Raw genomic sequence first — 100,178 nt, forward strand, 5'->3', positions numbered from 1 at the left:
CGTCACGACTCTCAAGAAATTTCTAAGAACTGGTGGCCAGTGACGACATTTTGACCCTGGTCGTTAAACGCGAAGACTGACCACAAAGATTGTGCTCAACCCCTCTCCCACAGGGGTTTGGGGGTGGGTTGTAGATTTGGGTTCAGTGCTGGCGCAACCACTCGATAAACAGCGCAAACAACTCTGACTGCGACCCGACTTCCAGCTTCAAATACAGATTCTTGCGGTGCATGCGCACCGTCTCCGGCGAGATGCTCATCTGGCTGGCCGTGGATTTCACCGAATGCCCCCGAAGCACCATGTGCGCCACTTCCCGCTCGCGCTCGGTCAACACGTCGCAGCCAAAGTTTTCGAAGGCGGACTGCACGCGTTGCTTCAGATCGTCACTTTCAGTGACTGCGCTTTGCACCAGGCCACGACGGCCAAACTCACTGACAAATTCCCGAACCAAAGGCTCCACCGCGCGCAACAGATTCAACTGCTCCGCCCGCAGGCTTTCCCCGCCAAATCCCTGAAACAGGCTGACCGAGACCTGGCTGTCATGCCCCGTATCGATCAGGTAAAAACTGTCCTCCGAACACCCGGTCTTCAAGTAATAAGTCTTGTAGTACTCGCTGTCGAAGAAGTTGTCCGGGGCGATTTCCTCCAGGTGATAAAACCCTTCGGCCAGGCCCTGCTCCACCGCCAGGCAAAACGGGTCGAGCAAGTAGCCACCGGAAAAATAGCGGTCGATGATCGAGTCCCGATACTGCTCCGGGATACCGCGCTGGTACAGCAACTGCGGCGCACGGTCCTTGTGTTCGAGGCTGATCATCACCGATTCGATGGACACCAGATGCCCGAACGCCGACGCCAGGTAGTGCAGCGCATCAGGCGCGTCGACATGGGCGAATGCCTCGCGCATGTCGCCGTGCCATTTGTGCAAGGCCCCGAAGGGCAATGCGATCAGCGTATCGTCGTTGGGTTTGCTCATGCCCCGCAGTCTAGCGGGAGAACCGACGCCGGGTAACCGCCGATTGATCGAACTCATTGCCCGACGTACTGGCCGCTTTTCTCAAGCTCGGCCGCCACTTCAAGAATGCACACCCGCAGGATCTCGACGATTTCATCGACCTGGGCGCACGTCAGGATCAACGGCGGCGACATTACGTTGAGGTGCATGATCGGCCGCACCAGCAAGCCTCGGGCCTGAGCCCGGGAGTGAATCATCTCGCCGATGTTGATCTCATCGGCGAACAACGCCTTGGTGCGTTTGTCAGCCACGAACTCCACGCAGGCCATGAACTTCTGGCAGCGCACATCGCCCACCAGCGGCAAGTCGCTGAGGGTTGCCAGGCGTTCTTCGAGATAGGCGCCGACCACCTCGACATGCTCCAGCAGGTGTTCGCGCTCGATGATCTCGATGTTTTTCAGCGCCGCCGTGCAGCACACCGGGTGGCCGCTGTAGGTGAAGCCGTGGGTAAAGCAGCGACCCTTGCCGGGCTCGGCGATGACTTTCCAGATACGGTCGGAAAAGATGCACGCGCCCAACGGCAAATAAGCCGACGTCAGGCCTTTGGCCGTGGTGATGATGTCTGGCTGCACATCGAACAGATCATAAGAAGCGAAAAATTTGCCCAGACGCCCGAACGACGTCACCACTTCATCGGCGACAAACAGAATGTCGTAGCGCTGGCAGACTTCCCACATGCGTTTCAGGTAACCCTTGGGCGGAATGATCACCCCGCCCGAGCCCATGATCGGCTCGGCAAAGAAGCCCGCAACCTTGTCCGCGCCGATGGCCAGGATCTTGTCCTCGAACTCCTTGATCAGGAACTCGAGAAACTGCGCCTCGTCCATACCGTCCGGTGCGCGGTAAGGATTCGGGTTGGAGACGTGGTGGATCTTGTCGTTGGCATAATCGAATTCCGGCACGCGGTCGGCGGCTTTGTTGCCAATCGACATCGTCAGCGTGGTGGAGCCGTGATACGCGTTAAACCGGGCGATGACGTGCTTCTTCTGCGGTTTGCCACGGCAGTTCTGGTAGTACTGAATCAGCCTGTACGCGGTGTCGACGGCGGTGGAGCCGCCGGTGGTCAGGAACACATGATCGAGATCGCCCGGCGCCAGGCTGGCGAGCTTTTCGCACAACTGGATGGCGACGTTGTTGGACATGTCGGAAAACGGATTCGAATACGCCAGTTGCCGTACCTGATCGGCAATCGCCAGAGCCATTTCCTCGCGGCCCAAACCGATGTTGGTGCACCACATGCCGCCGACTGCATCGAGAAAACGGTTGCCGTGAGCGTCGTAAATATAGGCGCCGTCACCGGCCACAATGTTCAGCGCGCCCTGTTCGGCGTGTTCGTCGAACACGTGGTAGCCGTGCATGTAGTGGGCTTTGTCAGCCTTGATCAACTGGGCGTCATCAACGGCCGGCAGTGCTTTCAACGTTGGAGTAGCCATACAAAAACCTCAAACCGAAGGGTTAAACGATCAGATCCCGCTCTTCACCGTGCTCCAGACGCGGGTGATGGCGCGCATTTCCTTGGCGTCCTGGGTCTTCTGCGGAAACAGGCGCTGACGGGTTTCTTCATCGGGGTAGATCGCCGGATTGCTGCGCACATCGGCGTTGAGCAACGGCGTGGCCGCCGCGTTGCTGTTGGCGTAGTGGATGTAGTCGGTCACGTCCGCCATCACTTGGGGTTGCATCAAGTACTCAAGGAACTTGTGCGCGTTGGCCACGTGCGGCGCATCGGCGGGGATGTACATGTTGTCGAACCAGATCAGCGAACCTTCCTTGGGAATGAAGTACGCCAGTTTGATCTTCAGCTTGGCCTCTTCGGCGCGGGCCATGGCGGTGGCGTAGTCGCCGGACCAGGTCATGGCCATGCAGACATCGCCGTTGGGCAGGCTGGTCAGGTAGTTCACCGAATCGAACTTCTTGATGTACGGCCGCACGGACAGCAACAAGTCCTGTGCGGCTTTCAAGTCTTCCGGCGACGCACTTCGCGGGTCTCGTCCGAGGTACTTCAAGGCCAGCGGAATCACTTCGGTGGGCGCATCGACCAGGGTGACGCCGCAGTCAGCGAAGCGCGAGACGATTTTGGGATCGAAGATCATCGCCAGCGAACCAATCGGCGCGTCCGGCATGCGTTGCTTGATCTTGTCGACGTTGTAGGTGATGCCGTTGCTGCCCCAGGTGTACGGCGCGGAATACACGGTGCCGGCATCGAAGCCCTGCAAGTCCTGCAAGACTTTCGGGTCAAGGTTGGTCCAGCCCGGCAGCAACTTCTTGTCCAGCGGCTGGAACACTTTGGCCTTGATCAAGGGCGGCGCAAGGGAGGCATTCAATACCACCAGATCGTAACCGGAGTGCCCGGTCAGCAACTTCGCCTGGACGGTTTCGTAGGCATCAAAGGTGTCGTAAATCACCTTGATACCAGAGGCTTTCTCAAAGTCGGCGATGGTCTTTTCGCCGATGTAATCCGCCCAGTTATACAGCCGGAGCGTATTGTTTTCGTTCACGTCAGTGGCGGCGTGCACATTGAGTGTCAGCGGAACTAGCAACAGACTGGAAATCACCATGAGGGCCTTGCGCATAGCAAATTCACCTTATCAAGCGAAGTCGGTTCTGGACGACCGGTTGATGCCACTATTGAGTGATCGGGCCAACGGCACCATACCCCGAATGGGTGTGTGAACCTTTTTGCCGGCCAGCGCTGCGCGAAAACATGGCAAAAAGCAGCAGTTTCGTTGACTCGTTTTGTCATAGCTCCCGCGCCCGTCGGGCGCTTAGAGTGGCTGCCGGACAAAACGGGCGGGGCATTCCATGACTGAGCTGATCAAACAACAACGCAACGACGGCGTTTTGACGCTCACGCTCGACCGCCCCGACAAGCTCAACGCGCTGAACAACAGCCTGTACACGCAGTTGGCCGACCAGTTGCTGGCGGCAGATGAAGACGCTGACATCGGCGTGATCGTGATCACCGGCGGCACCACGTGCTTTACCAGTGGCAACGATCTGGCGGATTTTCTCGAGCACCCGCCGACGCATCTGGACAGTCCTGCGTTTCGCCTGATGAACGTCGTCATTCACCTGAAAACCCCGTTGATCGCCGCCGTGTGTGGCGCGGCCATCGGCATTGGCACCACCCTGTTGCTGCATTGCGATCAGGTGCTGGTGACGCGAAACGCCAAGCTGCGCGTGCCATTCGTCAACCTGGGCCTGTGCCCCGAGTTCGGTGCCAGCCTATTGTTGCCACGCCTGATCGGTCACGCCCGCGCCGCGCGTCTGCTGCTGTGGGGCGACAGCCTCGACGGCGCAGCGGCGGTTGCCTGTGGCCTGGCCAACGAGCTGTTCGACGACGGCCAACAATGCCTGGACGCCGCGCAGAATCTGGCCCGACGCCTGCTGGCCTTGCCGCAGGATTCACTGCGCCAGACCCGCCAACTGCTCAAACAGCCGTCGCTGCCGGAGCTGCAAGCCACTATTCGTCAGGAAAACCTGTTGTTCATCGAGCGCCTCAAGACACCTGAAGCGCAAACAGCGTTGACCGCCCTACTCAATCGCAGTACAGAAAAGCATTCACCAAGAGGAAAGCCGTAATGAACACCCCGGATATTTTTGTTGTCAGCGCCGCGCGTACCGCCATCGGCACCTTTGGCGGTTCGCTCAAAGACGTTCCGCTGGCCGACCTCGCGACCACGGCCGTCAAGGCCGCCCTGCAACGCTCCGGCGTCGACCCGGCGCAAGTTGGCCATCTGGTGATGGGCAGCGTGATCCCGACCGAAACCCGCGACGCCTACATCTCCCGCGTGGCCGCGATGAACGCCGGCATCCCGAAAGAAACCCCGGCCTACAACGTCAACCGCCTGTGCGGTTCCGGCCTGCAAGCGATCATCAATGCCGCGCAAACCCTGATGCTGGGCGATGCCGAGATCGTCGTCGGTGCCGGTGCCGAATCCATGAGCCGTGGGCCTTACATCATGCCGGCCGCCCGTTGGGGCGCGCGCATGGGCAACATCCAGGCCATCGACTACATGCTGGGCATCCTGCATGACCCGTTCCACGGCATCCACATGGGCATCACCGCCGAAAACGTCGCCGAGCGCAACGGCATCACCCGTGAAATGCAAGACGCCCTGGCCCTGGAAGACCAGAAGCGCGCGGCCTTCGCCATCGCCAATGGCTACTTCAGCGAGCAAATCGTTGGCGTGGAAATCCGTGATCGCAAGGAAACCAAGCTGTTCAGCGTCGACGAACACCCTCGCGCCACCTCGCTGGAACAACTGGCGGGCATGAAGCCAGCGTTCAAGAAAGACGGCTCGGTCACGGCCGGCAACGCTTCCGGCCTGAACGACGGCGCCGCTGCGCTGGTCATGGCCACCGGCGCTGCCGTGCAGGCCAACAACCTGCGCCCGCTGGCCCGCCTGGTCAGCTACGCCCACGCCGGTGTTGAACCGGAACTGATGGGCCTCGGCCCGGTGCCGGCCACCCGCCTGGCGCTCAAGCGTGCCGGCCTGACCGTCGCCGACATGGACGTGATCGAAGCCAACATCGCCTTCGCCGCCCAGGCCTGTGCGGTCAGCCAGGAACTGGACCTCGACCCGGCCAAGGTCAACCCGAACGGCTCGGGTATTTCCCTGGGTCACCCGGTCGGCGCAACCGGCGCGATCATCGCCACCAAAGCCATCCACGAACTGCACCGCACCAACGGCCGTTATGCGCTGGTGACCATGTGCATCGGCGGCGGCCAAGGGATTGCAGCGATTTTCGAACGCGTTTAAGCGTCAACGCGGTGCCCGGTGCAACGCCGGGCATCGCAGCCGTTTGATGATTTCCTTCGACAACGGGTCGCAATCCATCAATCCCGCCCCTCCCTCGCGCCCTGGATTAACGCCCTGAGCCAGTTGCGGTGCCGTGCGGTTAGCCCTTGGGGAGATCGCCCCATGCAAAACTTCCAACCCCGCAAACAGCAAAGCCCCGTCGAGGGCCGGGATCATCAGGACCTGGAAGAAATTTTCACCCTGCTGGCAATGTAGAGAGACGCGCTGTGCGTACTTGACGGGAAGCGACATGGGTTGCCGTTATGCCGCGCAAAATGTTCAGCCGGCTATCACTAGGATTTTTCCTACATTTCAGTGGCTTCATGCCTACAAACCATGGGTCATTGGTGCGGCACTATTCAACTTTTTCAGGCCATTGGGCTATCAAAGGGCAATGGTTCTTTTACGATATTTTTGGATAGAAGATCATTGGCGATGAATAGCTTTCCGCTCCGTGCACTGGTTCTTGAGGACCATCCATTTCAGCGAGCGTTTGCAGTGAAGGTGCTGCAATATTTGGGGTGTACCGAGATCTTCGAAGCCGAAGACGGAGAGCAGGCGCTGGCGTTATTACAGCAGGTTGGCGGCGTGGATATCACGCTGTGCGATCTGCGCATGAATGGCATGGATGGCCTGGAATTCCTGCAGCAGGCGAGCCACTCCAATTTGGTGGGTGCGATCATCATCAGCAGCTCGATGTCTTCGGATCTGCGGTGCTCGGTACAGAAAATTGTTTCTTTGCTGGGCATGCAGCTATTGGGCGATGCCGGTAAACCCTTGCGACCGGAAGCATTGGCGCCGTTACTGGCGAAGTATTCGGCAAACACGCATAAACCCTCGCGTCGTGCCCCGGATCCGGGCCTTGAACTGCCGGACAGCCAGGAAGTCGCCCATGCCCTGCATGACCGGCAGGTGAAGGCGTATTACCAACCTAAAATCAATCTGCACACAGGCCAGGTTTATGGCGTCGAGGTGCTGGCCCGGTGGCTACACCCCATCAAGGGAGTTTTGTCACCGGCGTTCTTCATCCCGACACTTGAACATTGCGGGCTGATGGACAAGCTGTTGTTCGATCAGATGAACCAGGCCTTGGCGCTGCAAAAGCAAGTGGGCGAAAAGAACATTGACCTGAATTTTGCATTCAACCTGCAAACGTCTCAACTGGCCGGTGGTCAACTCACGCAGCGAATCAAATCGATACTCGATCACTTCGACCTCCCAGGTGCTGGCCTGACGTTTGAGTTGACCGAGAGCGGATTACTGGAAGCGACAGCGGCCAGCCTTGAAACACTGGTACGTCTTCGCATGATGGGTTGCCAATTGTCCATCGATGACTTTGGCGCGGGGTTTTCTTCGATCCAGCGTTTATGTCAGCTGCCGTTCAATGAAATCAAACTGGACACCGAGTTCGTGCATACCTTGCAGGAACAACGCTGCCAGACGGTGATCAGCAGCATCCTCGCACTGGGTGACTCGTTGGGCATGTCAGTGGTTGTTGAAGGAATCGAAACGCTAGAGCAACGTGACAAACTGTTGGAGCTGGGCTGCTCGAGAGGACAAGGCTATTTCTATGCTCGCCCGATGAGCGGCGCCGATTTGTTGTCGTGGCTGACTCCTGCGTCTTTGGGCTGACTGAATCTCCCTCCCTGTTTCGTAGACACTTCCAAATCCTAAAATGACGAAGGCCCCATAGGGGCCTTCTTCTTTGCAGCAGCGTTTCAGAGTGCAGTGACGCGAACCTCTACACGACAGTAGGCAGACAGGCACCAAAATCAAAAGCAGCATCGCTTTGCAACGTCACGTGCGTGAGCTACCGCTTTGGCAGGACAGGCGTCGCGCTTTACTCTGCATTGAGGTCAAGCACCCGAGCACAGGACTGCGGTAAAAACACATACGACTGTGCGACTTTGTTGTCGTCGAACATCACCTTGTACTGGCAGACCCGAGGCTCGTGGGTGCCGGGCTGTTGGAACTTGAAGATGTAATCCCACTCACGGACGTTGAACATGGCTTCGGAGAAGTGCGGCAAGCCAATCAGCTCGTAGAGTTGTGGCTTGGTCAGACCTGGCACGACCTTGCGCAAATTCTCCACGTTCACATAACTGCCTTCGGTACGGCTGGCATCCTTGAGCGCCGGAAACACCGGGTTGCTGGACTTGCCACTCGCATTGACATGGCTTGGGTTGGTACCACAAGCCGCCAGTGTTGCGGCCACGCCGCCGCTCAGCAGCAGACGCACCATTAATTTATTGAGCTTTTGCATAACATTCTCGACACGATAAAAAGGGAGAAGAGCCCGGCATACGCCGGGCCTGGATCAACGTGAAAGGCTTACCACTGATAACCCACACCCACCGATGCGCCGAATTCGCGCTGGGTGTTGGTCGTGGCTTGCAATTTGGTGACCCAGCGGCCGTTATCCGAGATCCGCGACACGCCCAAGGCCATCGCCGATTCACCGCGATAGGTACCCATGGAGCCGGAGGTCATGCTGGCACCCGCGGCATACGGCTGAGGCAGCGCGGCCATGGCCATTGCACCGGCGACACCGGCGCTCAAGTCGTCATCCAACTGTTTGATGTCTTTGTTCAACGCACTGTAGACCGAGTTGGTGTAGGCATTGGCATTGTTGGTCGCGTCAGTCACGCCCTTGTTCAACTGGCTCAGGTTGACTGCGTCTGTCGGCGCCGTACCGGCGGCCACGTTGGTAATCTGGCGCTCGCTGCCTGCTGCACCTACCGAAACACTGTTGGCACGATCAGCCACCGAGTTGGCACCCAGCGCTACCGAGTTGTCCGCCTTGGCGTTTGAGCCATTACCCGTCGCCGTCGAGTTGTTGCCCGCGGCGATGGCGTTGGTGCCGACGGCCGAGCTGTTCTTGCCCGATGCCTTGGCACCCGCACCGCCCGCCATCGAGTCCTCTCCCGTCGCTGACGGTTTTGGCAGGTTGCTGGTGTTGTTGACCTGGAACATGCCATCGGTGCCGTTTTGCAGATGAGTGACATTCGTCACCGCCTGGGTCACACGGTTGTCGACACTGGAAATTCGCTTGTCCTGATTCACAACGGAGGTATTGATCGTGCTGATCGAGTCATCGGTGTACTTCTTCGACTCGGCCACAGCACCGTCCAGCTGACGCAGGTTAACCGCATCGGTGGCGTCCTTACCGTCCGCGACATTGCTGAGTGTGCGGGTTTCGCCCGTTGCCGCGTTGCCAACGGACACTGTTCCTGATGTAACGTTATCGGCGCCAGAGTACTTGCCGGTATAGGTTTCAGCTCCACGACCGCCATCGCTGGACCCGCTGCCCAATGCAACGCTGCCATCAGCAGACGCCTTGGCCCCGTTGCCCACCGCAATCGCATTAGCGCCCGAAGCATTTGCACCGTTACCCGAAGCCACGGAACCAGCGCCCGACGCTAGGGCATTCGGTCCGATGGCAACCGACTCGGCCCCACTGGCCACGGAGTCAGCACCCGACGAGTTGGCATGGAAATACTTGATGCCCCCACCGTTGGTGATGCTGTTGATATTGCCTTCGATATTCGTCACCCGATTATCGATGCCGGTAACTTGCTGGCCCAAAGCAAAAAGCTGCGAACCGTTGACTGCATCCTTGGAGTTGGCGCTGAGATCACCCGCCCCCACGTTGGTAATTTTGTTGACGGTGTTACCGCCATGGCTCGCACTGAAAGCACCCAGGCTGGAATCCCACAACAACGCGTCATTCGCCAGGTTGTTGATGTTGGTGGTGTTGGTGGCCACCTGAGTGTTGGTCTGGTTGAGCTGCGACATGTTCACCGCATCGCTGTCAGCGACACCATTGGCCACGTTGGTGATTTTGGTGCCACCGACGTGGGTGCTGTTGTCGTAGGTATCGCCACCCAGGGTGATGGTGTTGTGGGTGCTGTCGTCGTACTTGACCGCATCGGCCACAGAGGCCGCGGCGCCTGCTTCGACGGCTTTCAATTGCTTGACGTTGACCGCGTCCGCATCAGCGGCACCGGCCGACAGCCCGGTCATACGACGATCACCGATGTTGACTTCGCCTGTCGAGGTGCCGCCGACCCGGTAAGCCTGTTGACCCAGGGTGCTGCCATCCGCGACCGAGCCTGCGCCCAGTGCAACACTGCCGTCGTGGCTAGCCACTGCGCCCATACCGATCGCGACTGCATCCTGACCCGAAGCAACCGAATCCGTGCCGGTGGAGTTGGCGTGGAAGTACTTGGTGCCCGTCTCATAGAGGTTGGTCAGCGAGTTGCCAAGGTTGGTGATACTGCTGTTGGTTTCGGTCAATTGCGAATAATTCACCGCATCACTTGGCGCCTTGCCATCGGCCACGTTGGTGATGCGGGTGCCGCCGGTGTGGGTGCTGTTGTCGTAAGTATTGCCACCCAGGGTGATGGTGTTATGGGTGCTGTCGTCGTACTTGACGGCACCGGCATCGACCGCAGAGAGGGCCTGATTGGTCGCGTTCAGCTGGCTGCCGTTGATGGCGTCGGTACTGCTGGAATTGACCTGTCCCGCCGCTACGTTGATGATCTGGCGTTCCCCGTTGACGGAACCCACGCTCACCACACCTGACGGCGCGCCGCCCGCGTAGTTGTAGGTCGTGCCATTGATGACGCCTGTGGGCGTGGCCAATGCAGCTCGGTCGGTGCTGTTGTTGCCCAGCACCACACCGTTGTCCTGTGTGGTAGTGATGTTATTGCCCACCACAAATATGTTGTTATTCGCGACAGTGTTACCGTTACCCAAGGCGTAGCTGTTGTTGCCGGATACTCCTTTGAAATTGGAAGTAAGTCCGGTACCGATAGAACCGGAGCCACTGCCGGTCACCACGTTATCGGCGCCGATGGCAATGCTGGAACTGCCCTCGGCATGAGCAGACGTGCCCAACGCGATGGCGCTAAGCGCAGATGCTTTAGCTCTGTCGCCTACCGCCGTGGCACTCGAATCGCTCGCCACCGCCAGGTTACCGATACCCGTGCTGTTAATGCCCGATGCGATGGTCCAGGTACCTACCGCGATTCCGTTCGCACCCGAAGCAATCGGAGCATTACCGATACTGACTGAACTGTAGCCGGTGGCTTTGGTACCTGAACCAATGCCCACTGTGTAGCCTTCAGTGGCCTGAGCCCCGAAACCCAGCGCCAGAGACTTAACAATACTGGTGTTGCCACTCACCCCCGACACCGCGCCTTGACCCAGCGCCATGGTCTGCGATCCATAGGCCGCCGCGCCAGTACCGAGCGCGATGGCGTTGAACAATTGCGCCTTTGAGTTCGTACCAATGGCGATCGCGCCGCCCACGTGCCCATCAGCATCTACTGCGCCATCTGCTTTCGCAGTAGTGCCAAGCGCCAGGTCATTGACTTGCGCTGCGCTGGCTCCCTCACCGCATGCGAGCGCCTTATCCCCTGGCGCCGAGGGGGCCGTAACCCACGTCCCGTTAACCAGGCAGGTATTACCTGGCGCAGCCGAAGCAACGTTGATGGAACCGGCACCAAACAACAGTGCCGCCGTGGCGAGCTTAGTGGCCGAACTCATCTTCTTGAAGCCGCTGTCCAACGTTGAAGACTTGGTTTTGGAAGTTGCAAGTTCGGAAGCAACAACCCAGGTACTAAGTGTCGCATTCCAAACCAACTTGAATATCTTGTTCATTGCGTTTCCTGCTGAGCGTGTCGAGTGCCCCCAGATGAACTACCCGAGGCCGTAATGGCGACTTTAGATAGGTTGATTTGTATTTAATGTAGGAAATTTCCCAGCGCGCTTTCCTAACAAACACATTTCGACACGCTTTTGCGCTACGCCCTTTCGGTAGGAAATTTCCTACAAAAGCAGGGGCTTAGTCCTACATTTCCACCACTCTATTTGGTGAAGCATTCAGACACCCACGCAAAGGGATAACGATCTGCAGAGTTTCTCTGCTACAACCAAAACCACAAGATTTGAAGTGCCCCCAACCACTAAAGTCTGGAGTGAATAATTCATGCCTAATGAGACACAGTCTTCCAGTCCAATGCCTAGTGTTTTGCGCCCGGCGACACCCAACAATCCGCCAAGCCATCAAAAATCAAAACAAGGCGCAATACTTGGCCAAGGGGAAAACACTGCACTTACTTCCCCCTTCATTCCGCCAACCGGCTCGGTGAAACCGGCGCCGCCCCCTGTAAAATCGAAACCGACCGCCTTTCAAGTGCCTAAAATCTGCCCTCTGTGCAGGACCCATCACACCGGTGCTTGCGCGACTAAACAGTCGACTCCACCCTCTTCCGACGCCGGAAAACCTGCTACCGCTCAAGAGATCCTCGACAAATATAAGAGCGGTTATGCTGCAACAGATAGAGTACTGCCCTTCACCCTCATGAAAGATGTAACAAACGACTCACTGAGCTTTTCTGAAAAGAAAGCCAGTCAAAAACATCTAGATAAAGTATCGAACAAGAAATTCGCCCTCCGACACTACACAAAATCAGTCGATGGACCACCGACTTACAACACCATCAACCCGAACTTTGAGCTGGTGAACACAGGTGTTAAAACACTTAACAGAACTCAAGGGAGCAATACAAACGAAGACGACTGGAATCGCCTTGGCAATACCGCATTTACGTTCTTTTTGTTAGCCATTGACGGAAAGGTTTCTGAACGGAGGTTTTTGGCCTCCATGACACATTATGCAGAATTTGATTTGGAAGACCCTGCACTGTTGTCCAGCCTGGGACTCGACACCGCCGAGTTTTTTGCATCTCCAGATTTACTGCATGAGAAAAACTTGTCCGCAGTCAAGGCTGTTAAAGGTCCGTTAAGTGAGCTGAAGTCTTTAATGATTGCCAGCTCAGAGCTTCAGCCTATTCAGTTGGGTATTATGCACGCCGCCCCTTTGCTTGAAGTCATTGACACCAAGTTCCAGGGAAGCCTGGAAATTAAAATTCCAGGTTCGGTTCCTGTGCCCCGATGGATTCCGGTCTAAGGAGCGATGACCCGCCAGCCTCTACGTTTAAGCCACGTAGAGGCTCAGCTTATCGGCCAATTGCTCCATCTCCCGCTGCAGCTCATCCACCGCTTCGGCCAATCGGGAAGTGTCCCGCCCCGTGCAGACGACTTCAAGATGCTCACAGCACTGAATCAGTCGCTGAGCCCTGATGATGCGCGCTCCCCCCTTCACCCGGTGCGCCAGGCCCGACAATGCATTCAGGTCGTGCTTGGTGAACAACTGAATCAACCGTGCCATGTCTTCTTCATTCGCCGTGGACAGATCACCAATCAGACTATTGATCGACGCTTTGTCGCCCCGAGTCAGTTGCTCAAGGCTGCTCAGGTCAATCTCATTGCTGCCGTGCACCGAGGTCTGCTCCTCACTTCGTTCCATCGGCGCTACAGCCTCCAGGCACGCCTTCAATTCCTCAAGCCCGATGGGCTTGAACAGACAATCGTCCATGCCTGCTTCGATGCAACGAACCCGCTCCTCCTGTTGGGCGTTTGCTGTATACCCCAGGATCAAACACGGTACACGACCTTGGGTACGCTCCTCTTCGCGGATGACCTGGGTTAACTCGTAGCCACTCATCATTGGCATGTTGCAGTCTGTGATCACTACATCGAACCATTGACTGCGCCAGGCTTGCAGCCCTCGCGCACCGTCTTCGGCATCGCTCACCCGGTGTCCGAGGTGGCTTAGCTGCTGAGACAGCAACAGACGATTGGCGGGATAGTCGTCAATAACCAGCACATTCAGCACATGATGTTGCAGGGCAGCGTCGAACGGCATCATCCCGGGCAATTCAGCCAGTGGCTCCAGCGCCGGCAAACTCAGATGGACTTCAACCTTTGTTCCCTTGCCGAAAACGCTGCTCATGAGCAAACGCCCGCCCATCATTTCGCAGAGCGTGCGACTGATTACCAACCCCAACCCAGAACCACTGCGCGCGGACTGGGTGTTATTGCTTGCCTGGGTAAACGGGCTGAACAAGCTCTGCTGATCTTCATCCGAAATGCCAATACCAGTGTCCTCAATGACTAGGGCGACGGTCATAAACTGCGAGTTTTTGGCGGGACGGGCCTGCAGGCTCAATCGAACCTGACCGTCCTGGGTGAACTTGATCGCGTTACTCAGCAGATTGGAAACAATCTGTTTGAAGCGTAAAGGGTCAACGAGCACATCACTTGGCATCTGGAAGTCCAGATCCAGTAGCAGGCTCAGACGTTTTTGCCGGGCGACACCTTCGAAAACCCGTAACACCGACTCAAGAAGTTCACGCAAATTGGCCCTTTCTGGCGACAGGGACAACCGCCCGGACTCGATTCGGGCAATGTCCAGAATATCGCCGATCAGGTCCAGCAGGCCATGAGCCGCGCCAGACGCAACCTCAATGGCAAACCGATCCGTGACGCCTTGATCAGCCTTTTTCATCGCAATTTCGAGCATGCCGATGACGGCATTCATGGGCGTGCGGATTTCATGACTCATGGTGGCCAAAAACAGACTCTTGGCCCGGTTGGCATCATCGGCATGTTCCTTGGCCTCGTCGGCGACCAGCTTTGCTTCACGTAACTGCTCGACAAGCGCCTGGCGTTCGCTGATGTCGATCCAACCGGCAATCACGCCACCCACTTCGCCATTACTGTCGCGGTACGGCAGCATCCAGTGATAAATCTGCAGTTCACGGTCATCCAACAACCTGATTACACGATCTTCAACCATAGACATGCCGGTACTGGTGATCCGCTGAAACTCCTCCTCATAACGGCTCGCGTCCTCGGGGTGAAGCAACTTCACTTTGCCCTTCCCAATCACCGCCTCGCGCTCTACCCCAAAGACCTTGAGGTAACTGGAGTTGCAGATCAGCAAAATTCCATTGCGGTCCCGGATGTAAATCGGATGGGGGGTGCCATCAATCAAGACCCGCATAAACTCCAGTTGCTCATTGAGTGCATGCTCAGCCTCATCACGCCTGCGCAACGCCACCTTCATATAAGCGATCCATACCAGCGCCAGCGCCAACAGCACCAAAAACCCACAAACCACTTCGACGATAAATGCTCTATTGCGCGCCCAATAGCTGTCTTCGACCATCACGTCGTTACGCCAGCGATTCCTTATTTCATCCATTTCCTCGGGGGGGATACTCAACAGTGCCTTGTCGAGAATGGAATGGAGTTCCAACGCCCCACGACTTGTCGCAAAGGCCATCTGCGCGAAGTCATTACCGACGGTGCTGACGATTCGCAACTGACCTTCAAAACGATGATTGATCATGTGACTGCTGAGGATCAGCGTACCGACCATCGCGTCTACTTCCCCGCGGATGACCATACTCATAGCGTGTTCTGAGTCGTCAGCCTCCACCAAGCGGATTTTTGGATAGTTGCTCATCAGCCATTCGTGCATATTATTATTACGAGTCAGCACCAATCGCTTACCTGCCAGTTGCTCGAGTGCAATGGGAATATCGGCATCTGCCTTGGCTATCAGCACATAAGGCGAAGCCAGGTAAGGTCGTGTGAAATGCAGCACACGCTCACGAACCGGACTCGGAGTGAGCGTTGCCAAGAATTCAGAATCACTGTTGCCAACCGCCTCCACCATCGCAGAAACCGACGGCACCACCTGAATATCAAACTTCAGCCCTGTGCGAAGCGATACTTTGCTCAACACATCATTGGCAATGCCGACAAACTCGCCACTTTTGTTAACAAAAGACAAAGGTGGATAGCCGCCCACTACATTGACCCGAACACTCGGATGCTCATCCAGCCATCGTTGCTCGCTGCTACTGAAATTCAGACGCCGCTTGCCTGGCATGTTCTCCCCACCCGCCCCCCAGCGGTTCATGATTTCCATGCGCGCACTCACTGGAATCGCTGCGATGGCCGCATTAACGACACGAATCAGGGTTTGGTTGTCGCTGTTCATGACGAAACTGAAGTCGCGAACTTCCATGCGCGAGAAGTCCGCCAACTCGACATTATTTATAAAGTTATTATTAATCAGGTAATTGGCGCTGACCGAATCACCAAGATAAACATCCGCCTGCCCAAACGCTACGGCACCAATGGCGCTCAGCATGGAGGGGTAAACTTGCAGGGTCGCTTTAGGGTAAAAAGCCCGTACGGCATCAGGGGAAATGTAGTGGTACAGCATGGCAATGGTCTTGCCGTTCAGGTCAACCGGCAAATCACCGCCGTCACCCTTGCGAGTGATTAATGTAGGTTTGTCATTGGCATAAGGATGGCTGAGCACCATGTTCGGAAACTGCGACTCGTATTCATTGGCCGTTCCGACAAAATCCACGTCTCCTTTTCTGACCGCGTCCACAACCTCACCGCGACTGTCATAGCGGCGAATTTCAACTTTGAGCCCTAGAAGCTCGCCAATCAACTGCGCATAGTCAATCGTCACCCCTTCCATCTGATCATGATTGATCGTCATATCGAACGATGCGTAATCGGGAGTGGAGGCCCCCAAAAGCAAAATGCTCTTGGAGCGCAACCAACGCCAATCCCGCTCATCGAGCGTTACGTGATAACCACCGTTAACGTTCGATCGCCCCAACAGCCCAAGCGTTTTCGGCTCGGCCTCAACCGTGGAGCTGAAGTGGGCAGCAAGAACAAGCACGACCAGCGACAGACAGATCTGAAGTGACTTCATCATTTAAAGCAGATCATTGCGTTTGGCGAAATCGGCCAGATAAACAACCGAGGTCACATTGAGCTTCTCAATCAGCCTTGCCTTGTAGGTACTAACGGTCTTGTTACTCAAGAGCATGAGGTCACCAATTTCCTTATTACTGAGCCCGTTCGCCAGTTGTTTGAGAATCGCCAGTTCTCTATTCGAGAGCGAACGAATCAGCTCGTCATCCGTGGCGCTTCCATCGCTTCGGCGAACAGATTGAGCCTGTATGTCTGGAAAGTAGCTATAACCCGACATGATGACCTTGACGCCCCTGGCCAGTTCATCAAGACCATCGGTTTTGGAGATATACCCGGCCGCACCTGCACTCATGCACCTCATGGAATAAAATTTTGCAGGCAAAGAGGTCAATACCAGGATCTTGGTCGGGATATCCAAAGCCCGAATACGCCGAATAGCTTCCAGACCGTCAAGCTTCGGAATAGTGATATCCAGTACAAGCATGTCAGGTCTATGTGCAATGACCAGTTGAACGGCATCGGCACCATTATCGGTTTCCGCTACGATTTCAAAATTTTCATTCGCCAACAGCATTTTGACCGACGAACGTATGAACGGATGATCATCTACAACGATTGCATTTAACATTTGAGTTCCTTGTTACTCCCAAGATAACCACGGTGCTGGAGGCCATTTACGGGTTCCTTTCGCGCAGCCAGTGCCGAAGCCCTTCCGCACACATTGGACGTCCCAGAAAAAAACCTTGCCCTTCTTCACAGCCCATTTGCAATAACGAATCCCGAACCCATTCGCTGCCGATGCCTTCGATAACGAGGCTCATGTTTAACGACTGGGCCAGCGCCAGCGTGCTGATGACCATGGTTTTACTGATGGGATGATGGAGTGTATTTACAAATTTCTTATCAAGTTTTATCTGGCTGAAAGGGAGACGACAGAGCAGTTGCAGTGAGGAAAACCCCAAACCAAAATCATCAATGGCCAGACCACAACCCAGCATACGCAAGCGCAAAAGGTTGTCTCGCACCTTCGGCTCGAGATCAAGCAAACCGCTTTCCGCCACCTCGAAAATCAATAACGAGCCTGGGAGTTCATAACGCTTCAGGGCGCCCTGTATGTAATCAGCGAAATCGTCCGAAGCCATTTGAGAGGCATGCAAGTTGAACGCAATCTCGATATTGGTGTTTTGTCTGCGCATGTCCCTTAAAAAGGTCAGGCCCTGCACCAGAACCTGCTCGAACATTTGGTGAATCAGATTGCTCGCCAGCACCTCGGTCAGAAAGTCACGAGGCAATAACAAACCCCGCGTCGGGTGATTCCAACGGACCAGCGCTTCCACGCCTGTCAAGGAGCCTTCGCGCAAAGCGAGTTTGGGCTGAAACCAGGCCTGAAACTCACCTTGCGCCAATCCCCTGCGGATATCGTTGGCGCACGTCGCCTGTTTCAATATCTCGGGTTGCACCTTGGACTCCCCCCTGCGTTGCCGGTACTGCTGAATCATCCGATGCAAGGGTCTCATCCGCATGGGCTGACTCATTACTCCGAGCAACTCCAGGCCAACTAAAAGAGCGGTTCTCTCCAGTGCACGACTCACCGCTGGCTCCAGGGTACTGCACAGCGCTACGGCCCTGACCAATCCTGCCCTCGCTGCCTGTTGAAGAAACTCCAGATGATCAAGGTCTCTGCCAACCAGGTCACACAATACGATGTCAACGCCACCTGAGACCTGTAACTCTCGCAATGCCTGCCGGGTATCTGAGGCTTGAAGAATATCTGTTACGCCCAATCGCCGGAGCATCATTACGTGAATACTGCGCGTAAACGCGTAGTCATCCAGCACCAAAACCCTCGGGTAATCCATTTTGGGTCAATCGCTCTTCTACCTTTATGAAGCGCTGAATACTGGGTAAAAAGCAGAACACTCGCCGTAGGAAATAGCCCCCTAGCTTGTAGGGAATTTCCTAGAGACCCACCAACAGCCCAACTGCGATTCGTCCGCTTCGTACGTGCAAGCAGACTCGCAGCAAGAACGCCAAGGAGGCGCCGTTGGGAAAAAACCCCCAGGCCAGTCGTGGCAGTCATTGGAAATCCTTTGGTTTTACCGAACGCATCCTTATGCGCTCGCTAAAAGGTTAACGGCCGCAGAGTCAGAACATAAATAGAATGACGACAAGAGAGCGATAGAAAAAAACATCTGGTCGAATCAACGCCACCAGATGCCGACTAAGCCGGATCACAACGTGGCTCCCCCTCTTTTCAACCAAACAACCACCTGACGACCGGCAAAAAAAATCAATTGCCACTAAATATTACATACGTCATATTACCTGCGTAATAAACACCCGTTTTCTACAGGTAACCCCCATGACCAGCATGCCCAGCCTTGAAACCGACCAAGCTGTCCCGGTGAGCACGCCCAAGCCTCCCCTGCTCAAACGGTTGATTCTGCTGACAGCGGTTGTCGCTGCCCTGGTTGCGGGCGGGCTGTATGCCTCGCACTGGTGGACAACCGGTCGTTTCATCGAAGAAACCGACGATGCCTACATCGGCGGCGACGTCACGGTGATCGGCCCGAAAGTCGCCGGGTACATCGAAGAAGTGCTGGTGACCGACAACCAGGCAGTCAAGGCCGGCGATGTCCTGATTCGTCTCGACTCCCGCGATTACCGCGCCAACCTGGCCAAGGCCGAAGGTGCAGTGGCTGCTGAAGAGGCGCTGCTGGCGAATCTCGACGCTACCGAACAACTGCAGTACGCCGTGATCGGCCAGGCCCGTGCCGGGATCGATGCTGCGGGCGCGGAAACCTCCCGCTCCCGGGATGACAATGCCCGCTACAAAAAACTGGTGAGCACCAACGCGGTCTCGGTGGAAAGCGCTCAGCGCGCTGATGCTACGTTCAAAACCGCCCAGGCGATCAGCTCGCGGGCCCAGGCCGAATTGTTGGCCGCGCAACGTCAGTTGAACGTGATCGCCACCCAGAAACAGCAAGCCCGCGCCGCGTTGATGCAGGCCCGCGCCGAACGGGATCTGGCGCAATTGAATGTCGGTTACACCGAACTCAAGGCGCCGGTGGATGGCGTGATCGGCAATCGCCGGGCGCGGGTCGGCGCGTATGCGCAGGCCGGTTCGCAGTTGCTGTCGGTGGTGCCGTCCAGTGGTTTGTGGGTCGATGCCAACTTCAAGGAAGATCAACTGGCGCGGATGATTCCGGGCCAACGCGTGGTCATCCATGCGGACGTGCTGTCAGGGCAGGAATTCCACGGTCATCTGGGCAGTCTTGCGCCGGCCAGCGGCTCGCAGTTCAGCGTGTTGCCACCGGAAAACGCCACGGGCAACTTCACCAAGATCGTCCAGCGGGTGCCGGTACGCGTCATCCTCGATCCGGCTGACGGAGTGCTCGGTCACTTGCGTCCGGGCCTGTCGGTGACGGCTGAAGTCGACACCCGCAAAAGCGCTGACATCCCAGCCGTGGCCAGCGCACCATGAGCCGCGCCCTCGCCGCCCCTGCGCAGCCGTTCAACCCCGCCAACATGGCGACGGCGACCAAGGTGTTCGCCTTCGCCAGCATGTGCATCGGCATGTTCATTGCGCTGCTGGATATCCAGATCGTTTCGGCCTCGTTGCGTGACATCGGCGGCGGCCTCTCCGCCGGCACTGATGAAACGGCGTGGGTGCAGACCAGCTACCTGATTGCCGAAATCATCGTGATTCCACTGTCGGGCTGGCTGTCGCGGGTATTTTCGACTCGTTGGTTGTTCTGCGCATCAGCGGTCGGCTTTACCTTGGCCAGCCTGCTCTGTGGCGCGGCCTGGAACATCCAGAGCATGATCGCCTTCCGCGCGCTGCAAGGCTTTCTCGGCGGTTCGATGATTCCGCTGGTGTTCACCACGGCGTTCTTTTTCTTCACCGGCAAACAACGGGTGATTGCCGCCGCAACCATCGGCGCGGTGGCCTCGCTGGCACCGACATTAGGGCCGGTAATCGGCGGCTGGATCACCGACATTTCGTCCTGGCACTGGCTGTTCTACATCAACCTGGTGCCGGGTATTTTCGTTGCCGTGGCCGTGCCGATGCTGGTGAAAATCGACCAGCCGGAACTGTCGCTGCTCAAGGGCGCCGACTACCTGAGCATGGTGTTCATGGCGCTGTTTCTCGGCTGCCTGGAATACACCCTCGAAGAAGGCCCACGCTGGAACTGGTTCAGCGACAGCACCATGCTCACCACTGCCTGGATCAGCGGCCTCGCCGGCCTGGCCTTTATCGGCCGGACCTTGCACGTCGCCAATCCGATTGTCGATCTGCGCGCCCTGAAAGACCGCAACTTCGCCCTCGGCTGTTTCTTCTCGTTCGTCACCGGGATCGGCCTGTTCGCCACCATTTACCTGACGCCGCTGTTTCTCGGCCGGGTGCGGGGCTACAGCGCGCTGGACATTGGACTGGCGGTTTTCTCCACCGGGGTGTTCCAGATCATGGCGATTCCGCTGTATGCCTTTCTGGCCAACCGCGTGGATCTGCGCTGGATCATGATGACCGGACTCGGCCTGTTCGCCTTGTCGATGTGGGATTTCAGCCCGATCACCCATGACTGGGGGGCCAGGGAGCTGATGCTGCCGCAAGCGTTGCGCGGGATTGCCCAGCAATTGGCGGTGCCACCGGCCGTGACGTTGACCTTGGGTGGTCTGGCGCCAGCGCGGCTCAAACATGCATCGGGGTTGTTTAATCTGATGCGCAACCTGGGCGGCGCCATCGGCATCGCCGCCTGTGCGACCATCCTCAACGACCGCACCAACCTGCATTTCACCCGGTTGGCGGAACACCTGAACAGCACCAACGAAGCACTGAACCAGTGGCTGTCGCAGGTCGGCAACAACTTCGCCACCCTCGGCCAGAGCGGTGACACGAGCGTCACTGCCAGCCTGCATCAGCTATGGCTATTGACCTACCGCGAAGCCCAGACACAAACCTATGGCGACGCGTTTTTGATGATCATGGTCTGCTTCATCATCGCCACGGCGATGGTGCCCTTGATGCGCAAGGTGCAACCACCGGCCGCGCCGTCAGCAGACGCACATTGATCAGGCTTGAGGCATTTTGCGGAAACCAATCGCCAGACGGTTCCAGGCGTTGATGGTGGTAATGGCCACGGTCAGGTCGACCATTTCTTTCGGGCTGAACTCGGCGGTGGCCAGCTCGTAGTCTTCATCCGGCGCGTGGGTCTGGCTCACCAGCGTCAGGGATTCGGTCCAGGCCAGTGCCGCACGTTCACGCGGGGTAAAGAACGGCGTTTCGCGCCAGGCCGACAACGTAGCCAGACGGCGCTCGTCCTCACCGCCCTTGCGGGCATCGGCGCTGTGCATGTCGAGGCAGAACGCGCAGCCGTTGATTTGCGAAGTGCGCAGCTTGACCAGTTCGATCAGGTTTTTTTCCAGCGGCAGCTTCGACACCGCGGTTTCCAGGGCGATCATGGCTTTGAGCGCATCAGGGGAAGCGGTGTAGAAATCGATACGAGGTTTCATGGTGGACTCCGGTAGCAAGTGGGGATGGAGCTACGTTAATCCCACCCGCCCTTCGGACAAATAGCCAATATTCCAGAAGTCGAGGAGGCCACTCACCCCAAACCGCTAAGCCCTATTACGCAACCACTGCAAAAACCCCTTACGCTCCACCACCTTCGGCACTTCCTGGGTCAACGTCTGCGCCTTGTTCAAGCGGAAATCCAGCAGCGCCTTCATCGACTCGCCAATGTCATGCCGCGCATCCAGGCACGGTTTGAGATAGTCCTTCTCAATCCGGTACAGGCTGCAAGCGGTCTTGGCGATGAAGTCGGCCGGCATCGCCGTATCCTGCAAGATCCCGCCCTCGCCGATCACCTCGCCCGGTCCCATGCGTCCCGACTCGAACTTGACCCCGGCACGGCTCAACGCCACCGAGACCACTCCGGATTCGATGATGAACAAATGATCGCTGACCTCTCCCGCCGGCAGGATCATGTCCCCGGCACGGAAGGTTTGCAGGGTCATGTGTTGGCTGAAGGTCTCTTTCTCATCCTGACGCAGGGTCGAGAAAATCGCCGAGCTTTCCAGCAAGGCCCGTGGCCGTGACAAACCGGCAGGCACATTCGACTCGATGGTCGACAACAGGCTGACACCCGCGGCCTGCAAATGACGATATGACAGATCGAACAGCAGATTGCGCACCATGCGTTTCTGATCCATCGAGACCACGAAACCACTGATTTCATATTCCACGCCTGCGGCACTGGAGCCCTTGAGGGCGACGCACGGTGCCGGTTTTTGCAACAAATGGCGGCAACCCTGCATGGCCCGTTCCAGTGCGTCGATGACTGTTTGCGGGCGTGTATGCGGGCTCAGTTGCAGGCTGATCGACACGCCAAAAATGTCGCTCGGCCGACTGAAGTTGATGATCTTGGCCTTGGCCGCCAGGGAGTTGGGGATCACCGCCATGCTGCCTTGGGCGGTTTGCATGCGCGTGGCGCGCCAGTCGATGTCGGTGACCCGGCCTTCGGTGCCATCGATGGAAATCCAGTCATCCAGTTGATAGGGTTTGGTGGTGTTGAGGACGATCCCGGAAAACACATCGCTGAGGGTGCTTTGCAAGGCCAGGCCGACGATGATCGCCAAGGCGCCGGAGGTGGCCAGCACGCCTTTGACGGGCAGGTCCAGCACGTACGCCAGCGCCGCAATGATCGCGATCAGGAAGATCACCGCACCGAGCAGATCCTGGAGCAACCGCCCCGTGTGCCCGACTCGCTGCATCATCACGGCGCCGATCAGCACCGTCAGGGTCCGAGCGCCGAACAGCCACCAGCCAATCTGCAAACCGGTGGCCGCTAGGTGCAATGGCACGTTGTCAGGCCAAGGGGCGACCTCCAGCGGGTTCAAGCCTTCGTTGAACAGCAGGACGCTGAACAACGAGAAAATCACCAGCCTGACCAGCAACTTCCAGTTACTGCCGGTGGCGCTGGCGCTGATCAACCGCCACAGCCCAAGATCAACCACGATCAGGACCATGGCGCAGACCAATGGATGATTGGTGAAAAAAGACAGCATCGAACGACTCCAACGAAGGCCAATGGCGCGAAGATCTCACACATTGGGCACAGTGTAGGAGGGTTTCATGCAAAACAAATGTGGGAGCGAACCTGCTCGCGATGGCGGTGTGACAGCCACTGCACACGTGTCTGTTATACCGCTTTCGCGAGCAGGCTCGCTCCCACCGGGGGTTTAGGTTGTCAGCCGTTATTTGCTGTTGGTCAATGTGTTGAAGCTGGTCATCAGGTTGCGATAGTCCGGAATATGGTTGGAGAACAAGGTGCCCAACCCTTCCACGTCGTTACGCCAGTCGCGATGCAGTTCACAGGCCAGGCCGAACCAGGTCATCAACTGCGCGCCGGAGGCCGACATGCGATCCCAGGCCGATTGTCGGGTCAGCTCGTTGAAGGTGCCGGAAGCGTCAGTCACCACGAACACCTCAAAGCCTTCGGCCAGCGCCGAGAGTGCCGGGAACGCCACACAGACTTCCGTCACGACGCCAGCGATGATCAGCTGTTTCTTGCCGGTCGCCTTGATCGCCTTGACGAAGTCTTCGTTGTCCCAGGCGTTGATCTGTCCAGGACGGGCGATGTAAGGCGCATCCGGAAACAGCGCTTTGAGCTCAGGCACCAGCGGGCCATTGGGACCGTTTTCGAAACTGGTGGTGAGGATGGTCGGCAACTTGAAGTACTTGGCCAGGTCGGCCAGGGCCAGCACATTGTTCTTGAAACGGTCCGGTTCGATGTCGCGCACCAGAGACAGCAGTCCCGCCTGGTGATCAACCATCAAAACCGCAGCGTTGTCCTTGTCGAGACGTTTATAAGAAGTCGTCATTGCAGTAGTCCTCGCGTGTTGTCGATGCCGAGTGGATATCGGCGTGGGGGAGTCGTTTAGCGCTGGGAGTCCAGCACTTCGTGTTCATTCGCCACTTGCTGAGCCTTGAGGTAGCTTTCGATCAACAATTGATAATGCGGCATGGCCTGGGCGTAGACAGCGGCCCACTGCTCGGCATCCGGACGGTTCCACGAGCCTTGCAGTTCAGACAGCGTAGCCATAATGTCGATCGGCACGACCCCGGCCTGCGCCAAACGGGCGATGGTCAGATCAGTGGCCAGTTTTGAGTGGTTGCCGGAGGCGTCGACCACCGCAAACACTTTGTAGCCTTCATGCACCGCCGCGATGGACGGGAACGCCAGGCAAACGCTGGTCAGCGTGCCGGCAATGACCAGGGTTTTCTTGCCGGTGGCTTTGACTGCCGCGTGAAACCCGGCGTTGTCCCAGGCATTGATTTCGCCCTTGCGTGCCCTGGCCTGGGAACCGGCCTACTCATCCTGTGCAGAGCGGGTTGTTGACGGAGTACGGGCTAACCGTGCATCCGGCCGAAGCGACCGGACTGGAAGTCGGCGAAGGCCTGGTGAATCTCTTGCTCGGTGTTCATCACGAACGGGCCGTGACCGACAATCGGCTCGTCGATCGGCTCGCCGCTGAGCAACAGCACCACCGCATCCTGGCTGGCTTCAAGGGTCAACTGATCACCCTTGCGATCGAACAGGGCCAACTGACCTTCGCCCACCGACTCCAGGCCATTGACCTGAACCGTGCCACGCAACACCACCAAGGCCGTGTTGCGACCGTCGTGCAGGTCCAGGGTCAGCAATTTGCCGCCCTTGAGACGCAGGTCCCAGACGTCAATCGGGGTGAAGGTGCGAGCCGGGCCGGTGTGGCCGTCAAACTCACCGGCGATCAAGCGCAAACTGCCGGCCTGGTCCTTGAGCGGGATGTTCGGGATGTCGCCATCGAGAATCGTCTGGTAACCGGCGTCGGCCATTTTGTCCTTGGCCGGCAGGTTGACCCACAGCTGCACCATTTCCAGGGTGCCGCCAGACCTGGCGAAACCTTCGGAGTGAAACTCCTCATGCACAATCCCTGAAGCGGCGGTCATCCATTGCACATCGCCAGGGCCGATCGTGCCGCCGCTGCCGGTGGAGTCACGGTGTTCCAGTTCGCCCTTGTAAACGATAGTCACGGTCTCGAAACCACGGTGCGGATGCTGACCAACGCCACGTCGTTCAGTGGTCGGGGTGAATTCGGCAGGCGCCGCGTGATCCAGCAGCAGGAACGGGCTGATGTGCTTGCCCAGGTTGTCGTAGGAAAACAGCGTCCGAACCGGAAAACCGTCGCCGACCCAATGGGTACGCGGGCTGGTGTAGATACCGATGATGTTTTTCATGGTGTCTCCTGATGAGGTGAGTGAAGCCATGGACAAAGCTTAAAACTCGAACCTTTGGTGCGCTAGACTGCAAAAACCAGCCTTTGCGTTCTATCTAAGGAACGATGATGGAAGACCTCAACACCCTTTACTACTTCACCCAAGTGGTGGAACACGGCGGTTTCGCCCCGGCTGGGCGGGCGTTGGACATGCCTAAATCGAAGCTCAGCCGACGCATCGCCGAGCTGGAAGAACGCCTCGGTGTCCGCCTGCTGCACCGCACCAGCCGGCATTGTTCACTGACCGAAATCGGCCAGGCCTATTACCAGCGTTGCCTGGCCATGCGCGTGGAAGCGGAAAGCGCCGCCGAACTGATCGAACGCAATCGCTCCGAGCCTCAAGGCCTGGTTCGCATCAGTTGCCCGACGGCGCTGCTCAACTCCTGGGTCGGGCCCATGCTGACGCGCTATATGCTTAAGTTCCCGCTGGTGGAATTATTTATCGAGAGCACCAATCGCCGGGTCGACCTGATCCACGAAGGGTTCGACATCGCCCTGCGCGTGCGCTTTCCGCCGCTGGAAAACACCGACATGGTGATGAAGGTTCTGGGCAACAGCACTCAGTGCGTGGTGGGCAGCCCGGCCTGGGCCGAACGCCTGTCCTCCCTGGCCTCCCCTGCCGACCTGAGCGGTTTGCCGAGCCTGCATTGGGGCTCCGCCCAGCGTGAATATCAGTGGGAATTGTTCGGTGCCGAAGGCGCCAGCGCACTGATTCGACATACACCCCGCATGGTCACCGATGACCTGCTGGCGTTGCGTCACGCGGTAGTGGCGGGAATTGGCATCGCGCACCTGCCGAGCGTCGTGGTGCGCGATGACCTGGCGGCCGGCCGCCTGGTGGATCTGGTGCCGGGTTGGGCACCGAAATGCGGCGTCATCCATGCCATCTTTCCATCGCGCCGTGGACTGCTGCCGTCGGTGCGCACATTGATCGACTTTCTGGGCGAGGAGTTCAACCACGCTGACATCGCTTGAAGAGGCCGGCACACACCATCACTCTTGGCATTCATGACTTGCGGTAAACAGTGCTTTGCCCAGCCAGCGGTTTTTCCCAAGGATCGCGACGGGGATACTCCTGCTCATTCCCACTGCAATCCCTGGAGTCACAGATGTCTATTCCCGCCTTCGGTCTCGGTACGTTTCGCCTGCAAGGCCAGGTGGTCATCGATTCGGTAAGCACAGGCCTGGAGCTCGGCTACCGAGTGATCGACACCGCGCAAATCTACGAAAACGAAGCCGACGTCGGCCTCGCCATCGCCACCAGCGGTATCACCCGTGACGAGTTGTTCATCACCAGCAAAATCTGGGTCGCCAACTTCGCCAAGGACCGTTTGGTCGACAGCCTCAAAGAGAGCCTGCGCAAACTGCAAACCGACTACCTCGACCTGACGCTGATCCACTGGCCGTCGCCGGAAGACCAGGTGCCGGTCGAGGAATTCATGGGAGCCCTGCTTGAAGCCAAACAGCTTGGCCTGACCCGACAGATCGTCGTCTCCAACTTCACCGTCGACCTGATGAAGCAGGCCATCGCCGCCGTCGGTGCCGACCACATCGCCACCAATCAGATCGAACTGCACCCGTACCTGCAAAATCGCAAAGTCGTCGAGTTCGCCCGCAGTCATGACATCCAGATCACGTCCTACATGACCCTGGCCTATGGCGAAGTGCTCAAAGACCCGATCATCCAGCAGATCGCCGAACGCCTTCACGCCACCCCGGCGCAAGTCACGCTGGCGTGGGCCATGCAGTCCGGTTACGCGGTGATCCCTTCCTCCACCCAACGCGCCAACCTGCAAAGCAACCTCAAAGCCTGCGACCTGACCTTGAGCGACGCCGACATGACATCAATCGCCAGCCTTGATCGCGGCCAGCGGCTGACCAGCCCTAAAGGCATCGCGCCGCAGTGGGATTAAGCGTCAGCCGCGTGAGAGGCTTTGGTCCAGTCGGATCATCGCATGCTGCAACTGATCGACGGCTTCATCGATCATCGCCACGCGACCTTCCGCGCAAGCGCGCTCAAGTTGCTCGCAGCATTCGATCAAACGCTCCGCGCGGACCATCCGCGCGCTGCCCTTGATACGGTGCGCCAGCTCGTGAAGACGCGGGTGATCGTCACCCGCGTGGGCTTGCAGCAGATGATTGAGGTCTTCGTGGTTGGCCTTGGCCAATTCACGCAGCAACTGGTTGATCAGCGTCCGGTCTTCGCCGACGTAAAGCTCCAGGCCGGTCAAGTCCATCTCCAGACTTGCTTGCGTGTCGGCCGGCAGGGCCGTTGGCCCACTGCCAAACCGCGAGGCCAGCCAGGCGCTCAAATCCGCCAGCAGAATGGGTTTGAACAGGCAGTCGTCCATGCCCGCTTCCAGGCACCGAATCCTTTCTTCAGGTTGCGCGTTGGCGGTAAACCCCAGAATCAGCGTGGGCGGCAATCCATAGGCGCGCTCTTCATCACGAATCGCACCCGCCAACTCATAACCACTGAACCGGGGCATGTTGCAGTCGCTGATGACCACATCGAACTCATGGATACGCCACAACTCAAGCGCTTGCAGGCCATCTTCGGCCTCCATGACCCGGTGCCCCAGATAGCTCAGTTGACGCGTCAGCAACAAGCGATTGGCCGGATAATCATCGACCACCAAAATCGTCAGGGGTCGGGTGGACAGCGCCAATCCACGGTCCATCGCCTCGCCGGCAGGCAAGGCTTTCAACGCCACCAAGGACAGACTGATGTCAGCCTGAGAGCCCCGCCCCAGGACACTATCGAGCGCCAACCGTCCGCCCATCATTTCGCACAGGGTGCGGCTGATGACCAGCCCCAGTCCAGAGCCTTTGCGTCCCGACTGCAGGTTGTTGCCGGCCTGGACGAACGGGCTGAACAACCGCTGCTGATCCATGGCGCTGATGCCGATGCCGCTGTCTTCAATGTGCACCGCGACGGCCAGATGACCCGGAATTCCCGGCACCACCCGCAGTGTCAGGCTCACTTCACCCGTCTGGGTAAACTTGATTGCATTGCTCAACAGATTGGACAGCACCTGCTTGAAACGCGTGGGGTCAATCAACACGTCACGGTCACTGCGTTCATCCAGATCAACCCGCCATGCCAGGCCTTTTCCCCGTGCCAGCCCTTCAAACACCCTGCACACCGATGCCACCAGCGCATGCAAATTGACACGCTCGGGGGTCAGGGACAGATGCCCGGATTCGATGCGCGCGATGTCCAGGATATCGCCGATCAACGCCAATAACTGCTGCGCCGCAGTGGAGGCTACCTCCAGGGCTGAACGATCGGCGATGCCCTCTTTCGCGCGCATCCCGGCCATTTCGAGCATGCCGATCAAGGCGTTCATCGGCGTACGGATTTCGTGGCTCAAGGTCGCCAGGAACGTGGTTTTCGCGCGATTGGCGTCGTCGGCCGCGTCTTTGGCGTCTTGCAATTGCTGCAACCATTGTTGGCGCTGGCGGATCTGCCGACGTTGCCAGGCGATCCAGCTCACCGCCAGCAGAAGCAACGCGGCGGCGGCGGCGAACGCCTGCAGGATGGCTGGCCGGTGACGCAGCCAATAACTGTCATCCACCACCACATCATTGCCCCAGCGGGTGACCAGACCGTCCATTTCAGCAGGCGAAATACTCAGCAACGCCTTGTTCAAGATCGATTGCAACTCCGGGTCTTCACCGTCCGTTGCCATCGCAATGCGCGCCGGTTCGTCACCCACGGTGCTGCTGATCCGTAAGCGTCCCGAGTAATACCGGGCAATCAGATAACGGGTCATGAACAATGAACTGACGGCCGCGTCGGCTTGTCCGTTCATCACTGACTCCAGCCCCTGCGCCGGGTTTTCAACATCCACCATGCGCACCCCAGGCACCCGCGCCTGAATGAAGGCACGCACCGGGTGGCTGTGGTAAATCGCCAGGCGCTTACCGGCCAGTTCGTCCAGTGTCTTGGGGCTATCGGGTGTGATTGCGCTGACGAGCGTGTACGGATTGGTCACATAGGGGCTGGTGAAGTGCAGATCGGCGACACCTTCGGTGGTCGGGATGATGGCGGGTATGACGTCGATCTCGCCCGCCTTGAGTTGCTGGATCTGTTGATCAAGGGATCGCTCCCGTAACACCTTGAAGTTCAAACCGCTGCGCTGGCTGATCAGCGACAGCAATTGCGCGGTCAACCCGCTGAATTGTCCCTCGGCATTGAAAAACGTCAAAGGCGCGAAGTTCTCGACTACCCCGACAGTGACGTGTGGATGACGCTCTAGCCACTGCTGCTCACTGGCGCTCAGATTGACTCGCGACTGTCCCTGCGTGTTGACCCTGCCGGCGCTCCAACGCTGTTCGATGAGCGCACGCTGGTTCATCGGGATCGCCGCCAGGGTCTTGTCGATGATGGCCTTGAGCGGCAGGTTGTCCCGCGACAGGGCAAAGCCGAACGGATTGGCGTCGAGACCGGACGGTCCCATCAACTGAACGTTATTGGGGTAATTATTGTTGATCAGGTAATTGGCGCTGATTAGGTCGCCGAGGTACACGTCATCTTTCCGATACGCCACCGCCCCCAGCGCATCGAGCGCAGACGGGTAGCGATACAGCCTGGCCTCGGGATAAAACGTTTCGACCGTCTGCGCCGGCAGATAGTCATCGACCATCGCAATGCGTTTGCCCGCCAGATCCTCGGGCATGCGTTCGTCCAGCCGGGTGGCCAGCATTGGCTGATCTTCAGCATAGGGGCTGGACAGGATCAACCCGGGATCGGCCGCTTCGAAGTTGTTCGAGGTTCCCAGCAGATCAAGCCGGTCGTATTTCAGGGCTTCCATGGCCGCTTCCCGCGTGCCATACCGCTGCACTTCAATCGGGATGTCCAGCAGTTGCGCAATCAGTCGGGCGTAATCGGCGGTGATGCCTTCCAGCTCATCATGATTGCGCGTGATTTCGAAGGGCGGGTAATCCGGCCCACTCACTCCGAGGCGCAGGACCCGTTTGCTGTGCAGCCATTGCCGATCCTTTTCATTCAGATGGACCGCGTAACCCTCCACCGTGGAACGCCCCAGCAGTTGCAAGTACTTCGTCTGCGCAGGCACGGCCGACAGGGCCGCTGGCGCCAGACACAGCATCAATACGCACAACAGGACACGCACGTTCAGGTGCCCTCAGATCAAGTGATTGCGGATGGCAAAGTCGCGCAGGTGCACAGCTGCCTGCACACCAAGCTTTTCGATCAAACGGGTCTTGTAGGTGCTGACTGTCTTGTGGCTCAAGTGCATCGCCTCGGCGATGGCCTTGTTTGCGGTACCCCGAGCCAGGTATTGGAGAATGGTCAGTTCGCGGTTGGAGAGTTTGTCGACCATTTGCTTTTCGCTTTGCTGCAGCGCGTCCATGGAGGCGCTGGGCAGTTGTGCGAAGTAGGTGTACCCGGCCATCAGCGCGTGTATGGCCTTGTGCAACTGACTCAGGTCGTTGGTCTTGGAGACGTACGCCAAAGCACCGGAGCGCATGCAACGCTCTTGAAAAAACAATGGGTCAAGGGACGTGAACACCAACACCACACACGACAAGTCGCTGTTTTTGATTCGCTCAAGTACATCCAGCCCGTTACCACCGGGCATCACCAGATCCAGAATCACCAGATCAACAGTGTGCTCACGAAGAATCGCCGACGCGTCACCCACGCTGGCCGCTTCATGAATCTGTTTAAATCCTTCCCGTTCAAGCACCAGTTTGACTGCGGCACGAACCACCGGATGATCGTCCACAATCAGCACTGACTTCATGGAAACTCCCTGTGCAAAAAATCGACGATGACGCCACGGATGCGCGCCGGAAAAGGCCAGAGTGCACGCAGCAACTGCGCGAAAACTCTTACATGGCGGAAGGATGAAAACTACCTGTCAGAAATGACAGTTCCGACGAACGGGCACCTCTATTCAGCCCGTTTTTTGCTGATAGTGCCCGACCAGATCATGACGGGTACTCACCAACGGATCGACACGGGACATCAAGTGCCGGATACACATCAAGTCGGGGAGCAGTACGGTGCTCGTCTGAATTGGCTGTTGCGTGCAAATCGAATTCTGCGCGCGTTCGTCGTTGAAAATCATGGCATGACGAACCTGGGGGTTATCGAGGAAAAACCCCCGCAGGTCCAACGAGCCCTTCGCCAGAGAAGCATTGATGACCACCAGGTCAAACGGCTCGCAACCGTATTCGACCAGCGTCAACAGCTCTTCAAGGTGTTGAACCGGTGCCACCCGGTAGTAACCCAGCTGGTTAAACACGCGCTCAACCTTCATACGGTGGAAGTGTTGCTCGTCGGCAATCAGGATTCGTAATGCTTTATTCATCATTCCGGGGCCTGCAGGGTGACCAAAGTGTGGCGCAAGGCTACGGAAGCTTGGTACCGGTTTATGTAGGACTTTTCCTAAATGCTCGCTCACACTTTCTGATTTTTACGAGGGTTCACGGCTGGATCCGCCCCCCTCGCCTCCGGGATAGCGTCACAACCAGACGATTTACTGCCAGCCAAACCGCCGAATGTAGAACCCTTTCACCGCCTGCGTCAGCGCCATGTACGCCAGCAGAATCACCGGCAGAAACACGAAGTACATCGATGGCAGTGCCTGGAGTTTGAAGTAGTGCGCCAGCGGCCCCATCGGCAGGAAAATGCCGACCGCCATGATGATCCCGGTCATCACCATCAACGGCATCGCGGCGCGGCTTTGCAGGAACGGGATTTTCGGGGTGCGGATCATGTGCACGATCAGCGTCTGGGTCAGCAGACCGACCACGAACCAGCCCGACTGGAACAACGTCTGGTGGTCCGGGGTATTGGCGTCGAACACGTACCACATCAAGGCAAACGTGGTGATGTCGAAGATCGAGCTGATCGGCCCGAAGAACAGCATGAAGCGCCCGACATCCGCCGGTTGCCAGCGCTGTGGTTGCTTGAGCATTTCTGCATCGACGTTATCGAACGGGATGGCGATCTGCGAAATGTCGTAGAGCAGGTTCTGCACCAGCAGGTGCATGGGCAGCATCGGCAGGAACGGGATGAACGCACTGGCCACCAGCACCGAGAACACGTTGCCGAAGTTCGAACTGGCGGTCATTTTGATGTACTTGAGCATGTTGGCGAAGGTGCGGCGCCCTTCCAGTACGCCCTCCTCCAGCACCATCAGGCTTTTTTCCAGCAAGATGATGTCGGCCGCTTCCTTGGCGATGTCGACGGCGCTGTCCACCGAAATACCGATGTCGGCGGTGCGCAGGGCCGGGGCGTCGTTGATGCCGTCACCCATGAACCCGACCACGTGGCCGTTGCCCTTGAGCAGGCGCACGATGCGCTCCTTGTGCGACGGCGTGAGTTTGGCGAAGACGTTGGTGGTCTCCACCGCCACGGCCAGTTGGGCGTCACTCATGCGCTCAATGTCGTTACCCATCAGCAGGCCCTGCTGTTCCAGACCGACTTCGCGGCAGATTTTCGCGGTCACCAGTTCGTTGTCACCGGTCAGTACTTTTACCGCCACACCGTGAGCCGCCAGCGCTTTGAGGGCCGGTGCGGTGCTTTCCTTGGGTGGGTCGAGAAACGCCACGTAACCGATCAGCGTCAGCTCCTGTTCATCGGCCAGGCTGTAAGTGTCACGGCCTTCGATCATTGGCCGCGCAGCCACCGCGACGACTCGCAGGCCTTCGGCGTTGAACGTCGCCGTCACCTGGCGAATCCGCGCCAGCAATTCATCGCTGAGCGCCTCATCAACGACGCCGTGGCGTACCCGCGTGCACACCGCCAGCACTTCCTCCACCGCGCCTTTACAGATCAGCAGATGAGCATGCTCGCGCTCGGCGACCACCACCGACATGCGCCGGCGGGTGAAGTCGAACGGGATCTCGTCGATCTTGCGAAACGCTGTGCCGACCTTGAGTTCACGGTGGATTTCCACGTGTTCGAGCACCGCAACGTCCAGCAGGTTTTTCAGGCCGGTCTGGTAGTAGCTGTTGAGGTACGCCATTTCCAGCACGTCATCGGAGTCATTGCCCCAGACGTCGACGTTGCGCGCGAGGAAGATTTTGTCCTGGGTCAGGGTGCCGGTCTTGTCGGTGCACAGCACGTCCATGGCGCCGAAGTTCTGGATCGCATCCAGACGCTTGACGATGACTTTTTTGCGCGACAGAAATACCGCGCCTTTGGCCAACGTCGAGGTGACGATCATGGGCAGCATTTCCGGGGTCAGGCCCACGGCAATCGACAACGCGAACAGCAGCGCCTGGGTCCAGTCGCCCTTGGTGAAACCGTTGATGAACAACACCAGCGGCGCCATCACGAACATGAAGCGGATCAGCAGCCAGCTGACTTTGTTGACCCCGGTCTGAAACGACGTCGGCGCACGATCAGTGGCACCCACTCGCTGCGCCAGCGCACCGAAATACGTGTCGTTGCCGGTGGTGAGAATCACCGCCATCGCCGTGCCGGACACCACGTTGGTGCCCATGAACAGAATGTTGTCGAGGTCCAGCGGGTTACGGGTGTCGTTATCTTGCTGGTGCGGAAATTTTTCCACCGGCATCGATTCGCCGGTCATCGCCGCCTGACTGACGAACAGGTCCTTGGCGCTGAGCACCCGGCAATCGGCGGGAATCATGTCGCCGGCCGAAAGCACGATCAGGTCGCCCGGCACCAACTGTTTGATCGGCAACTCGATGCGCTGTGCGTCGCGGCGCAGGACTGTCGCGGTGTTGCTCACCATCGCCTTCAGCGCGTCGGCGGCCTGGTTGGATTTGGTTTCCTGCCAGAACCGCAGCAATGTCGAGAGCACCACCATGGAGAAAATCACGATGGCGGCTTTCATGTCCTCGGTCAGCCACGAGATGACCGCGAGCAACGTCAGCAGCAGGTTGAACGGGTTTTTGTAGCAGTGCCACAGGTGCGTCCACCACGGCAGCGGTTGTTCATGCTCGACCTCGTTGAGGCCGAAACGCTCGCGCAGGGCGTCGGCTTCCTCCTCGCTCAGGCCATCGGTGTGCGTGCCGAGTCTTTCCAGCAATTGGCCGGTGTCGCTGTTGGCGGCGCCCACCAGGGTTTGCGCCAGCGTCGGCGGTACTTCACGGCTGACCGTGGTGTCGGTGAAGGTTTCCAGCAGCGCCAGACGACGGAAGTGCCGGGCGATGTGGCGGGTGCGCAGGAATCCGGCGAAGAATTCCTTGAGCAGGGTCAGGTTCATGGCGTTGCCCCCAGGGTCAGCCGGGAAACCTTCGAGCAGGCGTGTCGAGTCGCTGCGATGACGACCAGGCAGGCGCCATCACACGAGAGTGTGTCGATGAGAGGACATCGGGTCGTGCCAGGACTGGCTCGACCGGGAGGCCGCTGCTCGCTGTACGGCGAGACAACGGCACAAAAAAGCTGCGCGTTATCTTGCCGAGAAGGTGCCGGTTACTGAAACCGGCCGACTACTGTCACTCGAACAAGTACCCACTGTGGGTCTCCGCTATTGATGAAAACGCGCGAAGCTTACGCCGCGATTTATGCAGAGTAAACGAAGGAACAGTGTGCGGTGGGGGAATCGCGGGGTTCTTCAGGAAGGGTTCAGGATTGCTGCGCAGATCATTCCCACGCTCCGCGTGGGAACGATCGCAGTGAGAGTCAGCTGGCAGTCGCCAGTAGCAAATCCACCACCGACCGGCTGTGCCCGCGGTTCTTGCCATGCTCATACAACGAACCGGCAATCTCGTCCGCCCGAATTGGCAGGATCGACAACAGCGTGTCGCTCAACCCATGGCTCGCCTGGCAGAAGCCCTGCATATAGATGCCGGCCTTGCAGCGCTCGTCAGTGATCAGCTTATAGTTGCGATCCACTTCAAAATCACCCAGGTACTGCTCCAGCGGCGCCAGCAATTTGCGGTGCATCTGCCGCTCGTAACCGGTGGCCAAGACCACGGCGTCGTAGAGACGAACCGTGACTTCACCCGTGGCGTTGTTGCGCACGGCCAACTCGATACCGTGTTCAGTGGCCGTGGCTTTTTCAATCGTGGTCAATGTGCGGAACGCGTGACGGGCAATGCCCGATACTTTCTGGCGATAGAAGATGCCGTAGATGCGTTCGATCAGATCGATGTCCACCACCGAATAATTGGTGTTGTGGTACTCGTTGACCAGACGTTCACGCTCGCTGTGGGCTTGCTGGAACACCAGGTCGGTGAACTCCGGCGAGAACACTTCGTTGACGAACGGGCTGTCATCCGCCGGTTTCAGTGCCGAGCCGCGCAGGATCATGTCGACCTGCACCGAGGGGAAGCTGTCGTTCAGATCGATGAACGCTTCCGCCGCGCTCTGCCCGCCGCCGATGATGGCGATGCTCATAGGCTGGTTGTTCATGCACGGTTGCGTGGCCATTTGCGCCAGGTACTGCGAGTGGTGGAACACGCGTCCGTCATCCTTCAGCGCCTTGAACGCTTGCGGAATGCGCGGCGTACCGCCGGCGCTGACCACCACCGAACGGGTGGTGCGCACGTGCTGCTGACCTTGGGCGTCGCGCGAGATCACCCGCAGCGCTTCGACCTGCTGGCTGTGCACCACCGGTTCGATGGTCAGCACTTCTTCGCCGTAACGGCTCTGCGATTCAAATTGCGCAGCGACCCAGCGCAGGTAGTCGTTGTACTCCATGCGGCACGGATAAAACGTGCCCAGGTTGATGAAGTCCACCAGGCGACCGTGATGCTTGAGGTAGTTGACGAAGGAATACGGGCTGGTCGGATTGCGCAGCGTCACCAGGTCCTTGAGGAACGAGATCTGCAATTCGCTCTGAGTCACCAGGGTGTTGCCGTGCCAGCGGTAGTCCGCCTGCTTGTCGAGAAACAGAACATCCAGCTCGCCCTGGCGTGGCCCTCGCTCTTGCAAAGCGATGGCCAGCGCGAGGTTCGAAGGGCCGAAACCGACGCCGATCAGGTCGTGAACGATGGGCGATGCAATTGCCTGTGTCATTTCCAGTGTCCTCTGGATGAACCCCTCAACCGATGGGGAGTAAGCCTAAGTGACCTGACCGGCCTTGGGCAGGACAGCAGGTCGTCTGTTGAGTAGGAACGAGGACAGTGAAATAAAATTTAATCAGCGGGGATCAATGGGCGTCCCACTGACGCATCCGCACCCGGCAATGCTTCATCGCATTGACGATATGCTTTTCCACCAAGGCCCGCGAAATGCCCAGCTGTTCGGCGATCTCCGGGTGCGACAGGCCCTCGATCTTGCGCAACAGAAAACTCTCGCGACACAGCCGTGGCAGCTCCGCCAGGGCACGCTGGAGCATTTGCAGGCGCTGGCCGTGATCGAGGCAGTTGTGCGGAGATGGCGTGAAGTAGCGTTCTTCGGTGTCGAGCACGTCCAGCGACTCGACCTGACGCAGGGCATTGCGCCGATGGTCGTCGATCACCAGATTGAGCGCGGTGCGGTACAGAAACGCCCGGGGCTGTTCGATGGGCGTGTCGCTGGAGCGCTCCAGAACCCGCACATACGCGTCATGCACCACATCTTCGGCCACCTGACGGTTGCCTAGCTTGGCGTTCAGGAAACACACCAGCTCGCGATAGTAGTTTTCCAACATGACTCCCGGCCGCACGGGTGCGGTTTCTGTCCTTGAGCCCCCTCGTCGACCGCCGACATAGGCAGTGGCACGATAGTGGCAGTTCGAGATGCGTAATTTATAGTAATTCTCATATAGATTTAAAGTACTGCTTGTCCTTGCCGCACAAATAGTCCTGAGCTACAGGTGTAACCCTATGTGTCCGCACCTAAATTCCCCGCACCATTCCTCGTTTACAGGACAGCTCCCCGTCTCTGTCGGCTGTCGCTGTTAGCTGCGCGCAGGTTGAACGACGGGCCGATACCCATGGCCGGAACCCTGCATGAAACGTCCCCGACACACCCGACGCGCCCTGCTTGTAGCACTTAGTCTGATCCCCGTTATCGCCGTCGCCGCGTGGCAAATCATTCCGCCCGGCCGCGACAGGTTCGCCACCGTGTCCGTCAGCCGCGGCGACATCGAAAGCAGCGTCACCGCGTTGGGCACCCTGCAACCCCGGCGATATGTCGACGTCGGTGCCCAGGCCTCCGGGCAGATCCACAAGATTCATGTGGAGGTCGGCGACGTGGTCAAGGAAGGCCAGTTGCTGGTGGAAATCGATCCGTCCACGCAACAGGCCAAACTCGACGCAGGGCGTTTCTCCATCGAAAACCTCAAGGCTCAGCTCCAGGAGCAACGGGCCCTGCACGAACTCGCGCGGCAGAAATACCAGCGTCAGCAGAACCTCAAGGTCGGTGGCGCCACCCGCGAAGAAGACGTGCAAACCGCGCAAGCTGAACGGCGATCCACACAGGCGCGTATCGACATGTTCCAGGCGCAGATCCGTCAGGCCGAAGCCAGCCTGCGCAGCGATCAGGCCGAACTCGGTTACACGCGAATCTATGCGCCCATGTCCGGAACGATCGTCGCCCTCGACGCCCGGGTCGGCCAGACGCTGAACGCACAGCAACAAACGCCGCTGATTCTGCGCATCGCCAAACTGTCGCCGATGACCGTGTGGGCCGAAGTCTCGGAAGCCGATATCGGCCACGTCAAACCCGGCATGAATGCCTGGTTCACCACCTTAAGCGGTGGCAATCGTCGCTGGAGCAGCACGGTGCGGCAGATTCTGCCCGTACCGCCCAAGCCACTCGACCAGACCAGCCAGGGTGGCGGCAGCCCAGCCAGTTCGAGCAAAAGCGGCAGTGCCCGCGTGGTGTTGTACACCGTGTTGCTCGACGTCGATAACGCCGACAACGCGCTGATGGCCGAGATGACGACGCAGGTGTTTTTCGTGGCCGACCAGGCCAAAAACGTCCTCACCGCGCCCATTGCCGCGTTGCAAAGTGGCGCGGAACCGGACACCCAGACCGCACACGTCGTGGCCAAAAACGGCAGCATCGAGTCGCGTCAAGTGCGCACCGGCATCAGTGATCGCCTGCGCGTGCAAATCCTCGATGGCCTGCGCGAAGGCGATCACCTGCTGATCGGCCCGGCTGACGGGAGTGGCGGCTGAATGCAGACGCCCCTGATCGATCTGCACGAGATTCGCAAAGCCTACGGCGGCGGCGATTCTCCGGAAGTGCATGTGTTGCGCGGCATCGACCTGTCGATTCATGCCGGCGAGTTCGTGGCGATTGTCGGCGCCTCCGGGTCCGGCAAGTCGACACTGATGAACATCCTCGGCTGCCTCGACCGCCCGACGTCGGGCGAATACCGCTTCGCCGGGGAAAACGTCGCCGGGCTCGACAGTGACGAACTGGCCTGGTTGCGCCGTGAAGCCTTCGGTTTTGTGTTTCAGGGGTATCACCTGATCCCCTCCGGCTCGGCCCAGGAAAACGTCGAGATGCCGGCCATCTACGCCGGCTTGCCGGCCGCCGAGCGCCACGTCCGCGCCGCTGCCCTGCTCGACCGTCTCGGTCTGGCCTCGCGCACCGGCAATCGTCCGCATCAACTCTCCGGTGGCCAGCAACAACGGGTGTCTATCGCCCGCGCCTTGATGAACGGCGGTCATATCATCCTTGCCGACGAACCCACCGGCGCCCTCGACAGCCACAGCGGCGCCGAGGTCATGACCCTGCTCGATGAACTGGCGAGCCAGGGTCATGTGGTGATCCTGATCACCCACGACCGCGAAGTCGCGGCTCGGGCCAAGCGCATCATCGAAATCCGCGACGGCCTGATCATCAGCGACAGCGCCCGCGATAACCCTCAAGCCCAGACCTCAGCCAACCCCGGTGCGTTGCAAGCCGTGGACTTGCGCAAGCGTCTGAGCGAAGGTGCCGAAGCCACCGGCGCGTGGAAAGGCGAACTGATTGACGCGGTGCAAGCGGCGTGGCGGGTGATGTGGATCAACCGCTTCCGCACCGCGCTGACGCTGCTCGGGATCATCATCGGCGTGGCCTCGGTGGTGGTGATGCTCGCCGTCGGCGAAGGCAGCAAGCGCCAGGTCATGGCGCAGATGGGCGCCTTCGGTTCGAACATCATTTACCTCAGCGGCTCGGCGCCGAACCCGCGCACCGCGCCGGGCATCGTCACCCTCGATGACGTCGCGGCGGTGGCCAGCCTGCCGCAAGTGATGCGGATCATGCCGGTCAACGGCCAGGAAGCCGGGGTGCGCTTCGGCAACCTCGACCACTTGAGTTACGTCGGCGGCAACGACACCCACTTCCCGGCGATCTTCAACTGGCCGGTGGTCGAAGGCAGCTACTTCACCGAGGCCGATGAGCGAAACGCCGCGGCAGTCGCGGTAATCGGCCACAAGGTACGGAGCAAATTGCTCAAGGACGTGGCCAACCCGATTGGCCAATACATCCTGATCGAAAACGTGCCATTTCAGGTGGTCGGCGTGCTCGCGGAAAAAGGCGCCAGCTCCGGCGACTCCGACAGCGACGACCGCATCGCCATCCCCTACTCCGCCGCCAGCGTGCGGCTGTTCGGCACGCATAATCCGGAATACGTGGCCATCGCCGCCGCAGACGCGCGCAAGGTCAAAGATACCGAGAGAGCCATCGAGCAGTTGATGCTGCGCCTGCACAACGGCAAGAAGGATTTCGAACTGACCAACAACGCGGCGATGATCCAGGCCGAGGCGCGCACGCAAAACACCCTGTCGCTGATGCTCGGCTCGATTGCTGCGATTTCCTTGCTGGTGGGCGGCATCGGCGTGATGAACATCATGCTGATGACCGTGCGCGAACGCACACGGGAGATTGGTATCCGCATGGCCACCGGCGCCCGGCAGCGCGACATTTTGCGCCAGTTTCTGACCGAGGCCGTGATGCTCTCGGTAGTCGGCGGGCTGGCCGGGATTGCCCTGGCGCTGATCGTCGGCGGTGTGCTGATTCTCAGTGAAGTCGCTGTCGCGTTTTCCTTGATAGCGGTGCTCGGCGCCTTCGGCTGCGCCCTGGTCACCGGTGTTGTCTTCGGCTTCATGCCGGCCCGCAAAGCTGCCCGACTCGACCCGGTCACGGCCCTTACCAGTGAATGATTTCTCCATGAAGCCGCCATTAAGTCTGTTGACGCTCTGCCTGTTGCTCAGCGCGTGCGGCACACCCGCCCAACGCCCCGACGCCGGTATCGAGCCACCCGTTTCCTGGCAATCGCCGCACACCCAAGACGCCGCGCGCAGCAACCCGCAATGGTGGACGCAGTTCGGCAGCCCGCAGCTGGATCAACTGGTCGAACAGGCGCGGGTCGGCAGTTTCGATCTGGCCGCGGCCATCGCCCGCGTGCGTCAGGCCCAGGCCGAAACGGTGGTGGCCGGCGGTTCGCAACTGCCGGAGGTCAAGGCGGGTTTGAATGCCAACCGCCAGAAACTGCTGCGCGGCAGCGGCTACAGCCAACTGGATGCCGACAGCGACAACAGCGCCGTGGACTACTTCAACGCCAACCTCAGCGCCAGCTACGAAATCGATTTCTGGGGCGGCCAACGTGCGTCCCGCGACAGCGCGCAATTTGCTTTGCAGGCCAGCCAGTTCGATCAGGCAACGGTGGAACTGACGCTGCTCAGCAGTGTTGCCAGCGGCTACGCGCAAACCCTGTCGCTGCGTGAACAGAGCCGCATCGCCGAGTTGAACCTGGCGAATGCGCAAAACGTGTTGAAGCTGGTGCAGACGCGGTTTGACTCAGGCTCGGCGACCGCGCTGGAACTGGCTCAGCAGAAAAGCCTGGTCGCCGCGCAACAACGGCAATTGCCGCTGGTGCAGCAACAGGCGCAGGACGCGTCGATCAGTCTTGCCGCCCTGCTCGGCCGACCGGTTCAGGCGCTGGCATTGGGTCAGGAACACTTTGATCAACTGTCATGGCCGACCATCGGCGCCGGCCTGCCCAGCGAACTGATCAGCCGTCGCCCAGACATTGCCCGTGCCGAGGCGCAACTGGCGGCGGCGCAGGCGGACGTCACCGTGGCCCGCGCGGCGATGTTGCCCACCGTGACGTTGAGCGCCGAAATCGGCTCGGGCGCGGATCGCGCGTCGGACATTCTGCGCAGTCCGTTCTATAACCTCACCGCCGGGTTGCTGGCGCCCGTGTTCAACAACGGACGCTTGGGCGCCGAGCGCGACAAGGCCACGGCCCGCCAGGAGGAACTGCTGGAGACCTATCGCGGCGCGATCATCAACGGTTTCGCCGACGTGGAAAAAGCACTGAACAGCATTCGCGGGCTGGATGAACAGCGGCAATGGCAAGGTGAAGAACTGAAGCAGGCGCAGACCGCATTCGATATTGCGCAACGTCGCTATCAGGCTGGGGCCGAGGGTTTGCTGACGGTACTGGAGACGCAACGCACGCTGTATGCGGCGCAGGATTTGAATGTGCAACTGCGGTTGTCGCGGTTGCAGGCGAGTATTGCGCTGTACAAGGCGCTGGGTGGGGGGTGGCAGGTTTTGTGATGTTGAGTGTCAGTGAGTCCGCCATCGCGGGCAAGCCCGGCTCCCACAGATTTTATGTGTGCCGCATGTTTTGGACACGACGCATAACCTGTGGGAGCCGGGCTTGCCCGCGATGAACGATAACGCGGACTAACTGATTAACTGGTAACCGGCTTAGCCTTCAAATGCCGCGCATACCAGGGCCGCTGCGGCACTTTCCTGAACAAGTCCGCGAGCTTCGTCTCATCCTCGCCAAACGTTATCCGCAGCGCCATCTTCATGGTTTCCGGGTCCATCTCCAGCGACTTGCCCGCCTGCAACCCCGGCGTTGTATTGCAACCGTGAGTGCTCGGCCCCAGCCACGGGTCATCGACTTCCACCCAACGCCCTGGCGCAAACCACGCCACGCCGCTCACCTCGAGTCGTCTCACCTCCCCCGGATGAAAACGCTCGTGCGCGCGAAACCAGTCTTCCAGTCGATCATCGATCCAGCCATGGAAATGCCAGAACACCGGGTTCACATGGGACGAAAACGGATCGCCGAGAAAGTCGTTTTCCGGCGCAAACCAGCGTGCAGAGAAGTCTGATGGATCCCGGGCGAACGGTACCGGATGGCCGTTGGACGGATCACGCGGCACCGAGGCCCAGCGCATGTGCAGCCAGTCGTGCAGGCCCAATTCAACCTCTGAACCGAACTGACCCAGGGTCAGCTTCGACAGGTAACGCGGGTCGCGGTAGCGCGACTCCCAGACCTGGAAGTTGCTGTGATAGGTCTCGGCGGTCTTGATGTCACTGACCCATTGCGAATAGTCGGCATCGTCGTCGGCCAGCCAGGTCGGCGGCAGCGCGGTGCCGTCGTGGTTGTCGCAGTACTGGGCGAAGCCGATGCGGTCACGGGCCAGTTCCGGTTGCGGTAACGGGAAGTGCTGCCACGACGGCAGGTCCTGCATCGACCGCGCCGTACCGAGCATATGCCGGTGCATGAAGAAAAAATCCACGCCCGACCCGTTGCGATCCTTGCGCGCACCGCGAGCATCGCGCTCCTTGTCACGCGGACCTGGCTGCCAACCGAGGCCGCGCAAGGCATTGCGCTTGTCTTCGGCCAGGGTGTGCCATTTGTCCCGCGAGGCATGCCAGAGCTGGTGAAACAGCCGATGCTCGGGGGAGATCAGCCAAGCCAACAATGGCGCATTGAGCCCGGTGCGTTCGCGGGCTTCGGGGAAAACCCGTTTGACCGCGACGAAGCGGTTGTCCTGCGCGGTCATCATCAGCGGCCGATCGAGGTTCAATACGCGACCGCTGAGGGTGCCGCTGCCGGCATTGCCGAACCCGGCCCAGACTTCGTCCAGGGTCATGCTGAATTCGTAATCGGAGGTGCCGTTGGCTGCGTCGGCACTGACCAGCCGCCAACTCAATTGCGCCGCGTTGGCATCGGCCAGATCGCCGAGCACCCGGTAGCGCGGTGTTTCGTTTGAACGCAAACGCTCGGCCGTGTCGAGGAACCCGATCAGGCCGCGTCCTTTGTGGCCGACGTCAAGAAACACTTCCAGACCGTCGCGAGGCAACCCTTCGATCCCGGCGTCACGCCCTTCGAAACGAATCTGCCAGACGCCCCGCAGCGTGTCCGCCAGCCGCTGGCCGGCGACATCCGCCACCTCAAATGAGGCTTCGCCGGGGGTGATCGTCGGATCCGGTTTCGTCCATTCGCGATGCCCATAAAAAACCGCAGGCACGGCAGCGCCGGTCAGCACCAGGCCCGCCATGAACCCTCGTCGAGAAATCGTCATTGCCCTACCTGTGTCAGCCATGAAGCAGGCTTTATCCAAGCTAGAACGTTCGCCTCCTCCGAAAATTTAAAAGCATCGCGAGCAAGCTCGGTCCCACTGTGGTTCTGCGGTGTTCACAAAATCCCTGTGGGAGCGAGCTCGCTCGCGATGAGGCCATCAGCCGCCCTAAATTTCCAACGGCATCACTCGTCCATCCCAGATAGCAAAGCCCCCCACACCGGGGCAACGAACCTGACTGAGATGAACATGAAAAAACCACGTTCAAAAAAGGCGCTGTACCTCGGCTTGCCCCTGGCGCTGGCCATCAGCGCCGGTGGCGGCTATGCCGTCTGGGATCACTGGTTCAAGGACAACCCAGGCTACCCGGTCAAGGTGATGCAACAGGCCGATGAACTGCAAACGCGCATCCTCTCCTTCGACAGCCACGTCACCGTGCCGCTGGACTTCGGCACCGCCGGTAATGAAGCCGACAAGGATGGCAGCGGCCAATTCGACCTGGTCAAGACCGGACGCGGACGCCTGTCCGGCGCGGCCCTGACCATCTTCGGCTGGCCGGAAATCTGGAACGGCGCCAACGCCCCGCACCGCCCCACCGCCGGTTTCGTCGACGAAGCCCGGTTCGAGCAGGAAACCCGCTACAAAATCATCAGCGCCATGGTTCGCGATTTCCCCAACCAGGTCGCCATCGCCTACACCCCCGACGATTTCCGGCGCCTGCATGGCGAAGGCAAGTTCGCGGTGTTCATGAGCATGCTCAACGCCTACCCGCTGGGCAACGACCTCAATGCACTGGACACGTGGGCCGCCCGTGGCATGCGCATGTTCGGCTTCAGTTACGTGGGCAACAACGCCTGGGCCGACTCGTCACGACCGCTGCCGTTTTTCAATGATTCGCGCGATGCCCTCGGTGGCCTGTCGAACATCGGCAAACAAGCCGTGCACCGCCTCAACGACCTCGGCGTGATCATCGATGTCTCGCAGATGTCGACCAAGGCCCTGGAGCAAGTCGCGCAACTGAGCCGCACGCCGATGGTCGCCTCGCACTCGGCGCCACGTGCGCTGGTGGACATCCCGCGCAACCTCAGCGACCAGGAAATGCAGCTGATCAAGAACAGCGGCGGCGTGGTGCAGATTGTCGGCTTCCCGACCTACATCCGCCCCTTGAGCCAAACCACCCAGGACAAACTCAACGCCCTGCGCGCCCGCTTCGACCTGCAACCGTTGCAAGGCCTGGAAATGGCGCTGATGCCCGGCGACCCGGTGATCACTGTCTGGTCCGAGCAGCGCTTCGGCGAGTACGCCAGCCAGCTCTACGCGATTGTCGACGAAGAACCGAAAGCCACGCTCAAGGACTACGGCGATGCGATTGATTACGCGGTGAAGAAAATCGGCATCGACCATGTCGGCATCAGCTCCGACTTCAACGACGGCGGCGGCCTGGATGGCTGGAAGGATGTCAGCGAAGCGCGCAACGTCACGGCCGAGCTGATCAGTCGCGGCTACAGCGAGGCCGATATCGCCAAGCTGTGGGGCGGCAATTTCCTGCGGGTCTGGGACCAGGTGCAGAAGGCTTCCCGGCCGATGGCGAACAACTGAATCCCCTTTGCAAAAAAGCGAACCTTGCTGATGACCAACCGTCGTTCATTCCTCAAGCAGGCCGGGATTCTCGCGGCTGGCCTGCCCCTGAGCAGCGCTGTGATGTTGCCGGCACGGGCTGCCACGACGCAGCCGCTGGCCAAGGACAAGTGGGCGCAATTGCGCCAGCTGTTCGATCAGGACCCGGACTATTTGCACTTCGCCAACTTTCTGGTGACATCGCACCCGCGACCGGTGCGTGAGGCCATCGAACGACACCGCGCCAACCTCGACCGCAACCCCGGCCGGGCGATGGACTGGGACCTCGGTGAAACGGAAAAACGCGAACAGGACGTGCGCGTCTGGGCCGGGCGTTACCTCAAGTCCAAGCCTGAGCAGATCGCCCTCACCGGCAGCACCACCGAAGGCTTGTCGCTGATCTACGGTGGCATTCATGTGCGCGCGGATCAGGAAATCCTCACCACCGAGCACGAACATTACGCCACGAACTATGCGCTGGATTACCGCCAGCAAAAGGACGGGGTCAAGGTGCGCAAGCTCAAGCTGTTCGAGAACAGCCGCGACGTGTCCGTCGACGAAGTGCTCGGTTCCATCGCCAAAGGCATCCGCCCACACACTCGCGTGCTGGGCATGACCTGGGTGCAATCTGGCAGTGGTGTGAAACTGCCGATTGGCGAGATTGGCAAATTGGTGGAAGAACAGAACCGCAACCGCGACGACAAGGACCGCCTTCTGTATGTGGTCGACGGCGTGCACGGTTTTGGCGTCGAAGACCTCGACTTCCCCGACATGCACTGCGACTTCTTCATCGCCGGTACTCACAAATGGATGTTCGGCCCGCGCGGCACCGGGATCATTTGCGCCCGTTCCGCCGAGCTCAAGGACGTCACGCCGACCATTCCGACGTTCTCCGAAGCCACGACCTTCTCGACGATCATGACCCCCGGCGGTTATCACAGCTTTGAACACCGCTGGGCGCTGGACGAGGCGTTCAAGTTGCATCTGGAGCTGGGCAAGGCCGAGGTGCAGGCGCGGATTCATGCACTCAATACCTATGCGAAAAACCGCTTGCTGGAAAACCCGCAGATCGAACTGGTCACGCCAAAGAGCCCGGACCTGTCGGCCGGTTTCACCTTCTTCCGGATCAAGGACCGCGACTGCGAAAAAGTCGCCGCCTGGTTGATGGAAAACCGCGTGGTCTGCGACTCGGTGGAGCGCGATGTCGGCCCGGTGATCCGGATTGCGCCTGGTTTGCTCAACAGCGAAGACCAGATCGACCGTTTCATAACCCTGCTGAACAAAACCGCATGACGCCATGACTCCTACATTGGTCGTGGCGTGACACCCGTTTTTTATATCGAGACGACTCATGAACCGAGATCATTTGACCCTGCCGTTCAAGGCCCTGGCCCTGGCCGCACTTATGATCGGAGGCGCCCAGGCCGCCACCGCATCGCCACCTGGCAAAGTATTGCAGGACTGCCGCGACTGCCCGGAAATGGTGGTACTGCCCGCCGGCACCTTCACCATGGGCACACCGGACGATGAAATCGGCCGCGAACCCGACGAAGGCCCGATGCACGACGTGACCTTCGCCAAGCCGTTCGCCATGAGCCGCTTCCAGGTCACCGCCGGCGAATGGGACAGTTACGTGCGCGAGAGCGGCGTGATCATTGCCAATGGCGATAACCGGCCGGGCCGCGAGTGCGTGGCCAGCAAGCCGCGTTATCCGCAAACACCGCGCCAGCCGGCGGTATGCATGAACTTCGACGACGTTAAAAACTACGTCGCCTGGCTGTCGAAAAAAACCGGGCAGAACTACCACATGGTCAGCGAAGCCCAACGGGAATACGCCGCGCGGGGCGGCACCAAGGGCCCATTCCCCTTCCCGTTCGATGAGGGCAAGGCCTACAGCATCGCCAAACACGCCAACACCTACGGCCCGGCAGACGGTTACAGCTACAGCTCGCCCGTGGGCAGCTACCCGCCGAACACCTTTGGCATGTACGACATGCACGGCAACGTGTACGAATGGGTCGAAGACTGCGAACACCCGGACTACGTCGGTGCCCCCACCGATGGCAGCGCGTGGGTTGAGGCCAACTGCGAAGCCGTGCGCATACGCGGTAATGACTGGGGTGAAGCGCCAGTGTTCTCGCGCTCAGGCAACCGCAATAGCCAGTACCCGCAAGAGCGCGGGGACTGGATCGGCTTTCGCGTGGTGCGTGACCTCTAAGAGCCACTGAAATCCCCTGTAGGAGTGTGGAGGCCATCAGTCGGTGGTCGCTAAATTAAGCCTTCGATCAGACGTTCTACTGGGTATCTGCCTTTCCACCCAAGGAACCGTCCTCCATGACCCAGCCTCCCCGTGGCGCCATCGGCGAATTGTTCGCCCTGTTGAAACCCTTTCGGCTGATCGTCGCCGCGTCCATTTTCCTGGGCATGGTCGGCGGCTTGAGCGTCACGATCTTGCTGGCGACCATCAACAACGCCCTGCATTCGGACACCGGCCTGACTCAGGGCGTGGTCGCGCTGTTCGCCGGCCTGTGCCTGCTGGCGCTGCTGAGTTCGATCTGCTCCGACATCGGCACCAACTACGTTGGCCAGCACATCATCGCCAAGCTGCGTAAACAGCTGGGCGAAAAGGTCCTGTCGGCGCCCATCGAGCAGATCGAGCGCTACCGCAGCCACCGGCTGATCCCGGTGCTGACCCACGACGTCGACACCATCAGCGACTTCGCTTTCGCCTTCGCCCCGCTGGCGATTTCGGTGACCGTGACCCTCGGCTGCATGGGTTACCTGGCGATCCTGTCGTGGCCGATGTTCCTGATCATGGTCGCCGCCATCCTGATCGGCACGGCGATTCAGGCCTATGCCCAGAGCAAAGGCGTGCAGGGTTTCATGGCTGCCCGCGACGCTGAAGACGAACTGCAAAAGCACTACAACGCGATTGCCGAAGGCGCCAAGGAACTGCGCATCCATCGCCCGCGCCGCCAGCGCATGTTCGTCTCGGGCATCAAGGCCACCGCCGAGTTCATCTGCAACACCCAGGTGCGTTCGATCAACACCTTCGTGATCGCCAAGACCTTTGGCTCGATGCTGTTTTTCGTGGTGATCGGCCTGGCGCTGGCACTGCAAGCCTTCTGGCCGAGCGCCGATAAAACCGTGATGAGCGGTTTCGTGCTGGTGTTGCTGTACATGAAAGGCCCGCTGGAACACTTGATCAGCACCCTGCCGATTGTCAGCCGGGCGCAGATTGCTTTTCGCCGTATCGCCGAGTTGTCCGAGCAGTTTTCCACCCCGGAACCGCATCTGCTGCTGAGTGATCAGGGCCAGGTCAAACGAGCCGTGCACGAACTGAAGCTGGCCGATGTGCGTTTCGCTTTCCCGGCCGTTGAAGGGGCGGCGCCGTTCCAGCTCGGGCCGGTCAACCTGACGATCAAGCAAGGCGACATCACCTTTATCGTCGGCGAGAACGGTTGCGGCAAGACCACATTGATCAAGTTGCTGCTGGGTCTGTACACGCCGCAGCAGGGTGAAATCAGCGTCAACGGCGAGGCCATCGACGCGCAGAATCGCGATGACTATCGCCAGTTGTTCACCACGATTTTCGCCGACTACTACCTGTTCGATGACGTGGTCCAGGGCGATACGCACATCCCCGAAGACGCCAACCAATACCTGCAAAGGCTGGAGATCGCGCACAAGGTCAGCGTCAAGGACGGCAACTTCACCACCACCGACCTCTCCACCGGCCAGCGCAAACGCCTGGCACTGGTCAATGCGTGGCTGGAGGAACGTCCGGTGTTGGTGTTCGATGAATGGGCGGCGGATCAGGACCCGACCTTCCGCCGAATCTTCTACACCGAGCTGCTGCCGGACCTCAAACGCCTGGGCAAGACCATCATCGTGATTTCCCACGATGACCGTTATTTCGATGTCGCCGATCAACTGGTGCGCATGGATCGCGGCCGGGTGGTCACCGAACTCGCCCCTGCCTGAAAGCCCCCTAGAGACCACCCCAGCGGCTACAGACCGCATCGGAGCATGACGGGCGTTTTCGCCCAGTTTCATCCTTCTGACATTTATTTCTCAGGTTTCTTTCCGGTTTTACGTCCACGCCCCGTCTTAATAATCATTCTTATTAACAATAACTTTGCACCACACTTTTCAGGAGCTCAGGTAAGTAATGCGACCTCAACCACGCCGCACACCTCTCGCGCTGGCCGTACAGCGCCCGACTTTGCATCGCACCCTGTTTACAAGCGTATTGCTGACCGCCACCTTGCTGGGGAGCTCGATGGCCAATGCTGCACCTGTAAAAGTGAATATTGCCGTCCAGCCGCTTTCCAATGCGCTGACCGAACTGGGCATGCAGACCAATCTGCAGATCCTCTACAGCCCGGATCAGGTGGCCGGCATCAAGTCCCGTGCGGTGTCCGGTTCGCTGGAACCGTCTGATGCCCTGAAGGCATTGCTGCAAGGCTCCGGCATTTCGTTCCAGATCAACGGCAACACCGTGACCCTGATGTCCGGTGGCGGTTCGGGCCTGCAACTGGGCGCGACCACCATTTCCGGCCAGGCCCTGGGCATGACCACGGAAGACACCGGCTCGTACACCACCGGCGCCACCGCCTCCGCGACCGGGCTGCCGCTGAGCATTCGTGAAACCCCGCAATCGGTCACCGTGGTGACGCGTCAACAGATGGACGATCGCGGTGTACAGAGTGTGTCTGACGCCTTGCGCAACACCCCCGGCGTCACGATGCAGAAGTACGACAGTGACCGCACCGAGTTTTCCGCCCGTGGCTTTGCCATCACCAACTTCCAGTACGACGGCGTCAACATTCCCTACGACGGCGTGTACGGTGAAAACCCGAACAACGGCGACGACGCGGCCAGCCTCGACCGCATCGAAGTCGTCAAAGGCGCTACCGGCCTGATGACCGGCGCGGGCGACCCGTCGGCCACCGTCAACCTGATCCGCAAGAAACCGACCAAGGAATTCAAGGCCTCGGTCAGCGCCACCGCCGGCTCCTGGGACAATTACCGCACCGAGGGCGACATCTCCGGTTCACTGACCGATACCGGCAACGTACGGGGTCGCTTCGTCGGCGCCTACCAGGACAAAGACTCGTACATCGACCACTACAGCCAGAAAAAAGACCTCTTCTACGGCATCATCGAAGCCGATCTGACGGACGACACCTTGCTGACGTTTGGCATCGACAAGTCCAGTGTCACTCCACGCGGCAGCACCTGGACCGGTAACGCACCGTACTTCACCGACGGCAGCCGTACCGACTTCTCGCGCAGCTTCAACCCGGGTGCCGACTGGAGCCGCCGCGATTTCGACAGCACGACTTACTTCGCGTCGCTTGAACAAGCGCTGGCCAATGGCTGGAAATTCAAGGCCAGCTTCGACCAGAAAACCACCGATCACGACACCCAACTGGCCTCGGCCAGCGGTGGCTCCGCAGACCCTGTCACGGGCGAAGGCAACTTCCTGTACTGGGGTCGCTGGGAAGGTCATCGCGTGCAGAACTCCGGTGACGTGAACATCTCCGGCCCGTTCTCGCTGGGTGGTCGCGAGCATGAACTGGTCGCCGGTTTCATGGCGGCCCACTCGCGCCAGACCGGTGCGACCTACGACACCAGCGCGTTTGAACTGGTGCCGGGCAGCATCTTCGACTGGAACGGTCACCTGCCGAAACAGGAGTTCCCGAAAAACGGCAAGTACGAACGCACCCAAAGCCAGAACGGTATCTACATGGCCACGCGCCTGCGTCCGACCGACGACCTGTCGTTCATCCTCGGCGGCCGTTTGAGCACCTTCAAGTACAACGAAGACTACTCGTACTATCCGGGGGCAACCCTGACCGACACCCATGCCAGCTACAAGGAACATGGCGTTGTCACGCCGTACGCCGGTGTGGTCTATGACCTGAACGATACGTACTCGGTGTATGCCAGCTACACCAAGATCTACCAGCCACAAATCTACCTGGACGCAAGCGGTTCGACCCTCGACCCGGTTGAAGGCGACAGCTACGAGACGGGGCTGAAAGCGGCTTACTTCGAAGGCAAGCTGAACGCCACCTTTGCCTTGTTCCAGATCAATCAGGACAACGTTGCCCAGTATGTCACCACCGACGTCGGCACCGGTCGAGACGTCTATGAAGCCATCTCCGGCGCCACCACCAAAGGTGTCGAAATGGAACTGGCCGGCGAACTGGCCGAGGGCTGGAACCTGTCGGCCGGCTACACCTACGCCCGCACCCGCGACAAGGATGAGCAACGTATCTACGGGTTCCCGCTGGCCTCCAGCAAACCGGAACACGTCGTGCGCACCTTCACCACCTACCGCCTGCCGGGCGCGCTGGATCAGTTCACCGTCGGTGGTGGCATCAGCTGGCAAAGCGCGTTCTACGGCCAGAGCTACAGCCCGAACGTGGGTAATGGCGAAGGTGGCAACACCCTGCTCAAGCAAGGCGGCTACACCCTCGTCGACCTGATGACCCGCTACCAGTACGACGAGCACCTGAGCTTCACCGCCAATGCCAACAACGTCTTCGACAAGAAGTACATGTCTGGCCTGGGTAACTTCGGTACGACGTTCTACGGCGAGCCGCGCAACCTGCAGATCACGGCGAAGTATGATTTCTGAGGGGTGAGCTGAAATGAAAAATGCCCGTGTCGTGAGATGCGGGTATTTTTTTGGCCATGATTTATGGTGAGTCTGATGACGCTATCGCGAGCAAGCTCGCTCCCACAGTGGACCGGTGTGAACACAGATTATTTGTCCACTGAAGATCCCTGTGGGAGCGAGCTTGCTCTCGATGGCGATAGTCGCTTCACCAAAAAACCATCAAGCCCGACACAAAATATCAAACCCGGGAGCGCACCCACCCCGCCACTTCCGCATGAATCCCCTCAACCTCCCCCAACAACCCCGCCATGCGCATAAAGTCATGGGTCATCCCAGGCTGTTCCAGCAACGTCACCTCATTCCCCGCCGCACGCAACAGGTCGGCATAGGCCAGCCCTTCATCATGCAGCGGATCATGCCCGGCCAAGTACACCAGCGCCGGTGCCACGCCGGATAAATCCGCCGCCAGCAACGGCGAGCAGCGCCAGTCCGAAAGGTCCTGCGGCGTGCGCCCGTAATGCGCGTAGAACCAATCGAGTGTTGGCGTTTCCAGCAGATAACCCTCAGCGAAATCCCGATGCGAGGCACGCTGGGTCGTCGCCTCCGTCACCGGGTACAGCAACACCTGCGCCTTGGGTTTCAACGCCAGCTCCTCAGGCTCACGCACCGCCATGATCGCCAACACCGTGGCCAATGTCGCGCCCACGCTGTCACCGACCAATGCCACCCGATGGGCATCCAGCCCTCGTGCCGCGCCTTCACGCACCAGCCAGTTGCCAGCGTCGCAGGCATCCTGCACGGGCGTCGGAAAACGCCATTCCGGTGCCAGTCGATAATCCACGGTCAGCAACGCAAAACCGCCCTGGGAGGCCAGGCGTCGGCACAACGCATCATGGGAATCGAGACTGCCGACCACATAGCCGCCGCCATGGAAATACAACACCACCGGTTGCATGCCCTCGACCGTTTGCCCGTCGCGATACAAGCGCGCCGACAGGCTATGACCGTCGCGGGCAGGAATGGTGAAATTTTCACAGACCACGGTTTCCAGCGGCACGTCGAGAAACGCCGACGACGCTTCAAAATCGATCCGCGCCTGTTGTGCTGACAGCTCATGCATCGCGCGGCTTTTGCCGGTCATCCGGCCGAACTCGGCGAGTTCGAGAAATGCTTCAAGTTCTGGCAATACGGCCATGGAATGAGTCCTTTAAACAGAGAGATCAATAATCGAACCTGGACATGTAGGAGCATGGCTTGCCCGCGATAGCGCCCTTGAGATCGCCATCGCGGGCACGCCTTGCGCCTACAGAAACGTCATGCAATGACCCTGCGACGCTCCAACAGGTCTTCCAACTCATCCAGCAACCCGTCGCTACGCAGCAGTTCGTAATGTCCGCCGGCCAACAGGCGATCCACACCATGGCTGCCGACCTGCGCCTCGAACACTCGACGCTCCTCCTCGCGCTCGGCCACCCACCAGCGGTGCGCCGCTGCTTGAATCACCGGCAGTTGCCGATGCGCCAGCGCCAGTTGCTTGAGGCGTGAACCTGTCGCGAAGATCTGCGTGAGTTCCCCTGCGCCCAACGTGGCTTGTTCGTTGGAGCCGTGCATGACCGCCTCGATCACGGCGCTGGAACCTTCACGCTCGTTCAAGTCCGCGGCTTTCAGCGCGATCAATGCCTGTGCCTCATCGGCCGGCAACCCCAGCACAAACTTCAGGAAGTCCCCCAGATCCTCGCGCCAGTCCCCCGCTTCTGCCGTGCCCGCCACGTAACTGTCGATCAGCCCGGCAAACGCAACCGTTTCACCCCGGGATTCCAGTTCGTGAGCGACCAATTGCGTCAACGCACCGCCCAACGACCAGCCCAACACGTAATACGGCCCCTTGGCCTGCTGACCGCGAATCCGCTGCGCATAGGCTTGCGCCATGGCCAGCAGCGACTCGTCCTGCCACTGCGGATCAAGCAGCATGCGGCATTGCACGCCGTACACCGTGCGCCGTCCTTCCAGGCGTCGCGCCAGCGGTTCGTAGTCGAACACCGTGCCGAAACCGGCGTGCAGGCAGAACAACGCCGGCACGTTGGGGATCCGTGCATTCAACGCCAGCAACGGGTCCGGTGCGGTCGCCGGTTCAGCCAACTGATAGTCGCTGAGCTCAGCGATGCACGGTTTCTGCATCAGATCCCGCAGCTTCAATTCAAAGCCCAATTGCGGCTGACTGCGCACCCGCGAAATCACTTTGAGCACCTGCAACGAATCGCCGCCGAGTTCGAAGAAGTTGTCGTCGATGCCCACTTGCGGCACGCCAAGCACCTCTTGCCAGATCGCGGTCAGCGCCGTTTCCAGCGGGTTGCGCGGCGCGCGATAGCCGCCAAGCGCCCATTCCGGCGCAGGCAGTGCGCGACGATCAAGCTTGCCGTTGGCCGACAGCGGGAAGCACTCCAGGACCATGATCCGCGCCGGCACCATGTAATCCGGCAGTTGCGCTTGCAGTTCGGCCTTCAAGCGACGATCCAGACCGACTGCGCCGGCCGCCACCACATAACCGACCAATTGCTTGCCGCTCGGTGTGTCGTGGACCACCACGGCGGCATCCTGCACGCCCGCGCACTCACGCAGGCGCGCTTCGATCTCGCCCGGTTCGATACGGAAACCACGGATCTTCACTTGCTGGTCGAGCCGTCCCAGGTAGTCGATCAACCCGCATTCGCGCTGGCGCACCAGATCGCCGGTGCGGTACATGCGGCCACCGGCCTCGAACGGATCGGGGATGAAACGCTCGGCGCTCATGCCCGGACGCTGGTGATACCCCCGCGCCAGGCATTCGCCGCCCAGATACAGCTCGCCGCTGACGCCGACCGGCAACGGATTGAGGTCGGCATCAAGCACGTACACACCACGCCCGGCCACGCCTCGACCAATCGGCGCATACGCCGCGTCGCAGGTTTCGCTGGTCTCGGCACGCCACAACAGCGGCGTGACCACGGTTTCGGTCGGGCCATAGCCATTGACCAGACGCTGCGGACGCAAGGCGCGTTTGACCTGTTCGAAACTGGCGTCCGGCACCGCGTCACCGCCAAAGCAATACACCTCGACCGCTGGTGGATTGCCCAGACGCTCGGCGACTTCGGCCATCTGTTGCAGGTACGCCGGCGGGAAGCAGGCGACGGTGACGGCATGACGATGCAACACTTCCAGGGTCTGTTCCGGGGTCCACACAGTGTCCTCGCGGATCACCAGACTGCCGCCGGCCAACAGCACACTCAGCCAACGCTCCTGAGCGCCGTCGAAGGCGAACGACATGAAGTGCAATTCACGGCTGCGCGGTGCCAGTTCGTAGAGTTCGATAATGTCGCGGCAATGCCGGGCAATCGGCCCGCGTTCCACGGCCACGCCTTTGGGTTGGCCGGTGGAGCCGGAGGTGTAGATCAGGTACGCCAGATGCCCCGGCAACGAATTGGAAAGCGGGCACGCCGCGTTGTCGACGACGCGCAACTGATCGAACGGCAGGCGTGGTGGGCTATCCGCCAACGGCAGCCGTTCGCCCAGATCGCTGTCGCAGAGCAACAGACTCGCGGCCGAATCGCTCAACATATAAGCCAGTCGCTCGGCCGGGTACGCCAGGTCCAAAGGCAGGTAAGCCGCCCCCGCTTTAAGCACCGCGAGGAACGCAATGATGGTGCGTTCGGAACGCGGCAACGCTACCGCCACCAGACTTTCCGCGCCGATGCCCCGGTCGATCAACTGCTGCGCCAGCCCATTGGCTTGCGCCTCAAGCTGCGCATAGCTGACGTGCCGATCCTCACAGATCAAGGCGATTTTCTGTGGCTGCGTCTGTACATGCTGATTGAACGCGTGCAACACATCGGCGCTGTCGGTCGACGCTTGCGGCAGGCTGATACGCGATTCAGGCAGGCCAATGGTGCCGAGCAGACACGTCGCATCTTCCGGCAACGCACGCAGCAACCCTTCAAGCTGCGCACGAATACGCTCTACTTCCACGTCACTGAAGCGGTCCCGCAGGAACAGGTACTCGACTTCCAAACCTTCTTCGTTGGCACTGACCATCAAGTCCATCGGGAAGTTGGTCACGCCACCGCTGCCGACCTCGGCAAAACGTAGCTCACCTTCCTCACCCCCGCGCAGCGCGCGGTCCACCGGATGGTTTTCGAACACGATGATGCTGTCGAACAAACCCTGGCCACCCTGCCCGGCCCAACGCTGAATGTCCGACAACGGCGTGTGTTCGTAGTCGCGGACCATCAAGTTGTAGTCCTGCAACTCGCGCAACCACTCGCCCAACGGCTGTTGCGGATCAAGCGTCTGGATCACCGGCAAGGTGTTGATGAACAGGCCGAGCATGTCCTGCGCTCCGGCCAATCCGGTCGGACGCCCCGCCACCGTGGCGCCGAACGCGACGCTGCGCTGGCCGCTGTGGCGTTGCAACAGCAACAACCACGCACCTTGCACCAGGGTGTTCAGCGTCACGCGTTGACGCTTGGCAAAGGTGTGCAGTTTGCGCGTCGCCTCGCTGTCGAGGTTGCTGTACATCACGCCGTGCCCGGAGCCAGCGGCACCCGAGGCCTTGGCCAGAATGGTCGGTTCTTCGAGCAATGCCAGGCGCTCGCGCCAGAAGCCTTCGGCCTGCGCTCCGTCCTGACGCTGCAGCCAAGCGATGTAATCGGCGTAGCGACCGGTCAGGCTCGGCAAGGTGTCGTTGTGGTACAGGCGCAGCATGTCGCCCAACAGACGCGAGGCGCTCCAGCCGTCCAGCAGCAAGTGGTGGTAAATCCAGATCATCTGGTAACGGTCATCACCGAGGCGCACCAGGATGAAGCGCATCAGCGGCGGGCAGCTCAGGTCGAAGCCCTTGGCCTGTTCCGCGGCGGCCAGTTCCTGCAACGCATGCTCGGTGTCGCTGCGCTCACGCCAGTCGAGTTCTTCGATGGGCAACTCGACGTCGGCGAACACCGCTTGCAGCGGATCGGCCAAGCCGTCGCGCCAGCGGAACGCCGCCCGCAGCACTTCGTGACGCTCCACCAGAATCTGCCACGCCGCGCGGAAACGCGGCACCTGCAAACCGTCCACCGCCACGCTCAACTGGTTGACGTAAGGGTTGAGTTCCGGTGAATCGAGACAATGGAACAACATGCCTTGCTGCATCGGCGACAACGGATACAGGTCTTGCAGACCTTCACGGGCGGCAACGTCGATGTGCGGCACCAGCGCAAACGCCGGGACTGTCGGCACGTCAACCAACGCCGCTTCACGGCTGCTGGCCACCACGGCCAACGCACGAATCGTCTGTTGTTCGAACAGTTGCTTCGGACTGAACACCAACCCGCGCTGCCCGGCACGGCTCACCGCTTGCAGCGAGATGATCGAATCCCCGCCCAGTTCAAAGAAGTTCTCGGTGACGCCCACCGACTCCAGCCCCAGCAGTTCCTGCCAGATCTCCACCAGCAGCGCTTCGGCCGGCGACGCGGCGACGACGTGATCGTGCTGCTGCCGAGTGGCCTCAGGCGCCGGCAGTCCTTGGCGATCAAGCTTGCCATTCGGCGTCAGTGGCAACGCCGCCAGGCACATCAAATGCGCCGGCAGCATGTGTGCCGGCAAGCGGCTGCGCAGATGAGCCGTCAGCGCTTCACGCAGGTCCTGCTCATCGGCGAGCGGATCACGCGGCACCACGTAACCGACCAATTGGCGACTGACCGGGCCGTCGCGGTCGATCACAAAGGCTTCACGCACGCCTTTATGTTCAAGCAGGCAGGCTTCGATTTCGCCGAGTTCGATACGGAACCCGCGAATCTTCACTTGCTGGTCGATCCGGCCCAGGTACTCAACGACGCCATCGGCACGGAACCGCGCAAGGTCACCACTGCGGTACAAACGCGCACCCGGCACGAACGGATCCGGCACAAAACGTTCAGCCGTCAAATCGGGACGCTGATGGTAACCCCGGGCGACACCCTCGCCGCCCAGGTACAACTCGCCCGCGACGCCGACCGGCAGCGGCTGCAAACCGCCGTCCAGAATATAGGCGCTGCGATTGCCCACCGGCCGGCCTATCGGCATGAATGCCGAGTCGAATTCGGTATCCGGGTACGCCAGCCAGATCAGCGGCGTGATCACCGTTTCGGTCGGGCCGTAACCGTTGATCAGTCGTTTCGGTTGCAGCACCTGTTGCACTTCATCGAAGGCATGTTTGGCCATGCCTTCACCGCACGGGGTGTAGGAACGGATCGGCAGGTCACGCCCCGCTTCGCCCATGAAATCGGCGATCTGCGCCAGGTAACTCGGGGTGAAACAGGCGATGGTGATGCCGTGTTTTTCGATCTCGGCGCAGGTGCGCTCGACACTCCACAACTCATCGTCACGGGGCATCACCGCCGAACCGAACACCAGCGGCGTCAGCCAGCGCTCGTGGGCGCCGTCGAAGCTGATCGAGGCGAATTGCAGCTCGCGGTCGTCCGGGGTCATGCCGTACAACTCGCCAATCGACAGGCAATGCATGGCCAACGGACCGTGGGCCACGCTGACGCCTTTTGGCCGCCCGGTGGAGCCCGAGGTGTAGATTAGGTAGGCGAGGTTGTCGCCACAGGTGAGGTTGACCGGGTTGGTGTCAGCCATCGATTCCAGCGGTTCGCGGTCGACTTCCAGCACTGGCAGACCTGGCGGCAACGGCAGTTTTTCCCGCAGCCACGACTGGCTGATCAGCAGCGCAATGCCGCTGTCTTCCATCAGATAACGCAGACGTTCGGCCGGGTACGCCGGGTCCAGCGGCACGTAAGCACCGCCGGCCTTGAGGATCGCCAGCAGGCCGATGATCATTTCCGGCGAACGCTGCATCGCCAGGCCGACCCGCACTTCCGGGCCGATGCCCAGTGCGCGCAAGCGATAGGCCAGTTGATTGGCGCGACGGTTGAGCTGGTCGAAGCTCAGTTCCAGGTCGTTGAAGATCAACGCGGTGGCGTTCGGGCGGATAACCGCTTGGGCTTCGATCAATTGATGCACGCACAGCGGGTTTGCCGTGGCGGTGAACGCAGGGTTCCACTCGACCAATTGTTGCGCGCGTTCCGGCGCGGTCAGCAGCGCCAGTTCACTCAATGCGGCCTGAGGCGCGGCGACCATCGCTGACAGCAGCGCGGCCAAATGCTCGCTCATGCGGACAATCGCTTCGGCGCTGAAGTGAGCGCACTGATAGCTCCAGTTCAGGCTGAGCTGGCGCTCAGCAGTCGCCGCCAGGGTCAGCGGGAAGTTGGTGCGTTCATGGTTCTGCGGGACCGAGAAGCTCAACCCGGCCGGTGCGCCCCGTTGCAGCGCTTCGGCCACCGGGAAGTTTTCGAACACCAGCAGGCTGTCGAACAGCGGCTCGCCGGCCCGCCCGGCCCAGCGCTGAATGTCGCCCAAGGCGGTGAATTCATGCTCACGCAATTGGAGGTTCTGCGCCTGCAAGCGAGTCAACCAGTGGCCGACACTTTCAAGCGCATCTGGCGTGCTGATCACCGGCAAGGTGTTGATGAACAGCCCGAGCTGGCTTTCGGCCCCTGGCAAATCGACCGGCCGCCCCGCCACGGTCGCGCCAAACGCCACGCTACGCTGGCCACTGTAGCGTTGCAACAGCAGCGCCCACGCGCCTTGCACCAAAGTGTTGAGCGTAACTTTCTGCTGACGGGCGAACTCGCTGAAGCGTTGGCTGGTGCCAACATCGAACGTCTGGCGACGGTCGCCAAACCCTGCCGTCGACAGGTGTTTACCGCCGCCATGGGCCAGGCTCTGCGCCAACAGCGTCGGGTTGTCGAGGTTGGCCAGTTGCTCGCGCCAGAACAGTTCATCGGCCTGCGCGTCCTGACGTTGCAGCCAGCCGATGTAATCGGCGAAACGCCCGGTGGGCGCCTGCACCGCTTGCCCGGCATACCGCTGCAGGACTTCACTGAGTAACAGCGAATTGCTCCAGCCATCCAGCAACAGGTGATGGTGGGTGTAGATCAGTTGTTGGCGATCATCGTCGAGTCGCACCAACGTCAAGCGCATCAACGGCGCCCGGGTCGGGTCGAGTTGCAAGCGTTCGTTGTCAATCAATTGAATCAACGCTTCGGCCTGATCGCCACGACGACGCCAGTCTAGGCAGGTCATCGGCAAGTGCAGATGACGATGGACCAACTGCACCGGCGCTTCGAATCCCTCCGGGAAGTGGAAACTGCTGCGCAGGATCGGATGGGTGTCGAGCACCGCTTGCCATGCACGGCCCAATCGTTCGGCGTCGAGGCCACGGACTTCGACGCTGAGCTGGTTCACGTAGGCGCCAGACTCCCCCTCATACAGGCTGTGGAACAACAAACCGGCCTGCATCGGCGACAGCGGATACACGTCCTCGATCTGCGCCGGCGGCACCGGCAGATCATCGAGTTGCGCCTGGGTCAGCCGCGCCAGCGGGAAGTCCGCCGGGGTCACGCCGCCCGCGCCATCGCTCAGGCAATGGGCGATCAGCGCCAGCAGTTCGATACGGAAATCTGCCGCCAGGGCTTCGATTTCGCGCCGGTCGAAGCATTCGCGGCTGAAGGTCCAGTCGAGCTTCAGTTCGCCGCCATAGACCTGACCGTCCACCGACAGCCAGTTCGGCAACGGTGCCTCGGCCGATTGCGCGGCACCGCTGGATTCGCGGGCCGGGGTGAACAACGCGTCCTCGGCAAAGCTCTGGTCGAACTGGCCGAGGTAGTTGAACGTCACCCGCGCCTGCGGCAACGCGGCCAGTGCCGCTTGGGTCGACGCATCGCCCATGTAGCGCAACAGGCCGTAGCCCATGCCTTTGCCGGGGATTTCGCGCAGTTGCTGCTTGATCGCCTTGATCGAACCCGCCAGGTCGGCGGTCGGCGTCAGGCGCACCGGGAACAGGCTGGAGAACCAGCCGACGGTGCGGGTCAGGTCGATGTCGTCGAACAGTTCTTCGCGGCCATGGCCTTCGAGCTGAATCAGTGCCGATTGGTCGCCGGTCCAGCGGCTGAGGGTGCGGGCCAGTGCGGTCAGCAGCAGGTCGTTGACTTGCGTGCGGTAGATCGCCGGCGCCTGTTGCAGCAATTGGCGGGTTTGTTCACGGTCCAGACCGATGCTGACGCCCTGGCGCAGATGCCCGGCCTGACTGGCGTGGGCATTGGCAGCCGGCAACCAATCATTCGCCACGCTCAGCTGCGCCTGCCACCAACTCAGTTCATCAGTGGCTGCTTCGGAGCGTGCATAGGCGTCGAGTTTCTCGGCCCACGCCTGGAAAGCGCTGGTCTTCGGCGGCAGCGCTTGCTCAAGGTAGGCCGCCTGCAAATCTTCCAGCAACACCCGCCAGGACACACCGTCCACCGCCAAGTGGTGAATCACCAAGAGCAAACGCTGGGAGCCATCGGCTTGCGCAATCAACGCCACGCGCAGCAAGGGACCGTCTTGCAAACTGAGGCTGCGTTGCGCTTCATCGCACACCGATTCCAGCGAGGCATCACTGGCCACGCGAGCGGTCCAGAGCATGTCGATCACGTCCGCGCTGTCGGCCCCGACATAACGCGCCGACCATTGGACTTCGACCTGACTGAAGCGCAAACGCAGGGCATCGTGCTGCTTGAGCAGGCGTTGCAGCGCGGCTTGCAGGCGCGGCAGTTCGAGGGTTTCGCGCGGCGTCAGCAACACGGCCTGGTTCCAGTGCGCGCGTTGCGGGATGGGTTCGGCGAAGAACCAGCGCTGGATCGGCGTGAGTATTTGCACACCGTCCACTGGCCCTTGTTGTGCCAGCGGCGCGGCGTGCTCTTTGACCACCGCAGCCAGCGCTTGCAAGGTCTGCTGCTGGAACAAGTCGCGGGGTTGCAGGCTCAGGCCTGCACGACGCGCACGGCTGACCACTTGAATCGAGATGATCGAATCACCGCCCAATTCAAAGAAGTTGTCCTGACGCCCGACCTGCTCCACGCCCAACACGTCCTGCCAGATCTGCGCCAGCACTTGCTCGTGTTCGCTGCGCGGTGCTTCGAAGGCGCGTTGGCTGATGTGCGCGGTGGGCGCGGGCAGGCGTTTGCGGTCGAGCTTGCCGTTGGGACTCAAGGGCATTTGTTCGATCAGCACGGTCTGCGCCGGCACCATGTAATCCGGCAGGCTCGCGAGCAGATGGCTTTTCAGGGTTTCGCGCCACGCGCCTTGTTGATCGGCAGTGGCGTCCAGCAGTGCGCGATCCTGCGGCACGAGATACGCGACCAATTGCTTGCCGCTCGGACCGTCGAGGGCCAGTACCACGGCTTCCTGCACGTCGGCATGTTCTTGCAGGCGCGCTTCGATTTCGCCCAGTTCGATGCGCAAACCACGAATCTTCACTTGGTGGTCGATGCGCCCGCAGTAATCGATGGCGCCGTCGGTGCGATATCGCGCCAGGTCACCGGTACGGTACAGGCGCTCGCCGCTGCCGAACGGATCGACCACGAAACGCTCGGCGGTCAACGCGCCGCGACGGTGATAACCACGCGCCAGGCCGACACCACCGAGGTACAACTCGCCCACCGCGCCCAGTGGCAATGGTTGCAGTTCACTGTCGAGGATGCAGGCGCGCAGGTTGGCAATCGGGCGCCCAATCGGCACGCTGTCGCGGCCTTCTTCCACGCAGGTCCAGTGGGTCACGTCGATGGCCGCTTCGGTCGGGCCATAGAGGTTGTAGAGGTTGGCGTGCGGCAGACTTCGTAGCGTCTGGCGTTGCAGCTCCATTGGCAGCGCTTCGCCGCTGCAAATGATCCGTGTCAGCGAGGTGCAGGCCAACGATTCGTCAGCGCCGATGAACGCGGAAAGCATCGACGGCACGAAGTGCAGCGTGGTGATGGCTTGCTCGACGATCAACGCAGCGAGGCGTTGCGGATCGCGATGCTCACCCGGCGCGGCGATGACCAGCGTGGCGCCTTGCGTCAAAGGCCAGAAAAACTCCCACACCGACACGTCGAAACTGAACGGTGTTTTTTGCAGCACGCGGTCGGTCGGCAGCAGGTTGTAGGCGTCTTGCATCCACTCCAGACGGTTATGCAGCGCCACATGGCGGTTGCCCGCACCTTTGGGTTTGCCGGTGGAACCGGAGGTGTAGATCACGTAGGCGAGGTTTTCGCCGACGGCCCGACTCTTTAAATCAGAAGCAGGCAAATCAGTGCCGGGCAGATCGTTCAGCCAATCAGCCTCGGGGCGCAGGCACAAGGTCCGCACGTTATCGGGCGTCGGCAATTGCGCCAGCAGATGTTCCTGGGTCAGCAACAACGAAATACCGCTGTCTTCGATCATGTAGCTCAGGCGATCCCGCGGGTATTCCGGGTCCAGCGGCACATACGCGCCACCGGCCTTGAGAATCGCCAGCAGGCCGACCACCATTTCAAACGAACGCTCGCAGGCAATCCCGACAATCACTTCTGGGCCGACACCCTGGGCGCGCAGGTGATGGGCCAAGCGGTTGGCGCGCAGGTTCAGTTCGGCGTAACTCAGGGTCTGGCCCTGGAACACCAGCGCCGTCGCCGCGCCGTTTTCAGCCACGCGCGCTTCGAAATGGCGCTGTACGCAGACGTCGCCCGGATAAGCCTGAGCGGTGTCATTGAGTTCATCGAGAATGCGCAGACGCTCGTCGGCGTCCAGCAGCGGCAACTCGGCGAGCGGGCATTGCGGGTTCGCCAGCACGCCGGCCAACAGGTTGCGCCAGTGGCGGGCCAGATGCTCGATGCGCTCGGCGTCGAACAGATCGGTGGCATACGTCAGGCTGGCGAACAGCTTGTCGCCCTCCTCCTGCGTGTCCAGTTGCAGGTCGAATTGCGTGGTATGCGCCGTGGCGTTCAGCGCTTCGACCCGCAGGCCGGCGAGCAAGCCGCTGACCGCTGCCGGTTTGGCTTGCTGGTGGTTGAACATCACCTGGAACAGCGGGCTGTGGCTGAGGCTGCGTTCACCTTGCAGCGCCTGCACCAGACGTTCGAACGGCAAGTCCTGATAATCCTGGGCGTCCAGCGACGCGGTGCGGGTCTGGTCGAGCAATTGGCTGAACGGCAGGCGACCGTCCAGTTCGGCGCGCATCACCTGGGTGTTGACGAAGAAGCCGATCAGGCCACGGGTTTGCGCACGGTTACGATTGGCAATCGGCACGCCGATGCGCACGTCGGACTGGCCGCTGTAGCGATAGAGCAAGGCCTGAAAACTTGCCAGCAACAGCATGAACGGGGTAACGCCGCGCTGTTTGGCCAGGCTCATCAGGCCGCTGGCCAGGTTTGCATCGAGGGCGAAATCCAGACGTGCACCGCGCTGGCTCGGTTGTGCCGGGCGTGGGCGATCAGTCGGCAACTCCAGCAGCGGTTGTTCGCTGCCCAACGTGTCACGCCACCAGTTGAGCTGGCGTTCCAGCTCCCCCGCTTCCATCCAGCGACGCTGCCACACGGCGTAGTCGGAATACTGGATCGGCAGCGGTTCCAGCGCTGCGTTTTGCCCTTGGCAATGCGCGGCGTAGAGACGGGAGAACTCCTCCACCAACACGCCCATCGACCAGCCATCGGTGACAATGTGGTGCAGGGTCAACAGCAGCACATGGTCTTCGGCATCCAGTTGCAACAGGCTGACCCGCAACAGCGGCCCGTGTTGCAGATCGAATGGGCGAGCGATGTCCTGTTCGACGCTTTTCATCGCGAGATCGAGGCGATGTTCCTGAGGTTCGTCGCGCAGATCGATGTGTTCGATCGCCAGCGATGTGAACTCGGCCAGCGTCTGAACGACTTGACCGTCATCCTCGATAAAACGGCTGCGCAGGCTTTGATGCCGCTCCAACAACACATCAAAACTCTGCTGCAACGCCGCGACATTCAGCGGCCCGTGCAAGTGCAACGCCGCCGGGATGTTGTACGCAGCGCTCTGCGGGTCAAGCTGCCAGAGAAACCATTGGCGCTGCTGCGCGTATGACAGTTCAAAGCTCGTTTGCGGCTCGGCAGCCGGCGGAATCGGCAATTGGCCGAAGCTCACGCCCTGCTCTTGCATGCGGCTCAGAAACTCGCGGCGCTTGTCGGCGGGCAGGCCGGCGAAACGGCTGGCGATACGCTGGGCAGTGGTGTGTTCCATCAGTTGATCTCCATCTCGTCGAGAAGCGACTCAAGCGCATCAAGACGTGCATCGTTGTCAGCCGGGGCATGTTGCCCGGCCATGGCGGCATAAGCCTGCAGGTCGGTGGATTCGAACAGCGCGCGCAGCGGCAGCTCGATGCCCAGTTCCAGCTCCACACGGGCACTGGCCTGGGCGGCGAGCAACGAATGCCCGCCCAGTTCAAAGAAGTGGTCGCGCCGGCCGATCTGCGCCACGCCCAGCACGTCCGCCCAAATGGCCGCCAGTTGCGATTCGAGCTCGCCTTCGGGGGCTTCGAACGGGCGTTGCCAGTCCTCGGCATCCGGCGCGGGCAAGGCCTTGCGGTCGAGCTTGCCGTTGCCGGTCAGTGGCAAGGCGTCGAGCAACAACCAATGGCTCGGCACCATGTAATCCGGCAGATCGACCTTGAGCGCGGAGCGCAGGGTGTCGCGCCAGGCAATCGGGTCGTGCGGGGTGTGCTCGGCCACGACGTAGGCGCACAACTGCGGTCCGCCGTCGCCGTTGTGGACGTTTAATACCGCTTGGCGCACGCCCGGTTGGGCCAGCAGCGCGGCTTCGATTTCGCCGAGTTCGATGCGAAAACCGCGAATCTTCACTTGCTGGTCGATGCGGCCAAGGTAGTCAATGCTGCCATCGACACGCTGGCGCGCCAGGTCACCGCTGCGATAGAGGCGTTGCGAAGCGTCAAACGGGCTCGGCACAAAACGCTCGGCGGTCAGGCCGAACCGCCCGTGATAACCGCGCGCCAGGCCGGCGCCCGAGAGATACAACTCGCCTGCAACGCCCACCGGTACTGGCTGTAACTGACTGTCGAGCAAGTACCACCGCAGGTCGCGGATCGGCAGGCCAATCGGGCTTTGCGCCTTGCCGTGCAGGTCGGCCAGACGAATCGCACGGTAGGTCACGTGCACCGTGGTTTCGGTGATGCCGTACATGTTGACCAAGGTGGGTTGCTGGTCGCCAAAGCGTTCGAACCAGGGTCGCAGGCTCGCGACGTCGAGGGCCTCACCGCCGAAAATCACCTGCCGCAGGGCCATGCTGCGCGGGCTGGCGCAGGCAATCGGCATCAGTTGGCGGAACGCGCTCGGGGTCTGGTTCAGCACCGTCACGCCTTCATCGCAGAGCAAACGGTGAAACGCTTGCGGCTCGCGGCTGATGTCATGCGGCACGATCACCAGGCGTCCGCCGGTGCACAGCGAGCCAAACAGCTCCCACACCGAAAAGTCGAAGGCGTAGGAATGGAACAGCGTCCAGACATCGTTCGGGCCGAAGTTGAACTCGTCGGCGGTGGCGCTCAGCAGGCGCCCGACGTTGGCATGGCTGAGCAATGCGCCTTTGGGCCGCCCGGTAGAACCGGAGGTGTAGATCACGTACGCGAGGTTGTCAGCGGCCGCCAGCGACGGCAGGTTGTCGTCGCTGAAGGTGTCCAGCTCCAGCGATTCCAGGATCAGCACCTGCACGCCCTCGCAAGAGGGCAAACCGTCGATCAAATGCTGTTGGGTCAGCAGCAGCGTGAGGCCGCTGTCTTCGATCATGTAGCTCAGGCGCTCGGCCGGGTAGTGCGGATCGAGCGGCACGTAGGCACCGCCGGCCTTGAGAATCGCCAGCAAGCCGACCACCAGCGGCATCGCCCGCTCGGTGGCAATGCCGACCCGCACTTCCGGCCCGACACCCTGCTCCCGCAGCATACGCGCCAGTCGATTGGCCCGGGCGTTGAGCGCGGCGTAGGTCAGTTGCTTGCCTTCGCAGACCAGTGCAATGGCGTTCGGCTGTTGCGCGGTTTGAGCTTCGAACATCCGGTGCAAGGTTGGCGACAAGGGTTGCGCCTCGAACGCCGGGTTCCAGTACTGGATCAACGCGTCGGATTGCGGTGCATGCAGGAGGGGTAATTCGGCGACGCGTTGCTGTGGATCATTGACCACCGCGCGCAGCAGATTCAGCCACTGCTCGGCGAGGCGCTGCATCGACGCCTCGTCGTACAGATCCGTGGCGTAAGTCAGGCTGGCATCGAGCGCTTCGTTCTGCTCCTGGGTGTCGAGTACCAAATCAAACTGGGTGGTCTGCTGCTGCCAGTGCAAATGCTCGACCTGCAAACCGGCCATGCTGCGCTCGACGCTCGCGCCCAACTGCTGCTGATGGTTGTAGAGCACCTGGAACAACGGGCTGTGATTGAGGCTGCGGTCCGGTTGCAAGGCATCGACCAATTGCTCGAACGGCACGTCCTGATGGGCTTGCGCATCCAGGGCAACCTGCTTGACCTGTTGCAGCAACGCACTGAACGGCTGCTGCCCATCGAACTGTGTACGCAGCACCTGGGTGTTGATGAAAAAGCCGATCAGGCCTTCGGTTTCAATACGCGAACGTCCGGCGCTTGGCACGCCGACGCTGATGCTCGACTGCCCGCTCTGTCGATGCAGCAAGGTCTGGAAACTCGCCAGCAACAGCATGAACAAGGTCACTTGCTGCTCTTGGGCACGCTTGCGCAAACCGGCCAGCAACTCGCGATCAACGTTCAGCATCAGGCTGGCGCCACGCTCAGAGCGACGGGCCGGACGGGTCAGCTCACTCGGCAACTCCAGCGGAGTCTGGCTGCCGGCCAGTTGTTCGCTCCACCATGCCAGTTGCCGTGCGCCCTCGCCGGCTTCCAGCCAGTCGCGTTGCCAACGGGCGTAGTCGCTGTAGTTCACCGGCAGGCTGGCCAGATCGGCACCATGGCCGTCGACGGCCGCCTGATACAGCGCGCTGAACTCATCGACCATGACCTGCATCGACCAGCCATCGGCAGCGATGTGGTGCACGGTGAGTACCAGCACGTGTTCGTCGGCGTTCACTTGCAGCAGCAAGACGCGCCACAGCGGGCCGTTTCGCAGGTCGAACGGCCGGGCGATTTCTTCCGTCACCGCGCTGTCCACCGACAGCTGATCGAGCGTGCGCAGTTCCAGTTGCAGCGCCAGCGTCTCATGCAGCACCGGACGCGCCTGCTGGCCATTCTGATCGAAGGTGGTGCGCAGGGTTTGGTGACGGGCCTGCAATTGCGCGAACGCTTCGCGCAACGCAGTGAGGTTCAGCGACCCCTTGAGGCGCAATGCAGCGGGAATGTTGTAGGCTGGGCTTTGCGGGTCCAGCTGCCAGAGAATCCATTGGCGTTGCTGGGCGTACGACAGCATCGGCGGTTGATCGACTGGCGCAGATTGCAGGACCGGCTGACCACTGATGTTCGCCAGCGCCGCACGCTCGGCAAATTCCGCCAGAGTCGCGGCCGAGAACAGGCTGCTCACCGACAATTCGAGGTGCACTTGCTGGCGCACCCGCGATATCACTTGAAGCACCAGCAACGAGTGACCGCCCAGTTCGAAAAAGTTGTCGTTGCGCCCTACTCGCTCGACCTGCAACACGTCCTGCCAGATAAGCGCCAGCTGCGTTTCCAGCCCTCGGGCCGGGGCCACGAAGTCACGTTGTACGTCGCTGACTTCAACGCGGGGCAAGGCCCTTCGGTCGAGTTTTCCGTTGGTGTTGAGCGGCAACCTGGCCAGCAGGATCAGGTGGCTTGGCACCATGTATTCCGGCAACGACTGACGCAGAACCGCCTTGAGACCTTCCAGATAGTCAGTTTCAGAAACCACCGCATCGTTGGCCACAACATATGCCACCAACTGCACGCCGTCCTGAGCGATGACCGCCGCTTCACGCACGTCCTCGCGAGCTTGCAGACAGGCTTCGATCTCGCCCATTTCAATGCGGAAACCGCGGATCTTTACTTGATGATCGATACGGCCGACGTATTCCAGATTCCCGTCAGCGTTGTAGCGCGCCAGGTCGCCGCTGCGGTACAGCCGCGCGCCCGGCTCACGGGCAAACGGGTCCGGCAGGAAACGTTCGGCGGTCAGCGCCGGGCGATCGAAGTAGCTTTGTGCAAGGCAGGTCGGTGCGCCGATGCACAGCTCGCCGACGCCACCGTTGGGCAACAACTGAGCGGACGCATCCAGCACGTACAACGCACGACCGGCGACGGCGCGACCAATCGGAATGCCGAACGCATCGCAGGCATCCTCGAGACGGCATTCATGCACGCTGGACACCACGGTCGCCTCGGTCGGGCCGTAGGTGTTGAGCAGTCGCACGTGGCTCAATCCAGCTTGATGCCACAAGCGCAAACCTTCGACCGACATCGCTTCACCGCCGACATGCACCTGACGCAAATCGCCGAGATTGCTTATGTCGCCACTAGCACATTCGCGGGCGAGCAAATACCAATAGGCCGCTGGCAAGTCCGCCACGGTCACGCCTTGCTGGACGATTTCAGCCGCCAGTCGCCCGGCATCCCACAGCGCATCGCCACGCATGATCAACGCCGCGCCGACGCACAACGCCGGGAAGCATTGTTCGACGAAGCCGTCGAAACTGAAGGTCGCGAACTGCAACACGCGGTCCGCCGCCGACAGCACCGAATAGTCGGCGGCGCTTTGGCAGAACTCGCGTAATGCAGCGTGGGCGATGGCCACGCCTTTGGGTTGGCCGGTGGAGCCGGAGGTGTAGATGACGTAGGCCAGATCTTCGGCAACCGCATGGTTTTGCGGATCGTGTTCAGGGAAACCGACGTTGTCGTCGAGGCTGAGACGGCGCACGCCTTGACCACTTTCCAGCAGGCCGGATTCGCACAGCAGCACATCGAGGCGGCTGTCGTCGATCATGTAGGCCAGGCGTTCGGCCGGGTAGCTTGGGTCCAGCGGCACGTACGCCGCGCCGCTTTTCAGCACCGCCAGCAGGCTGACGATCAGTTGCGGCCCACGGTGCAGCGCCAGCCCGACACGCTTGCCGGGACCGGCACCGTTTTCAATCAGGCGATGGGCCAGGCGGTTGGCCTGGGTGTTCAGCTGGGCGTAGCTCAAGGATTGACCGTCAACCTGCAATGCCAGTGCATTCGGCGTATTGGCAGCCTGAGCGGCGATGTGTTCATGGACCAACAGGGTGGTGGATAACTGAACCGGGGCCGGCTGGCTGAGCGCAAGCAGCGCATTTTTGCCCTCGACATCGAGCAATTCCAGCGCGCCCAAAGCCGCGTCCGGCAGCGCCATCAACTGCATCAGCAGATGCGGCAGGTTGGCCGACAACTCAGCGATTTGCGCCGCACTGAACCGCGCCGCGTCGTAGCTGAAATCCAGGCTCAAACCCTCGCCCAGTTCGATGCCGAGGGTCAGTGGATAGTGCGTGCGCTCGTGGTTGTGCAGGTTGCCGAACGACAACCCGGCCGGTGCGCCCTGCTTCAGCGCTTCGGCGACCGGGAAATTTTCGAACACCAGCAGGCTGTCGAACAGCGCCGAACCCTGCTGCCCTGCCCAGCCCTGAATGTGGTAAAGCGGCACATGCTCGAACTCGCGCATGGCCAGGTTCAGCCCTTGCAGTTCGCCCAGCCATTGGCTGACGGTTTGCGCAGGCTTCATCGCGCAGACCAGTGGAAGCGTGTTGATGAACAATCCGAGCTGTTCTTCGATCCCCGGCAGCGGCGCCGAACGACCCGCGACGGTGGCCCCGAAGACCACGCAATCCTGACCGGTGTAGCGGTGCAGCAACAGGCTCCACGCCGCTTGCAGCACGGTGTTGAGGGTGACTTTCTGTTGCCGGGCGAAGTCGGCCAGACGCTGGGTGGCGCGGTGGTCGAAGGCCACTCGATAGGCTTCGCTGCCCTCGGCACCCACGGGCGGGCGCAAGGCTTCGGCGAGCAAGGTGGGCGCTTGCAGCGGCGCCAGCACGGCTTTCCAGAACTGCTCGCCAGCGACGGCGGATTGCTGCTGTAACCAGCCCAGATAATCGCGGTATTGCCCGGTCGGTGCCGACAGCGATTGCCCGCTGGCGTAATGCTGGATCACTTCGGCCAGTAACTGCGCGTTGCTCCAGCCGTCCATCAAAATGTGGTGGCTGGTGTAGATCAGGTGCCAGGCGTCAGTGTCGGTATGGACCAGCTTCAAGCGGAACAGCGGCGCGCGCCCCAATTCGAAACCGTGGGCGCGCTCGGCATCGGCCAGCGCCTCGGTGTCGGTCGCTTCCAGCACCTCGAGCGGCAATGCAACCTGACGGACGATCGCCTGATGCGCGGTGTCGAGTCCTTGCCAGTGGAAGCTGCTGCGCAGGATATCGTGGCGTTGCAGTGCGGTCTGCCAGGCACAGGCAAAGCGCTGCGGATCGAGGCCTTGAATGTCCAGGCGCAACTGACTGATGTACGCGCCGACGTGCGGTTCGTAGAGGGTGTGGAACAGCATGCCCTGTTGCATCGGCGACAGTGGATACAGGTCCTCAAGAGTTGCCACCGGCAATGCGTCGAGTTGCGTCTGGCTGAGGCGCGCCAGCGGGAAGTCGGACGGCGTGGCTTGCGGCACTTCAACGGCGCAGCAGTGATCGATCAGCGCTTTGAGTTCCTGCGCGTAGTCGTCCGCCAGACGCTGGATAGTCGCGGTGTCGAACATCTCGCGGCTGAAGCCCCAACTCAATGACAATTCGCCGCCGTAAACCTGGCCTTCAACTGTCAGCCAGTTGCCCAGCGGAGCCGACGGATCCTGCGCCACGCCGTTAGCTTCGGTGGCCGGCACGAACATTGCGCCGTCGTCGAACTGACGGTCGAATTGCCCCAGATAGTTGAAGGTAATGCGCGGTTGCGGCAACGCGGCAAGTTCGGCGCTCAACACCGAGCCGCCGAGATAACGCAATGCGCCATAGCCGAGTCCCTTGTCCGGCACGCCGCGCAGGTGTTCCTTGATGGTTTTGATCGAGGCGCCGAGATCACTCGACGGCACCAGATTGACCGGGAACAGACTGGTGAACCAGCCCACGGTGCGGGTCAGGTCGATGTCGTCGAACAGGTCTTCGCGGCCATGCCCTTCCAGTTGAATCAGTGCGCTGCCCTGCCCGCTCCAGCGACAAACCGCGCGCGCCAGTGCAGTCAGCAGCAGGTCGTTGACCTGGGTGCGATAGGCCGCCGGGGCGTGTTGCAGCAGTTTTCGGGTGTGTTCGGTATCGAGTTTGAGCTCGATTTTGTGCTCGAAACGGTTCTCCAGCGCGCCGTTCGGGCGGTCGCAGGGCAGACTATTCGCTGCGCTCTTCAGTTGGGTCAGCCAATAACCGAGGTTGTTTTCAAACGCTGGAAGATGATCTTGCAGACGGGCAACCCAGCGCTGATAGCCGCTGGTTTTAACCAACGACACCTTGTTGCCGCTGTAGAACTGCTGAAGATCTTCCAGCAGCACGCGCCAGGAGACACCGTCCACCGCCAGGTGATGAATCACCAACAGCAGGCGTTGTGTACCGTCAGCCATCGCCACCAGCAGCGCACGCATCAGCGGGCCATTTTGCAGATTGAGACTGCGTTGGGCTTCGTCGCACAGGGCGTTAAGTTCGTCGTCGGAGTGCGCCTGACGCCGCCACAGCACCGACTCCGTGGTCGGCGCGGCGTAGGTTTGCTGCCAGCCGTCAGCGGTCTGCTCGTAGCGCAGGCGCAAGCTGTCGTGGTGGGTCAGCAATTGCTCAAGGGCACGGTCCAGCGCCTCGGCGTTCAACACCTCGCGCGGCACTAGAAGCAGCGACTGGTTCCAGTGCTGACGCTCGGGGATTGCCTGTTCGAAGAACCACTGTTGCACCGGCGCCAACGCCAGCGCGCCGATTGCCGGGCCCTGGTCGATCAACACCTGTTCGCCGCTGCGGGCCGCTTGGGCGAGACTGCGAATGGTCTGGTGCTGGAACAGGTCCCTGGGGCTCAACACGATCCCGGCTTGGCGCGCGCGACTGACCACTTGCATCGACACGATGGAGTCGCCGCCCAGTTCGAAGAAGTTATCCTCCAGACCGACGTTATCGACAGCCAACACGTCCTGCCAGATCGCGGCGAGGGATTTTTCCAGTGCGCTGCGTGGCGCGACGTGTTCGCGTTGTTGTTGTGAACCCTCAACCGCCGGCAAGGCTTTGCGGTCGAGTTTGCCGTTGGGGGTCAGCGGCAAGTGATCGAGGAACAGCAGGAACGCCGGGACCATGTAATCCGGCAGATGCTGGCGCAGTGCGGCTTTCAAGGTTTCACGCTGAGTCGCTTGAGCGTCGGTGTCGCCCAGCAACACGGGATCGTTCGGCACGATATAGGCCACCAATTGCTGGCCGTTGACCCCGTCCTGCGCCAGCACCGCCAGTTCGCGCACGGCGTCCTGCTGCAACAGCCGCGCTTCGATTTCACCGAGCTCGATGCGAAAGCCCCGAACCTTGACCTGATGGTCGATGCGCCCGACGTATTGCAACGTGCCGTCGGCCTGATAACGGGTCAGGTCGCCGGTGCGGTACAGACGCTCGCCATTGCGGGCGAACGGGTTTGGCACATATTTTTCGGCGGTCATGCCCGGCCGCGCGAGGTAACCACGGGTGATCCCCGCACCGCTCAGGTAAAGCTCGGCAGAGACACCTTGCGGCACCGGTTGCAGCTCGGCATCCAGCAAATAGCTGGCGGTGTGTTTGAGCGGGCGACCGATGTTCGCGTGGCCACCGGCCTCGCGTCGGGTCCAGGTCGAATACGTGGTGTCTTCCGACGGGCCATACAGGTCGTAGACGTGTTCGACGGTCGGTTGCTGATACAGCGCGTCCACCAGACTCTGCTTCAGCGGTTCCCCGGCGAGGTTGATGATGCGCACACACGGCGGAATCTGCCCGTCGCGCTGCAATGCATTGATCGCCGACGGTACGGTGTTGATCAGGCGTACTTGATCCCGCGCCAGCAGTTGCGGCAATTCCAGGGCATTGCGGGCGATGATTATCGAGCCACCGTTGGCCAGGGTCACGAATAGCTCCCACACCGACAGGTCGAAGCACACCGAGGTCGAGGCCAGCACGCCCTGGATGTCTTCGCGGCTGTAGACCGATGCCGACCAGTCGATCAGCGCCAGCACATTGCGATGGGCGATGGCCACGCCTTTGGGGTTGCCAGTGGAGCCGGAGGTGTAGATCACGTAGGCGAGGTTGTCCGGTGTGACGCCGGTTTCGGGGGCGTTTTCCGGGTACTCGGTCCACGTTTTGTCGCCCAGCAGCAACACTTGCATATCGGCTGTCACGGTCAATGTCGTGGCGACCGATTGCTCCGTCAGCAACACCAAGGCGCGGCTGTCTTCGAGCATGTAGGCGACGCGTTCGGCCGGGTAGTCCGGGTCCAGCGGCACGTAGGCGCCGCCGGCCTTGAGTACCGCCAGCAACGCCACCAGCAGTTTTTCCGAACGCTGCATCGCTACGCCGACGCGGACTTCCGGGCCGACACCCAGTTCGATCAGTTTGTGCGCCAGGCGATTGGCCTGGATGTCGAGTTCTGCGTACGTCAGCTGCCGGGTGCCGAAGGTCACCGCCAATGCATTCGGACTGGCCGCGGCTTGCTGGCTGATCCGTTCATGAATGCACAGGTCTTGCGGGTAGTATGCGTCGGCGCGATTCCAGTCATGCACGATGCGCCGGTATTCCGCGCTTTCCAGCAGCGGCAAATCGCTGATGCGCTGCGTCGGATCGCTGACCATGCCTTGCAGCAGACGGGTCCAGTGCCGCGCCATGCGCGTGATGGTGTCGGCGTCGAACAAGTCGTTGGCGTAGGTCAACGCCGCATGCAACTTGCCACCTTTTTCGTAGGTGTCGAGGGTCAGGTCGAACTGCGTGGTGCGCCCTTCCCACTCGATCACGCCCAGCGCCAGGCCGGACGCCGTGCTGACCGTGGCAATATCCGCGACCTGTGGCTGGTGGTTGTACATCACCTGGAACAGCGGCGTATGGCTGAGGCTGCGTTCCAGTTTCAGCGCCTCGACCAGACGCTCGAACGGCAAATCCTGATGGGCCTGGGCACCGAGGGCAGTTTCCTTGATGGCGCGCAGCAAGTCGTCGACGCGGGTCTGGCCGTCGAGTTGCGTGCGCAATACTTGGGTGTTGACGAAGAACCCGATCAGGCCTTCGATCTCGGCGCGATTGCGGTTGGCAATCGGCACGCCGACGCGGATATCGGTCTGCCCGGTGTAACGATGCAACAGCGCGTTGAAGGCGCCGAGCAACAGCATGAACAAGGTAATGTTGTGTTTCTGCGCAGTGGCGCGCAGTTGTTCCGCCAGTTGTGCGTCAACGGCAAATTCGTAGCGAGTGCCGCGATAGCTGGGCATTGCCGGGCGCGAGTGGTCGGTGGGCAGTTCCAGCACCGGGTGTTCATTGCCCAACTGTGTTTGCCAGTAATCGAGTTGGCGCGCCTGCTCGCCCGCTTCCAGCCAGCGGCGTTGCCACAGGGCGTAGTCGCTGTACTGGATCGGCAATGGCGCGAGTTGTGGTTGTGTGCCCGCGTCGAACGCGTCGTAGCAGCGGATGAATTCGTCGATCAGCACGTTCATCGACCAGCCGTCAGACACGATGTGGTGCAGAGTCAGCAGCAGCACGTGTTCCAGATCGGCGAGTTTGAGCAAAGTGACGCGCAGCAACGGGCCGACTGACAGATCGAACGGCTGCACCGATTGCTGTTCGGCGGCTCGCGCAACGGCGAGTTCGCGCTCCGTGGCCGGGAGCGCGCTGAAATCCACATGATTGATGACCAGCGGCGCGCTGGCCGGTACTTGCAGCAAGCGGTCGTCGGTCTGGCGCTGGAACACCGTGCGCAGGGTTTCGTGACGTTCAACGAGGCTGGCGAACGCTTGCTCCAGCGCGGGCAGGTTAAGCCGCCCGGTCAGGCGCACCGCGCCCGGCAGGTTGTACGCGCCGCTGTGCGGGTCCAGTTGCCAGAGAAACCACATGCGTTGCTGTGCGTATGACAACACTTGGCGATCCTCGGCCTCGATGTCAGCCGGGATGGGAAACCGGGCGAAATCAACGCCCTCCTTGTGCAAGGCCGCAAGGAACATCTGGCGCTTTTCCAGGGGCAACCCGATAAACCGGCGAGCGAGTTTCAAGGAGTCTTCAGCATTCATTTCTAAGCATCCGGATCAGTGGCGGGAAGCACAAAGGCACGTCGTCCCTATAAAACGAATGCACACCGGAAAAATTAACGAATGAGAATAAGTATCAGGAAAGAGACAGAACGCGGAGTGTCGGGTTGGCGAAAGTCCAATGCAGGAGTGAGCTTGCTCGCGATAGCGGTCTGTCAGTCACATCCCTGTTGAATGTACCGACGCCATCGCGAGCAGGCTCACTCCTACAGGGGTTGGTTGTGTCAGGCGCTGGCGGCCATGGCATGCCGGCGATGGTGGATCTCGAGCTGATCCTTGATCACCCGCAGCACCTTGGCCTCGTGCTCATGGATGAAGAAGTGACCACCGCCAAGCATGTCCACGGAAAAACTGCCGTGGGTTTCCTTGCTCCAGCCGATCAGCTGTTCCGTGGTCGCGCGATCAGCCTTGCCGCCGAGCACGTGCACCGGGCAGTTGAGCAAGGGGCGCTGCTGTGGTTCGAAGCGTCCGCACAGCAGGAAGTCCGCGCGCAGGACCGGCAGCGTCAGGCTCATCAGTTCTTCGTTGGCCAACACTTCTTCGCGGGTGCCATTGAGCGTACGCAATTGCTCGATCAGCTCGGCATCGGTTTTCGGCTCGGCAAAACCGCGATCGTAGTCCGCACGCATCGTCGGCGCAGCGGTGCCTGAAGCGAACAGCGCCACCGGCTCCGGACCGCCCAGCGAGCGCAACGCATGGGCCATTTCACAGGCGAGCAAGGCACCCAGGCTATGGCCGAAAATCGCGTAAGGGGTTTTCAGCGTGGCGATGTGTTCTTGCGCGAGTTGCAGCGCCAGGCGCCGCATGTCGGTGTGCAACGGCTCGCCGAACCGTGCGCCACGGCCGGGCAGTTCCACCGGTTGCAGTGTGAGCCACTCCGGCAGTTTGCGCCGCCAGCGGCTGTAAACCATGGCGCTCGCGCCTGAATAGGGCAGGCACAGCAATGTCAGCTGGGTCACCGGGCATACCTCGAAAAGTTGTCTATCAAGGGAACGGATGAGCGCCGCGGAGAATTAGTCGTACACATCCCCTTGTAGGAGTGAGCCTGCTCGCGATAGCGGTATGTCAGTCAATTCAGATGGTGACTGTTACACCGCTATCGCGAGCAGGCTCACGCCTACAGGGGGGCTTTATTTCAAGTGGCGGAAGCTTTGGACAGCGGAAATGAGGACCACCAGGCCGGCAGCTATCGCCACCCAAAACCCGCTGCGCGCGCCGAACGCATCCACCAGCCACCCCGAACTCGCCGCACCAATCGCCACGCCAATACTCAACCCGGTCACCAGCCAGGTCAGGCCTTCCGTCAGCTTGGCCGGTGGCACGATGCGCTCCACCAGGGCCATGGCGACGATCAAGGTCGGCGCAAAAAACAGCCCGGCCACAAACACCGCCAACGACAACCCGAGAATGTTGCTCGCCAGCAACAACGGCAGCGTCGTCAACGCTGTCGCCACCCCGCCGTACAGGAACAATCGCGGCAACGGCAGTTTCGAGCGCAAGGCCCCGAACGCCAGCCCGGCCATGCATGAACCAATCGCATACACCGACAACACAATGCTCGCCGCCGCCGGTTGGCCCTGCTGCTGGGCGAACGCCACGCTGACCACATCGACCACGCCAACAATGGTGCCCATGGCGACCATCAACAACATCAGCAACTGAATCTCGACGGAACGAATGATCGAGCCTTGATGGTGTTCTTCATGGGGATGAATGGCCGGCTCAGTGTCGCGTTGCAGGACGAATGCCGTGACACCAATCGCCAGCATCAACAACGCCGCGAGCGGCCCGGCCTCGGGGAACGCCACCACGCACAAGCCCACCGACACTGGCGGCCCGACGATAAAGCAGACCTCGTCCAGCACCGACTCCAGGGCATAGGCGGTTTGCAGTTCGGGCTGGCCGCGATAGACCTCGGTCCAGCGTGCCCGCACCATCGCCGACATGCTGGGCATGCAACCGGCCAACGCGGCGAACAGGAACAGCGTCCAGTGCGGCGCCTGTAAACGGGTGCACAGCAACACCAGCAACAACGCCCCGCCGCCGATCAGCGCCGAAATCGGCAAGATCCGGCGTTGGCCATAGCGGTCGACCAATCGTGAGACCTGCGGCGCGCAAAAAGCTGTGGCCAAGGCAAAGGTTGCCGCCACGGCACCGGCCAGTCCGTAACCACCCTGCAGTTGCGAGAGCATGGTGATCAGGCCGATGCCGGTCATGGAAATCGGCATGCGCGCGATCATGCCGGCCAGCACGAAGGCTCGGCTGCCGGGGGCTTTGAACAGATCGCGGTAAGGGTTGGCCATGGGGTGCGGGTCTCGACAAGGGACTGCAAATTGCCATAAGGCTGATTGAGGGGAAAGCGCCCAATTGTTGGTGGAATGTGAAGGCCCCTTCGCGAGCAGGCTCGCTCCCACATTGGATGTGTCTACGACGCAAAACCCTGTGGGAGCGAGCCTGCTCGCGAAGGGGTCAGAACAATCACCACATCATTCCAGCAAATGAACTCCTGCCCCCAAAAACCAGTCAGCTAGGTAGGCCCTCACCGCAAGGCGCTAACCGTCATGCCGATTTCTCTCCAGCCGCTACTTCACGAACGACAAAGCGCCATCGACGCCCACGGCATCATCGGCGACATGCGCAGCGCCGCACTGGTCAACGACAAGGGCAGCGTGGACTTTTTCTGCTGGCCGGAATTCGACAGCCCGTCGATTTTCTGCTCGCTGCTTGATACGCCCCAGGCGGGTATCTTCCAGTTGTCGCCGGACTTGCCCGACGCCCGCCGCGAGCAGATTTACCTGCCGGACACCAACGTGCTGCAAACCCGTTGGCTGAGTGATCGCGCGGTGGTCGAAATCACCGACCTGCTGCCCATCGGTGACACCGAGGACGATCTGCCGCTGTTGATGCGCAGGGTTCGGGTGGTCAGCGGTGAGGCGACGTTTCACATGCGCTGCGCCGTGCGTCATGACTACGCTCGCGCCAGGACGCGCGCGCGGATGGATAAAAAAGACGTGACGTTCGAGGCCGCCGATCAACCGTCCATGCGCCTGTCTTCGGATCAGGGGTTGCAGGTTGATGGTGATGCAGCGGTGGCCGAATTCACCCTGAAGCAAGATGAGAGTGCACAGTTCCTGCTCGGCGGACTCGACGATCCGCGCTTCAAGGAGGGTGCCGCCGACCTGTGCCTGCAACGCACCCTGAAGTTCTGGCGCGACTGGATTGGCCAGTCCAACTATCGCGGCCGCTGGCGGGAAATGGTCAACCGCTCGGCCCTCGCCCTGAAGCTGCTGACATCACGCAAACACGGCGCGATTCTCGCCGCCGCCACCTTCGGCCTGCCGGAAACTCCGGGCGGCGAGCGCAATTGGGATTATCGCTACACCTGGATCCGCGACGCATCGTTTACCGTCTACGCGTTCATGCGCCTGGGGTTCGTCCAGGAAGCCAACGACTACATGCGCTGGCTGCGCGGGCGGGTCAGCGACTGTCATGGCCAGTCGAAGAAGCTCAACATTCTCTATGCCATGGACGGTCGACAGGAACTGCCGGAGGTCGAACTGACGCACCTGTCCGGACATGGCGGCGCGACACCAGTGCGCATCGGCAACGGTGCCTGCGATCAGATCCAGCTCGACATCTTCGGCGAGTTGATGGACGCGATCTACCTGGTCAACAAATATGGCGAGGCGATCTCCCATGAAGGCTGGAAACATACCGTGGAAGTGGTCGATCAGGTGTGCGAAACCTGGCAGCAGGCAGACGTCGGTATCTGGGAAATGCGTGGCGAGCAGCATCACTTCCTGCACTCGCGACTGATGTGCTGGGTCGCACTGGACCGCGCCATTCGCCTGGCCTCGAAACGCTCACTGCCCGCCCCGTTCGCCCGTTGGGACCAGATGCGCCAGGCTATCTACGCCGACATCTGGGGAAACTTCTGGAACGAAGAACGCGGACATTTCGTCCAGTACATCGGCGGCACCGCCCTCGACGGCTCGATGTTGCTGATGCCGCTGGTACGCTTCGTCAGCGCCAAGGACCCGCGCTGGCTCGCCACCCTCCAAGCCATCGAAAAAAACCTGGTGCGCGACGGCATGGTCTATCGCTATCGCAACGACGACACCCGCATCGACGGCCTCGACGGCACCGAAGGCGCGTTCGCCGCGTGCTCATTCTGGTACGTCGAATGCCTGGCGCGGGCCGGTCAGGTGGAAAAAGCCCATCTGGAGTTTGAACAGTTGCTGAGGTATGCCAACCCGCTCGGCCTGTATGCCGAAGAGCTGGACAATCATGCGCGGCATCTGGGGAATACGCCGCAAGCACTGACACATCTGGCGTTGATCAGTGCGGCGAGTTTTCTGGATCGGAAATTGAGTGGGGAGAAGAGTTTTTGGCAGCCTTGAGACTGAGGCGTAGCCATCAGCCACAACATCACTAGCCGACAAAGTCCGTCAGAAATTTCCCGTTTTGCGCTGCCGCTTGTAGGAACGAAGCTCACTCACACCAGGCTTAAACACACTCCCAGAACCTACCAACCCAACGTTGGCGAGCATTTGTGGGCTTTCAGGCCAAACCTCCTACAAAAATTGAACAAACATTCCCCTTTCACCCCGGCACCTCCCATTCCTACAGCCTGAAATACCTTGTTGCCAGTCGTTACATCCCCCCCTAACATCCAGCAACAACGGGTACAGCGGAGCTGTCCAACAAAACCCGAATTCAAGGAACCTGAATGAGCCAGCGCATCCACCGCAGCATCGACTCTCCCCTTCGCTCCGGCCTGAACCGCGACGAACTGTGGGAAGGCCCGGACAAAGGCCTGATCAAATGCTGGGAAATCGGCCGTCAACGCGCCGCCCGTTTCCCCAACCTCGCCCAACGCAGCCTTGCCGGAGAGCTACCGGTTCTGGGCTGGAAGGGGGGTGTCAGTCGCAGCCTGAAAAAACTCGAAAAGTACGGATCTCTCAAATACCTGGCGCAGTGGCAGGGTTTGCGCGGGGAGGATCTGGATGTTGATTTGGCTGAAGAGCGGGCGTTGGAATGCTCCCGGACCGGGATGGTGGTGACGTTTACGCCGGATCGGTCAAAGTATTTTAATCAGGTGGCGGAAGTGGAAGCCTGATAGAGAGCGGGCCCACTGACCGAAAACCGCTCGCGATACGCCTGTGGTGTCACGCCCATGGCCCTTAGAAAACTGCGCCGAAGCGTTTCTTCGCTGCCAAATCCGCATTGCACCGCCACCCGCTTGATCGGTACACCGGTGTCGCTGAGCAACCGTCGCGCCGTTTCGACCCGGATTAATTCAATGGCGCGCGCCGGAGTTTGCCCGGTGTCGGCGCGGTAGTGGCGGACAAAACTGCGTTCGCTCATGCCCGCCTGTAACGCCAGGGTGGGAATGCCGAGGTCCTTGGTCATATTTTCACTGATCCAGGCGTGAAGTTCGTCGAACCGGTCGCCTTCTTTCTGTAAGGACAAGGTCACGCTGAACTGTGACTGCCCGCCCGGACGCTTAAGAAACACCACCAGTTGCTGGGCGACTTCCAGCGCCATGTTGCGGCCGAGGTCCTCTTCGACCATGGCCAGGGCGAGGTCGATGCCAGCCGTGACCCCGGCCGAGGTCCAGACCGGGCCGTCGTTGATGAAGATCGGATTGGGCTCGACGTGGAGGCGCGGATGCTTCTGCGCCAACTGCTCGCAACGCGTCCAGTGCGTGACCACTCGCCGGCCATCCAGCCAGCCGCTGGCAGCCAGCAAAAACGCCCCGGTGCACACGGATGAAACCCGCCGGCAAGCTGCCGCATGTTCGCGCACCCAGGCCACCAGCGCCGGGTCTTCCGCCGCCGCGTAAACGCCCCAGCCACCGGCAATCACCAGCGTGTCGCTTTCGCCCTCGGGCAACGGCTCGGCCAATAGCCCCAAGCCCGCCGACGATATTACCGCCCCGCCGCCGCTGGCAATCAATGTCGGCGCATAGGGCGGCGGCAATCCTTTCTGGCGAGCCATGTCGTTGGCCGAGGCGAAAACCTGCAAGGGCCCGGTGACGTCGAGCAGTTGCACATTGGCAAACGCGAGTACGTGAATGATTTTCGGCATGTTGGCGTAATTCGTGGGGTGATTGGCGGATACGCCAAATCCTACGAGCCTACAGTGAAGACGTCCACCCACTTCAGGAGAAATACGCCATGACGTTGCAGATCGGTTTTCTGTTGTTTCCCCAGGTTCAGCAACTGGACCTGACCGGCCCTTACGATGTGTTGGCCTCACTGCCGGACGTGAAGGTGCATTTGATCTGGAAGGACCTGGTGCCGATTACCGCGAGCACTGGCCTGGTGCTGAAACCGACCGTGACGTTCGACGATTGCCCGGCGCTGGATGTGATCTGCGTTCCCGGCGGCGGTGGCGTCGGGCCGTTGATGGAAGATGAAGAAACGCTGGCGTTCATCAAGGCGCAAGCCGCCACCGCGCGGTATGTCACGTCGGTCTGCACCGGTGCGCTGGTGCTCGGCGCCGCAGGGTTGCTCAAGGGCAAGCGGGCGACGACGCACTGGGCCTATCACGAACTGCTCAAGCCACTGGGCGCGATCCCGGTGAAGGACCGGGTGGTGCGCGACGGCAATCTGCTGACCGGTGGCGGGATTACCGCAGGGATCGACTTTGCCCTGACCCTGGCGGCGGAACTGTTCGACAAGGACACCGCGCAGCTGGTGCAGTTGCAGTTGGAATATGCCCCGGCACCGCCGTTCCAGTCGGGCAGCCCTGAAGCGGCACCATCGAGTGTTCTGGCTGAAGCGCAACGCCGGGCAGCCGCCTCGCTTGAGCTGCGCACGCAAATCACCGAACGGGCAGCGGCCAGGCTCTAAGCGCTGCCAGACTTATCGACAGGCAAAAAAAAACCCGCCGAAGCGGGTTTTTCCCAAGACCATTGTCGACTCCCTGTCGGTAGCCAATCCTTGCTGATGGTCGATCATCCGTGATCCTGAAGCGCTTCCTGTGCTTCAGTTGATGGAGTTAGATTACGTGTCGGATCCAATCTGCGATAGACGACATAGCTACCATCACGTGTAAGACATTCGCTATACCCACCCTTCCGAAAACCCTTAGACGCCTCAGGCTTAATGGCTGGAGGCCTCGAATTCAGGGGACTGTAGCTTTAACCACCTTCACGCTCGTGGGCTTTGGCGCTTTTGGTCAGAAACTGTTCGATGTTGTTCATCTGCTCATCCCAGCCGCGGCTGTCCATACGGAACGCCTTGAGCCTTCGCGCTTGGGGAACATGATCGAAACCGGATTCGGTGACCTTCAACAAGGTGCCTTCATCCATGTCTTCAAGCTCGAACTTCACCAAAGTAGTGGGTTCCTGGGAATAGTCGACATCCGGTTCAACCGCATACGGGTGCCAACGAAACGAAAACACCCGCTCGGGCTCGACCCGCTCCACCAGCACATTCCACAGCAAGTGCTCATACCCGGGATAGGTGATCTGCCCCTGGGTCCACTCACCGGCGACGAAACGCTTGCCGTCCAGCGCAACGCCAAACCACTGCCCAAACGCTTCGGCATTGGCCAGCACACGCCAGACGTGCGAACGCTTCGCCTTGAGCAGGATTTTCCTTTCGATGCGATCTGATGCTGGGTTCATAAGTCACCTCCTGTACTGAACAGTAGGTCAGTAACAACCACAAGACCAACCCTAAAATTGGACCAATCGCTTGTCGCGATCAACCATGCTCGGGATATTCGGCCATTTTTGTGCGCATAAGTTCGGGTTTGCGGGCGAGACGGTTGCGGACAGCAAGGCGTGTTCTGTCGGCGCAGGTTCATAGTGATTCGCTAAACTGCCTCGCAATTTCCTCTGCCACAGCGAGTTTCCGCCATGTACTCACGCTTTTTCCTGGCACTGGCGCCAGTGTTGTTCACTTCGATGGCGTTCGCCGTGGATTGCGACAACGCCACCGACCAGGCCACGATGAACCAATGCGCCGCGCAGCAGAATGCGGCGGCCGACAAGGAGTTGAATGCGCTGTATCAGCAAATCACCACGCGCCTGAAAGCTGAGCCCGAGCGCAAGAAGTTGTTGGTGGGCGCGCAACGGGCGTGGGTTGCGTTTCGGGATGCCGAGTGCAAGTTTTCCGCTTCGGGGGTGGAAGGGGGCAGTGTGTATCCGTTGATCTACAGCAGTTGCACCACTGACTTGACCAAGGCGCGGATTCAGACGTTCAGGAATTATCTTAAGTGTCAGGAGGGGGATGTGGGGTGTCCGGTTCCGGGGGTTTGATTTGGCAGTATTTTTGAGGGCCTCATCGCGAGCAGGCTCACTCCTACAGGGGATCGGTGTTGCACCGCAGATCCAGTGTAGGAGTGAGCCTGCTCGCGATGGCGGCCGGTCAGGCGCCGCTACTACCGGACAAATATCTGCGCCGTGGTAATCGCCATATCCCCACCCGGCATTTTGATGCTGCCAATCTGCTTCAAGCTGTCGGCATCAAAAATCGCCACGTCGTTAAACGTCCCGGCCAGGTAGATCTTGCTGCCGTCCTTGTTGAAGGAAATGCAGTAGTAGGAATGATCCAGCGTCGCCGACTGAAGCATTTTCTTTTCCTTGATGTCGTACTTGGCCAAGCGGTTGAGCACCCCGAACATCAGGTTCGGGTCCTTCGGCGAGCGCATGCCGCTGAAGTAGATTTCCGTCAGGGGACCGAAGTCGGTGGTTTCGGTCTTGCCGGTTTTCAGGTCAATGCTGAACAGCCCGTAGAGGTATTCGGCGGTCAACGGGTCCTGCTTCTTGTCCTTGAATTTCGCGGTGGTATAGAGCAGCGAGAAATCATGGCGATACGTCTGCTGGTTCCATACGTAGAGCACGTCCGGCGCGCTGTAGTTCGGGCGTTTCCAGTGACGACTGGGAATCAGCACGTCGAACTTGCCGGTGTTCACATTGACCTTGTAGACGTCCGCCCCGGCCACGTACAGCGTGCCGTCGTCGCCGCTTTGCATGATGGTCAGTTGCCGCGGCGCCGGGAAACTGCGCACCGGTTTGGCGTCCATGCCGGCGTCAGTCTTGTACACATCGAGCCGCGGCTGCTGCACTTCGTAGCGGTCATTGAGCATCAATGTCGGGTTGGCAATGGCAAACAGTTCCTTGCCGTCGTGGCTGAGGGTGAAGGCGAACATCGACTTCGCTTTCTCCCCCGGTTTCTGGGTGATGCTGGCGTGGAACACCTGCTTGCAATTGTCCAGCTCGACGCCGTAGACATCGGCGTAGTGGTTGTTCAACACATAGGCGGTCTTGCGGTCCGGCGACAGTTGCACGGTGCCGGGGCCAAAGGCGTCGGGCATCTTGCAGGTCTTGAACAGCGTGTCGGTGGCCAGGTCGATCACGTTCAGGTTGTTCGGGTAGTTGGTGGTCAACATGTACTCGTGACCGTCTTGCAGTGCTGCATTTTCATCGGCCAGAACGTTGAGCGAACACGTGCTCAGGACGGCGAATGCGGCCAGGCCGCAGGCTTTGATGCTGTGCATGCTGGAATCCTTCTTCTTATCTGATCACTTGTCTTTGGGGAAGACAGTGCCGAGGTTGCGCCAGTTTTCGTTGGACGCCTGGGCATCCTTGTTCCAGTCCGGATAGGTGCTCATCATGTCGGGCACCTGGGCCGGCCACCAGCACGGGTCGGAACAGCCATACAAGTCGGCTTCCATCGGCTGGCACAGTGACGACACCCCGCCAAACGCATCGATCTCCCAACCCGGGTCGGTGGTCGAGGCGCAGCCCGCCACAGAGCTCATGGCCACCACTTCTTCGATGCGGTTTTCGGCCGCAGCCTCGTCCAGTTTCAGCGCTTTGTTATTGATTGCCTTGAGATGTTTCATATCAGTGAGCCTTGCGCGGAGTGATGTAGCTGCTGATAAACGCAGGGTTATGGGCCATGATCCGGGTGTAGACCTCGATGCCGAAGTCGACCCAGTCACGCATCAGTTCGCAGTAGTGATAGGTCGGGTGGGTCGGGTCGCCGTACCGGGCGTAGCTTTCGTGGTAGCAGCCGCCGGAGCACAGGTTGCGGATCTGGCAGTCCTCGCAACCGGTGTTGGTGCGGTCGAGGCGTTGGGACAGGAAGTCGTTCAACTCCACCTGTTTGACGCCGCTGTGCACGTTGCCGAAGGTCGGCAGTGACGAACCGGTAAAGCGGTGGCACAGGTTCAGTTCGCCTTTGTGATCCACCGCCAGCATCTTCAGGCCCGCGCCGCACGGCAGGGCTTTTTTGTGGCCTTCGTGGATGTCGGTGATCAATTGGTGCAGGTTGGAAAAACCGATGTTGCGGTGTTCCAGCGCCGCGTCCAGGTAACGCCGACCCAGCCTCTTCATGCTGGCGAAAACTTCGATCAACTCGTCGCTGGACAGGTTGAAGGTGCTGATGTCGCCAGAGGTCACCGGGGCAAACCCGACTTCGGCAAAACCCAGTTCATTGAACAGGTGATCCCAGATGGTTTCGACGTCGGTGACGCCGGTGGTCAACGTGACCCGCGCGCCCACCGGACGGCTGTTGTAGCGCGACAACAGCATCTCCGCCTTGCGCCGTACCACGTCATACGTGCCCTGCCCGCCCACGGTGATACGGTTGCGGTCGTGCACGGTTTTAGGCCCGTCGATGCTCACCGACAGCCCGAAACGGTGGGCATTGAGGTAGTCCACGGTTTCTTCAGTGAGCAGCGTGGCGTTGGTGGTCATGACGAACTCGACGAACTTGCCGGCCTCGCGGAAACGCTTCTCGCAATAGTCGACCATGTACTCGATCAGTTTGCGGTTGCTCAACGGCTCGCCACCGAAGAACACCACGGTGAAACGCTCTTCATCCGGGGATTCGCGCAGCAGCATTTCCACCGACGCGACCGCCGTTTCGACGTCCATTTTCTTGCCCGCCGACGGCTTGTCGAGGTCTTCCTTGTAGCAGTAGGTGCAGCTCAAGTTGCAGCCGGTGTTGACGTTGAGCACCACGGTATTGATCGCGGTGCGCTCGACCCGTTTGGTGCCGATGTCCGGGGTCAGTGGCGAGCCGTCGCTGACCAGTTCCAGGGACATCAACTCACGCAAGGTCTCGGTGATTTCCTCGCCGTTGAAGCGTGAGGACAAGCGCTGGATCAGGTCGTCCGACGAACAGCCGGGACCGCGCAAGGTATCGATGATGGTGCCGGTCAGTTCGTCGCTGGCGAACAGCGAACTGCTGGGGATGTGAAACAGCATGCGGTCGGCATCGACGTGCACTTCGTGCAGGTTCCGTTCGACCAGATTCAAAATAGCGCCCATTGCAACCTCCTATGCAAACCCCGTTTGACGGGGCCCGCGGTCATTCCGAAAAAGTGTCTGAAGCCGTAGGAATCAGCCAACTCATGGAATGGGTGGATTGTTCCAGCGTTGCACGGTGACGATCATGTGGCCTTCGCCGGTCAGGGATTTCCCTGCATCGTCGACGGCGGCGATCACCTTGAGGTTGCCGGCATTGTTGGTGGACATCTTGCGTTGCGGGTTCGGCCCGGCATCGCCCGGTGTGAACACGCCGCTGTCCGCCTGCATGGTGCCAGCGAACTTGACGTCTTCGTCTTCCTTGGCGCGGTCATCGAAGGCCTCGACCTTCCACTGCGCCGGGAACACGCCGATGCGATACAGCTTGCCGTCAGCGCCTTTGCCCCAGGCTTCGGCGTCGAAGCGGCCCTGGACTTTCGGCGTCGAACCACCGCCCTCGCCGATCCGCGCCACCGAGAATTCCGGCACCACTTTGACTTCGGCGATGGAGCTGTAGACCGACAGGCTCGGGCCTTTCAGTGTGCCGACGGTGACTGCACGCACGCCCGGTTGAGCATTGGCGGCGGCCTTGAGCTTGACCTTGATCCGCTCAGGGCTCTGCTCGACGATTTCGACCACTTCCACGCCTTTGCCGAAATTCGGTTTGCCGGTGAGACCGCTGCCGACCAGCGTCACTTCCGTTTCACTGCCAGTCTTCAGATAACCCGGCTGTACCGCCAGCAAACGGCTGGAACCCTGCTTGGCGGCGACGAAGTCCAGACCGCGCTCGTCGTGCTCGGCCTCGAACATCCGACCCTGCATCGCATTGCCTTGGGCGGCGAATACCTGACGCATGGTCACGCCGTCGATGGTCACGTTGCCGCGCCATTCGTAGCCGGTGTAGAGAATCGCGCTGCCGTCGCCATTGAACGGGCTGCCGTCAGCGTATTGGCCTTTGACGCCAACCTTGAAGGTATCGCTGCCATCGGCCGTGACGCTCATCACGCCGGCCAATTCACCCTTGCCTGGCAAGTGGCCGCTGAAACTCCAGTCGCCCACCAGGGCATCGCTTTTCGGCGCGGCGCTCTGCCATTTTTTCCAGGCCGGGTTGTCCAGCGGATAACGCTTGGCCAACATCGGCACCATGTCTTTGCGGGCAATGTCGAACCAGTCGCGGTCGCGGGCCAGGGCCTGGTATTCGAGGGACGGCCATTGGCCGAGGTGGAAGTTCACCAGGCGTTCCCATTCCTGGGCCGGACGGCGTTGCAGGGCGACCCGCGCACCGGAGTGGCAGCGGCCACACATCTGGCTGGTCTGGTCGTCGAATTTTTCGACGGTATTGAGTCGACGCTCCAGCGCATAACGCACGCCATCGGTCTCGCTCGGTGCCAGGCCCTGGGTGTCGGCCAGGTACTTGACGAGGGTGCGGCGGTCGTCATCGCTGATCTGCAAACCGTGCATGGTTTGCATCCGGGCGATGCTCATCAACCAGCCTTCCGGGGTCTTGCGCTGGTGGCTGATGCGGCTGAGGGTGTTATTGGCTTCAGGGGTGTGACAGCCCTGACACGTTTCCTTGAGGATGGTCTGGGCGTCGCGGGCTGCCAGGCTGTCGGGCGAATGCAGCGCCACGCAAGCGGCCACGGCCAGCAGGCTGGCGCTCAGGCCTGATCGGAGTTTTCTCTTCATCAACGTCGAACCTCGCACGGTGCGTTCTTATTGTTGTGGCTTATCGTTTTTATGGTTTCTGCCGCCGGCGGCGAACCGCTGACGGAGGCAAGAGAAACGTCTGCGATGAGCAATACACGGAGCGTGCCAGCTTGCCGATGTTGTTTTTTATCAATCAGTTGCGTGCAATCAAGGGCCTGGAACAGCCGTTGAAGGAGAGCGCCTGCGTCTAATATCGCGACAGGTGTTGCAGTCTGAGACAAGCATAGATGCCCAGCGGGAACAGCTCATCGCCCAACGATTGACGGCACGGGTAGGCCGGCGCGAAATAGTTGTTCACCGATTGCCAGCAAGGGGATAAAAAATGGCAAGCATCACTGTCTTGGCGGGGGACTTTCTGCAGGGTGATGGAGAGTACAGGGACGGCGTTTTCACCCTCAGGACATCGCTTCATCCATGGCCCGGCCTCACCCTCCCGATTTCAGCGTTCAAGCGTGTGGAAGTCGCCAACGAGGAGTCGATCAACAACATCAAGGATGCCATCGGGTTCGGCGTGGCGGGCGCCATGCTGCTGGGACCCATCGGCGCAATTGCCGGGTTCATGCTGGCCGGCAAGGAAACCGAAGTGACCTTTCTGGCCACGCTCAAGGATGACCGGACGCTACTAGCAGCCGTAGATAGCAGCACGTTCGAGGAGATTTCTAGCATAATCCCCTCATGAACACCTCAACGCAGGCCGCACCACACGCGGTGGTGCGGCTGACGCCGGTTCAGCTCAAGAACGTTGGGTGGACGTCTTTGTGTGCGTTGATCTGTTGCTGCATCTGCCCCACCAGCGTCGCAATCGCGTGGGCGGTGTCCAGCTCCCAGACGGGAACGTGACTCACCACCAGGTCCACTTTGCCGGTCATGCAATTGCAGACCCGGATCGTCAACGACTGATCCGGTGCCATGCTGCAGGTGCATACCGAAGGTAGAAAACTCCGTTCAATGATGCTTTGAATCTCCAGGGTTGAAAGGTTCATCACAACCCCCCTTGTGCGAGATGTGTGGCCGGGGAAATGTTCCGTCATTTCACCCACCGAGCCTGAAAATTCTAGACCCCAACACGGGGGCACTCAAGGTCGCAACCCGGTTGCTCGTCGTCTCAGCGGGTGTCGCAATTTGCGAAAAAATCGCTACCGCCCGCTATGTCGACGGGAGAAGAAATGCCGACGGCAACGCAATTTTTGTAGCCGCTGGCGAAGCCTGCATTCGGCTGCGCTAGCAGTCGTAATTCCTGAGTTTGCGGTCTGCCTGAAGCACCGTATCGTCTGATTTCACGACTGCTGCGCAGCCGAACGCAGGCTTCGCCAGCGGCTACATGGCATAACCTTCACCACCCTCCATTGGCGTCCGGCTAATCAACGTTGGCCTGACCTCCCGGCGACTTGGCACAACCATTGCGAAAGCCCTGTTCTCACGAACAATAAGAGGCTTCGCCATGACGCTCCCTAATGTGCTTCCCGCCACCTCCGCATTTATCCAGCGTGCCCCGCGCATGTTGATCGGCGGGGAATGGGTCGAGGCCGCCGATGGCCAGACCATGCCCCTGCACAACCCGGCCACCGGTGAAGTGTTGTGCGTGGTGCCACGGGCCACGCCGGAGGATGTCGACCGCGCGGTGTTGGCCGCGCGTCAGGCTTTCGATGATTCGGCCTGGACCCGCACCCGCCCACGCGAACGGCAGAATCTGTTGTGGAAACTCGCCGACCTGATGCAGCGCGATGCCGAGCTGCTGGCGCAACTGGAATGCCTGAACAACGGTAAAAGCGCGGCGGTCGCCCAAGTGATGGACGTGCAACTGGCCATCGATTTCCTGCGCTACATGGCCGGTTGGGCGACCAAGATTGAAGGTTCCAGCGTTGAGGTGTCGTTGCCGCTGATGCCCAACGATCAATTCCACAGTTTTATCCGTCGCGAAGCGGTGGGCGTGGTCGGCGCCATCGTCGCCTGGAACTTCCCGCTGCTACTGGCCTGCTGGAAGCTCGGCCCGGCCCTCGCCACCGGTTGCACGGTGGTGCTCAAACCCGCCGATGAAACCCCGCTGACCGCGCTGAAACTCGCTGAGCTGGTCCTCGAAGCCGGTTACCCCGAAGGCGTGTTCAACGTGGTCACCGGCACCGGCATCACCGCCGGTTCCGCGCTGACGCACAACCCGCTGGTGGACAAGCTGACCTTCACCGGCTCGACTGCCGTGGGCAAGCAGATAGGCAAGATCGCCATGGACTCCATGACCCGCGTGACCCTGGAGCTGGGCGGAAAATCACCGACCATCGTCATGGGCGACGCCGACCTGCCGAGCGCCGCCGCGGGTGCCGCCAGCGCGATCTTCTTCAACCAGGGCCAGGTCTGCTGCGCAGGTTCGCGCCTGTACGTGCAACGCAAGCATTTCGACAATGTGGTGGCGGACATCGCCGGTATTGCTAATGCCATGAAGCTCGGCAACGGCCTGGACCCAAGCGTCGAGATGGGTCCGTTGATTTCGGCGCGCCAGCAGGAACGGGTTTATGGGTACATCGAAAAGGGCCGGGAAAGTGGCGCGACCATCGCCTGCGGTGGCGAGCAATTCGGCCCGGGGTTTTTCGTCAAGCCGACGGTGATTGTCGACGTCGATCAGAAGCATTCGCTGGTGCAGGAAGAGATATTTGGTCCGGTGCTGGTGGCGATTCCGTTCGACGACGAAGCCGATGCGTTGCGCATGGCCAATGACAGTCCTTATGGGCTCGGGGCGAGTATCTGGTCGAATGATCTGGCGGCGGTGCACCGGATGATTCCGCGGATCAAATCGGGGTCGGTGTGGGTCAACTGCCACAGCGCCCTGGACCCGGCGTTGCCGTTTGGTGGGTACAAGATGTCGGGGGTCGGGCGGGAGATGGGGTATGCGGCGATTGAGCATTACACCGAGTTGAAGTCGGTGTTGATCAAGCTCTGATTTGCGGCGTTTTTTAGGCCGCCATCGCGGGCAAGCCCGGCTCCTACATTGGTTCTGTGTTGATCACAAATCCTCTGTGGGAGCCGGGCTTGACCGCGATGGCGTCCGAGAGGCCCCTACAAATCCCGGGGTTTGAAGCCTTGAGCCAACAACCACCCCCGAACCACCCGCCCCTGCTCCACCGTCAACCCCGCCAACACCTGTTCCGCCGGCTCAGTACGCAACCGCCGCACCAACGGCGCCACTTCAACCCCTTGCACATGCCAGATCCCCAACGGCTGATCCGCCGTGATCACCACCTCGGCTTCATCGACAAACCCCTCATTCAACACCGGCGCCCGCTCAATCCTCAACGCGGCAAAATCTGCCTCGGCATGGGCCACCTGAGCATCCGGCCACTGCCGCCGCGCCTGCCAGAATGGTTGGTCCCGCCATCGCTGTTCATCGGCGTAAAAGTCACGACCGATCCGCGCAAAGCGCAAAAACAGCTGTTCCACCCGCTGCCGATGAAAACGCTGTGCCAAGGCCGTTCGCTCGGGTTTTCGCAACAGCGTGTTGATCACCGTTGGCGCCTGCAGCGCTGAGGACAGCGATTGAAAAATCCCGTTGCCCGACAGCGGGTCAACCGCCATCGCTGCATCCCCAACCCGAATCCAGTTCGGACCGCACACCTGCGGACTGAGGATCGCGGTGCTGCTGCGGGCATGCAACTGCAGGTCGATTTCCGGCGAGGCACCGAAAAAAGCCTGAGCCAGCGCCGAGCCCTGGCGCCGCTGCCGACAATAGTCGAGCAACTGCGCCTTGCCCGGCAGGTTGGCGCTGGCCACGTCCACCGTCCACTGCCAATAGCACTGACCATCAGCCCGCCGCGCCATCCACGCCCAGCCATCCTCCAGGCTTTCCACTGCGCTGGCGGTGCTGCCCGGCGTGGCCTGCCAGCGATTGAGCAGGCTGACCGTCTCCGGCCCTCTCAGGCCTTTACCAAGCGCAGGTGCCTGACGCCCTCGGGCGTCCACCAGAAAGTCCGCGACCAGCGCTTCACGCCCTTCGATCTCGATTCGATGCGCCGTAGCGTTGGTCTGAACCGTCAGCATCCGACCTTCGATCACCTCGACTCCTGCCAGGCGCAGGTCTTCGCGCAAGCCTCGGTCAAAGACGGGACGGTCCAACAGGAATTCAATGTTCTGCGCATGCTGCTGACCGTTCCACGACACCTGCCGCTGGGAAGGCAACGCCGCTTCCGCCAGCGCCTGATGCAGGCCCGCGCCGCGCAGTGCGTCCAGCACTCGCACCGAAACACCTTCCAGCGCGGCAAACCGGCGCCACTCGCTGACCAGCGTCACGGGATAACCGAGCCGCCGTAACCCCAGGGCCACCGCCGCCCCTGCTGGCCCGGCGCCGAGTATCACGATCATGGGCCGAAGCGCCGTTCAGGGCCGCGATAACGCGCATGCTCGCGCAGCCATTCGACCACTTGCTGGTTGCTCGCCTCAGGATGTTCGACCAGAAAAGCGCCGATGTGCCCGCTCAACGCCGCACACCCCAGACTGGCGCCGGATTGTCCTGGATAGGTCCCATGCACACACGCGGCGAAATCCGCTTGCGCGCTGTTGAGCCACGACCATTGCTGTTCGGTGCAACGGGCGTCGCCGGTAACGCGCAGCACCTGCGGATAATTGGCCGGGAACACGCCCTCGCCTTGCGCGGGACTAGAGGCGCAGAGTAGAACCCCGCGTGCCACCGCCGCTGCGCAGGCTTCGCGCAACAGGCTGCGATCCTGTCGCAAGCCGAGGCTCAGATTGATCAGCCGAACGTCCTGCGCCACCAGCCAGTCAATAGCGCTGGCGATCTGCAAGGCGCTAGTGACGCCGCGCTGATCAAACACCTGCCCCACGCAAAACACCGCTGAAGGTGCCCGCCTGCCGATGGCTTCAATCACTGCGCTGCCATGGCCCAGCGGATCGTCGCGCAAGTCGCTTTCGGCCAGTCCATCGTCCAGCAACGAGAAGCGCCGACCCGCGACGACTTGCACCCGTTGCGCCGCCGAATGCCCACTGTCGACCACACCGATGCGCAGTTCAGGCTTCATGCAGCACCGTTTTTGAGGTGAGCACGCCGTCGAGCAATTCAAAACGCAGATCGGCATCGGCCAAGGTGGAGGGGCGATGGCTGATCAGGATGCGTGTACGTCCGGCAAACAGTCGGTCGATGGCCTCGATCACTTCGCGCTCAGTGGCTTCATCCACTGCCGAGGTGGCTTCGTCGAGCACCAGAATCAGCGGGTCCTGCAAGAGTGCCCGGGCAATGGCGATGCGTTGTTTCTGCCCGCCCGACAGCTGCTGGCCGCGCTCGCCCAACGGACTGTCGAGGCCTTCGGGCAACGACTCGATCAGGCTGTCGAGTTGCGCCAGTCGCGCGACTTCGGCAATCGCCTCGCGACTGGCGTGCGGTACGGCATAAGCGAGGTTGTCAGCGAGGCTGCCGCGAAACAACACGATGTCCTGACTGACCACGGCAATCCGCTGGCGCAACTGGAACAGATCCAGCTCCCGCAGGTCGACCTCCCCCAGCAATACGCGGCCGGACTGCGGATCATGATGGCGTTGCAACAGGTCGATCAGGGTTGATTTACCGACCCCGGAGCCGCCGCTGAGAGCGACTTTCAATCCGTAGGGAATGCGCGCTTCGATACCGCGCAAGGTGGTCGGGCGACCGGGATGACTGAAGTGCACATCGTCGAATCGCAGGTCACCCGAAGTCGGCATCGGTTGCGGCTGAACCGGCGTCAGGACGGTCGGCTCTTCGCCGCGCAATTCCATCACGCGCCCAAGACTGACGGTCATCCGTTGAATGGCGACGTAGAGCCCGAGCAGGCTCTGAACCGGCCCGACGGCCATGCCCAGATAAGTAGAAAACGCGATCAAGGCGCCCAACTGCCAGGTCCCCTGCACCACCCAGTACCCGCCAATCAAAAACGCACAGGCCCGGGACAACGACGTCAGTGTTCCCGGTACGGCCTGGGTAAAAAACTCGGTGACTTGCAGGCGCAGCAATTGGCTCATGTAGCCGTGGCCCAGCGTTTCCAGACGCAGTGCTTCACGCTGTTGCTGGCCGGCGGACTGGATGAATTTCATCACCGGCAGTGTCTCGACCATGAACGAGGACATGTCCGCCGAGCGCTCGCGCAATTGCCGCACATCGCGCTCGACCTTGCGCCGCATCCAGCGCAGCCAGAGCACGTCGAGGGGGATCAGCACCAATGCTAACAACGAGAGTTTCCAGGACAGGGTCAGCAGCATCGCCACCGCGCAGACCAGACCGATCACACTCGATACCGCCGAAAACAGCGAGTCCACGGCAAAGCGCTGAATCTCCGCGACGTCGCCATCGAGGCGCGACATCAGGTCGCCAATCCGCCGCTGACCGTAAAAGCTCGGAGAGAGCGTCTGCAAATGCCGATAAAGATCATCGCGCAGCGCAAACAAAATCCGCCCGGACAACCGCGTGTGCAAGTAGCGGTTGATGCCCGACAGCGCCGTGCCGAGAAGCCCGGCGACGATCATCAACCCGGCAATCAACACCAGCATCGCAAAGTTGCGCGCCAGCAGGCCATCGTCGATCAGTAGCTTGGTCAACCAGGGTTGCACCAACACCAGCAGCGAGGCACACACCGACAAACCGAGCAGCCCGGCGATGGCCAAGCGATGGGGGCGCACGAAGCTGTAGAGCCAGCGCAATGCCGCTTGCAGGGCTTCGGGGTTCTGGCTGTCGATCAGCCGGACGATCAGGCGCTGCATCACGAACGCAACTGTTTGAGCTTGCGATACAGGGTCGCGCGACTGATGCCCAACGCGTCGGCGGCGGCCGAGACGTTACCCTGGTGCGTGTCCAGGGACTGACGAATCAGTTCCAGTTCATTTTCACGAATGCTGCCGGACTGAGGGCGTTCGGTGGCGGTCAATTCGTCGAGCATGCTGTCGGGCAAGTGGTCGAGGGTGAGGACGCTCTCCCCCGGTTCGCGCATGGCCAGCGCGGTGCGCAACACCATCTCCAGTTGGCGGATGTTGCCCGGCCAGTGATAGCCGCTAAGCAGTCGGTTCAAATCGTCATGCAGGACGACGGTTGGTGCATCTAGCCTGGTCAGCAATCGCCCGACCAGTGCACTGAAATCGTCGCGTTCGCGCAGGGCCGGGAGCATCACGCTGATGCCGTTGACCCGGTAGAACAGGTCTTCGCGAAAGTGCTTTTCTTCCACCAGACGCTTGAGGTCGCGGTGCGTGGCGCAGATCAGCGCGACGTCGATGTCCTGTTCTTCGCCGGCACCCAGCGGCGCGACTTTGCGGTCTTGCAGCACCCGCAGCAAACGCGCTTGCAAGGCCAGCGGCATGTCGCCGATTTCATCGAGGAACAAGGTGCCGCCGTGGGCCTGTTGCAGACGACCGATCATGCCGCCACGACGGGAGCCGGTGAAGGCGCCTTCGCGGTAGCCGAACAGTTCCGATTCGATCAGGCCTTCGGGAATGGCCGCACAGTTCACCGCGATAAAGGGCTTGTCACGACGGGTTCCGGCCATGTGCAGGGCGCGGGCGATGACTTCTTTACCGGTGCCGGTTTCACCAAGCAGCAACACTGGCAACTCATTGGCCAAGCCTTGCCGGGCCATGCGCAGGGCGCGGGCATAACGCACGTTGCTACCGGCCAGGGACTCCAGGTCCGGCTGGGGTTTCGTGGTTTTGGCGGTCGTGCGCGTTGGGGTGCTGACATTGATTGACCGCTGCGGCGCGCGCAGGGTTTTGTAGAAGAATTCGCCCTTGGCGGTTTGCAGGCTGCCGACGCCGCCCTGGTGCAAACGCGATAACAGTTGCAGGCCATCGACGCCGAGGAATTCTTCGCAACGTCGACCGACCAGCGCCGAGCGCTCGGCATGGAGCAACTGACAGGCCTGGGCACTGACCGCGAGGATCTGACCGCCGAGGCTCACCGCCAACAAGCCTTGCCAAGGCGATTCGAGGTATTGGCGGCGACTGTGGAAGGCCAGGACGATTTCGTCGGGATAACTGGCGTTGAACACGCGGCTTTCAATCTGGCTGACCGCCATCGCCAGCAACGCGGTGCTGTCATGGACGCGGCCGAGCGGGCCTTCTCGGGTCAGGTCGAGCACGCCAAGAATGTCGCCTTGAGGGCAGTGGATCGGCACCGAGGTGCAGGAAAAATCCGTCAGGCGATCGAGGTAATGTTCGCCGCAATCGATCATCGTCGGCCGGGCTTCGACCAGTGCAGTGCCCAGAGCGTTAGTGCCGCGAGCGGCTTCGCTCCAGCAGGCGCCCAACGTAATGTCTTGCAGGCCGCTGCCCTTGAGGCGGTCGGCACGCCCTTCGACAGCGAGGATGGTGGCGTCGGAATTGGCGAGGATGATCAGGCCTTCCTTGCCTTGGCGTTCAGCCAGGTAATCAATCGCTGGCAATGCCGCGTCGATCAGCAGTCGGTTGCTCGACAGCAGCACATCGAGGCTGGCGCTCGATTCCAGCGCCAGTTCGTGCTTGCCATTGAAGTGCACGCCATGACTGAGGCTGCGCCGCCAGGACGCATCGATTTCCGCGCGCAAGACGCCATCGGGGACTTCGCCCTCCAGGTGGAGTCTTTCCCGGGCCAGCCGGGCTTCGCGGTGCAGTTTCGGTGGTGTTGTTTTTATTAGCGTCATCAAGCGCTCCGAATCGGTCCGCCCTGCGCTTTTTCAAGTTCAGCGCCCTGCCGCAATCTTTACGTTAACGTCAGGGCGATGGCAAGTGCCTTATGGCGCTTGTGATTGCGAAGTAACGACTTACACGTGAGGATCACCTGGCGCTTTGCTCGGGGCGGCGTATTGCGGCTTGAGATGACCGTCCTGATCAAGTAGCCAGGCGTCCATGATCTGCCGCACCACCGGACCGGCGACGCGACCACCGGCCTCGCCGTTTTCGATCATCACCGAGATGACGATCTTCGGGTGCTCAGCCGGAGCGAAGCCAACGAACAAGGCGTTATCGCGGTTACGCTCCAGGGTTTTCGCCCGGTTGTAGCGCTCGCCCTGCTTGATCGCAACAACTTGCGCGGTACCACTCTTGCCGGCAATCCGGTATTGAGCCCCGATCGCAGCCGCCCGGGCAATCCCGCGAGCATCGTGCATCACCATCTGCATGCCGTGGTTGACCTGTTCCCAGTCATGCGGATTCTTGAGCAGGATGTTCGGCATCGGGTGCTCATCCACCGGCGCGACGCCATCCACGGTCTTGGCCAGGTGCGGTCGATTCCACACCCCCTTATTCGCGATCAGCGCGGTGGCCTGGGCCAATTGCAGCGGAGTGACCTGCATGTAGCCCTGGCCAATGCCGAGGATCACCGTCTCACCAGGAAACCAGGCCTGACGACGTGTGGCGCGCTTCCAGGCTTGAGACGGCATCAAACCGGCAGACTCTTCGAACATGTCCAGCGAGACTTTCTCCCCGAGGCCGAACATCGCCATGTAGTCGTGCAGGCGGTCGATGCCCAGCTTATGGGCGAGGTCGTAGAAGTAGGTGTCGTTGGAGCGCATGATCGCGGCATCCATGTCCACCCAGCCGTCGCCGCTGTGGTTCCAGTTACGGTATTTGTGGTCGAAATCCGGGAGCTGGTAGTAACCCGGATCGAAGACACGGGTCTGTGGGGTGACGACACCGGCATCGAGGCCGGCGATGGCCACCTCAGGCTTGATGGTCGATCCCGGCGCGTAGAGGCCGCGCAGCACGCGGTTGAACAGCGGGCGGTCGATGGAGTCATGCAGCGCCGCGTATTCCTTGAAGCTGATCCCGGTGACGAACAGGTTCGGGTCGAAGCTTGGCTTGCTGACCATGGCCAGCACTTCACCGGTCGATGGGTCGAGTGCAACGACCGACCCACGACGATCACCCAAGGCTTCTTCGGCGGCTTCCTGAAGTTTGACGTCCAGGCTCAGGACGATGTTTTTACCGGGGACCGGATCGGTGTGCTTGAGCACGCGCAGCACGCGGCCTTGGGCATTGGTTTCGACTTCTTCGTAACCGACATGGCCATGCAACTCGGACTCATAGAATTTTTCGATGCCGGTTTTGCCGATGGATTGAGTGCCGCGGTATTCCACGTTGTCCAGGGCTTTGGATTCTTTCTCGTTGATACGACCGACATAGCCGATCGAATGCGCGAAGTGCGCTCCCATCGGGTAGTGACGCACGAACTGAGGCTCGACATCGATCCCTGGCAGGCGGTACTCGTTGACCGCCAATACAGCGATCTGCTCCTCGCTCAGTTCATAGAACAGCGTGACCGGCACGAACGGATGACGGGCCTGCTTCATGGCCTTGTCGAACAACGTTCGATCTTCTATCGGCAGGTGCAGGAGGTTGACCACCTCATCCAGCTCTTCTTTGACATCCGAAGTGCGTTCGCGGGTGATGGTCAGGTTGAAGCTCGGCCGGTTATCCGCCAGAACCACACCATTGCGGTCGTAGATCAACCCACGGGTGGGCGTGATCGGCAAGACGTGGACGCGGTTGTTTTCGGAGATGGTCGAGTGGTAGTCGAATTCGACCACTTGCAAGACGTACATGCGCACCACCAGCGCGCAGGTAATAGCGACGACGAACAAGCCGCAAGCCATCAGTCTTTTATTGACGAGGCGCGTCTCTTTTTCGTGGTCCTTGATCGGTATCGGTTCGGGCATTTCTGCAGCAACTCTGTGACGAAAGACGGGTGCCGATCCGTAGGCTTGAAATCAGTCCGTTAAAAAAACGAGCTGCACCATACCAAAAACTGCGCGGTTGCTTTAGTGCGATTTCCTCTAACGGTTGCCCTTGAGGGCCTAAATGACGGTCGGTGATGGCACTTTCCAGCAGGCAAAACAAAACCCCTACCTGCATACGCAGATAGGGGTTTCGGAATTTAATCTTGACGATGACCTACTCTCACATG

General features: G+C 60.5%; 58 protein-coding genes and 3 pseudogenes. 22 read left to right on the top strand and 39 right to left on the bottom strand.

Features of this window, described 5'->3' with window-relative positions:
• Positions 1 to 142: 142 nt before the first annotated feature.
• From SB725_RS26900 to SB725_RS26910, 3 genes are read right to left on the bottom strand one after another with little or no spacing between them, the layout of a single operon-like run.
• A complete protein-coding gene (locus SB725_RS26900; RefSeq protein ID WP_027925465.1) occupies positions 143 to 1,030 on the bottom strand; it encodes a helix-turn-helix transcriptional regulator in 888 nt (295 codons plus the stop codon).
• Entirely contained in the window at positions 1,027 to 2,445 is a 1,419-nt protein-coding gene (locus SB725_RS26905; protein WP_027925466.1) for an aminotransferase, read from the bottom strand. Before SB725_RS26905 ends, SB725_RS26900 begins: the two co-directional genes overlap by 4 nt.
• Before the next feature lie 30 nt (positions 2,446 to 2,475).
• Entirely contained in the window at positions 2,476 to 3,582 is a 1,107-nt protein-coding gene (locus SB725_RS26910; RefSeq protein ID WP_027925467.1) for a polyamine ABC transporter substrate-binding protein, read from the bottom strand.
• A gap of 229 nt (positions 3,583 to 3,811) precedes the next feature.
• Between SB725_RS26910 and SB725_RS26915 the strand changes: the two genes are divergently transcribed.
• The 3 genes from SB725_RS26915 to SB725_RS26925 all read left to right on the top strand — a co-directional run bounded on the left by SB725_RS26915 (position 3,812) and on the right by SB725_RS26925 (position 7,443).
• Positions 3,812 to 4,591 (top strand): enoyl-CoA hydratase, encoded by a 780-nt coding sequence (locus SB725_RS26915; RefSeq protein WP_410922843.1) that lies wholly within the window; start codon positions 3,812 to 3,814, stop codon positions 4,589 to 4,591.
• Positions 4,591 to 5,772, top strand: coding sequence for an acetyl-CoA C-acyltransferase family protein (locus SB725_RS26920; protein ID WP_059182457.1), 1,182 nt, complete (start codon positions 4,591 to 4,593; stop codon positions 5,770 to 5,772). Before SB725_RS26915 ends, SB725_RS26920 begins: the two co-directional genes overlap by 1 nt.
• Before the next feature lie 375 nt (positions 5,773 to 6,147).
• Entirely contained in the window at positions 6,148 to 7,443 is a 1,296-nt protein-coding gene (locus SB725_RS26925) for an EAL domain-containing protein (RefSeq protein ID WP_410922844.1), read from the top strand.
• 208 nt (positions 7,444 to 7,651) lie between these two features.
• On the opposite strand, the gene SB725_RS26930 is transcribed toward SB725_RS26925, so the two are convergent.
• Complete coding sequence (locus tag SB725_RS26930; protein ID WP_027925471.1) at positions 7,652 to 8,074, bottom strand: outer membrane protein assembly factor BamE; 423 nt, start codon at positions 8,072 to 8,074, stop codon at positions 7,652 to 7,654.
• 68 nt (positions 8,075 to 8,142) lie between these two features.
• Positions 8,143 to 11,475 carry a YadA-like family protein gene (locus tag SB725_RS26935; RefSeq protein WP_410922845.1) on the bottom strand — a complete coding sequence of 1,111 codons (3,333 nt, stop codon included), beginning with the start codon at positions 11,473 to 11,475 and terminating at the stop codon, positions 8,143 to 8,145.
• A 328-nt stretch (positions 11,476 to 11,803) separates the two neighbouring features.
• Between SB725_RS26935 and SB725_RS26940 the strand changes: the two genes are divergently transcribed.
• Positions 11,804 to 12,787, top strand: coding sequence for a hypothetical protein (locus tag SB725_RS26940; protein WP_155953746.1), 984 nt, complete (start codon positions 11,804 to 11,806; stop codon positions 12,785 to 12,787).
• Between the two features lie 27 nt (positions 12,788 to 12,814).
• On the opposite strand, the gene SB725_RS26945 is transcribed toward SB725_RS26940, so the two are convergent.
• From SB725_RS26945 to SB725_RS26955, 3 genes are read right to left on the bottom strand one after another with little or no spacing between them, the layout of a single operon-like run.
• Positions 12,815 to 16,468, bottom strand: a complete 3,654-nt coding sequence (locus SB725_RS26945) for a transporter substrate-binding domain-containing protein (RefSeq protein WP_410922846.1) — start codon at positions 16,466 to 16,468, stop codon at positions 12,815 to 12,817.
• On the bottom strand, positions 16,469 to 17,095 hold the full coding sequence (locus tag SB725_RS26950) for a response regulator transcription factor (protein WP_027925475.1): 627 nt from the start codon (positions 17,093 to 17,095) through the stop codon (positions 16,469 to 16,471).
• A 46-nt stretch (positions 17,096 to 17,141) separates the two neighbouring features.
• The gene (locus SB725_RS26955; RefSeq protein ID WP_410922847.1) at positions 17,142 to 18,305 is read right to left on the bottom strand and encodes an EAL domain-containing protein; all 1,164 of its coding nucleotides are present in this window, start codon (positions 18,303 to 18,305) and stop codon (positions 17,142 to 17,144) included.
• Positions 18,306 to 18,829: 524 nt separating this feature from the next.
• Between SB725_RS26955 and SB725_RS26960 the strand changes: the two genes are divergently transcribed.
• Positions 18,830 to 19,951 (top strand): HlyD family secretion protein, encoded by a 1,122-nt coding sequence (locus SB725_RS26960; RefSeq protein WP_027925477.1) that lies wholly within the window; start codon positions 18,830 to 18,832, stop codon positions 19,949 to 19,951.
• Positions 19,948 to 21,540, top strand: a complete 1,593-nt coding sequence (locus SB725_RS26965) for a DHA2 family efflux MFS transporter permease subunit (RefSeq protein WP_027925478.1) — start codon at positions 19,948 to 19,950, stop codon at positions 21,538 to 21,540. The genes SB725_RS26960 and SB725_RS26965 overlap by 4 nt, the downstream gene beginning before the upstream one ends.
• Here the strand turns inward: SB725_RS26965 and SB725_RS26970 are convergent, their stop codons facing one another.
• The 5 genes and pseudogenes from SB725_RS26970 to SB725_RS26990 all read right to left on the bottom strand — a co-directional run bounded on the left by SB725_RS26970 (position 21,541) and on the right by SB725_RS26990 (position 25,747).
• Positions 21,541 to 21,981: a carboxymuconolactone decarboxylase family protein gene (locus SB725_RS26970; protein WP_027925479.1), complete on the bottom strand. Its 441-nt coding sequence runs from the start codon at positions 21,979 to 21,981 to the stop codon at positions 21,541 to 21,543.
• A gap of 105 nt (positions 21,982 to 22,086) precedes the next feature.
• Entirely contained in the window at positions 22,087 to 23,535 is a 1,449-nt protein-coding gene (locus tag SB725_RS26975; protein WP_410922848.1) for a mechanosensitive ion channel domain-containing protein, read from the bottom strand.
• Positions 23,536 to 23,724: 189 nt separating this feature from the next.
• Positions 23,725 to 24,351, bottom strand: coding sequence for an isochorismate family cysteine hydrolase YcaC (gene ycaC / locus SB725_RS26980; RefSeq protein ID WP_007943416.1), 627 nt, complete (start codon positions 24,349 to 24,351; stop codon positions 23,725 to 23,727).
• Between the two features lie 56 nt (positions 24,352 to 24,407).
• Positions 24,408 to 24,833 (bottom strand): annotated as a pseudogene (locus tag SB725_RS26985) (isochorismatase family protein); the annotation flags it as partial.
• 47 nt (positions 24,834 to 24,880) lie between these two features.
• Positions 24,881 to 25,747 carry a pirin family protein gene (locus tag SB725_RS26990; protein WP_027925481.1) on the bottom strand — a complete coding sequence of 289 codons (867 nt, stop codon included), beginning with the start codon at positions 25,745 to 25,747 and terminating at the stop codon, positions 24,881 to 24,883.
• 107 nt (positions 25,748 to 25,854) lie between these two features.
• On the opposite strand from SB725_RS26990, the gene SB725_RS26995 reads away from it, so the two are divergent.
• Both SB725_RS26995 and dkgB read left to right on the top strand, forming a co-directional pair.
• On the top strand, positions 25,855 to 26,760 hold the full coding sequence (locus SB725_RS26995) for a LysR substrate-binding domain-containing protein (protein ID WP_410922849.1): 906 nt from the start codon (positions 25,855 to 25,857) through the stop codon (positions 26,758 to 26,760).
• 134 nt (positions 26,761 to 26,894) lie between these two features.
• A complete protein-coding gene (gene dkgB, locus SB725_RS27000) occupies positions 26,895 to 27,698 on the top strand; it encodes a 2,5-didehydrogluconate reductase DkgB (protein WP_410922850.1) in 804 nt (267 codons plus the stop codon).
• 3 nt (positions 27,699 to 27,701) lie between these two features.
• Here dkgB and SB725_RS27005 read toward each other — a convergent pair whose 3' ends face one another.
• The 6 genes from SB725_RS27005 to SB725_RS27030 all read right to left on the bottom strand — a co-directional run bounded on the left by SB725_RS27005 (position 27,702) and on the right by SB725_RS27030 (position 37,370).
• Entirely contained in the window at positions 27,702 to 30,899 is a 3,198-nt protein-coding gene (locus tag SB725_RS27005) for a transporter substrate-binding domain-containing protein (protein ID WP_410922870.1), read from the bottom strand.
• A gap of 36 nt (positions 30,900 to 30,935) precedes the next feature.
• On the bottom strand, positions 30,936 to 31,556 hold the full coding sequence (locus tag SB725_RS27010; RefSeq protein WP_059182453.1) for a response regulator transcription factor: 621 nt from the start codon (positions 31,554 to 31,556) through the stop codon (positions 30,936 to 30,938).
• Between the two features lie 153 nt (positions 31,557 to 31,709).
• On the bottom strand, positions 31,710 to 32,129 hold the full coding sequence (locus SB725_RS27015; RefSeq protein WP_027925486.1) for a chemotaxis protein CheY: 420 nt from the start codon (positions 32,127 to 32,129) through the stop codon (positions 31,710 to 31,712).
• Positions 32,130 to 32,294: 165 nt separating this feature from the next.
• Complete coding sequence (gene mgtA, locus SB725_RS27020) at positions 32,295 to 34,997, bottom strand: magnesium-translocating P-type ATPase (RefSeq protein WP_410922851.1); 2,703 nt, start codon at positions 34,995 to 34,997, stop codon at positions 32,295 to 32,297.
• 419 nt (positions 34,998 to 35,416) lie between these two features.
• Entirely contained in the window at positions 35,417 to 36,754 is a 1,338-nt protein-coding gene (locus SB725_RS27025; protein ID WP_410922852.1) for a lysine N(6)-hydroxylase/L-ornithine N(5)-oxygenase family protein, read from the bottom strand.
• 133 nt (positions 36,755 to 36,887) lie between these two features.
• Positions 36,888 to 37,370, bottom strand: a complete 483-nt coding sequence (locus SB725_RS27030) for a sigma-70 family RNA polymerase sigma factor (RefSeq protein WP_027925489.1) — start codon at positions 37,368 to 37,370, stop codon at positions 36,888 to 36,890.
• Positions 37,371 to 37,671: 301 nt separating this feature from the next.
• On the opposite strand from SB725_RS27030, the gene SB725_RS27035 reads away from it, so the two are divergent.
• The 3 genes from SB725_RS27035 to SB725_RS27045 are packed head-to-tail and all read left to right on the top strand — an operon-like array spanning position 37,672 to position 42,220.
• On the top strand, positions 37,672 to 38,844 hold the full coding sequence (locus SB725_RS27035) for an efflux RND transporter periplasmic adaptor subunit (protein ID WP_059182452.1): 1,173 nt from the start codon (positions 37,672 to 37,674) through the stop codon (positions 38,842 to 38,844).
• Complete coding sequence (locus tag SB725_RS27040; protein ID WP_194941066.1) at positions 38,845 to 40,818, top strand: MacB family efflux pump subunit; 1,974 nt, start codon at positions 38,845 to 38,847, stop codon at positions 40,816 to 40,818.
• Between the two features lie 7 nt (positions 40,819 to 40,825).
• A complete protein-coding gene (locus tag SB725_RS27045) occupies positions 40,826 to 42,220 on the top strand; it encodes an efflux transporter outer membrane subunit (RefSeq protein ID WP_410922853.1) in 1,395 nt (464 codons plus the stop codon).
• A gap of 137 nt (positions 42,221 to 42,357) precedes the next feature.
• On the opposite strand, the gene SB725_RS27050 is transcribed toward SB725_RS27045, so the two are convergent.
• On the bottom strand, positions 42,358 to 43,986 hold the full coding sequence (locus SB725_RS27050; protein WP_410922854.1) for a PvdJ/PvdD/PvdP-like protein: 1,629 nt from the start codon (positions 43,984 to 43,986) through the stop codon (positions 42,358 to 42,360).
• Positions 43,987 to 44,232: 246 nt separating this feature from the next.
• On the opposite strand from SB725_RS27050, the gene pvdM reads away from it, so the two are divergent.
• From pvdM to SB725_RS27075, 5 genes are all read left to right on the top strand, one after another.
• Positions 44,233 to 45,582, top strand: a complete 1,350-nt coding sequence (gene pvdM, locus SB725_RS27055) for a pyoverdine-tailoring dipeptidase-like protein PvdM (RefSeq protein WP_027925494.1) — start codon at positions 44,233 to 44,235, stop codon at positions 45,580 to 45,582.
• Positions 45,583 to 45,612: 30 nt separating this feature from the next.
• Entirely contained in the window at positions 45,613 to 46,893 is a 1,281-nt protein-coding gene (locus SB725_RS27060; RefSeq protein ID WP_410922855.1) for an aminotransferase class V-fold PLP-dependent enzyme, read from the top strand.
• 58 nt (positions 46,894 to 46,951) lie between these two features.
• Positions 46,952 to 47,818 carry a formylglycine-generating enzyme family protein gene (locus tag SB725_RS27065; RefSeq protein WP_410922857.1) on the top strand — a complete coding sequence of 289 codons (867 nt, stop codon included), beginning with the start codon at positions 46,952 to 46,954 and terminating at the stop codon, positions 47,816 to 47,818.
• Positions 47,819 to 47,934: 116 nt separating this feature from the next.
• Positions 47,935 to 49,584, top strand: a complete 1,650-nt coding sequence (locus tag SB725_RS27070) for a cyclic peptide export ABC transporter (protein ID WP_410922858.1) — start codon at positions 47,935 to 47,937, stop codon at positions 49,582 to 49,584.
• Between the two features lie 187 nt (positions 49,585 to 49,771).
• Complete coding sequence (locus SB725_RS27075; RefSeq protein ID WP_410922860.1) at positions 49,772 to 52,249, top strand: TonB-dependent siderophore receptor; 2,478 nt, start codon at positions 49,772 to 49,774, stop codon at positions 52,247 to 52,249.
• A gap of 220 nt (positions 52,250 to 52,469) precedes the next feature.
• On the opposite strand, the gene SB725_RS27080 is transcribed toward SB725_RS27075, so the two are convergent.
• The 7 genes and pseudogenes from SB725_RS27080 to SB725_RS27110 all read right to left on the bottom strand — a co-directional run bounded on the left by SB725_RS27080 (position 52,470) and on the right by SB725_RS27110 (position 78,611).
• The gene (locus tag SB725_RS27080) at positions 52,470 to 53,426 is read right to left on the bottom strand and encodes an alpha/beta hydrolase (RefSeq protein ID WP_410922861.1); all 957 of its coding nucleotides are present in this window, start codon (positions 53,424 to 53,426) and stop codon (positions 52,470 to 52,472) included.
• 119 nt (positions 53,427 to 53,545) lie between these two features.
• Positions 53,546 to 65,323, bottom strand: a complete 11,778-nt coding sequence (locus tag SB725_RS27085) for a non-ribosomal peptide synthase/polyketide synthase (RefSeq protein ID WP_410922862.1) — start codon at positions 65,321 to 65,323, stop codon at positions 53,546 to 53,548.
• Positions 65,323 to 65,568 (bottom strand): phosphopantetheine-binding protein, encoded by a 246-nt coding sequence (locus SB725_RS27090; RefSeq protein WP_410922871.1) that lies wholly within the window; start codon positions 65,566 to 65,568, stop codon positions 65,323 to 65,325. The genes SB725_RS27085 and SB725_RS27090 overlap by 1 nt, the downstream gene beginning before the upstream one ends.
• Before the next feature lie 147 nt (positions 65,569 to 65,715).
• Positions 65,716 to 67,140, bottom strand: a pseudogene (locus tag SB725_RS27095) (amino acid adenylation domain-containing protein); the annotation flags it as partial.
• 120 nt (positions 67,141 to 67,260) lie between these two features.
• Positions 67,261 to 76,290: pseudogene (locus SB725_RS27100) on the bottom strand (amino acid adenylation domain-containing protein); the annotation flags it as partial.
• Between the two features lie 242 nt (positions 76,291 to 76,532).
• Entirely contained in the window at positions 76,533 to 77,267 is a 735-nt protein-coding gene (locus tag SB725_RS27105) for a thioesterase II family protein (protein WP_027925502.1), read from the bottom strand.
• Between the two features lie 171 nt (positions 77,268 to 77,438).
• The gene (locus SB725_RS27110; protein WP_410922863.1) at positions 77,439 to 78,611 is read right to left on the bottom strand and encodes an MFS transporter; all 1,173 of its coding nucleotides are present in this window, start codon (positions 78,609 to 78,611) and stop codon (positions 77,439 to 77,441) included.
• Between the two features lie 258 nt (positions 78,612 to 78,869).
• On the opposite strand from SB725_RS27110, the gene SB725_RS27115 reads away from it, so the two are divergent.
• Both SB725_RS27115 and SB725_RS27120 read left to right on the top strand, forming a co-directional pair.
• Positions 78,870 to 80,708 (top strand): glycoside hydrolase family 15 protein, encoded by a 1,839-nt coding sequence (locus SB725_RS27115; RefSeq protein WP_194941074.1) that lies wholly within the window; start codon positions 78,870 to 78,872, stop codon positions 80,706 to 80,708.
• Between the two features lie 329 nt (positions 80,709 to 81,037).
• Complete coding sequence (locus SB725_RS27120) at positions 81,038 to 81,427, top strand: hypothetical protein (RefSeq protein WP_027925505.1); 390 nt, start codon at positions 81,038 to 81,040, stop codon at positions 81,425 to 81,427.
• Here SB725_RS27120 and SB725_RS27125 read toward each other — a convergent pair.
• A complete protein-coding gene (locus SB725_RS27125) occupies positions 81,403 to 82,398 on the bottom strand; it encodes a GlxA family transcriptional regulator (RefSeq protein WP_410922864.1) in 996 nt (331 codons plus the stop codon). The two genes, SB725_RS27120 and SB725_RS27125, sit on opposite strands and share 25 nt — an antisense overlap.
• A gap of 89 nt (positions 82,399 to 82,487) precedes the next feature.
• On the opposite strand from SB725_RS27125, the gene inhA reads away from it, so the two are divergent.
• Entirely contained in the window at positions 82,488 to 83,165 is a 678-nt protein-coding gene (gene inhA, locus SB725_RS27130) for an isonitrile hydratase (protein ID WP_027925507.1), read from the top strand.
• A 290-nt stretch (positions 83,166 to 83,455) separates the two neighbouring features.
• Here inhA and SB725_RS27135 read toward each other — a convergent pair whose 3' ends face one another.
• On the bottom strand, positions 83,456 to 83,944 hold the full coding sequence (locus SB725_RS27135) for an SRPBCC family protein (protein WP_194941076.1): 489 nt from the start codon (positions 83,942 to 83,944) through the stop codon (positions 83,456 to 83,458).
• Between the two features lie 234 nt (positions 83,945 to 84,178).
• On the opposite strand from SB725_RS27135, the gene SB725_RS27140 reads away from it, so the two are divergent.
• The gene (locus SB725_RS27140; RefSeq protein ID WP_059182440.1) at positions 84,179 to 84,580 is read left to right on the top strand and encodes a lysozyme inhibitor LprI family protein; all 402 of its coding nucleotides are present in this window, start codon (positions 84,179 to 84,181) and stop codon (positions 84,578 to 84,580) included.
• 122 nt (positions 84,581 to 84,702) lie between these two features.
• Here the strand turns inward: SB725_RS27140 and peaD are convergent, their stop codons facing one another.
• The 4 genes from peaD to peaA form a co-directional block, all read right to left on the bottom strand.
• Positions 84,703 to 85,821 carry a quinohemoprotein amine dehydrogenase subunit beta gene (peaD, locus tag SB725_RS27145; protein ID WP_027925510.1) on the bottom strand — a complete coding sequence of 373 codons (1,119 nt, stop codon included), beginning with the start codon at positions 85,819 to 85,821 and terminating at the stop codon, positions 84,703 to 84,705.
• 24 nt (positions 85,822 to 85,845) lie between these two features.
• On the bottom strand, positions 85,846 to 86,169 hold the full coding sequence (gene qhpC, locus SB725_RS27150) for a quinohemoprotein amine dehydrogenase subunit gamma (RefSeq protein ID WP_008145336.1): 324 nt from the start codon (positions 86,167 to 86,169) through the stop codon (positions 85,846 to 85,848).
• A gap of 1 nt (position 86,170) precedes the next feature.
• Positions 86,171 to 87,601, bottom strand: coding sequence for a quinohemoprotein amine dehydrogenase maturation protein (gene peaB, locus SB725_RS27155; RefSeq protein WP_410922866.1), 1,431 nt, complete (start codon positions 87,599 to 87,601; stop codon positions 86,171 to 86,173).
• An 81-nt stretch (positions 87,602 to 87,682) separates the two neighbouring features.
• On the bottom strand, positions 87,683 to 89,263 hold the full coding sequence (peaA, locus tag SB725_RS27160) for a quinohemoprotein amine dehydrogenase subunit alpha (protein ID WP_027925512.1): 1,581 nt from the start codon (positions 89,261 to 89,263) through the stop codon (positions 87,683 to 87,685).
• A gap of 343 nt (positions 89,264 to 89,606) precedes the next feature.
• On the opposite strand from peaA, the gene SB725_RS27165 reads away from it, so the two are divergent.
• The gene (locus SB725_RS27165) at positions 89,607 to 89,963 is read left to right on the top strand and encodes a hypothetical protein (protein ID WP_027925513.1); all 357 of its coding nucleotides are present in this window, start codon (positions 89,607 to 89,609) and stop codon (positions 89,961 to 89,963) included.
• 49 nt (positions 89,964 to 90,012) lie between these two features.
• On the opposite strand, the gene SB725_RS27170 is transcribed toward SB725_RS27165, so the two are convergent.
• Positions 90,013 to 90,267, bottom strand: coding sequence for a DUF1652 domain-containing protein (locus SB725_RS27170; RefSeq protein WP_027925514.1), 255 nt, complete (start codon positions 90,265 to 90,267; stop codon positions 90,013 to 90,015).
• A gap of 458 nt (positions 90,268 to 90,725) precedes the next feature.
• Between SB725_RS27170 and SB725_RS27175 the strand changes: the two genes are divergently transcribed.
• Positions 90,726 to 92,216, top strand: coding sequence for an aldehyde dehydrogenase family protein (locus SB725_RS27175; RefSeq protein ID WP_027925515.1), 1,491 nt, complete (start codon positions 90,726 to 90,728; stop codon positions 92,214 to 92,216).
• 116 nt (positions 92,217 to 92,332) lie between these two features.
• On the opposite strand, the gene SB725_RS27180 is transcribed toward SB725_RS27175, so the two are convergent.
• The 5 genes from SB725_RS27180 to mrdA form a co-directional block, all read right to left on the bottom strand.
• The gene (locus SB725_RS27180; RefSeq protein ID WP_027925516.1) at positions 92,333 to 93,631 is read right to left on the bottom strand and encodes a tryptophan 7-halogenase; all 1,299 of its coding nucleotides are present in this window, start codon (positions 93,629 to 93,631) and stop codon (positions 92,333 to 92,335) included.
• On the bottom strand, positions 93,628 to 94,305 hold the full coding sequence (locus SB725_RS27185; protein WP_194941080.1) for a S8 family serine peptidase: 678 nt from the start codon (positions 94,303 to 94,305) through the stop codon (positions 93,628 to 93,630). Before SB725_RS27185 ends, SB725_RS27180 begins: the two co-directional genes overlap by 4 nt.
• Positions 94,295 to 96,013 carry an ABC transporter ATP-binding protein gene (locus SB725_RS27190; protein WP_410922867.1) on the bottom strand — a complete coding sequence of 573 codons (1,719 nt, stop codon included), beginning with the start codon at positions 96,011 to 96,013 and terminating at the stop codon, positions 94,295 to 94,297. The genes SB725_RS27185 and SB725_RS27190 overlap by 11 nt, the downstream gene beginning before the upstream one ends.
• Positions 96,013 to 97,917, bottom strand: coding sequence for a sigma-54-dependent Fis family transcriptional regulator (locus SB725_RS27195; RefSeq protein WP_410922868.1), 1,905 nt, complete (start codon positions 97,915 to 97,917; stop codon positions 96,013 to 96,015). Before SB725_RS27195 ends, SB725_RS27190 begins: the two co-directional genes overlap by 1 nt.
• A 120-nt stretch (positions 97,918 to 98,037) precedes the next feature.
• A complete protein-coding gene (gene mrdA, locus SB725_RS27200) occupies positions 98,038 to 99,930 on the bottom strand; it encodes a penicillin-binding protein 2 (RefSeq protein ID WP_027925520.1) in 1,893 nt (630 codons plus the stop codon).
• Between the last annotated feature and the right edge of the window lie 248 nt (positions 99,931 to 100,178).

The organism is Pseudomonas sp. SIMBA_041 (assembly GCF_046535095.1).
Classification (GTDB): Bacteria; Pseudomonadota; Gammaproteobacteria; order Pseudomonadales; family Pseudomonadaceae; genus Aquipseudomonas; species Aquipseudomonas mucoides.

Coding starts and splice junctions, on each gene's coding strand:
- SB725_RS27050 (WP_410922854.1), bottom strand. CDS start 43,986: ATGACGATTTCTCGACGAGGGTTCATGGCGGGCCTGGTGCTGACCGGC.
- SB725_RS26965 (WP_027925478.1), top strand. CDS start 19,948: ATGAGCCGCGCCCTCGCCGCCCCTGCGCAGCCGTTCAACCCCGCCAAC.
- SB725_RS27140 (WP_059182440.1), top strand. CDS start 84,179: ATGTACTCACGCTTTTTCCTGGCACTGGCGCCAGTGTTGTTCACTTCG.
- SB725_RS26995 (WP_410922849.1), top strand. CDS start 25,855: ATGGAAGACCTCAACACCCTTTACTACTTCACCCAAGTGGTGGAACAC.
- SB725_RS27075 (WP_410922860.1), top strand. CDS start 49,772: ATGCGACCTCAACCACGCCGCACACCTCTCGCGCTGGCCGTACAGCGC.
- peaD (WP_027925510.1), bottom strand. CDS start 85,821: ATGCACAGCATCAAAGCCTGCGGCCTGGCCGCATTCGCCGTCCTGAGC.
- SB725_RS26970 (WP_027925479.1), bottom strand. CDS start 21,981: ATGAAACCTCGTATCGATTTCTACACCGCTTCCCCTGATGCGCTCAAA.
- SB725_RS27120 (WP_027925505.1), top strand. CDS start 81,038: ATGAGCCAGCGCATCCACCGCAGCATCGACTCTCCCCTTCGCTCCGGC.
- SB725_RS26915 (WP_410922843.1), top strand. CDS start 3,812: ATGACTGAGCTGATCAAACAACAACGCAACGACGGCGTTTTGACGCTC.
- SB725_RS26990 (WP_027925481.1), bottom strand. CDS start 25,747: ATGAAAAACATCATCGGTATCTACACCAGCCCGCGTACCCATTGGGTC.
- SB725_RS27135 (WP_194941076.1), bottom strand. CDS start 83,944: ATGAACCCAGCATCAGATCGCATCGAAAGGAAAATCCTGCTCAAGGCG.
- SB725_RS26905 (WP_027925466.1), bottom strand. CDS start 2,445: ATGGCTACTCCAACGTTGAAAGCACTGCCGGCCGTTGATGACGCCCAG.
- mrdA (WP_027925520.1), bottom strand. CDS start 99,930: ATGCCCGAACCGATACCGATCAAGGACCACGAAAAAGAGACGCGCCTC.
- SB725_RS26920 (WP_059182457.1), top strand. CDS start 4,591: ATGAACACCCCGGATATTTTTGTTGTCAGCGCCGCGCGTACCGCCATC.
- SB725_RS27110 (WP_410922863.1), bottom strand. CDS start 78,611: ATGGCCAACCCTTACCGCGATCTGTTCAAAGCCCCCGGCAGCCGAGCC.
- SB725_RS26930 (WP_027925471.1), bottom strand. CDS start 8,074: ATGCAAAAGCTCAATAAATTAATGGTGCGTCTGCTGCTGAGCGGCGGC.
- SB725_RS27010 (WP_059182453.1), bottom strand. CDS start 31,556: ATGAAGTCAGTGCTGATTGTGGACGATCATCCGGTGGTTCGTGCCGCA.
- SB725_RS27030 (WP_027925489.1), bottom strand. CDS start 37,370: ATGTTGGAAAACTACTATCGCGAGCTGGTGTGTTTCCTGAACGCCAAG.
- SB725_RS27185 (WP_194941080.1), bottom strand. CDS start 94,305: ATGAAGCCTGAACTGCGCATCGGTGTGGTCGACAGTGGGCATTCGGCG.
- SB725_RS27190 (WP_410922867.1), bottom strand. CDS start 96,013: ATGCAGCGCCTGATCGTCCGGCTGATCGACAGCCAGAACCCCGAAGCC.
- SB725_RS27035 (WP_059182452.1), top strand. CDS start 37,672: ATGAAACGTCCCCGACACACCCGACGCGCCCTGCTTGTAGCACTTAGT.
- SB725_RS26950 (WP_027925475.1), bottom strand. CDS start 17,095: ATGTTAAATGCAATCGTTGTAGATGATCATCCGTTCATACGTTCGTCG.
- SB725_RS27180 (WP_027925516.1), bottom strand. CDS start 93,631: ATGATCGTGATACTCGGCGCCGGGCCAGCAGGGGCGGCGGTGGCCCTG.
- SB725_RS26910 (WP_027925467.1), bottom strand. CDS start 3,582: ATGCGCAAGGCCCTCATGGTGATTTCCAGTCTGTTGCTAGTTCCGCTG.
- SB725_RS27115 (WP_194941074.1), top strand. CDS start 78,870: ATGCCGATTTCTCTCCAGCCGCTACTTCACGAACGACAAAGCGCCATC.
- qhpC (WP_008145336.1), bottom strand. CDS start 86,169: ATGAAACATCTCAAGGCAATCAATAACAAAGCGCTGAAACTGGACGAG.
- SB725_RS27045 (WP_410922853.1), top strand. CDS start 40,826: ATGAAGCCGCCATTAAGTCTGTTGACGCTCTGCCTGTTGCTCAGCGCG.
- SB725_RS27125 (WP_410922864.1), bottom strand. CDS start 82,398: ATGCCGAAAATCATTCACGTACTCGCGTTTGCCAATGTGCAACTGCTC.
- SB725_RS27195 (WP_410922868.1), bottom strand. CDS start 97,917: ATGACGCTAATAAAAACAACACCACCGAAACTGCACCGCGAAGCCCGG.
- SB725_RS27060 (WP_410922855.1), top strand. CDS start 45,613: ATGACCAACCGTCGTTCATTCCTCAAGCAGGCCGGGATTCTCGCGGCT.
- dkgB (WP_410922850.1), top strand. CDS start 26,895: ATGTCTATTCCCGCCTTCGGTCTCGGTACGTTTCGCCTGCAAGGCCAG.
- SB725_RS26940 (WP_155953746.1), top strand. CDS start 11,804: ATGCCTAATGAGACACAGTCTTCCAGTCCAATGCCTAGTGTTTTGCGC.
- SB725_RS27080 (WP_410922861.1), bottom strand. CDS start 53,426: ATGGCCGTATTGCCAGAACTTGAAGCATTTCTCGAACTCGCCGAGTTC.
- SB725_RS27015 (WP_027925486.1), bottom strand. CDS start 32,129: ATGATGAATAAAGCATTACGAATCCTGATTGCCGACGAGCAACACTTC.
- SB725_RS26935 (WP_410922845.1), bottom strand. CDS start 11,475: ATGAACAAGATATTCAAGTTGGTTTGGAATGCGACACTTAGTACCTGG.
- SB725_RS27065 (WP_410922857.1), top strand. CDS start 46,952: ATGAACCGAGATCATTTGACCCTGCCGTTCAAGGCCCTGGCCCTGGCC.
- SB725_RS27165 (WP_027925513.1), top strand. CDS start 89,607: ATGGCAAGCATCACTGTCTTGGCGGGGGACTTTCTGCAGGGTGATGGA.
- SB725_RS27070 (WP_410922858.1), top strand. CDS start 47,935: ATGACCCAGCCTCCCCGTGGCGCCATCGGCGAATTGTTCGCCCTGTTG.
- SB725_RS26960 (WP_027925477.1), top strand. CDS start 18,830: ATGACCAGCATGCCCAGCCTTGAAACCGACCAAGCTGTCCCGGTGAGC.
- mgtA (WP_410922851.1), bottom strand. CDS start 34,997: ATGAACCTGACCCTGCTCAAGGAATTCTTCGCCGGATTCCTGCGCACC.
- SB725_RS26945 (WP_410922846.1), bottom strand. CDS start 16,468: ATGATGAAGTCACTTCAGATCTGTCTGTCGCTGGTCGTGCTTGTTCTT.
- SB725_RS27175 (WP_027925515.1), top strand. CDS start 90,726: ATGACGCTCCCTAATGTGCTTCCCGCCACCTCCGCATTTATCCAGCGT.
- SB725_RS26975 (WP_410922848.1), bottom strand. CDS start 23,535: ATGCTGTCTTTTTTCACCAATCATCCATTGGTCTGCGCCATGGTCCTG.
- peaA (WP_027925512.1), bottom strand. CDS start 89,263: ATGAAGAGAAAACTCCGATCAGGCCTGAGCGCCAGCCTGCTGGCCGTG.
- SB725_RS26900 (WP_027925465.1), bottom strand. CDS start 1,030: ATGAGTTCGATCAATCGGCGGTTACCCGGCGTCGGTTCTCCCGCTAGA.
- peaB (WP_410922866.1), bottom strand. CDS start 87,601: ATGGGCGCTATTTTGAATCTGGTCGAACGGAACCTGCACGAAGTGCAC.
- inhA (WP_027925507.1), top strand. CDS start 82,488: ATGACGTTGCAGATCGGTTTTCTGTTGTTTCCCCAGGTTCAGCAACTG.
- ycaC (WP_007943416.1), bottom strand. CDS start 24,351: ATGACGACTTCTTATAAACGTCTCGACAAGGACAACGCTGCGGTTTTG.
- SB725_RS27085 (WP_410922862.1), bottom strand. CDS start 65,323: ATGGAACACACCACTGCCCAGCGTATCGCCAGCCGTTTCGCCGGCCTG.
- SB725_RS27025 (WP_410922852.1), bottom strand. CDS start 36,754: ATGACACAGGCAATTGCATCGCCCATCGTTCACGACCTGATCGGCGTC.
- SB725_RS26925 (WP_410922844.1), top strand. CDS start 6,148: ATGGGTCATTGGTGCGGCACTATTCAACTTTTTCAGGCCATTGGGCTA.
- SB725_RS27005 (WP_410922870.1), bottom strand. CDS start 30,899: ATGCTGTGTCTGGCGCCAGCGGCCCTGTCGGCCGTGCCTGCGCAGACG.
- SB725_RS27170 (WP_027925514.1), bottom strand. CDS start 90,267: ATGAACCTTTCAACCCTGGAGATTCAAAGCATCATTGAACGGAGTTTT.
- pvdM (WP_027925494.1), top strand. CDS start 44,233: ATGAAAAAACCACGTTCAAAAAAGGCGCTGTACCTCGGCTTGCCCCTG.
- SB725_RS27040 (WP_194941066.1), top strand. CDS start 38,845: ATGCAGACGCCCCTGATCGATCTGCACGAGATTCGCAAAGCCTACGGC.